The organism is Lentilactobacillus kefiri, assembly GCF_007989105.1.
Taxonomy (GTDB): domain Bacteria; phylum Bacillota; class Bacilli; order Lactobacillales; family Lactobacillaceae; genus Lentilactobacillus; species Lentilactobacillus kefiri.
In genome coordinates this window covers 1-115,142 of sequence record NZ_BJVK01000004.1, presented here as the reverse complement: position 1 = coordinate 115,142, position 115,142 = coordinate 1, and the positions used below count along the sequence as shown (strand labels likewise).

The window sequence follows — 115,142 nt, the reverse complement described above, 5'->3', positions numbered from 1 at the left end:
ATACAGTATTTTTATCTGAATATTCCAAATACAAAGCTGATTCCCAGAATGATCAAAACAATCGTTGTAATGACCACGTATAAATGGTCACCTTCTTGATGGAATGAGTAGATTGAAACGACAACTCGCAACACGGGTGTCAGGATTAGCAGAAAGATTCCCAGCATCATGATGGCGTAGGGTCTCAATTGCACAATCCCAATCCAAATGTCTGTGAAGTCGGTTGGAAAAGCGTTGTTGGGGTAGCCACCGTTTCCTTTGACGATTAATAGCAGCAGGCCAATCAACATGACGGTTGCTGAAATCATGACCCCCAGTCGGAGAATTTTGCCAATGATGAGTTGGACGTCGGCCATTTCCTCGTTTGTTTGTTTATTAGAATTGTTAGCCATTTATCTGATCCCCTTCATGAACATTTCGATTCCAATGTAAAATAAAATGGGTACAAAAATCATTCGAATAGAACGGGCTGACATGTCACGCATGATCCGTGAACCAATTCTGGCACCAACCAGGATTCCCAATGCGAGGGGCACCGCAATCATTGGCTTAATGGAACCGTTGAAGAAGTAGACAGTTGCACTTGCCGCAGCCGTCACGCCCATCATCAGATTACTTGTAGAAGTAGAGGGCTTAAGCGGCATTTTCATGACGGTGTCCATTGCCATGACTTTAAATGCGCCAGAACCGATTCCCAGTAAACCACTGGCAATTCCGGCACCGTACATCACGGCCAGACCACCGGGGATGTGTTCAACTTCATAGTTGATTGTTTTCCCCTCAACGTTGTCGAAGTAGCTGCTGTCCAGCTTGAACTTGGCGGACATCTTATCGGGATGAGCCCGGTGCAGGACTTCTTGGTGACTGATTAATTTGCGAATCATATTGTACCCGGAGAATAATAGCAGTAACCCAAACAATATGTACAAATATTTGGGATCAATGACGCCGGTTAGCAAGGCGCCACTCAAAGCTCCAAGGGTCGTAGCAATTTCAAGAAACATTGCAACTCGCAAATTGAGCACTTTATCGTTCAGATAAGCAATGGTGGCACCGGAACTGGTGGCAATGACAGCGATGATACTGGCACCAATCGCGTATTTAATATCAACCCCCATCAGCAAGGTTAAAATCGGGGTTAAAATGATTCCACCGCCCAAACCGAGGATTGCGCCGGCAAATCCAGCAAATATCCCGATCCCAATCATCAATAATGCATAATTTATCAAGTTTTTCACTCCCTATAATTGCAGATACCAACTCACAAAATTATACTCTTTCTGCAAATAATTAAAAGATGGCTAAAAAACTTCAGAAACCAAAAACCAGGTTTCCGATTTGTGATATACTCGTTTTTGAGTAATACATACGAGAGGTTGTTGAAATGATGTACGGAAACGAAGACTACATGCTCATGGAACGAGATCCAAACCGGTTAATCAAATTGATTGTTAGTTTGTGTTTTACGGGTTTGCTATCGGTTTCGGTGGCATTCAATTTTGATTATTTGCAATTTTTAGATTCAGTTTTTACAACTGCTATCCAAGGCTCTTCACCAACGCCAGGTCTTGAACATTTTTATTCAATCGTCAGTTTTCTATCTAGTCCGGTAATGGACGGATTCTGGGTCTTTATTGCTGCTTTTTTCCTTTGGGGATTTAAGTACAAAGTACCTGCTTTATGGGCTTTAGTCACAATTTCCGGTGGCGGGATTATTGATGGCGTTGTTAAGCAGCTGGTTCGACGTCATCGACCACCGCTGCATTTGGGCGTCGACAGTGGCTACAGCTTTCCAAGCGGGCATGTCCTGGGAATTTTCTTGGTGGCTGCCATTCTGTGGATCATTGTGCTGCCATTAATTGAACGCCGGTGGATTCGACTCATTATCAAGGCGCTGTTAATTGTTGTGTTGGGACTGGTCATGCTTTCAAGAGTTTATTTGAATGCCCATTTTCCAACTGACACATTGGGTGCCTGCCTTGTCGGCTATTCTTGGCTATTGGTGGCCGAAATGCTTTACGCCAGTTATGCGCCACAGGTTGCCAGGTACCGATTTGTTGTTCACACAAAGATATAGTTTTGAAATGCCGGGGATGATCCTTGGCATTTTTTATAAGGAGAAGTGAGGTTTGTGATAAAGCTGCCAATAAGGACCAGGCGAATTTCCATTACCCACATGTCGGCCGCTGATTTAAAAGACTATGAAAAGTTGATTTCACAACCGGAGATTGCGGCGGGGGCGGGGTTTAATTTGGTTAGTAACCAAAAGATGCTCACCGAAGTGGCCAAACGCCAAATTTCCCATCCCATGACGTTGGGGCTGCGGATTCATGATCATTTGGCTGGCGCCATCTTGCTGTACGAGCAGATTGATCAAAACGGCTTTCCGGATGAGGCTAATCTTGAAATGAGCTATTTCCTTGATCCTGTTTATTGGAACCAGGGCTTCATGACCGAAGCAGCTGATCAGTTAACCCAGGTGCTTAAACATGACCCAACCGTTAAAACGGTCAATGCGGAAGTGTTTACGGATAATCTCGCCTCAAAAGCCCTGCTGAACCGTTTGGGCTTTGAGATGACGACGACCGTGACTGATCCGATTATCGGCCGAAAGAAGGCAATCTTTAAGCTGAATCTGGCATAGGAAAGTGGTTCAGGTTTGTCAATTTATCTCAAGTGAGTTACAATTTTTATTGTTAAAGTTATTTATAAACTAAATCAATCAATATATTCGAGTAGAGGCGCATTCATCAACAGTATATTTCAGGAACTTGAAGGAAGTTATGACTGGAGTAAAAAGGGATGAGTGCCGAAACCGACAATTGCCTTCCAATTGTCGGTTGGGTCCCAGCTTAAGAGGCTGGGGACTGTCGCGGGAATCCGCGGAGAGCTATCAAGATGTTGAGAAACGTACATTGTCTCTTTCAATATTTTGAAAGGGATTTTTTTGTAGGTTGAGATTGGTTTAAAAAATTTATATAGGAGACGAAACAATGAACGAAAACGAGAGCCAAGAATCAAACGGACAGGTTAAGCGGGGACTAAAAGCCCGCCACGTGTCTATGATTGCCCTGGGTGGGTGTATTGGAACCGGGCTTTTCGTAGCCAGTGGTTCCGCAATCAGTCAGGCGGGTCCTGGTGGCGCGTTGACTGCATATGTATTGATGGGCCTCATGGTGTACTTCCTGATGACCAGCCTTGGTGAAATGGCCACAAATATGCCGATTTCAGGGTCGTTTGCCGCATACTCATCCAAATACGTTGATCCGGCCTTGGGATTCGCAATGGGCTGGAATTATTGGTTTAATTGGGCGATTACGGTTGCCGTGGATATTAGTACCGCAGCGCTGGTTATGAAATTTTGGCTGCCGAACGTCCCGGCATGGATCTGGAGTGCCATTGCATTGGCCATTATTTTCCTAATCAATGCGATGTCTGTCAGCACGTTTGGTGAAACTGAGTTTTGGATGTCAGCCATCAAAGTTGTCACAATTATCATATTCTTAGCGGTTGGTGCCCTGACAATTTTCGGTATTATGGGCGGCCACTTTGTTGGGATGCGAAACTTTTCAATTAAGCATGCACCATTTGTTGGTGGGTTCCCAGCCATTCTAAGCGTGTTCGTTGTTGCCGGGTTCTCATTTCAGGGAACCGAGTTGGTTGGAATCACTGCCGGTGAATCACAAGATCCCCAACACAGTGTTCCCAAGGCAATTAACGAAGTCTTTTGGCGAATTATTTTATTCTATATTTTAACGATCTTTGTGATTGCAGCTATCATTCCTTATACCAGTCATTCATTACTGGGTTCCAGTGCGACTGATATTGCCATCAGTCCCTTTACCCTTGTTTTCCAAAGAGCAGGTCTTGCGGCAGCTGCCAGTGTCATGAACGCGGTTATTTTGACATCGGTAATCTCATCTGCCAATTCAGGGATGTACGCTTCAACTCGAATGTTATACTCACTGTCCAACAGTGGCTACGCACCTAAAGCATTGGGGAAGACGGCACCCAACGGAATTCCTTATTATTCGTTGTTGGTAACAACCTTTGTCTCTCTATTGACGTTTATTTCAAGTATTGCCGGACCAAAGATTTACATGTGGCTGGTTGCCGCTTCCGGTTTAACCGGCTTTATCGCCTGGTTCGGAATTGCCATTTCCCACTACCGATTTAGAAGAGCCTTCGTCAAGCAGGGACACAGTATCAGTGAATTGAAGTACCATGCCAAGCTGTTTCCGTTTGGCCCGGTTCTTTGTCTGATCTTATGTATCCTGGTCATTGTGGGTCAGAATCCACAAGCCTTTATGAACTTTGATTGGAAACAGGTTCTGGTTACTTACATGAGTGTTCCTCTGGTACTGGTTTTATACATCTGGTATAAGATCAAGCATCACACGAAAATTATTCCTTTGGATAAGGTTGACGTTTCCCCAGCTCATGAAGATGAAAACCTTTCAAAATTGAACAATAAGTAATATATCAATTTGAAATTGGTCTATCCGTTCGGGTAGATCAATTTTGTTATTTATTGCCATAAAGCTTGATATTAGATATGAATATTTGGTACAATTTCACCAATTGGTATATTTAAAATATGAGGTGAGCTAAAAATGAAAAAAGTCATTTCCAAAGGCAAATTTGAAAGAATGAACAAATTGTCCAATGATCAGAATATTATTGATGCATTGGCTCTGGACCAGCGTGGATCACTTGTTAACGGTATGAAAAAAGCATCCGAAAAATACGGAAAGCTTTTCAGCATGCAGCTGGTTTATGATTTTAAAGAAATTGTTTCAGAAGTTCTCAGTCCACTGAGCTCTGCGGTTTTGCTCGATGAACAAATGGGATTTAAAGGGATTCAAGCCAAATCAAAAGACACCGGCTTAATCATGTCATATGAAAAGACTGGCTATGACGCTGATACACCTGGACGCCTACCAAGCTTAATTCCCAATCAATCCGCGCAGATGATGGTTGAAAATGGTGCTGACGCGCTGAAGGTGTTGATTTACTACAATCCCAACGATCCTGACGAAATCAACGATGTCAAAAAAGCATTTGCCGAACGTTACGGAACTGAAGGACTTGCCGCAGAAACACCAACCTTTTTGGAAATTGTGACTTACGATGACCGTTATGACAGTAAGTCGTTGGATTTCGCCAAGATTAAGCCGGATCTGGTTCTCCAGTCGATGATGGAATTCACCAAAGAGAAGTATCATATTGATGTTTTGAAGATGGAAATTCCATTTAACCCAACTTATATCAAAGAGTGGACTGATGGGGATGAGTATGCTTATACCGAGGAGCAGGCAAAGGGCTACCTTAAAGAACTAAGCGATGAAGCAACCCGACCATTTATCTTCTTGAGTGCCGGGGTGCCAACGCCGGTTTTCCAACGTGAACTTAAACTGGCCGGCGATTCGGGTGCCAAGTTTAGTGGCGTGTTAAGCGGCCGGGCAACTTGGCTTGAAGGAGTCGATATTTACATTCGTGATGGTAAGGATGGCCTGATCGACTGGCTGAAAAACAAGGGTACCAGGAACGTGACCGAGCTGACCAAAATTTTGTCCGAGAATGCCACACCGTGGTTTGAAGCCTATGGTGGTTTGGACAACATTCAAGTGGTTGATACCTCAATGGTAAAATAATTTACACAATATGTTGCACCCAACTTCTCCAACTAGTACAATATGTAGCGTTGATAAAATATTGTGTGTCCAGGTAGACACATGCTTAAACGTTAGGGGAATGACTATGCTTGTACTTGCTGGAACGATTGGTGCCGGAAAAACTTCATTAACAAAGATGCTTTCAGATCATCTGGGGACACCGGCTTATTATGAATCTGTTGAAAATAACCGCATCTTGCCGTTGTTTTACAAAGATCCCAAGAAATATGCTTTTTTGCTCCAGATTGATTTCTTGAACCGCCGGATGGATGACATCAAAAAAGCTTGGAAGAACAGTGAGAGTGTCCTCGACCGTTCAATTTTTGAAGACTCACTTTTATTTCATTTAAACGCTGATCTCGGCCGGGCAACCAAGACGGAAGTCGGTATTTATGATTCACTGCTTCAAAACATGATGCAGGAAATTTCCACCAGTGAACACAGCAAAAATCCCGATCTTTTGATTCATATCAATATTTCTTTTGAAACCATGCTACGCCGCATTCAAAAACGTGGCCGTTCATTTGAACAAATTGATAATGACCCTGATTTGTATCAGTATTACAGAGATTTGAATAATCGCTATCAAAAGTGGTATCAGGAATACGACAAATCACCCAAGATTCAAATTGATGGTGATAAGTTTGACTTTGTTGAAAATGACGGCGATAAAAACAAAGTGATCGATATGATTGATGAGAAAGTTGAAAAGCTGGCGATTTAATCACAACCAAGCTTGTGATTTTTGCCCTGATTGGTTATAATCAGATTCAGATAAAACGTTTTGTGCCTATTAAGTAGATTTCAGAGAGACAGTGGTCGGTGTGAACTGTCATCGAAAATTCCAGCACAAGTAAACGGGCAGGCAATGCTGCACGGCGTATGCCGTTACCATACTTTGAGAGCTCGACAAAATATTGTCGGGAACTTGGGTGGTACCGCGAAAAGGATCCTTCGTCCCATAGACGAGGGGTCCTTTTTGTATACAATTTGGGAGGAATTGAAATGTTAGATATTAAGAAGATCAGAAAAAATCCCGATTTTACCAAGGAAAAATTAGCTACCCGTGGTATTAAACCGGAAACCATCGACGAGTTAATCGGCTATGATGCCAAACGTCGTGATCTGATTGTTGAATCAGAATCTTTAAAAGCTAAACGAAATGACGTTTCAGATCAAATTTCACAAAAGAAACGGAATAAAGAAGACGCATCTGATGCCATTAATCAGATGAAAGAAGTCGGCCAAAAGATTAAAGGCTTGGACGAACAACTTCGCCAAGTTGAAGAAGACGAACATAATTTGGCTGCTCATCTGCCAAATATTCCTCATGATGGCGTCCCGGTTTCACTGACCGAAGAAGGTTCAGTGGAATTACGAAAAGTTGGCAAGATTCCTTCATTCGACTTTAAGCCAAAGCATCACTGGGACATTGGTGAAAGCCTCGGTATTCTTGATTTCGAACGGGCAGCCAAGGTTTCTGGCAGCCGATTCGTCTATTACATTGGCGATGGTGCATTATTGGAACGGGCCGTTTATAATTTCTATCTCGATCAAAACACTGCTGCCGGTTATACCGAAGTGATTCCACCATTTATGGTGAACGGTGAATCAATGTACGGAACCGGCCAATTTCCAAAGTTCCTGGAAAACAAGGCTGGTTATGAAGTCAACGGAACGGATATGACCATGATTCCAACTGCCGAAGTTCCATTGGTTAACTATTACCGTGGCGAGGTTATTCCAACCGAGAAGCTGCCGGTTTCTGTTACTGCCTTGACACCTGCCTTCCGTTCCGAAGCCGGAAGTGCCGGTCGTGATACCAAAGGGTTAATTCGTTTGCACCAATTCAACAAGGTTGAAATGGTTAAGTTTACTAAGCCTGAAGATTCATGGGATGCTTTGGAACAAATTACCCATCAAGCAGAATTGAATCTGCAAAAATTGGGTCTGGCATACCACGTTATTACATTGACTACCAGCGACATGAGCTTTACCGCCGCTATGACCCATGATTTGGAAGTCTGGTTCCCAGCTCAAGACAAGTACCGTGAAATCTCAAGCTGTTCCAACTGTACCGACTTCCAGGCTCGTCGGGCACATATCCAGTACCGTGACGAAGATGGCAAGCTTCATTATGTTCATACTTTAAACGGATCCGGATTAGCCGTTGGCCGGACTGTGGCTGCAATCCTTGAAAACTATCAAAATGAAGATGGCACGGTTACAATTCCTGAAGTATTACGTCCATATATGCACGGAATGACAAAAATTGGCAAACAAAAATAATTTCAGCAACAACCTGCGTAACTATATAGTGTAACCCGGATAATAGTTGTCCGAGTTACGGCTGATTGGGGGACAGCTTCCCCGACTGCCCAATTAGTCATGCTTGGTTCCGTGATCTTCTTTGAAGGGTGGAAGGCGTTTATCGTCTTCCACTCTTTTTTGTTTTCTAAAGAAATTTTGAAATAATCGTAAATTGGACTAGTAATGTTTTGCTGGATACGATATAATATTTTTTGTCGGAAAAAGACGTTACCGATCAACTATTAACCAATCAGTTTTTTTCAAATTCATCTTGACTTGCACTGACTGGTATTGTAAAATTTAATAGTTGTGTTGATGATGTTGCTACCAACATATTCATGTATTTGTTTCATGGAGGATTAGCTCAGCTGGGAGAGCATCTGCCTTACAAGCAGGAGGTCACAGGTTCGATCCCTGTATCCTCCATTGAGCCGTTAGCTCAGTTGGTAGAGCATCTGACTTTTAATCAGAGGGTCGGCGGTTCGAGACCGCCACGGCTCATTGCCAGTTTTAAACAATGCGGGCGTGGCGGAACTGGCAGACGCGCTAGATTTAGGTTCTAGTGTCTTATGACGTGGGGGTTCGAATCCCTTCGCCCGCATAGGTACTAGTACCTAACAATTTATATTTTTTGCCGACTTAGCTCAGTTGGTTAGAGCGCTTCACTAGTAATGAAGAGGTCGGGCGTTCGAATCGTCTAGTCGGCATTTTGCGGAAGTAGTTCAGTGGTAGAACATCACCTTGCCATGGTGGGGGTCGCGGGTTCGAATCCCGTCTTCCGCTTCAATCAAGTAGCATGATTGAGGTTACTTAATTTAATACTTATTATGCACCCATAGCGCAATTGGATAGAGTGTCTGACTACGAATCAGAAGGTTGTAGGTTCGACTCCTACTGGGTGCATTTTTTATTACAATCATTTCTTTTTCGGGAAGTAGCTCAGTTTGGTAGAGCACCTGGTTTGGGACCAGGGGGTCGCAGGTTCGAATCCTGTCTTCCCGACTTTTTACAACGTGGATTATATGATATATTGATATTGTTAAGTAAACAGTACTTAATCATCGGGAAGTAGCTCAGCTTGGTAGAGCACTACGTTCGGGACGTAGGGGTCGCAAGTTCAAATCTTGTTTTCCCGATTTTTTGTGGGAAATTTGCTGAAAGCGCTAAGTTTACATACATTAATGAAGTCAGGACCTGTTTTCAGGCCCTGACTTTTTTATTTACCTAATTTTGGTGGATAAACCAGTGGCAACGTGCTATCACGCTGCCTATATCTGTTAATGATGAACTAAATGCTACTATATAAAACATTCCTTTCAATGTTTCATAAATTGTATTCGCCGTCGGAGCCCTGCCTTGAGCTGTGGATTCCCCATGTTCTTCCGCACTCTCAAACACTTTCCTTGCACTTTCCCTCAACATTCGTATAATAATAGTCAATATTAGTCAAAGAATTGGGTGATGACATGGCGGACGAAAATATTTCTGATTTAATTGAACGTTATTTGAAGGAAATTCTTGCACAGAACGAGCAAGTCAAAATTCGCCGTTCTGAAATTGCTGGTTTGTTTGACGTTGTACCGTCTCAGATTAACTATGTGATCAACACGCGCTTTACAATTCAAAATGGATATATTGTGGAAAGTAAACGTGGGGGTGGCGGTTACATTAGAATAGAAAAGGTTCATTTATTAGATGACATTGACGTTTTAAATTCACTGATTGATGCAATTGGTAACAAATTATCGAAACGAGATAGTGAAACAATCGTCCAAACGTTATATAATAATGAATTAATTAATCGTCGCGAGGTGAGTATCATATTAGCCGCGATTGACAAAGATGCAATTGACTTAAACAGCAGCGATCTGACCGACATTCTGCGTGCCAACATTATGGTGTCGATTTTGAACCGTCTGCGATACGAACGATAGGAAGCGAGGGTATCTATGAATAATTTATTTACTCCAAGTGCTAAGAACGTTTTGACCATTGCTCAGGAACAAGCCAAGAAATTCAAGCACCAGGCTATTGGAACTGAACACCTTTTATTGGGCTTACTGATCGAAACCAATGGAATTGCCTACAAGGCCCTTCAACAGTTTTCAGTAACTGCTGAAGATGTCACTGAAGAAGTAGAGCGTTTCGCCGGCTATGGCAACCTAAAGGACCTTAGCAGTAACGATTATCTGCCATACTCTCCAAAGGCAAAAGAAGTTTTGGCTCAAGCGGGAGAATTTGCTAAGAAAAACGGCGTTCCCAAGGTAGGAACTGAGCATATTTTGCTTTCACTATTGACTGACGAAACCATTTTGTCATCCAGAATCCTGATTAATTTAGGACTTGATTTATCACAAATCAGAAAAGTTACTTTACGAAAAATGGGCATTAGCGGCGGCTCAATGGCTTCAAATCTGGCCAACAAGCAGCGTGGCCGACAACAGAAGAAAGCCGATTCCAAAACACCGACAATTGACTCGTTGGCCCGTGACTTAACTGAGATGGCCAGAGAAGACCGACTTGATCCAACCGTTGGCCGTGACCTTGAAGTTAAGCGGGTTGTCCAAATCCTGGCTCGTCGAACCAAGAACAATCCTGTATTAATTGGTGAACCTGGTGTTGGTAAAACTGCCATCGCTGAAGGCTTGGCAGAACGAATTGTCAGCGGTGATGTGCCCGGTGACATGGCTAAGAAGCGTTTGATGATGCTCGATATGGGCTCATTGGTTGCCGGTACCAAATACCGTGGTGAATTTGAAGATCGTTTAAAGAAAGTTATTGATGAAATTTATCAAGACGGCAACATCATTCTATTCATTGATGAATTACACACATTGATTGGTGCCGGTGGTGCTGAAGGGGCAATTGATGCTTCGAACATCTTAAAGCCTGCATTGGCCCGTGGTGAACTTCAATTGATTGGTGCCACGACATTGGATGAGTACCAAAAGTACATCGAATCCGATGCTGCTTTGGAACGTCGATTTGCAAAAGTCATGGTTGACGAACCAACTGCTGATGAAACTGTTGAGATTTTGAAGGGCTTACGTCCTAAATATGAACAACACCACCATGTTGAAATTACTGATGAAGCAATTGAAACAGCCGTGAACTTATCAAGCCGTTACATTAGTGATCGATTCTTACCTGATAAAGCAATTGATCTGATGGATGAGGCGGCTGCCAAAGTCCGCATTGATCATTTGGAAAAATCCGATGCAGTTGACGATCACAAGAAATTGTCAGACCTGTTGTCCGAATTAAATGAAGCATTGGTTGCCCAAGATTATGAAAAGGCTGCTAAGATTCGTAAGCAGACCAACAAGCTACAAGATGAATTGGCACATGACGACAATGCCGATGAGGATTCCAAAGATACTCATTATCCGGTTAAGGAAACGCCACAAGACGTTGCTGAAATTGTCGGCGAATGGACTGGTATTCCAGTTACCCGATTGAGCAGTACCGAAGCTGACCGTTTGGTTAATTTGGAAAAGATTTTGCATAAACGGGTTATTGGTCAAGAAGAGGCTATTTCAGCCGTATCACGTTCAATTCGACGTGCCCGAAGCGGTTTGAAAGATCTTAACCGTCCAATTGGTTCATTCATGTTCCTTGGGCCTACCGGTGTTGGTAAGACTGGGTTGGCCAAAGCAGTTGCCGAAGCAGTCTTTGGTTCTGAAGACGACATGATTCGTGTTGATATGAGTGAATTCATGGAGAAGTACTCAACCAGCCGTTTGATTGGTTCAGCTCCTGGATACGTTGGCTACGATGAAGGTGGACAATTAACCGAAAAGGTTCGTCAAAAGCCTTATTCAGTTGTTCTCTTTGATGAAGTTGAAAAGGCGCACCCAGATGTCTTCAACCTGCTTCTTCAGGTTCTTGACGATGGGTACCTGACTGATGCCAAGGGTCGAAAGATTGACTTCAGAAACACGGTTATTATCATGACTTCCAACCTTGGTGCAACCACTCTTAGAGATAAGAAGACAGTTGGATTTGGTCAAGAAGATGCCAAAGAAGACTACAGTGCAATGAAAGACACCATTCAAGCTGCCCTTAAGCAGCGATTCCGTCCAGAATTCTTGAACCGAATTGATGAAGTTGTTGTCTTCCACTCACTCACCAAAGCAGAACTTGATAAAATTGTTTACCTGATGGCTAAACCAGTTATCAAGCGAATCCATGATCAAGGAATTGACATCAAGATTACCAAGACTGCAATTGGAATTATTTCCAAGCGTGGCTTTGATCCTGAATATGGTGCCCGTCCTATCCGAAGAGCTATTCAAACCGAACTTGAGGATAATTTGAGTGCCAAGCTCTTGGCAAAAGAAATTGTTCCTGGTGATTCAGTCACCGTTGGCGGCCGAAACAACCAGATTACAATTTCTGTTAAGAAGCCGGATCATAAAACGTTAGTTAAAGATAAAAAATAAATGCGATTCGAAAGTGAATCAGCTTAAAAGGTTGACTTTGCTTCTATAAATTGTTATTCTTTTAACTGTATTTGTTGTGAATCGAAATGGTCGACGCGATCTATTGTCCGGGTTGGCCTGCATAAAAAACCAAAAGCAAGCGAGACTTGTTTTTGGATTTTTTTTGCCCAAAACTCGGTCAGATGCTTCAAAAAGAGCATTTGTAATCAAACTGTAACATTTCGATTCCGGAATTTTTGGAGAGGTGAAAAACTTGGCAGGACATTTAGTTAAATATGGAAAACACCGTACCCGACGAAGTTATGCACGAATCAAAGAAGTGCTTGATTTACCTAACCTGATTGAAATCCAGACTAATTCTTACAACTGGTTTTTACATGAAGGACTTAAGGAAACCTTCGATGGCATCATGCCAATCGATGACTTTCAGGGCAAGCTTTCTTTAGAGTTTGTCGATTATCAATTATTAACACCAAAATACACTGTGGATGAAGCGCGTGCGCATGAAGCAAATTATTCAGCTCCACTTCACATTACCTTAAAATTAACCAATCACGAGACTGGTGAAATTAAGACACAGGATGTATTCTTTGGCGATTTTCCATTAATGACTGATCAAGGAACATTTATTATTAATGGTGCTGAACGAGTTATTGTTTCACAATTGGTTCGTTCACCCGGCGTTTATTATCACGCAGACAAAGATAAGAATGGTCGCGATTCATTCGGTACCACTGTTATTCCTAACAGAGGTGCATGGCTTGAATTTGAAACCGACGCAAAAAACATTGCCTATGTTCGAATTGACCGAACACGAAAAATTCCTTTAACCGAACTTATTAGAGCTCTTGGATTTGGCAGCGATTCTGAAATTGTTGACATCTTGGGTGACAGTGACAGTTTGGGCCTCACATTGGAAAAGGATGTTCATAAAGATACTGACGATTCACGTGTTGAAGAGTCGTTGAAGGATATTTACGAACGACTACGTCCAGGTGAGCCTAAGACCGCTGATTCATCACGAAGCCTGTTAACTGCTCGCTTCTTCGATCCAAAGCGTTACGACATGGCTCCCGTTGGCCGTTACAAGACCAACAAGAAGCTTAGTTTGAAGAACCGTTTGTTAGGTTTGACATTGGCTGAAACCCTTGCCGATCCTGATACCGGTGAAGTTATTGCTCAAAAGGGCACCGTTGTGACAAAAGATGTCATGAAGGATTTGGCTCCATATCTTGATAACAAAGAGTTCAAGGCTTATACCTTCAACCCATCAGATGAAGCCGTTGTAACTGAGCCAATGACTGTTCAAATCATTAAAGTTCAATCAGTTAAGGATCCTGATCGTGTGGTTCCTTTAATCGGTAACGATAACATCCCATTGAGTTTTAAGCACATTACACCAGCTGATATTATTTCATCAATGAACTACTTCTTTAACCTTCAAGAAGGTATCGGTTCAATCGATGATATTGATCATTTGGGTAACCGTCGTATTCGTTCAGTTGGTGAATTACTGCAAAACCAATTCAGAATTGGTTTATCACGAATGGAACGTGTTGTTCGTGAAAGAATGTCTATCCAGGACACTTCAACAGTGACACCTCAACAATTAATCAACATTCGACCAGTTGTGGCTTCAATCAAAGAATTCTTTGGTTCATCACAACTTTCACAATTCATGGATCAGACTAACCCACTTGGTGAGTTAACTCATAAGCGTCGTTTGTCTGCCCTTGGACCTGGTGGTTTGACTCGTGACCGTGCCGGATATGAAGTCCGGGATGTTCACTATACCCACTATGGCCGTATGTGTCCTATTGAAACCCCTGAAGGTCCTAACATTGGATTAATTAACAGTTTGTCCAGTTACGCCCGGGTTAACAAGTATGGATTCATTGAAACTCCATACCGTCGTGTTGATTGGACAACCCATAAGGTTACTGACCGAATTGATTACTTGACTGCCGACGAAGAAGATAACTTTGTTATTGCTCAGGCGAACTCACCATTGAATGATGGTGGTTCATTTGAAAACAAGATTGTTATGGCTCGTCACAAGTCAAATAACATTGAAATCAGCATTGATAAAGTTGATTACATGGATGTTTCACCTAAGCAGGTAGTTGCTGTCGCAACTGCATGTATTCCTTTCTTGGAAAACGATGATTCAAACCGTGCCTTGATGGGTGCCAACATGCAGCGTCAGGCCGTTCCTTTGATCGATCCTCATGCACCACTTGTTGGTACTGGTATCGAATATAAGGCCGCCCATGATTCCGGTGTTGCACTTATTTGTAAGAAACCAGGAACTGTTGAATACGTTGATGCTCGTGAAATTCGAGTACGTCGTGACGACAAGTCCCTTGATAAATATAAATTAATGAAGTTCCGCCGTTCAAACGGTGGTAAGAACTACAACCAACGTCCAATCGTCAAAGTTGGCGATCACGTTGATGCAGATGAAATCTTAGCCGATGGTCCATCAATGGAAGGCGGAGAGTTGGCACTTGGCCAAAATCCTGTCGTTGCATTTATGACTTGGCAAGGATATAACTTCGAAGATGCCATCGCCATTAGCGAACGTTTGGTTAAGGACGATGTCTACACATCAATCCATATTGAGGAATACGAGTCAGAAACTCGGGACACTAAGCTTGGACCTGAAGAAATGACTCGTGAAATCCCTAATGTTGGTGAAGATGCTTTGAAGAACCTTGATGAAGACGGTACTGTTCGGATTGGTGCCGAAGTTCATGATGGTGATATCTTAGTTGGTAAGGTTACTCCTAAAGGGGTTACTGAGCTTTCAGCCGAGGAACGTTTGCTTCATGCAATCTTTGGTGAGAAGTCACGAGAAGTTCGTGATACATCATTGAGAGTTCCTCATGGTGGTGGCGGAATCATCCAAGATGTTAAGATCTTCACTCGTGAAAACGGTGATGAGCTTTCTCCTGGTGTTAACAAGATGGTTCGTGTCTACATCGCTCAAAAGCGTAAGATTCAAGTTGGTGACAAGATGTCAGGTCGTCATGGTAACAAAGGTACTGTTTCCGTTGTTATCCCTGAAGAAGATATGCCATTCCTGCCTGATGGAACTCCAGTTGACATTATGCTGAGTCCCATGGGTGTGCCATCACGTATGAACATTGGACAAGTTTTGGAACTCCATTTAGGTATGGCTGCCCGCAAACTTGGTATTCATGTTGCAACACCTGTTTTTGATGGTGCTCGTGACTCTGATATCTGGGATGCTGTTAAGGAAGCCGGAATGCCTTCAGATGGTAAGTACATCTTGTATGATGGCCGTACCGGTGAACCATTCGACAAGAAGATTGCCGTTGGTGTCATGCATTACCTTAAGTTGGCCCACATGGTTGATGATAAGATTCATGCACGTTCAATTGGACCTTACTCATTAGTTACTCAACAACCACTTGGTGGTAAAGCACAATTTGGTGGTCAGCGTTTTGGTGAAATGGAAGTTTGGGCACTTGAAGCATATGGTGCCGCTTATACCCTTCAAGAAATTCTGACATACAAATCAGATGATGTTGTTGGTCGTGTAAAGACTTACGAAGCTATTGTTAAAGGTGAACCAATTCCAAAGCCAGGTGTTCCTGAATCATTCCGTGTTCTTGTTAAGGAATTACAAGCACTTGGTCTTGATATGAAGGTTCTTGATGCAAGTCACAAAGAGATCGAACTTCGTGATCTTGATGACGATGACGACGTCGTTAACGTGGATGCATTGAGCAAGTTGGCCGACAAGAAGAAAGAACAAGCCGACCAAGCAGCTAAGCAAACAGCTGATCAAGCTGAAACACCAACTAAATCAACCAACGCTAACAATAGTAATGACTAGAATGGGAGGTCAAACTAGTGGTCGATGTTAATAAATTCGAAAGTATGCAGATTGGACTAGCCTCTCCTGATAAGATTCGTAGTTGGTCATATGGTGAAGTTAAAAAGCCTGAAACCATTAACTACAGAACTTTAAAACCAGAAAAAGATGGTTTGTTTGATGAGCGGATTTTCGGTCCTACCAAGGATTGGGAATGTGCCTGTGGTAAGTACAAGCGAATCCGATACAAGGGTATCGTTTGTGACCGTTGTGGTGTTGAAGTTACTCGTTCAAAGGTTCGTCGTGAACGAATGGGTCATATTGAATTAGCAGCTCCAGTCACTCACATCTGGTACTTCAAAGGAATTCCAAGTCGAATGGGTCTTGTTTTGGACATGAGCCCACGTGCCCTTGAAGAAATCATTTACTTCGCTTCATACGTTGTTACCGAACCCGGTAACACTCCTATGGAAAAGAAGCAGTTGCTTTCAGAACGTGAATATCGTGAAAAGAAACAGGAATATGGTCCTCGTTTCTCTGCCCAAATCGGTGCTGAAGCAATTAAGACTTTACTTAATGATGTTGATATCAATAAAGAAGTTGTCGAGTTAAAAGACGAATTAAAGAACGCTACTGGTCAAAAGCGGACCCGTGCCGTTCGTCGTCTGGATATTTTGGAAGCCTTTGTTCAATCCGGAAATGAACTTTCCTGGATGGTAATGGATGCAATTCCAGTTATCCCACCTGACTTACGACCAATGGTTCAACTTGAAGGTGGCCGATTTGCCACTTCTGATTTGAACGATTTGTATCGTCGAGTTATTAACCGTAACAACCGTTTAAAGAGATTGCTTGATTTGAACGCCCCTGGCATTATCGTTCAAAACGAAAAGCGGATGCTTCAAGAAGCCGTTGATGCTTTGATTGATAATGGTCGTCGTGGCCGTCCAGTTGCCGGTCCTGGTAACCGTCCATTGAAGTCACTTTCTCACATGTTGAAAGGTAAGCAAGGACGTTTCCGTCAGAACTTACTTGGTAAACGTGTTGATTATTCAGGTCGTTCCGTTATTGATGTTGGCCCTCATTTGAAGATGAACCAAATGGGACTTCCAGTTCCAATGGCGATGGAATTATTCAAGCCATTCATTATGAAGGAATTGGTTGGTCGTAATTTGGCTTCCAACATTAAGAATGCTAAACGTAAGATCGAACGCCAAGATGACGATGTCTTCAGTGTATTGGAAGATGTTATTAAGGAGCACCCGGTTCTGTTGAACCGTGCACCTACACTTCATAGACTTGGAATTCAAGCCTTTGAACCTGTTCTTGTTAGTGGTAAGTCAATGCGTCTTCATCCATTGGTTTGTGAAGCTTACAATGCCGATTTCGATGGAGACCAGATGGCCATTCACGTTCCATTATCTGATGAAGCCCAAGCTGAATCACGATTGCTGATGTTGGCTGCTGGCCATATCCTTGCTCCTAAGGATGGAAAGCCAGTTGTTACACCATCTCAAGATATGGTTATCGGTAACTATTACCTGACCATGGAAGAAGCCGGCCGTGAAGGCGAAGGAATGATCTTTAACTCACCTGATGAAGTTGAGTTGGCTTACAAAGATGGAATCGTTCATTGGCACTCACGTGTAGGAATCAAAGCTTCAGCATATCCTAAGAAGACATTTACTAAGGAGCAATTAGGTAAAATCCTGGTTACTTCCGTTGGTAAGATTATCTTCAATACGATTTTGCCAGAAGACTTCCCATACATTAATGAACCTACTGAAACAAACATTAATAACTTCGTTGAAGATAAATACTTCCTTGAACCAGGCGAAGACATTCATGAACATCTCAAGAATGCACCGCTTGTTCCACCATTCAAGAAGGGTTACTTGAGTGACATTATCGCTGAAGTTTACAAGCGTTATAAAGTTACTGAAACCTCATTCTTCCTTGATAGAATGAAGGACCTTGGTTACAATACTTCTACCAAATCTGGTTTAACTGTTGGTATTTCTGATATTACTCAGTTGCCTGATAAGCAAGAAATTATTGACGCCGCTCATAAGAAAGTGGACATGGTTACTAAGCAGTTCCGTCGTGGATTGATTACTGATCATGAACGTTATGAAAGAGTTATCGGTATCTGGAACGATGCCAAGGATGTCATTCAGAAACGTTTGATGGATTCTCAAGATCCTCAAAACCCAATCTTTATGATGAGTGATTCTGGTGCCCGTGGTAACATTTCTAACTTTACCCAGCTTGCCGGAATGCGTGGATTGATGGCTGCTCCTAACGGTGAAATTATGGAATTGCCTATTACATCGAACTTCCGTGAGGGATTAACTGTTTTGGAAATGTTTATTTCTACTCATGGTGCTCGTAAAGGTATGACTGATACCGCCCTTAAGACTGCCAACTCTGGTTACTTGACCCGTCGACTTGTTGATGTTGCCCAAGATGTCATTGTTCGTGAAAAGGATTGTGGTACCGATCGTGGCTTAACCATCAGTGCAATTACTGAAGGTAATGAAATGATCGAACCATTGTACGATCGAATTCTTGGCCGTTATGCACACAAGACTGTTAAGAATCCTAAGACCGGAGAAGTTATTGTTCCGGCAAATACAATGATTACCGAAGATCAAGCTCAACAAATCGATGATGCTGGTATTAAAGAAGTTACTATCAGATCTGCATTTACCTGCAACACTGTTCATGGTGTTTGTGAGAAGTGTTATGGTCGTAACTTGGCTACCGGTGATGAAGTTGAAGTTGGTGAAGCTGTTGGTACTGTTGCCGCTCAATCAATCGGTGAACCTGGTACTCAGTTAACCATGCGGAACTTCCATACCGGTGGTGTTGCTGGTAACGCTGATATTACCCAAGGACTTCCTCGTGTTCAAGAAATCTTTGAAGCTCGGAACCCTAAAGGTAAAGCTGAAATCAGTGAAGTTACTGGTACAGTTGAATCTATCGAAGAAAACCCTGCAGAACGAACCAAGGAAATTACCGTTAAGGGTGAGTCTGATACTCGAACTTACACGGTTCCAATTACTGCTCAGATGAGAGTTGCCGAAGGTGATTACATTCACCGTGGTTCAGCATTGAACGAAGGTTCTGTTGATCCTAAGGAATTGTTGAAGGTTCGTGATGTTCTTTCAACTGAAAACTACTTGCTTCATCAAGTTCAGAAGGTTTACCGTATGCAAGGTGTTGAAGTTTCTGATAAGCATGTGGAAATCATGATTCGTCAGATGCTTCGTAAGGTTCGTATCATGGATCCCGGTGACACTGATGTATTACCTGGTACTTTGATGGATATCAACGACTTTAAGAATAGTAACGCAGACACTGTTGTTAAAGGTGGAATTCCTGCAACTGCACGTCCTGTATTACTTGGTATTACTAAGGCTGCCCTTGAAACCAACAGTTTCTTGTCAGCCGCATCATTCCAGGAAACCACTCGTGTTCTTACCGATGCTGCAATTCGTGGTAAGAATGATCCACTTGTTGGTTTGAAGGAAAATGTTATCATTGGTAAGTTAATTCCTGCTGGTACTGGAATGCCAAATTACCGTGGAATTAAGCCTGAAGAAATTGGTAGTTCATCTACTGATGGTGTTTACTCAATTAGCCAGCTTGAAGAAAAAATGAAAGCTGAAGATGCTAACAAGAGCAAGACCACTAAGTAATCACAACTGAATTTATTAAACAAAAAGGATTTCAACCAGAGATTGGTTGGAATCCTTTTTTGTTTGTCTAAGAAATTAACGGCAGCAGGATATTTTGCAGTTGACTTGTCACAAAGTATCCAATGGTGATAAATGGGACGAAGGGGATCTTAGAATCTTTAGGCCATGGTGCAACAATCAGATAGAGCAGTGCGACAACACAAGCGATGAATGTTTGCCAGAGCAAGAAGGGCACCCCAGTTGATAACCAGATGCAAAAGTAGATATCGATGTCGCCACTTCCAATCCATTGAGCATGGTGGTTGATCATCTGAGTCACTCCGTAGAGAGCGACAGCCATGACAATTTGTTGAACGGGGTGGTCCGTGACAACCACTGATGACAATAGCCAGCCAATAATTCCTCCCATTGGAATTTGTTGATTGACAAGATCAAAAGAACTGAGTGCGATTAAAATGACAAATTGGATTATGAACAGCCAGTCAATGACCCAAAGGTTGAGACAGGAAATGGCAGTACCGGTGAATAATTCCACAGCAAAAAAATTAATTGGAAGCTTTTGGCTGCAGTAACGACACTTTCCTTTTAAAATAATGTAACTGAAGACTGGAACCAAGTCGATGTTTGCAAGTTGGTTCTGGCAGCTGTCGCAATGTGAACGGGGACGGACAATCGATTCGCCTCTAACCACTCTGACAGCAACTAAATTAAAAAACGATGCAATGCTTGCGCCAAATAAAAATTGTATAATGATCATCATGAATTACCTCTATATGTTATGTACGTCATTTTGTTTTGATTTATTCAAGATCATTCATTGACACAAACGGTCAGTCATGATAAATTAGACAAGGTGCTTTTTGTGACAGATTCCTGAATATTCAGACATGCTGACTGTATATGACAAAAAGTGTTGGGCGGTACACATTTCTTTTTACATAAAAAAGAACCGCCTGGATGTGTGGACTTACATTGAAAATTTGAAAGGAGAACTTTTTAGATGCCTACAATTAACCAATTGGTCCGTAAAGGACGTCATTCTAGAACTTCAAAATCAAAGTCACCAGCTTTAAACTATGCTTACAATAGTTTCAAGAAGCAGCAAGTTACTGTTCCAGCCCCTCAAAAACGAGGTGTTGCAACTCGTGTTGGTACTATGACACCAAAGAAGCCTAACTCAGCTTTACGTAAATATGCCCGTGTACGTTTGTCTAACTTAATCGAAGTTACTGCTTACATTCCAGGTATTGGTCATAACTTGCAAGAGCATAGTGTTGTTTTGATCCGTGGAGGCCGTGTTAAGGATTTACCTGGTGTTCGTTATCACGTTATTCGTGGTGCTCTTGATACTGCCGGTGTTCAAGACCGTCGTCAAGGACGTTCAAAATACGGTACAAAGAAGCCTAAAGAATAATCTTACTAATGCAATCTAAATATTTAGTTTTATAGAATCATGAGGAGGATAACGAAATGCCTAGAAAAGGAAATGTTCAAAAACGGGAAGTACTTCCTGATCCAATTTATAACTCAAAATTGGTAACCCGTTTAATCAACCGTTTGATGTTAGACGGTAAACGTGGAACTGCATCACAAATCTTGTATGGTGCATTTGATTTAATTAAGAAAGAAACAAACAATGAACCAGTTGACGTGTTTGAAGAAGCTATGAAGAACGTTATGCCAGTTCTTGAAGTTAAAGCTCGTCGTGTTGGTGGATCAAACTACCAAGTTCCAATCGAAGTTCGACCAGATCGTCGTACAACATTGGGCTTGCGTTGGATCGTTAACTACGCACGTTCACGTGGTGAACATACTATGACTGAACGTCTTGCACGTGAAATCATGGATGCTGCCAACAATACTGGTGCATCTGTTAAGAAACGTGAAGATACACATAGAATGGCTGAAGCCAACCGTGCATTTGCACATTATCGTTGGTAATATCAGAATTATTCTAAACAGCTCAAACTAATAAGTGGCTGATTTAGCCACTTTTTGTACGAATCGGAAGGAGTTACACAATGGCTAACAAACGAGAGTTTCCGCTAGAAAAAACTCGTAATATCGGAATTATGGCCCATATCGATGCTGGTAAGACTACAACTACTGAACGTATCTTGTACTATACCGGTAAGATTCATAAAATTGGTGAAACCCATGATGGTGCTTCACAAATGGATTGGATGCCACAAGAGCAGGAACGTGGTATTACTATCACATCAGCTGCCACTACAGCTCAATGGAAAGACCACCGTATCAACATTATTGATACCCCAGGACACGTGGACTTTACTGTTGAAGTTGAACGTTCACTTCGTGTTTTGGATGGTGCTATTGCTGTCTTGGATGCCCAAGCTGGTGTTGAGCCTCAAACCGAAACTGTTTGGCGTCAAGCTTCTGACTATGACGTTCCACGGATCGTTTTTGTTAACAAAATGGATAAAGTTGGTGCCAACTTTGATTTCTCAGTTGGCTCAATCCAAGACCGTTTGAACGCTAAGCCACTTCCTATCCAGATGCCAATCGGTGCTGAAGATAATTTCGAAGGGGTCATTGACCTTGTTGAAATGAAAGCCGACATCTATGATGAAGATAAACTTGGTTCAAACTGGGATACAGTTGATGTTCCTGACGACTATAAAGACGAAGCTAAAAAGCGTCGTGATCAATTAGTTGAAACTTTGGCTGATGTTGATGATGACATTATGAACAAGTACCTTGAGGGTGAAGAAATTCCTATTCCTGAAATCAAGGCTGCTATTCGTAAAGCTACTTTGAACTTGGAACTGTTCCCAGTGTTAGCTGGATCAGCATTCAAGAACAAGGGTGTTCAGATGTTAATGGATGCTGTTATTGATTACTTACCATCACCACTTGATGTTAAGCCATACAACGCCACTGACCCTGAATCTGGCGACAAGATTGAATTAAAGGCAAATGATGACGCCAGCTTTGCTGCCTTAGCATTTAAGGTTGCCACTGACCCATTCGTTGGTCGTTTAACTTATATCCGTGTCTACTCAGGTACTCTTGAATCAGGTTCATACATTTTGAATGCTACTAAAGACAAACGTGAACGTGTTGGACGTTTGCTCCAAATGCATTCAAATCACCGTCAAGAAATTCCAGAAGTATTCTCAGGTGATATTGCTGCCGCCATTGGTTTAAAGAACACCACTACTGGTGATTCATTGACCGATGTTGACCATCCACTTCATTTGGAATCAATGGAATTCCCTGACCCAGTTATCCAGGTTGCCGTTGAACCTAAGACAAAGGCTGACCAAGATAAGATGAACGTTGCTCTTCAAAAGCTTTCTGAAGAAGACCCAACATTCAAAGCTACTACAAACCCTGAAACTGGTGAAACTCTTATTGCCGGAATGGGTGAGTTGCATTTGGATATCATTATTGACCGTATGAAACGTGAATTCCACGTTGAAGCTACTGTTGGTGCCCCACAAGTTTCATATCGTGAAGCATTTACTAAGCCAACTAAGGCTCAAGGTAAATTTATCCGTCAGTCTGGTGGTAAAGGTCAATATGGTGATGTTTGGATTGAATTTACTCCAAACGAAGAAGGAAAAGGTTTCGAATTCGAAGATGCTATTGTTGGTGGTGTTGTTCCTCGTGAATTCATCCCAGCCGTAGAACAAGGTTTGAAAGAATCATTAGCTAATGGTGTTCTTGCAGGATATCCATTAATTGATTTGAAAGCCAAGTTATACGATGGTAGTTATCATGAAGTCGATTCTAGTGAAGCCGCATTTAAAGTTGCTGCATCACTTGCCCTTCGTAACGCTGCAAAGACTGCTGACCCAGTTATCTTGGAACCAATCATGAAGGTTGATATTAACGTCCCCGAAGAATACATGGGTGATGTTATGGGCCAAGTTACTGCAAGACGTGGACGTGTTGATGGAATGGAAAGCCGAAGCGGTGCTGAAGTTATTCATTCATTCGTTCCACTTGCTGAAATGTTTGGTTATGCAACTACGCTTCGTTCTGCATCACAAGGTCGTGGTACTTTCACTATGACATTTGATCATTACGAGCCAGTTCCAAAGAGCATTCAAGCTGAAATTATTAAGAAAAATGGTGGGAACCAACCTGCTGAAGACTAATTTCAAATTAAGAGATCGGAATTTATTTTCCGGTCTCTTTTTTTATTGTTTAAAATGCTGTATTGTTTGCGTTTCTCAGGGTATAATAAATTAGTTGAAGTTATGTACGTTCATTTGGATATCAAAAAATGTTTAAACAAGCTTTTTTAAGTAACAGGAATATTACAATTCGAAATAATTGCTGTTAGCACTTGTTTTATGCGGCTTTTTTTAGTACACTATTTGAGTACTTGTTTTTAGGGATAAGTTTGCCCTAAAGCAATGTGTATTAGCTTTGATGTGAAAGGTTGCGACACACCCGGATGCTTTGCCATGGGTTTGGCGGTAATTTTCACGGAGTTAGTCCTATTTTCAAAATAGACGAAGGAGGGAACACAATGGCAAAACAAAAAATTCGTATTCGGTTGAAGGCATACGAGCATCGTATCCTTGACCAATCCGCAGACAAGATTGTTGCAACTGCGCAAAGAACTGGAGCTACTATTTCAGGTCCAATTCCATTGCCAACTGATCGTACAATCTATACTGTTTTAGCTTCACCACACAAGTTTAAGGATTCTCGTGAGCAATTCGAAATTTTGACTCACAAGCGATTAATCGATATTTTAAATCCAACGCCAAAGACAGTCGATTCATTAATGAAACTCGACTTGCCTAGCGGTGTTGACATTGAAATTAAACTATAATAAATACAATATATCGGAGGTGTACTCATGACCAGAAAAGGAATCTTAGGAAAGAAAGTTGGAATGACACAAGTATTCACTGACAACGGCGAATTAGTACCAGTTACTGTCGTTGAAGTGACACCTAATGTCATTATGCAAATTAAGACCGTTGAAAACGACGGTTACGATTCAGTTCAATTAGGCTATGCAGACAAGCGTACTGTGCTTACTAATAAGCCAGAACAAGGCCATGCAAAGAAAGCAAATACTACTCCTAAGCGCTTCATTAAAGAAATCAAAGATGTTGAGCTGGGAGATTATAAAGTATCTGACGAAGTTAAGGCAGATATCTTCAAACCAGGAGACATCGTTGATGTAACTGGAACCACCAAAGGTCATGGATACCAAGGTAATGTCCATAAAGACGGCCAATCACGTGGACCAGAAACTCATGGTTCTCGTTATCACCGTCGTCCAGGTTCACTTGGTGTCATCATTAACCGAGTTGTTCCCGGCATGAAATTACCTGGTCGAATGGGTAACAAGACTGTTACTATTCAAAACTTAGAGATCGTAAATGCCGATACTGACAATAACGTTCTTTTGATCAAAGGTAATGTACCTGGTGCAAATAAGTCATATATCACAATTAGAAGTGCCGTTCACGGCTCAAAAAAGTAGAAGGGAGGCAACCATAGATGACTGACGTAGCATTATATAAACAAGACGGAAGTAAGAATGGTACTGTTGCATTAAACGATGGTATCTTCGCAATCGAACCCAACAATAACGTTGTGTTTGATGCAATTGTTATGCAACGTGCTTCTTTACGTCAAGGAACACATTCTGTTAAAAACCGTTCAGCAGTTCGAGGCGGTGGAAAGAAGCCTTGGCGTCAAAAGGGTACCGGTAGAGCTCGACAAGGTTCAATCCGATCACCACAATGGCGTGGCGGTGGAATTGTCTTCGGACCTACTCCACGTTCATACTCATACCGTTTGCCTAAGAAAGTTTCACGTTTGGCATTGAAGTCAGTGCTATCAGAAAAGGTTTCAGACGACAAATTAGTTGTTGTTGATACTTTGAAGTTTGATGCACCTAAGACTAAAGAATTTGCTGAATTATTAGACAAATTGAATGTTTCAACTAAGACATTAGTAGTTTTGAAAGACGACAACGAAAAGGCAGTTTTGTCTGCTCGCAACTTGGAAAACGTTAAAGTTGTTTCTGCTCAAGGAATTAACACTTTAGACGTTGCCGATCACGATAAAGTTGTCATTACAAAAGCTGCTCTTTCTCAAGTAGAGGAGGTGCTCGCATAATGGAATCACGCGATATTATTTTACGCCCAGTTATTACTGAGGAAACCACTAGTAAGATGGACGACAAGACATACACATTCGATGTTGATTTACGAGCAACTAAGACCCAGGTTAAAAAGGCCGTTGAAGACATTTTTGACGTTAAGGTTGTCCGAGTAAACATTATGAATGTACGAGGCAAGTTAAAGCGCCAAGGACGTTACGCTGGTTATACCAAGAAGCGTCGTAAGGCAATTGTTACATTGACTCCAGATTCAAAAGAAATCGAATTATTCAACGAAGAATAACGAAAAAAATCTCTAACATAGGAGGGAAACGTTTTGGCCATTAAAACATATAAGCCAACCAGTAATGGTAGACGTAATATGACAAGCTTAGACTACAGTGCAATTACTAAACGTAAGCCTGAAAAGTCTTTACTTGAATCAAAAAGCAAAACAGCCGGCCGTAATAACTATGGTCATATGACTGTTCGTCACCGTGGTGGCGGTAACAAGAATCAATATCGTATTATTGATTTCAAACGAATCAAAGATGACGTTATGGCAACTGTTAAAGCAATCGAATACGATCCTAACCGGACTGCAAACATTGCTTTGATCGTTTATACCGACGGAATCAAATCATACATCATTGCACCTAAAGGATTAAAAGTAGGTGACAAGGTTGAATCTGGTGTTAATGCAGATATTAAGCCAGGTAACACATTGCCATTATCAAACATCCCTGTTGGTACAATCATTCACAACATTGAACTTAAGCCAGGAAAAGGCGGCCAATTAGTACGTTCTGCTGGAGCATCAGCACAGTTGCTTGGTCGTGATGGTAAGTATTCACTTATCAGACTTGCATCCGGTGAAGTTCGTTTAATTCTTAGCACAAACCGTGCAACAATCGGTTCTGTAAGTAATGAAGAACATGAACTTATCAATGTTGGTAAAGCTGGTCGTACACGTTACAAGGGTCAACGTCCTCATGTACGTGGATCTGTAATGAACCCTAACGATCACCCTCATGGTGGTGGTGAAGGTAAAGCACCAGTTGGTCTTCCATCACCATTATCACCATGGGGTAAGAAGACAGTTGGTAAGAAGACTCGTTCTAAGAAATCACGTTCGAACAAGTTTATTGTTCGTCGTCGTAAAGGTTCAAAGATGTAATAGAACGCATTTATTAAAACTTTTAATATTTGTGCAGAGGAGGTTGCAAAATGAGTCGTAGTTTGAAAAAAGGACCATTCGCCGATGAGTACTTACTCAAGAAGGTAGATGCCCAAAAAGGCCAAGACAAGAAAGCTGTTATTAAGACTTGGTCACGCCGATCAACGATTTTTCCTAGCTTCATTGGATATACATTTGCTGTTTATGATGGACGTAAGCACGTCCCAGTTTATGTTCAAGAAGATATGGTTGGTCATAAGCTCGGTGAATTCGTTCCCACTCGTACATTCCATGGTCATGGAACCGACGATAAGAAGACTGTTTAAAAACAAGGAGGATAACAAATGGCTGAACAAGTTACATCAGCAAAAGCAACTGCCAAAACTGTTCGCATTGCCGCACGTAAGGTCCGTCTTGTAGTTGATCTTATCAAAGGTAAGAGTGTTGCTGAAGCAGCCGCAATCTTGGATTTCACACCCCGCGGTGCTTCTCCGGTAGTTTCAAAAGTTCTTAAATCTGCAGTTGCTAATGCAGAAAATAATTTCGATTTAGATAGTGAAAATTTGTTTGTAAGCGAAGCATTTGTTAACGAAGGCCCAACTCTTAAGAGATTCCGTCCTCGTGCCAAAGGCTCTGCTTCACCAATCAACAAGCGTACAAGTCACATTACAATTGTTGTATCAGAAAAAGAGGAGGGATAACGCGTGGGTAATAAGATAAATCCTAATGGTTTACGAGTTGGTATCATCCGTGACTGGGAAGCTAAGTGGTATGCAGGTAAAGATTACGCAGCCTACTTAAAAGAAGATTTACAAATTCGTAAATATATAGAGAAGCGTCTTGCTAATGCGTCTGTTTCTACTGTTGAAATTGAACGTGCTGCAAACCGCGTTAATGTTTCTATCCATACTGCCAAACCAGGAATGGTTATTGGAAAAGGTGGATCTGAGGTTGAAAATCTTCGTAAAGAACTTAATGACCTCACAGGCAAGAGAGTTCACATCAATATTATTGAGATCAAGAAGCCAGATTTGGATGCCAAATTGGTCGGCGAAAACATCGCTCGTCAATTGGAAGGCCGTGTAGCATTCCGTCGTGCAATGCGTCAAGCAATGCAACGAACTATGCGTTCAGGTGCCAAAGGTGTTAAGACTCAGGTTGCTGGTCGTCTTAACGGTGCTGATATGGCTCGTGTTGAATCATACTCAGATGGAACTGTTCCTTTGCATACTTTAAGAGCAGATATTGACTACTCATGGGTTGAAGCTTTTACTACCTACGGATCAATTGGTGTAAAGACTTGGATCTATCGTGGTGAAGTTCTTCCTGAAAAGCCAAAGGACAGCAAAGCTGCTAAAGGAGGGAAATAAACATGTTAGTACCTAAACGTGTAAAGCATCGTCGTGAACATCGTGGCAAGCTCCGTGGAACTGCCAAAGGTGGAAAGACGGTTACTTTCGGTGATTACGGTTTACAAGCACTTGATTCACATTGGATCACAAACCGTCAAATCGAAGCATGCCGTGTGGCGATGACTCGTCATATGAAGCGTGGAGGAAGAGTTTGGATTAAGATTTTCCCTCATAAATCATATACTGAAAAAGGTGTCGGAGTTCGAATGGGTAATGGTAAAGGTACACCAGCTGGCTGGGTTTCACCAGTTAAGCGTGGCAAAGTATTGTTTGAAATTGGTGGAGTTGACAAAGCAACTGCTACCGAAGCATTACGCCTTGCATCAAACAAACTTCCTGTTCGTACTAAGATCATAGAACGTGAGGAAGTAGGTGGCGAATCAAATGAAGGCTAAAGATATCAGTAAGTTAACCACTGCTCAAATGATTGATAAAGAAAAAGATTACAAAGATGAATTGTTCAATCTTCGTTTCCAATTAGCCACTGGCCAGTTGGAGAACACTGCACGCTTGAAGCAAGTTCGTAAGAACATCGCGCGCATCAAGACTGCACTTCGTCAACAAGAACTTAACAAATAGAATACGATAAGGGAGGTATAATTAATGGCTGAAGAACGTAACCAGCGTAAGGTTTATCAAGGACGCGTTGTTTCTGATAAGAGTAACAAGACAATTACTGTTGAAGTTTCAACTTACAAGAAACATCCAACATATGGTAAGCGTGTTAGATACTCAAAGAAATTCACGGCTCATGATGAAAATAACGAAGCTAAAACCGGTGATCTTGTTCAAATTATGGAAACTCGTCCATTGTCAAAGACAAAGCGTTTCCGTTTAATCAAGATTGTTGAAAAAGCAGTTATTATTTAACTTTACTTAATTATCATTATTATCGTATTCGATCCAATGATGAAGGGAGGATATACCTGTGATTCAACAAGAAAGTCGATTAAAAGTTGCCGACAACTCAGGTGCACGAGAATTGTTAACTATTAAGGTTTTAGGTGGCTCAACCAGAAGGTATGCCGGAATCGGTGATACTATTGTTGCTACGGTTAAACAAGCAACACCAGGTGGCGTTGTCAAAAAGGGTGACGTTGTTAAGGCTGTTGTAGTACGTACTAAAGCTGTAACTCGTCGTAATGATGGTTCATACATCCGTTTTGATGAAAATGCTGCAGTTCTTATCCGTGATGACAAGAGTCCACAAGGCACTCGTATCTTTGGCCCAGTTGCTCGAGAATTACGTGACAGCAACTTCATGAAGATTGTTTCATTAGCCCCAGAAGTACTGTAATCACAACCAGGATATAAGGAGGTGCCGTAGATGTTCATTAAGACTGGTGACAAAGTCCGTGTTATTAGTGGTAAGGACAAAGGTAAGGAAGGGACAGTTACTAAGACTATCGCTTCAAAGGATCGTGTGATTGTTGAAGGTATTAACAAAGTTAAGAAGCATACAAAAGCTTCTTCAACTAATCCACAAGGTGGAATTGTTGATGCAGAAGCACCAATTCACGTTTCAAACGTTATGTTAATTGACCCATCAACCAACGAACCAACTCGTATTGGTATTAAAGTTGAAGATGGTAAAAAAGTTCGATACTCAAAGAAGTCGCAAAAAGCGATCGATTAATCACTAAAGAAAGGAGGATACCTTTTAAATGACAAGTCGTTTACAAGAAAAATTCAATAGCGAAATTACTCCATATATGATGGACAAATTTAGCTACAAATCAATTATGCAAGCTCCTAAGATCGATAAAATCGTTCTTAACATGGGTGTTGGTGATGCTGTTACCAATGCCAAGAACCTCGATGAAGCTGTTGCTGAATTAGCCTTGATTTCAGGTCAAAAGCCATTGGTTACTAAAGCCAAGAAGTCAATCGCCGGATTCAGATTGCGTGAGGGTAACCCAATCGGTGCCAAGGTTACATTACGTGGTGAAAGAATGTATGATTTCTTAGATAAGTTAATCAACGTTTCATTACCACGTGTTCGTGATTTCCATGGTGTAAGTACTAGAGCCTTTGATGGTCGTGGTAACTACACATTGGGTGTCCGTGAACAATTGATTTTCCCTGAAATTAATTATGATAATGTTAACCGTGTTCGAGGTTTGGATATCGTAATTGTTACTACTGCAAATACCGATGAAGAGTCACATGAATTATTAGCTCAATTCGGTATGCCATTTGCAAGATAAAGAGGAGGTTTCACATTGGCTAAAAAATCATTAATTGTAAAAAGTGAACGCCCTGCTAAGTTCTCAACACAGAATTACACTCGTTGCGAACGTTGCGGACGACCTCGTTCTGTATACAAGAAATTCCATTTATGCCGTTTATGCATCCGTGAACTTGCCCACAAGGGTCAAATTCCTGGCATGAAGAAAGCTAGTTGGTAATATATTAAAAAGGAGGTTGTGCGCTGATGTCTATGACTGATCCAATTGCAGACTTTTTAACTCGCATTCGTAATGCAAACATGGTTCACCATGAAACAGTTGAAGTTCCTGCATCAAAAATCAAACGCGACATTGCTGAAATTCTCAAACGTGAGGGTTTTGTTCGTGATGTTGAATATATCGAAGATGACAAGCAAGGCGTTATCCGTGTCTTCTTAAAGTACGGCAAGGATAAGCAACGTGTCATCACTGGTCTTAAGAGAATCTCTAAGCCAGGTTTACGTTCATATGTTAAAGCAGATGCAGTTCCTAAGGTTTTAAACGGTCTTGGAATTGCAATCATTTCCACATCAAACGGTGTGATTACAGATAAGCAAGCACGCGCCCAAAAAATTGGCGGCGAAGTGTTAGCTTACGTATGGTAAAAATTCATTAAATTGGAGGTGTGATCGATGAGTCGAATTGGTTATAAAACCATCGAATTACCAAAAGGTGTCGAGGTAAAAGCAGACGGCAACACAGTAACTGTTAAGGGTGCTAAAGGATCTTTGACCCGTGAAATTTCATCACAAATTAAGATGACTATCAAGGGTAACGAAGTTAACTTTGAGCCTATTGGCGATTACAACGATAAAGTACGTGCATTGCATGGTACTACTCGTGCCAATGTTAACAACATGGTCGACGGCGTAACTAACGGTTTCAAGAAAACATTGAAATTGGTTGGTGTTGGATACCGTGCACAACTTAAGGGTAAGAACCTGACTTTAAACGTTGGTTATTCAAACCCAGTTGAAATGACTGTTCCAGAAAACCTTACTGTTGAAGTTCCTGATAACACTACTATTCATATTAGCGGTATCAGTAAACAAGCAGTTGGTGATTTTGCTGCAACAGTTCGTTCAGTACGTTCACCTGAACCATACAAAGGTAAAGGTATTCGTTATGAAAATGAACACATTATTCGCAAGGAAGGTAAGACTGGTAAGTAATAGACTTCCAGCCTAATAAAATTTTGAGGTGACTATTTTGATTTCTAAACCAGATAAGAATAAGAATCGGAAACGACGTCATAATCGTGTCCGTAATAAAATTTCTGGTACTGCCGAGCGCCCACGCTTGAATGTATATCGTTCTAATAAAAACATCTATGCTCAAATTATTGATGACGTAGAGGGTGTAACGCTTGTTAGTGCCTCAACACTTGATTCTGCAATCAGTAGTGGTAACAAGACTGAACAAGCAGCTAGTGTTGGTAAATTAGTAGCTCAACGTGCTAGTGAAAAGAACATTAAGAATGTTGTTTTTGATCGTGGTGGATACTTGTATCATGGTCGTGTTCAAGCTCTTGCAGATGCTGCTCGTGAAAATGGACTAGAATTCTAATAAAGGAGGAATAACCGCACATGAAGAAATTTATTGATCCAGATAAGTTAGAGCTTGAAGACAACGTTGTATCAATCAACCGGATCACTAAAGTTGTAAAAGGTGGACGTCGTCTTCGTTTTGCTGCTTTAGTAGTTGTTGGAGACAAGCACGGACATGTTGGTTTCGGAACTGGTAAAGCTCAAGAAGTTCCAGAAGCTATCCGTAAAGCAGTTGAAGCAGCTCGTAAAAACTTAGTTGAGGTTCCGATTGTTGGTACAACGATTCCTCACGAAGTTATTGGAACATTTGGTGGCGGCCGAATTTTATTGAAGCCTGCTGAAGAAGGTTCTGGAGTAGCAGCCGGTGGTGCCGTTCGTTCCGTTATGGAATTAGCTGGTATCGACGATGTTACTAGTAAGAGACTGGGTTCCAATACTCCTATCAACGTAATCCGAGCAACATTCAAGGGCTTGGTTGAGTTGAAGAGTGCTGAAGAAGTTTCAGCTTTACGTGGGGTTTCAACCCAACATTTGGCTGAATAAGGAGGGTGTTTTAGATGGCTCAATTAAAAATTACTTTAAAACGTAGCGTAACTCATCGCCTTCCAAAGCAACGTAAAATTGTGAAGGCACTTGGTTTGGGTCGTGTTAATAGTACTGTTATCAAGCCTGATAACGAGTCTATTCGCGGGGCTTTATTCCTGATCGCTCACTTAATCGAAGTTGAACAAGTTAAAGACTAATAATTAGTAAGGAGGTGCCAATTTCATGAAATTAAATGAATTGAAGGCTGCTGAAGGTTCTCGTTCATTACGTACTCGTAAGGGTCGCGGCCGTTCTGCCGGTAAAGGTAAGACTGCTGGTCGTGGTCAAAAAGGTCAAAAGGCTCGTAGCAAGACTCGGGTAGGTTTCGAAGGTGGCCAAATGCCATTGTATCGTCGAATTCCTAAACGTGGATTCAACAACATTAGTCGTAAAGAATATGCTGTTGTTAACGTTGTTAAGCTTGAAGCTTTTGATAATGGTACGGAAGTAACTCCAGAATTACTTCAAAAGTCAGGAATTGTTAAAAATGCTAAATCTGGCATTAAGATTCTTGGCGAAGGTAAGCTAACTAAAAAGTTAACCGTTAAGGCTAATAAATTTTCAAAAGCTGCACAATCCGTAATTGAAAATGCGGGCGGTAAAATCGAGGTGGTTTAATGCTTTCGACTTTAGCAAAGGCATTTAAAGTTAAAGATATTCGTAACAAAATGCTCTTTACTTTGTTTGTGTTAGTTATATTCCGTTTGGGAGCTTACATAACTGTTCCCGGGATCAATGCAAAAGCATTAACATCTGTTGCATCTTCAGGCTTGGTTAGTATCCTGAACACCTTTAGTGGTGGTGGGCTTACCAACTATTCAATATTTGCAATGGGAGTATCTCCATATATTACTGCACAAATTATCATCCAATTACTTCAAATGGACATTGTTCCAAAGTATGTCGAATGGGGTAAGCAAGGTGAAGTTGGACGTCGTAAATTAAACCAACATACAAGATACTTAACCGTTGTCCTTGCTTTCTTCCAATCAGTTGGAATTACTGCCGGGTTTAACCAGTTGAGTAGTTTGAATCTTGTTCAAAACCCAAGTATTAAGACTTTCGTTATCATCGGAATTATTTTAACCGGTGGTACGATGTTGACAACTTGGATGGGTGACATGATTACCGAACGTGGTTTGGGAAATGGAATTTCAATGATTATCTTTGCTGGTATCATTGCTAGAATTCCTGTTGGTCTTCAGTCATTGTGGACTCAGTACTTTGTTGGTGTTACCGGCGCTGATTTATGGCAACCAATTCTTTTTGCGGTTGCATTGTTGATCATCGTTTTAGTAATCGTCACTTTTGTTACTTGGGTTCAACAAGCCGAAAGACGTGTTCCTATCCAATACACAAGACGAGTTTCTGGTTCACCTGACAGCAGTTATCTTCCATTGAAGGTTAACGTTGCCGGTGTTATTCCAGTTATCTTTGCAAGTTCATTCATTGCAACTCCTCAAACGATATTGATGGCGTTCACTAATAATTATTCGACTGCAACTTGGTTCCAAGTATTGAACAACTTATTCAATATGCAAACTCCAACCGGAGCAGCTTTCTACACGATTCTGATTATCATGTTCACTTTCTTCTATGCCTTTGTTCAGGTTAACCCAGAAAAGCTTTCTGAAAACCTACAAAAGCAGGGTAGTTACATTCCTGGTGTCTGGCCAGGACATGAGACCCAGTCATATGTTTCCGATCTGTTGATGAAGTTAAGTACCGTTGGTGCTTTGTTCTTAGGGGTTGTTGCTTTAATTCCTTTGATCGCACAGAACCTTTGGAACTTGGATGAATCAATTGGATTAGGTGGAACTAGTCTACTGATCGTTGTTGGTGTTGCAATTGAAACCATTCGTCAGATTCGAGGCTTAATGATGAAGCGTGAATACGTCGGATTCATCCATGGCACTCGACCAACTGATGAATAACTTCAATTAATTTCACTATTAACGAGGAGGAAAAAGAAATGTCATTAAATTTGATTTTGATGGGATTACCTGGTGCAGGAAAAGGTACTCAAGCACAATTTATTGTGGACAAGTATCATGTTCCTCATATTTCAACAGGTGACATGTTCCGTGATGCAATTTCAAACAGCACACCTCTTGGGGTGAAAGCTAAAGCATTCACTGATAAAGGAAATCTTGTTCCGGATGAAGTTACAAATGGAATTGTCAAAGAAAGATTAGCTAAGCCTGATACAAAGCCTGGATTCCTATTAGATGGATATCCAAGAACTTTGGAACAGGCAGAAGCTTTATCTCAAATGGCTAAAGATTTGGATAAGCCACTCACTGCAGTTATCAACATTGATGTTGATCCTAAGCTGCTTACTGAGCGTTTATCAGGTCGATTCATTTGTAAGAAGTGTGGTGCTACTTACCATAAGTTGTATCATATGCCAAAAGTTCCCGGTACCTGCGACATTTGTGGTGGTCATGAATTTTATCAACGTGAAGACGACAAGCCAGAAGCTGTTAAAAATCGTCTGAAAGTTAATGTTAAAATGAATACACCTTTGATTGCATACTATAAGGAACGAAATTTATTATTCAATGTTGATGGAAGCAAAGACATTGATGCCGTTTGGCAAAAAGTCGATCAAATCTTAAGTACACTCTAAGCCTGAACAATTAAGTGTTGAGTCGGTTAGATTGATGAAATATAATGAATGTGTTAAACTGTCAAAGGTTTGTCAAGATTAATTTAATTTATTCAATCTAATTTAACATTGGAGGTGTAATTGAGTGGCTAAAGATAATGTTATTGAAGTTGAAGGTAAAGTTGTCGAAACATTGCCTAATGCAATGTTTCGTGTAGAACTGGAAAATGGACATGAAATTCTAGCCCATGTTTCCGGAAAAATTCGTATGCATTACATTCGAATTCTTCCTGGAGATAAGGTTACTGTTGAAATGTCACCTTATGATTTAAGTAAGGGACGTATTACTTATCGATTTAAGTAGTCCTTTTTCGTCATTTGTTTTCGAGGAGGGTTTTAAAAATGAAAGTACGACCATCAGTACGAAAAATGTGTGAACATTGCAAGATCATCAAGAGAAAAGGCCGAGTAATGGTTATTTGCTCAGCAAACCCAAAGCACAAACAGCGCCAAGGTAAATAAACAAAAACAGGAGGTGTATGCTCAATGGCTCGTATTGCCGGAATTGATTTACCCCGTGACAAGCGAATTGTCATCGGTTTAACTTACATTTTTGGTATTGGTAACACAACTGCTCAGAAAATCTTAGCTAAGGCTGGAGTTTCTGAAGATGTTCGTGTACGTGATTTAACACCAGACCAAGAAGATAAGATCCGTGAAGTTGTCGGCGATCTCAAAATCGAAGGTGACTTACGTCGTGAAGTAAGTATGAACATTAAACGACTCCAAGAAATTGGATCATATCGTGGAATGCGTCATCGTCGTGGACTGCCAGTTCGTGGTCAACATACCAAGAACAACGCCCGCACTCGTAAAGGCAGCAAAGTTGCTGCTGGTAGAAGAAAATAATTAAAGAAGGAGGTCATCAGTTTTTATGGTAAACAAAAAGACAAGTCGTAAGCGCCGTGCTAAAAAGAATATTGCTGCTGGTGTTGCACATATCCATTCAACATTCAACAATACTTTAGTTATGATTACCGATACCACTGGTAATGCGGTTTCTTGGTCATCAGCTGGTGCATTAGGCTTCCGTGGAAGTCGTAAGTCAACTCCATTTGCTGCACAAATGGCTGCTGAAGCAGCTGCAAAGGCATCAATGGAACATGGTATGAAGTCCGTTGAAGTTGCTGTTAAAGGACCAGGTTCAGGTCGTGAAGCTGCCATTCGTGCACTTCAAGCAACTGGACTGGAAGTTACTGCTATTCGTGATGTTACTCCGGTACCTCACAATGGTTCTCGTCCTCCAAAGCGTCGTCGAGTTTAATTAAGACATTCAATATAGTGAATTTTACTTTGTTTAAGCATATTGATATTTTGCATGAAGACTCACGCGTTTTGAAAGGGGTTAATGATAAGAATGATTGAATTTGAAAAGCCTAACATTCATAAAATTGAAGAAACAGATAATTATGGAGAAGTTGTTGTAGAACCACTTGAACGTGGATATGGAACGACTCTTGGAAATTCATTGAGACGTACATTGTTATCATCACTTCCAGGTGCTGCTGTTACCAGCATCCAGATCGATGATGTATTGCACGAATTTTCAACAATCAAAGGGGTTGTTGAAGATGTTACTCAAATTATCCTGAATGTTAAGAAAATTTCTTTGAAATTAGATGGGCCAGAAGATGAAGAAGAAAATTTGGAAATCGATGTAATTGGTCCTGCTGACGTTACCGCTGGAGATATTCAAGCTGACGGTGATGTAACTGTTCTGAACCCTGATTTGCACATCGCAACCGTTGCTGAAGGTGCCACATTCCATATGCGGTTAACTGCCAACAAAGGTCGTGGGTACGTTTCAGCTGTTGAAAACAAGAAACGCAGTTCTGAAATGCCTATTGGTGTGCTCCCCGTCGATTCTATTTATACCCCAATCGAACGTGTCAACTATCAGGTTGAAAGTACACGGGTTGGTCAACGTGATGATTTCGATAAGCTGACTTTGGATATTTGGACTGATGGTTCAATTACTCCTAGTGAAGCTGTTAGTTTAGCAGCTAAGATCTTAACTGAACATTTAGAGATGTTCGTTGACTTAACTGATGAAGCTAAGAACACCGAAATCATGGTTGAAAAAGAAGAAACCCACAAAGAAAAAATGTTGGAAATGACAATTGAAGAATTGGACCTTTCAGTTCGTTCATACAACTGTCTTAAACGTGCCGGCATTAATACTGTTCAAGAACTTACAGAAAAGACCGAAGCTGATATGATGAAGGTTCGGAACCTTGGCCGTAAGTCACTTGAAGAAGTTAAAGAAAAGCTTGCTGCATTAGGCCTTTCACTTCGCAAAGAAGACTAATTAAAATAAAGAAGGAGGACATCTAATTATGGGTTATCGGAAATTACAACGTACTAGCGCACATCGTCGCTCATTGCTTCGTAACTTGACTACTGAATTAATTATTCATGGTCAAATCATTACTACTGAAGCTAAAGCAAAGGAAGTCCGCTCAACTACCGACAAGATGATTTCACTTGGTAAGCGCGGCGATTTACACGCCCGTCGTCAAGCTGCGTCATTTATTCGCGACGTTGTTGCTGATGTTAAAGAAGATGGTGACGATATTAACGTTACTACTGCTTTGCAAAAGGTATTTGGCGAACTAGCTACAAAGTATGCTGATCGTAATGGTGGATATACACGAATTTTGAAGACTATGCCTCGTCGTGGCGATGGTGCTCCAATGGTCATTTTAGAGTTAGTTGACTAACTAGTATTAAACCAAATCACATATTTATCACGAGAATCACTCAGGTTTTTGGTATAGAACGTTATGATGGTGGAACATAGTTCCTAGTCTAGTTTGAATGTGGGAATTATCTCATGCACCGATTACCTGTAAGTGATTTTTTTGTACATACAATTACTTGGCATAGCATAACGTGAGGAATATCATGAAAGACATAATTCAAATCAAAAACATCTCGTTCAACTACCCAGATCAACCCATACTTTTCAATAATTTATCAATGAACGTTCATGAAGGGGAGTGGACGGCTATCATTGGTCAAAACGGTAGTGGTAAGAGTACTTTAGCTCGTTTAATCGATGGCTTAATTGTTCTGAAGTCAGGACAGATCGTAGTTGACGATCTCGTTGTTAATGATGATAATATTTTTGATATTCGTAATAAAATTGGCATGGTTTTTCAAAATCCTGAGGACCAATTTGTTGGCGCAACTGTTGAAGATGATGTTGCTTTTGGACTGGAGAACCGCCAAGTTCCCCGCGAACAGATGCATGAAATTGTCGAAAAGAGTTTGAAACAGGTTGGAATGTGGGAGTTCCGAGACCGGATTCCGGCTAATTTATCTGGTGGTCAAAAGCAACGGGTAGCAATTGCTGGAATCGTTGCACTTAGTCCCAAGATCATTATCCTGGATGAAGCTACCAGCATGCTTGATCCCCGTGGCCGCCAAGATATTCTTGATTTAGTCTATAAAATCAAACAGGATAATCACTTAACAGTCATATCAATCACACATGATATTGATGAGGCTGCGGGTGCTGACAGGGTCATCGTTGTCAACAAGGGATCAATTGTTGAGGAAGACAAACCTGACAACATCTTTGGTGATATTTCAAAGTTAAAATCGATTGGTCTTTCCGCTCCATTTACTTCACAACTTATAATGGCGCTCAAAAAGCGTGGCATAGATTCGCCCTATCAATATTTGAACGATAAGAGGTTAATAGCATGGATCAAGAAATTAGTTTCAACCAAGTAACCCATACTTATCAGGCTGATACGCCTTTTGCCCAAAATGCGCTGGACAAAGTTTCTTTAAAAATTGCTCCCAACTCGTTTACGGCCATCATTGGTCACACAGGGAGTGGAAAATCTACTCTGGTTCAACACATCAATGCTTTATTGAAATCAACATTTGGTGAGATTGAAGTTTATGGACGACAAATTACGCCAAGCACAACCAACAAGAACCTTAAACAGCTGCGCAAGCATGTTGGAATGGTTTTTCAATTCCCTGAAAAACAGCTTTTTGAGGAATCGGTTATTAAAGATATTATGTTTGGCCCAAAAAATTATGGGGCTTCCGATGCTGATGCCGAAAAAAGTGCTGTTAAGGCCATGAAACTGGTTGGGTTGGATGCTTCTTTACGTGACCAGTCGCCCTTTGATCTTTCTGGTGGGCAGATGAGGCGAGTTGCGATCGCCGGTGTTTTGGCCATGAATCCTGAAATTTTGATTTTGGATGAGCCAACCGCCGGTCTTGATCCGCACGGACATAAAGAAATTATGGATCTGGCCCAAGGACTGCATGATCATCGAAATATGACGATTATTCTTGTTACCCATCAGATGGATGATGTCGTAGATTATGCATCTGACGTGATTGTCATGGATAGGGGCCAAGTCGTTAAACACGGAACCCCCAGTCAAATCTTTGCTGATCCGAAATGGGTTTATAAGATGCACCTCGATTTGCCAAGCAGTGGTGAATTTGCGACTAGACTCATTCGTGCGGGAGTGCCTTTAGAGAAGACACCTTTAACAATTGAAAATCTTGCAGATGAGATCGTTCATCTGATTCAAGGAGGCAACCACACCGATGAGTAATTTCTTATTTGGCCGTTACCTTCCAGGAAATTCTTGGATCCATCAAATGAGCCCGCAATCCAAGTTAATGCTGAGTTTTTATTTTGTCATTATTATATTTTTTGCAAATAACATTTGGACATATGGTACGTTGAGCGTTCTGATTCTATTTGTCGTTTTAATGTCAGGCGTATCAATTGGGTACTTTTTAAAAGGAATTCGGCCATTAATTTGGTTGATTATCTTTACGGTTTTACTCCAGATCCTGTTCAGTAGTGGTGGGCACGTCTATTGGCATTTCGGCCCATTCTCTGTGAGTGACACCAGTTTAATCAATGGTGGCTATATCTTTGTCAGATTCTTGTTGATTATTATGATTTCAACGGTTTTGACCTTAACAACGACGTCATTAGCGATTGCAGACGGCGTCCAAACCGTCTTAAAACCTTTGAAAAAAGTTCATTTTCCAGTTGATACACTCGCTTTAATGCTCTCCATTGCGTTGCGTTTTGTACCTACATTGATGGATGAGATGGAAACAATTCTCAATGCGCAACGATCCCGAGGAGTTGATTTTGGGTCCGGCAGCCTCCGTCATCGGATTCAGGCAGCCGTTCCATTGCTGGTTCCGTTATTTACGGGGGCAATTAATCACGCTGAAAATTTATCAACGGCCATGGAAGCTCGCGGGTTTACAGACAGTGAGCACAGAAGTAAGTACAGAGTGTACCGTTGGCAGAAAAAAGATACCATTAGCTGGATCATCTTTTTATTTGTTGGCATTTTGATTTTATTTATAAGAAATAATTGAGGTGATCATGATTCGATATAAAGTGACATTGGCATACGACGGCACACTCTTCAGTGGCTTTGAACGCCAACCGGACCGACGAACCATTGAAGGCGTCTTAACCCAAAAGGTCAATATTATGGCCAAAAACCCGGATCCAGCCATCGTTGTATATGGATCAGGGCGGACTGATGCCGGTGTTCACGCATTAGGGCAGGTGGTTCATTTTGATTTTCCGTTTGACCTCCCGACCAAAGCCATATATCGTGGCCTTAACAGTCTTTTGCCGTTAGATATGGAAATCAAAAAGGCCGAAAAGGTTTCGGACACATTTCATGCCCGGTATGACGTGTCTGGCAAGCGATATGTATACAGATTGGATTTAGGTGAATTTAAGGATCCGTTTAAGCGGAATTACACCGGGAACTGGCGTTTTCCAATTGACATTGAAAGAGTCCAGACGGCGATGAAGGATTTTATCGGCGAACACGATTTCAGTAGTTTTGTTGCATCGGGTTCAACTGCTCGGTCAAACATTCGGACGATCTATGAAGCCACCGCTTATTTGGATAAAGAAGCCAATGAAATTCGATTGGAGTTCTATGGCAATGGCTTCCTCTATAACATGGTTCGAATCATGGTGGGGGTAGTTGTTGAGATTGGATCCCAGATGCGCCCTGAGCACGATATATTGCGTCTGTACGACGTTAAGGATCGTGACCAGGCTCGGCGGACGATGCCGGCTTCCGGTTTATACCTGAAAAAAGTCTATTATGAGGGTGAAGATCCGCAACATCCAACAAAAATACCAAAACATCAACGATAATTTATGAAACTGATTGACATTTTTAGAAATAATTTGTATTATGTTAATTGGTATTGTTTGCCCCACGATAAGCCCCGGAATCTTATTTGGTGTCGAACAAACACAGGAACATGGAGGAATTTAACGTGCGTACAACTTATATGGCAAAACCTGGTGAAGTAGAACGTAAATGGTATGTTGTTGACGCAACAGACGTATCACTTGGACGTTTAGCTTCAACAGTTGCATCAATCTTAAGAGGTAAGAACAAACCTACTTTCACACCAAACGTTGATACTGGTGACAATGTTATCGTCATTAACGCAAGTAAAGTGAAATTGACAGGTCATAAGGATACTCGGAAGATTTACTATCACCATACTCGATTTATTGGTGGTATCAAGTCAAGAACTGCTGGCGACTTCCGTGAAAAGAACCCTGAAAAGCTTATTGAAACTTCAGTTAAAGGAATGCTCCCTCATGGAACATTAGGTCACAAGATCGGTTTGAAGTTACATGTCTATGCAGGTCCTGATCATGATCATCAAGCTCAAAAACCAGAAGTATTAGACATTAATAACCTAATTTAAGGAGGAATTCACTTTGGCTCAAGTACAATATCGCGGCACTGGCCGTCGTAAAGATTCAGTTGCTCGAGTACGTTTAGTACCCGGAACTGGAAAAATTATCATGAATGACAAAGCAATTGAAGATTACATTCCATTTGCTAACTTGCGAGAAGTTGTTGTGCAACCATTCAACGTTACTGAGACTTTAGGTAATTACGATACCTTAGTTAACGTTAACGGTGGTGGATTCTCCGGACAAGCCGGAGCAACTCGTCATGGAATTGCTCGTGCATTGCTTTCCGTTGATCCCGACTTCCGTGGACCATTAAAGCGCGCTGGTTTGTTAACTCGTGACGCTCGTATGAAAGAACGTAAGAAGCCAGGTCTTAAAAAGGCTCGTAAAGCTTCACAATTTTCAAAGCGTTAAAATATACTTTGTATTATCAAAAACACTTCTCCTTGGAGAGGTGTTTTTTTATTGAGATTATTTTAAGCTTGCGACTAAAATGATATTCCACTGCAAAATTGTATTAGAATACAACCCGTTATTGTATAATGAGTCCATCAAATTTAAAGGGGTAACAACTCATGCCTGTTAAGAAGAAAACGTTACGACTGAATATGTTGGCGATGTTTATTGCAATTATTTTACTGCAGACTTCAATTCCATTAATTGGCTATATTCCAATTGGACCTCTTGAAATTACGATTATTCCGATGACCGTCGTTGTTGCAACCATTTTGCTTGGAACAGTTGATGGCGCCATTATTGGTGGTGTCTGGGGATTCACGACGTTTGTGAGGGCTTTTGTCTGGCCAACCAGTCCGTTGGCTGCCATTGTCTTTGTTAATCCGTTAATCTCGGTTATTCCCAGAATTATGATCGGGGTTGTTGCTGGACTCACCTACACGTATTTCAAGAAGCATTTAAAAAGCCAAACGGTTGGTATCTCGATATCTGCAGTTTTGGGATCCTTAACGAACACGATCCTTGTTTTAGGGCTGATTTATGTATTTTATAAAGCTAAAGCACCGCAACTTTATCAAATTAACATCAAAGAATTATTGCCATACTTGTTGGGAGTCGTTGGAACCAATGGGATTCCCGAAGCAATCTTTAGTGGCATTGTGACACCGTTGATTGCAATTCCGGTTAAAAAGATATTTGATAGAACCGCTAGATAAAAAAAGAGACCTTGCACGAATATGCAGGGTCTACTTTTAAATCATTATTTCTTGTTGGATTTCTTGGACTTTGAATTTTTTGAAGGCTTTGATTCGTCCTCATCTTCATCATCGTCAACTTCGGGTTGAGGTGCAGCCTTAATCATCTTGAGATGACGGTTGTTAATAACAACTTTCTTGTGGTACTTGTCAATGATTTCAGGATCATTTGATTCAAAGGTTATCAAAAATGAGTTGGTATAACTCTTATCAATATAGCCGTTAAATGTTTGCTTTTCGATCTTGAATGAAACCTCGTCACCAACATGAAATTTTGATTGTGCTTCAGATACTTCGGTGTTTTTAGCCATTGGTTTTCATCTCCAGATTTAAGTGTCAAATGATAACATAACCGAAATTACAGGGTTTGTCAATTCTTATGCACTAACATTAATAGGAGTTGACTAAATTTTGTTTGTCTTTATGCCCGTTTATCGTTAGAATTAATTTTAAAGTTAGAAAGTTTGAGGTTGGATTGGCAAAATATAAGAAAGGGCGGAAACGCCGAGCAAAACAAGCGAACATGATTCTGATGTTAATTCTCATTGCCTGCGGGTTGGTCATTATTTTTGGCTTCCATGCATTATATGAGAATGGGTATAACTCGAATAATGTTCAAAATCAAAGTGATCCGGTGGCTGTTGAACACCGTAAATTCATTAACAAGCTGGCACCGCAAGCCCAGCGTCTCCAAGGACAGTACAATATTCTTCCCAGTATAACTTTGGCTCAAGCAATTTTGGAATCAGATTGGGGCAGCAGCAAGCTGGCAAGTAAGTACTACAACTTGTTTGGCGTTAAGGCACAAGACAATACGACAAAGTCGGTCTATTTAAATACCCAGGAATTTGTTAATGGGCGTTATGTCACAATTAAGGCGAGATTTCAAGTATACCGTGATTGGAACGAATCCCTTGCTGATCACGCCAAATTGCTTGCCTACGGGACGAAATGGAACCCCCAGCAGTACAAGGACGTCATTGCGGCAGACAACTACCTGCAGGCAGCAGATGGCCTTCAGCAGGATGGCTACGCGACAGACCCTACTTATACCAAGAAATTGATTGCCATAATCAAACAGTACAAACTTTACCAATATGATGATTAGAAAGGAATTTTGAGATGGACTTACTTAAGAAACGGATATTAGAGGACGGCACTGTATTACCAGGAAACGTATTGAAGGTAGATAATTTCTTAAATCACCAGGTCGATGCCAAATTAATGGATCAAGTCGGCAAAGAATTTGCCCGCCTATTTAAAGATGAGGGAATTACCAAAGTTGTGACAGTTGAGTCATCCGGAATTGCACCGGCTTTGACCACTGCCATTCATATGGGGGTTCCTTTGATCTTTGCCCGTAAGCATAAGAGCTTAACTTTAACCGATAATCTCTACACCGCCAGTGTTTATTCTTATACTAAACAAGTTAGCAACGACATCAGTGTGGATAAACGTTTCTTGAAGCCGGATGACAAAATCTTGATCATCGACGATTTCTTGGCCAACGGTCAGGCAGTTCAAGGATTATTGGAAATTGCCAAATTGGCCAACGTTTCGGTTGCCGGAGTTGGAATTGTCATCGAGAAGAGTTTCCAAAAGGGCCGTTCGATGATTGAAAAGAAGGGTGTCAGACTTGAATCACTTGCCCGAATTGCTTCATTAGACAACCAAAAGGTCACATTTGTTGAATAACGATTCTCTAAAAATGGTACTATAAGTTCAGTGGCGAATAACTATTAGTGATAATTACGAAATGAAAGTAGTGAATTAATTGGCAAACGCAAATGTCATCTATCCCGGTCAAACAATTGGAATTTTGGGAGACAGTATTAGTACTCCCACTTTGTTAGCCCATGCAAAACAGATGGGTTTTAACATTGGAATGTATAGTTCAAATGAAAACAGCAAAGCAATGGAGCAGGCGGCTTATAAATATATTGGTCCGTATAACGACAAAGAGACTTTAAAAATGTTTGCTGAACGCTGTGATGCTGTTATTTATGATAATCAGTACATTGATTCTGATGTTGTCAGATATATTTCTCAATTTACAGCAGTTCCCCAACAGGATGGAATGCTGGATATTGTTCAAGATCGTTTAATTGAACGGACATTTTTTGAGACACTGAATATTAATATGGTGCCATATTCGACAATTGTCACTCTGGAAGATATTTATCAGGCGATCAATTCAATTGGCTATCCGGCAATTTTAAAGCCGATTCAGCGAGGCTTGAACGGCGGTAAAGAATTACAGATTAAGAATCAGGCCGATATTGTATTGGCGTCAGGATTCTTGGATTCTGGAACTTATATTTTGGAGTCATATGTTGAGCATGATACCGACTATTCTGTCGTGGTCACCCGGACAGCATCCGGTTCGACAGTGATGTTTCCACCCGTTGAAGTGGTCTATGTTGGCGAGCAATTGATGACTGCCTATACGCCGGCTCAACTTGATCCGAGCGTCAAAAAGGAAATGGAACGGATTACCAATGAAATTGCCAAAAATGTGAACTACGTTGGAACCTTTGAAGTTTCATTATTTCTCGCAAAGAGTGGGTCGATTTATGTTAGCCGCATCGCTCCTAAATTAAGCCCAGCCGGATTTGTTTTTGATTATGCTGCCAATGTGGATGAATTTGAACAACATTTGCGGGCAATCGCCGGATTACCGTTGACTAAGATTATTCCAGGTATTGCAACCGTCTTTCAAGCAATTCGACAACAAGAATATCAACGTGTTCAAACTCAATGGGTGATCAAAGATAACTGGCACTTTACCTTTTACGGCAACCATCCCAGCGATGATAAGCAGTGTGTCGGCCACGTTTTGATTCCAACCGAATCGATTTCAGATACCTTAGTTAAACTTGAAGCGACCGGCATCTGGAAAGACGTCGATTATAAAACAAAATATAGCAATATGTAGAGAGTCGGGAAGCCGACTTTTTTGTTATAATTAAAAAGACAAACGAGAGAGGATGGAATATTTAGTGGCAGAAGAAAGTTTATTAGCAGGTTTGAACAAAGATCAAAAAGATGCTGTTGTTCATACCGAAGGACCGGTTTTGATTATGGCAGGAGCCGGTAGTGGAAAAACAAGGGTTTTAACCCATCGAATTGCCTACATAATTGAACATAATCACATTATGCCTTGGCGGATTTTAGCAATTACTTTCACCAACAAGGCAGCTCGAGAGATGCGTGAACGGGTATCCAAGCTGTTGGGTGAAGGTGGCAATGACGTCTGGGTTTCAACGTTTCATGCACTGTGTGTTCGAATTTTACGTCGACACATTGACTTACTGGGCTATAACAAAGCATTTACGATTGCCGATACCAGTGAGCAGCGGACGTTGGTCAAAAGAGTTCTCCGAGATCTGAACATTGATCCCAAGAAATTTGATCCACGCTCCGTACTTTCAAGCATTTCAAACGCCAAAAACGATTTATTGACTCCCAAACAATTCAAAGTACAGGCAATTAGTGCATTTGATCAGATCGTAGCAGACGTGTATGAACGTTATCAGGCAGAACTCAAGCAAAACGAATCACTTGATTTTGATGACCTGATTATGATGACGATTCAGTTGTTTGATGAACATAAAGATGTTTTAGCTGACTATCAGGATAAGTTCCAGTACATTCACGTTGATGAATATCAGGATACCAACGAAGCTCAGTATCAACTGGTTAATACATTGGCTAAAAAGAATCAAAATATTTGTGTTGTTGGTGATGCCGACCAGAGTATTTATGGTTGGCGTGGTGCCAACATGCAAAACATCCTTGATTTTAAGAAGGATTATCCGGCTGCACATGTTACCTTGCTGGAACAAAATTACCGTTCTACCAAGACAATCCTGAACGCGGCAAACGCGGTTATTGAGCATAATGACAACCGGGCGGATAAAAATTTATGGACTGAAAATGCGAAAGGCGATCAGATTTCCTATTATCGTGGCCAAACTGAAAATGATGAGGCCCGGTATGTGGTTGCCAAAATTCAAGAAGAAATGGCTAAGCCAAAACGAAATTATGGCAGCTTTGCGATCCTGTATCGAACCAACGCACAGTCACGAGTGATTGAAGAGACTCTGCTCAAATCAAACATTCCTTATACCATGGTTGGTGGGCACAAATTTTATGATCGAAAAGAAATTCGGGATGCCTTATCATATCTCACACTTTTAGCTAATCCCAATGATTCAATGAGTTTCGAACGGGTTATTAATGAACCCAAACGGGGAATTGGCCAGACCAGTATTGAACGGTTAAGACTATTTGCCAATGATCATGGCTGGAGTTTATTGGAAGCAGCCAAGAATGTGGATTTGGCCAATCAAATTTCCACCCGGGCAAAAAATTCAATCTCAGATTTTGAACACACAATGAGTGAGATTTCTGCCAAAATGGATGAAATGTCGATTACCGAAATTACTGAAGAAGTTTTGGATAAAAGTGGTTATTTAAGTACTTTGAAAGCCTCCAAGTCCCTTGAAGCCCAAACCAGGCTTGAAAACTTGGAAGAATTCATTTCTGTTACCCAAAAGTATGATGAGGATAACGAAGGCGAAACCGGCCAGCAAAACCTGGTTAATTTCTTAAGTGATTTGGCCTTGGTTTCTGACCAGGATAGTCTTGAAGAAGATAATGCCCAGGTTACTTTGATGACTCTTCATGCTGCTAAAGGTTTGGAATTCCCAGTTGTCTTTTTGATGGGGATGGAAGAGGGATTGTTCCCACTTTCAAGAGCTGCTGCAGATGAATCAGAATTACAAGAAGAACGTCGACTGGCATATGTGGGAATTACCCGTGCCAAGGAAAAATTGTATATTACCAATGCCTATTCCAGAATGCTTTATGGTCGCCGCCAGAATAATCCCGAATCACGATTTGTTAATGAAATCATTCCGGAATTAATTCACAGCGACAATCAACAGCAGACTGATACTCCGCTTACCACGCCGTTTGACCGCCGAACACGACGGGCAACAGCCACAACTTATCACCGTCCTGCTCAAGTGAAAGAATCACCTAAGGGAACGGGGGCCGACAAAAAGGCCTGGTCCGTTGGTGACAAAGTTTCCCATAAGGCTTGGGGAACCGGGACAGTTGTTAAGGTAGCCGGAACCGGCGAAGATATGGAACTTGATATCGCCTTTAAACAAGAAGGTATTAAGCGGTTGCTTGCGGCGTTTGCGCCAATTAAAAAGCAGGAAAATTAATCAACAGAAGGTGTTATTGTGGCATTTGAAAATGTTTCCGAGAAAGAAGCAGCCCAAAAAGCTGCCCAGCTCCGGACTCAGTTAAATAAGTGGGCTGATGAATATTACACTTATGATTCTCCCAGTGTGGAAGACTCGGTTTATGACAAAACCTATCAACAGCTGGTTGAACTTGAAGCCAAGTTTCCACAGATTGTCACACCTGATTCACCAACCCAAAAAGTGGGTGACCACACGTTACCCGGATTTACCAAGGTTAATCATGAAATCCCCATGCTTTCACTGGGGGATGTGTTCTCCAAGGAAGAACTGGGGGAGTTTGTTGATCATCTAACCGAAAATGATTCGGTTGAATTTGAATATAATTGTGAATTAAAAATTGATGGTTTGGCAATTAACTTGCGGTATGAAAATGGAATCTTTGTTCAAGGTTCCACTCGTGGGAATGGCCAAATCGGTGAGGACATCACCCGTAATTTAAAGACCATTAAGTCCATTCCGCGAAAGCTCACCCGACCAATTAATATTGAAGTTCGTGGTGAGTGTTATATGCCAAAGGAATCTTTTGCCGAACTAAATGAGCAGCGGCAGTTAAATGGTGAAGCACCCTTTGCCAACCCCAGAAACGCCGCTGCCGGCAGTTTGCGACAGTTGGACCCACGGGTAACCAGAATCCGGAAATTGAGCACGTTTATGTATAATGTGGCCGATATTGACGATCTTCAATCGGATACTCAAAGTGGCATGCTGGAGGAACTAAAAGATTTGGGATTTACCATTAATCCCGATTACAAAGTTGCCCACAACATGGATGACATTGATGGATATGTGGATAAATATAAGGATTTGCGGGATGGTCTTCCTTACGGGATTGACGGAATCGTTATTAAGGTTAATTCATTGCCATTGCAACGTTCATTAGGCGCAACGGTCAAAGTTCCAAGATGGGCAATTGCTTACAAGTTCCCACCCGAAGAAGTTCAGACGGTTGTTAGAGATATTGAGTGGACAGTTGGCCGAACCGGCGTCGTTACTCCAACTGCTGTGATGGATCCGGTAACGTTGGCTGGAAGTACGGTTAGCCGAGCATCTTTGCATAACCCCGATTATTTAGAGGAAAAAGATATTCGGGTTGGTGATACCGTCAAACTGCATAAGGCAGGAGATATTATTCCAGAAATTTCGCAGTATATTACTGAGAAGCGGCCAGCGGACAGTCAGGCATATGTCATTCCAACCAAATGTCCGTCATGTGGTTCAACACTGGTTCATTTGGATGAGGAAGTTGCCTTGCGGTGTATCAATCCACAGTGTCCGGCTCAGTTAAAAGAAGGGTTAACCCACTTCGCATCCAGAGACGCGATGAATATTGACGGGCTTGGACCAAAAATCATTGCCCAATTATTTGAAAAACACATGGTTTCGGATGTTGCCGGTCTTTACGACTTGTCATTTGATCAGTTGCTGACCCTTGATAAATTTGGTGAGAAGTCCGCAACCAAGCTGCTTTCTGCAATCGACGACAGTCGTGGTAATTCATGTGAACGGCTATTATATGGACTGGGAATCCGTCACGTTGGCATTAAAGCTGCCCGATTAATTGCTCAACGTTTTAAAAATATTGATAAGGTTATGCAGGCAAGCGCGCAAGACATTGCCGAAATTGCTACAATGGGAATGACTATTGCTGACAGTGTTGTGACGTATTTCTCAATGCCTGAGTCCAAGCAGTTGATTCAGCAGCTCAAACAAGTCGGCGTGAATATGGACTATTTGGGCGTAACGGATGAGCAGCTTGCCGAAAGCGACTCTTTCTTTAATGGAAAACGGTTCGTTTTGACTGGGAAACTGCAAAACATTACCCGTCCTGATGCGACTCAATGGCTTGAAGATCATGGTGCCAAAGTCAGCAGTTCAGTTTCAAAAAATACAGACGTGGTTGTTGTGGGAGAAGATCCCGGCAGCAAGTACGATAAGGCAAAAAGTCTCGGCATCGAGACCTGGGACGAAGAACGTTTCCACCAGGAAATGGCCGATGAAAAGTAACAATGGAGGAACGAATCGTGAAAAAAATTATCCTGGGAATTTCAATCATTCTGTCAGGATTCATGCTGGCAGCGTGTGGGAGCGTTGATAATTTATCAAAAGATACGAGTAACTCAAGTGGATCAAAGTCGAAGACCCAGTTAACCGGCCAGACCAACACTGATTACTACCAGGGAGTTATTAAAAATGGCCGTTACCAAACCAGTAAGTCCCGTGGCGTTAGTGTTTCACAAGAGTCCAACCAATTTAACATCAAAGGATTTGAAAATGGGCTTTTGGATATCTCGAAAAAAGAATTTTCAACTAAAAAGTATGTTTTCCAAGAAGGCCAATATCTTTCAACCAGTACAGTTGAAAATTGGCTGGATAGAAAGTCCAAATCCAATCCCAAGGGCTTAAATCCGGTTAAATCAAAGTCAACCAGTCCAAATACCAGAAACCCGGTTTATCTTTCTCAAATTGATGAACAGGATTTCATGACCCAAAGCGGTAAATCACTTCGATTATCCGGAATGACCATTGGTTTGGGAATCAACTCGGTTGATTACTATAAGAAAACCGCCTATGGTCCTACTTATCAAACGAACATTTCGAATGCTCAAGTTAAAAAGCACGGAAAGGCGATTGCCAACCAGGTTATCAAACGGCTGCGACAGCGCAAATCTTTGAAGAACATTCCAATTATCATTGCGTTGTACAAGCAGGCATCTGATGACAGTCTGGTTGGTGGAAACTTCTTTGCTTATTCGGTAAATGACGATGGTGAAACCAAAGTTGCCAAGTGGAATAAGATTAATCAGAAGAACTATGTATTTCCACTGCAATCATCTAAAAAAGGCCCAAGCCAAAATGATGCCGATTCATTTGATAATTTCAAATCCGAAATTCAGGGCTTCTTCCCGAACTTGAGTGGGGTAACTGCTCAGGCACAATACACGGATGGCTCATTGAGCGGGATGAATATCAGTATTACCACCCAATTTTATAGCCAGACTGAAATTATCAGTTTTACCCAATATATTCAAAATGCCGCTCAACGATACTTGCCGGCAAATGCACCAATTGACATCACTGTTTCATCGACGGAAGGCATTCAAAGTTTCTTGAGTCGGAAACAGAATGAGAAGAAATTCTCGGCTCATATTTTCAATAGTTATTAATTTTTAAAAAATGCCATTATTTCTATGGTAAAATTATTGTTGTTATTAAATTTTGGACATTCAGAAGAGAGAAGGATTTCAATGACTGAAAAGATCTCCGAGGATCAAGTAAAACACGTTGCTGAATTGGCAAAATTAAAGATTGCCGATGATCAACTGCCATATTTCACGACCCAGCTGGATCAAATTATTGGTTTGTTTGAAACATTGAGTGAGGTTGACACTGACGGTGTTGAACCCACAAGTAGTGTAACTGACCAAATTAACGTTATGAGAGACGATGTTGCCGAAGACTGGCATCAACGCCAAGCACTTCTTGATAATGCACCTGATACAGCCGATGGCTACATCAGAGTGCCAACCATTATTGATGAAAGTGGGGAAAATGAATAATGAATTATTTTAATCAATCACTCAAGAGTATCCACGAAAAGCTCGTCAATAAAGAAATTTCAGCAAAAGATCTCACTCAACAAACTCTTGATAACATTAAAAAGGTTGATGGTGACATCAATGCCTTCTTAACTGTTGACGACGAGGGTGCTTTGAAGAAAGCATCTGAAATTGATGAAAAAGGTATTGATTCCGACAACTTATTGTCAGGCATGCCGATTGCTATCAAAGACAATATGGTTACAAAAGGCTTGAAAACGACTGCAGCTTCAAAAATTTTGGAAAACTTCAAACCAATTTTTGATGCAACCGCCGTTAAAAAATTACAGGATCTTGATACCATCAATGTTGGTAAAACAAACATGGATGAATTTGCCATGGGTGGTTCTACTGAAAATTCAGCTTTTAAAGTGACCCATAATCCTTGGGATACAACTAAAGTTCCTGGTGGTTCGTCAGGTGGTTCAGCAGCAGCTGTTGCCGCCGGTGAAGTCTTAGCAGCCTTGGGATCAGATACTGGTGGCTCTATTCGTCAACCAGCCTCATTTAATGGGGTGGTTGGAATGAAGCCAACTTATGGCCGGGTTTCTCGTTGGGGATTAATTGCCTTTGGTTCAAGTTTGGATCAAATCGGACCGATTACCCGTAACGTTTTCGACAATGCGACTGTATTGAATGCCATCGCCGGTCACGATAAGCACGACTTAACCTCATCAACTAAAGAAGTTCCGGACTTTACCAGTAATCTTGATAAGGGCGTAAAAAGACTAAAGATTGGAATTCCAAGTGAATTCATGGCCCAAGGGCTTGATGATGATGTTAAACAAACTGTTTTAAATACCGCTGATACATTTAAAAAGCTTGGTGCAACTGTTGAAGAAGTTTCGTTGCCACATACCAAGTACGGTGTTGCAGCTTATTACATTATTTCTTCATCTGAAGCTTCATCAAACCTTCAACGATTCGATGGTATCCGTTACGGCCGTCGAGCAGAGAATATTAAAAATCTTGATGACCTTTACGTTAAATCTCGTTCCGAAGGGTTTGGGGATGAAGTAAAACGTCGTATTATGTTAGGAACATTCTCACTTTCAGCTGGATTTTATGACGCATACTTCAAGAAAGCTGCTCAAGTTCGAACTCTGATGATTAATGACTTTACTAAAGTATTTAAAGATTATGATTTGATCTTGGCACCAACTGCACCAACTCCTGCTTATGGTATTGGTGAAGATGTTTCTGACCCAATGACGATGTATATGAATGATGTATTGACACTTCCTGTTAACCTTGCAGGGCTGCCAGGAATGTCAATTCCAGCTGGATTCTCAAACGGCTTGCCTGTAGGTGTTCAACTAATTGGCCGACCATTTGACGAATCAACAATTTACCAAGCCGGAAATGCATTCGAACAAAATACTGACTTTGGTAAGCAAACACCCAAGATGGGAGGAAATAACTAATGAATTTTGAAACCACTATCGGGCTTGAAGTGCACGTGGAGTTAAAGACCCACTCTAAAATCTTTAGTCCTTCTCCTGTAGAATTTGGTGACGAACCCAACTCAAACACCAACGTGATTGATTGGGGATATCCTGGTGTCTTGCCAACCACTAATAAAGGCGTTGTTCATGACGGAATTATGGCTGGCTTGGCATTACATGCCACAATTGAAAAAAATCCCCACTTTGATCGAAAAAACTATTTCTATCCTGATAATCCAAAAGCTTATCAGATCACTCAATCTGAGAAACCAATTGCTCATGATGGTTGGGTTGAGGTAGAAGTTGACGGCCAAAAGAAGAAAATTGGAATTGCAGAAATGCATATTGAAGAGGATGCCGGAAAGAACACTCATGAATCTGAGCATTCATTCGTTGATTTAAACCGTCAAGGCACACCTTTAATTGAAATCGTATCAAAACCAGATATTACTTCACCTGATGAAGCATACGCTTATTTGGAACAATTACGTCAAATTGTCCAGTTTACTGGGATTTCCGATGTCAAAATGGAAGAGGGATCAATGCGAGTTGATACCAACATTTCTATTCGACCAGTTGGACAAAAAGAATTTGGTACCAAAGTTGAAATGAAAAACATTAATTCATTCAACTATGTCAAAAAGAGTCTTGAATATGAAGAACAACGTCAACAACGAGTTATTATGTCCGGTGGGACTATTCAGCAAGAAACCCGACGTTTTGATGAAACAACTGGTCAAACGGAATTGATGCGTGTTAAGGAAGGTTCCGATGACTACCGTTACTTCCCAGAACCAGATTTACCAGCATTGACTATTTCACAAGACTGGATCGATTCGATTGCAAAAGAACTTCCAGAACCACCTGCCAAGCGTCGTGAACGCTATGTCAATGAATTGGGAATTACCGATTACGATGCAATGGTTATCACCCAGACCAAGGAAATGTCCGACTTCTTCGATAAGATGATTGCTGCCGGTGCGGCTGCCAAGTTGGCTGCCAACTACCTGCAAGGTGATGTCAATGCCTACATGAACGACAACCAGGTTGAATTGCAGGACACCAAGATTACACCAGAACATTTGGCAACAATGATCAAATTAATTACTGATGGCACTATTTCATCAAAGATGGCTAAGAAAGTCTTCAAAGCCATTACCAAAGGTGAAGAGCCTAAGAAGTTTGTTGAAGAAAAAGGAATGGTTCAATTATCAGATCCTGCCAAGCTTCAACCAATTGTTGATGAAGTGGTTGCTGCCAACCCTCAATCAGTTGAAGATTTCCATAATGGTAAAGATCGTGCTATCGGTTACTTGGTTGGTCAGATTATGAAACAGACCCATGGGAAAGCTAACCCACAAGTTATTAACAAAATGCTAAAAGATTCAATGAGTAAATAGAAAGTCAGGATAAATATGCGAAAACGGGCCCGGGTTATTTATAACCCCACTTCGGGAAGAGAGCTTCTCAAGCAAAAGTTAGTCGATATTTTAAATATTTTTGAGCAGGCTGGTTATGAAACCAGCGCTTATGCAACAACTCCTGCCAAAGACTCTGCCAAAAACGAAGCGCGTCGAGCTGCTGAAGATGGATTTGAATTGGTAGTTGCCGCAGGCGGGGATGGAACGATTAATGAGGTCGTTAATGGGATTGCACCATTAAAGAAACGCCCCAAGATGGCGATTATTCCTGCCGGAACCACCAATGATTATGCTCGTGCATTGCATATTCCAAGAGAAGATCCGGTAGAGGCTGCCAAGGTTGTCTTAAAAGATCAAACGATTCGAATGGATATCGGCCGCGCAGGTGACAATTACTTTATCAACATTGCTGCCGGTGGCTTGTTAACCGAGTTAACCTATGATGTTCCTTCGGACTTAAAGACCTTCTTTGGCTATTTGGCCTACCTGGTTCGTGGAGCAGAACTATTGCCCCGAATTAAGCCAATTGAGATGGATTTGAAATACGACGATGAAGAATTTAAAGGTAAAGCATCAATGTTCTTCTTGGCGCTGACCAATTCAGTTGGTGGTTTCGAACAAATTGTGCCGGATGCCTCTTTGGATGATGGAAAGTTCACCTTGATTATTGTTAAAACCAGTAACTTGGTAGAAATCCTTCATCTGGCTTCGAAAGTCCTTAATGGCGGTCGCCATGTGGATGATCCCAGAATTATTTATAAAAAGGTTCGCAAGGTCACAGCTAAACCAGTCAATGATCGCATGCAGATCAATTTGGATGGTGAATATGGCGGTGACGCACCGATGACCTTCGTTGATCTTAAGCAGCACATTGAATTCTTTGCCAACACGGATGAAATCCCAGATGACGCTTACTCGGATGAAACCAACGAGATGAAGAGAGTCGAAAAGAACTTCGTCAAAGGCGTTGACAAACTACCAGATAAAGAATAGTTTAATAAGATGTTATAATTGCGTTACGAAAGTTTTCGTTTCGCAATTTTTGTTTCTAAGATTAAAAAGGTGAATAAATGAAAAAATCAGTACCAGTAGAAAAAAACCAGAATTATGACGTTGATATTAGCGATTTGACCTATCAAGGCTTGGGAGTTGCCAAGATTGATGATTTCCCAATCTTTATTGAGAATGCCCTTCCCACTGAAAATGTGACAATGAAGGTCATCAAGGTTAAGAAGAACTTTGCTTTTGGCCGAGTTGTCAAAATCAACAAGAAGAGCAAGGACCGGGTTGAGTTGGTGGATAAAGCCTATACTCAAACTGGAATTGCCCCTCTGCAGCATTTGAAATACGATGCTCAGCTGAAGTTTAAGCAACATCAAATTGAAGTTGACTTCAGTAAAATGAAGTTGGATGTTAAAGTGGATCCGACAATCGGGATGGATGATCCAACTCATTACCGTAACAAGGCTCAAATTCCAGTGAGAATGATTAACGGCAAGCTCCAAACAGGATTTTACCGCAAACATTCTCATGATTTGGTACCAATTGAGGACTTCTATATTCAAGATCCTAAGATTGATGAAGCAATTGTCGTTGTTCGTGATATCCTTCGTAAATTCCGAGTTCAACCATATGATGAAGAATCTAACAAGGGTGTTGTTCGAAACATCATGGTGCGTCGTGGCCATTATTCTCACGAGATGATGATTGTTTTAATTACCCGGACTGAAAAATTACCAAGCAGTGGTGAAATTATCGCCGAGATTACGAAGTCGTTGCCGGAAGTAAAGAGTATTGTTCAAAACGTTAATCCGCAAAAGACAAATGCTCTGATGGGCAAGAAGAACAAGGTGTTGGCCGGAAAGAGTACCATTGAAGATACCCTGTTAGGCTTGAAGTTTAATATTTCTGCAAGCTCGTTTTATCAGGTCAATCCCGTTCAGACTGAGAAGCTCTATGATTTGGCAACTAAGAAGGCTGATTTATCAGCTGACGACGTTGTGATCGATGCTTATTGTGGGATTGGAACGATTTCTCTTTCAATGGCTCGCATTGCCAAACAGGTTTATGGGGTTGAAATTGTTCCCGAAGCTGTTGAAGATGCTAAAAAGAACGCTAAGCTGAATGATTTAACCAATGTTCATTTTGTTGCCGCAAAGGCTGAGGATCAGATGGCTAAATGGCAGGAAGATGGCTTAAAGCCTGATGTCATTTCTGTTGATCCACCACGTAAGGGCCTTGACGCCAGCTTGATTGACAGTGTGGTTAAGATGCAGCCTAAGCGCGTGGTTTACGTTTCATGCAACCCCGCAACGTTGGTACGAGATGTCAAATTGTTCTCTGACCAAGGCTATGAGGTTAATCAACCAATTCAGCCGGTCGATCAATTCCCGCAAACTGTGCACGTTGAATCAATTACCGTTTTGGAACGTCAAAAGTAACCGACGAACGTCAAAATTCCTTGAATTTTGGCGTTTTTTTGTGCCTCAAATCAAAAAAGTTGAATTATTTTATAAAACGTGCTGGAAATCCCATTGTGAAAGTAAAAGTAGCAACCCTGGCAACTAATCAGCGTGAGCCATCGCCAAACGGCTTAGTTCTTTATCATATCAAGGATCAAATCGGTTACACCTCTTAAATTGTAGATCCTTGCTGTTGTGCTAATCATTTGAAAGTACTCTTAATATTTGTTAAGGTTTTATATGTCGTTCAATTACTTGCAGCCGCACATCTTGTGGCCGTGAGTGGTTGATTTTTATTTATTACGAGTATTGATAAGGAGGGGCACATGACAGCAAAATTACAAGTGCAACATCTTACCAAAATTTTTGGCCGGCGAATTTCACGGGCTCAAGAATTATTAAAGCAGGGTAAGTCAAAGGCTGAAATCTTAAAATCAGTCGGTGCAACGGTTGGTGTTAACGATGCCAACTTTGAGGTCAATGATGGTGAAATCTTCGTAATCATGGGGTTATCAGGAAGTGGTAAGTCGACGATGATTCGAATGATCAACCGTTTAATTGAACCTACTTCAGGTAAAGTGTTGATTGATGGTGAAAATTTAACAGATTTGAGCAAAAAAGAATTGCTGAATGTTCGTCGCAATAAGATGAGCATGGTCTTTCAAAACTTTGCACTGTTTCCTAACCGGACAATCATTGAAAATACGGCTTATGGATTGGAAGTTAAGGGCGTTGATAAAGATGAGCGTCTGAAGAAGGCCCACGATGCGTTGGAACTTGTTGGCCTTCATGGCTATGACGATCAATATCCAACCCAGTTATCCGGTGGGATGCAGCAGCGGGTTGGCTTGGCCAGAGCATTAGCCAACGATTCGCAAATCCTGTTGATGGATGAGGCCTTTTCCGCCCTTGATCCGTTGAACCGAAAAGATATGCAGGATGAATTACTGGATTTACAGGAAAATCTTCATAAGACCATCGTTTTTATTTCTCACGATTTAAATGAAGCTTTGCGTATTGGTGATCGAATTATGATCATGAAAGACGGTGAGATTGTTCAGACAGGAACCCCTGAAGAGATCCTGACTCAACCTGCCGATGCGTATGTTGAAAAATTCATCGAGGATGTTGACCGGACCAAGGTCTTAACCGCGGCTAACGTTATGATTCGACCCACCTTTGTCAACATTGATAAAGATGGTCCAAGAATTGCCATGCGTAGAATGCGTGAAAATGAAATTTCTTCTGTTTACGTTGTGAATAGCAAGCGTGAGTTTGTGGGGGTTGCTGACGCCGACCACGTGATGGGACTCATTAAACAGAAAAATCCTGATTTGATGTCGGTTGTCCAAACTGATGTGCCAACCACATCACCGGATACTCCGATTACGCAAATCATGGAAACAATCTCTCAGACCCCGATTCCCTTTGCGGTGGTTGACGAGAACCATCATTTATTGGGAATCATCATCCGTGGTGCTGTGTTGGGTGCCATTTCAGGAAATGAGGTGACAGAAGATGAATAACATTCCTCAATTACCAGTTTCATCCTGGATTGATAAGTTTGTTGACTGGCTGGCCGGATTCGAAGGCTTCTTCAATGGTGTGACCAACTTCATTGGTGGCATTATCAGTGGTTTTCAATGGGTCTTTGATGTCCTGCCAATCTGGCTGTTCATGTTACTTGTTCTGGGTGCCACGTACTGGTTAAATCGAAACACCAAGCACTGGACTTTATTGATCTTTGAAGCGATTGGTCTGTTGTACATTTGGAACCAGGGATTTTGGCGTGACATGACCCAAACCTTGACGTTGGTTCTCACATCCAGCCTGATTGCGTTAGTGATTGGTGTACCACTTGGTATTTGGATGGCTAAATCAAGGGTATTTGCGGTGATTAATAAGCCGATTTTGGATTTCATGCAGACAATGCCAGCCTTTGCTTATTTAATTCCAGCCGTTGCATTCTTTGGTATCGGAATGGTCCCAGGGGTCATTGCCTCTGTGATTTTCGCAATGCCACCGACAGTTCGAATGACCAACTTGGGGATTCGTCAAGTACCCAATGATTTGATAGAGGCTGCGGATTCATATGGTTCAACCGGGTGGTAAAAGCTGTTTAAAGTTCAGCTGCCACTGGCTAAATCAACGTTGATGGCCGGCGTCAATCAAAGCATGATGCTGTCACTTTCGATGGTGGTTATTGCCTCAATGATTGGTGCAATGGGTCTTGGAAACAAGGTCTACTTTGCGGTTGGTCGAAATGATGCTGGTGGTGGATTCGCCGCTGGTTTGGCAATTGTTATCCTTGCCATCATTCTTGACCGGATTACCCAAGCGATTAACCGAACCAAAGTCCCTAAGTCATAGAAAGGGGTTATTATGCGAAAAATCAACAATAAATTTCTCTTAACAGTTGCGTTGTTCTTCTCGATAATTCTCCTGTCAGGCTGTGGCAGTAAGCCGGCCAAGTACAATCCCAATGAGAGCCTTGGCAAACAGATTAACTACACGATTACTGGGATTGAAGCGGGCGCCGGGATCATGTCCAGTACCCAAAAAGCCATGAAAGCTTATGGACTGAACGACGATAAATGGCAGTTGCAAACCAGCTCTACCGCTGCTATGACCAGTACCCTGGGCAAAGCAATTAAAAATCACCAACCGATTGTTGTTACCGGGTGGACACCGCACTGGATGTTCACGAAGTACAACTTGAAGTTCTTGAAGGATCCAAAGAACGTTTATGGTAAAGTAGAGGATATTCACACCATCGTTCGAAAAGGCCTGAAACAAGATAAGCCCGAGGCTTACGAAATGTTGAACCGCTTCAACTGGAAGCCCAAACAAATGGCTGATGTGATGCTTAAAGTCAACAATGGTGAAGATCCGCATAAGGCTGCCAAAGAGTGGATTAAGGCAAACCCAAAGCAGGTTGGTACTTGGACTAAAGGCATCAAACATGTTCACGGACAATCGATCAAGTTAACATATGTTGCCTGGGATTCAGAAATCGCTTCGACCAACGTTGTTGCGAATGTGCTCCGTTCTCTGTGTTATAAAGTTGAGATCCAAGCAATGGAAGTTCAGCCATTGTGGGCTTCAATTGCCACAAGTGCCGCTGACGGAATGGTCAGCGCTTGGTTGCCAACAACCCAAGGACTTTACTACAAAGACTATAAGGGCAAGTTTGATGATTTAGGTGTCAATCTCCATGGCGCCAAGGTTGGTCTTGCCGTCCCAACCTATATGAAGAATATCAATACAATCGAAGATTTAAAGTGAAAAATTGATCTTCGGACCAAATAAAATATCAAATTGATTCTTGTTTATCCCCCGATGTCACTGGCATCGGGGGTTCCTTTTATATACAACGATCACTATTTCACAGGATAGAACAAAATTTCATCAAACCTCTTTACATATGTTCTGCTTTCCTGTAAACTATCCCTATAAAGAAATGAAAGGGGTTACATTACCATGACAAAACAACTAACGACCGCTCAATTAGCGAAATATTTAGACCACACAAACTTAAAGCCAGACGCAACTGAGGCCAGCATTCGTCAGACCTGTGAAGAAGCGATCAAGTACAATACTGCTTCTGTCTGCATTAACTCACACTGGATTCCTCTAGCTGCAGAGCTTCTGAAGGACACGACGGTTAAACCGATTACTGTTGTCGGCTTCCCATTAGGAGCCACCAACACTGAGACGAAAGTTTATGAAGCCATTACCGCAATTGATGATGGCGCGGAAGAAATCGACATGGTTTTAAACGTTGGTGAGTTAATTGGTGACAATCTTGATTATGTAACTGCCGACATTCAAGCAGTGGCAGAAGCTGTTCATGCCAAGAACAAAATGTTAAAAGTAATTTTCGAAACTTCATTCCTGAATGATGATCAAATTGTTAAAGCATGTCATGCTTCAGAAAATGCAGGTGCCGATTATGTGAAGACATCAACCGGGTTCAGTTCCGAGGGAGCAACTCTTCATAACGTTGAATTAATGAGAAAGACAGTTGGTTCCAAGCTGGGTGTTAAAGCATCCGGTGGCATTCATTCCCGTGAAGAAGCTCTGGCAATGATTGGTGCCGGTGCAAGTCGATTGGGAGTCAGCGCAACGACCAAGATTTTATCTTAGGTTACCAGTCTTAGGGGAGGTATTTCGATGACAGTTGAAAAATACAAACGAATCTTTGGAATTGTAATGGACTCGGTCGGTACTGGGGAAGCACCGGACGCAGCCAAGTTTGACGATGTTGGCTCAGATACTCTGGGACATGTTGGCGAGGCTTATAAAGGAAAATTAAACATTCCAAATCTGCAGAAATTAGGCATTTCCAACTTGCGCCAAACACCGATCGAGGGTGTCGACAAGGTTGACGCTCCGATTGGCTACTATGGCAAAATGCAGGAAACTTCAGCCGGCAAAGACAGTATGGATGGCCACTGGGAAATGATGGGGCTGCCGGTTCAAAAACCGCTGAATACATTTCCAAACGGATTTCCTGAAGATATTCTCAAAAAGCTTGAAGAATTTTCGGGACGTAAAATCATTGGTAATCGTCCTGAATCCGGCACCAAGATTATTGCTGAATTAGGTGAACAACAAATGAAGACCGGCGACCTGATCGTCTATACTTCAGGTGACTCGGTTCTCCAAATCGCTGCTCATGAAGATGTGATTCCACTCAAGGAATTGTATAAGATTTGTGAGTATGCCAGAACTTTGGTTAATGGCCCGGAATACACCGTTGGTCGGATTATTGCCCGCCCTTACGTTGGCCCGGATAAAGATCACTTTACTCGAACTGCCAACCGGCATGATTTTACTTTGGAACCAACTGGTCTGACTGACTTGGATTACCTGCAGAAAGCCGGCGTTCATACCGTGGGTATTGGCAAGATTAATGATATTTTCTCCGGCCATGGGATCGACAAAGGCTACCATAACGAAAGTAATATGGATGGCATGGATCACGTTGATCATGTGATGGCAGAAGACTTCACCGGATTTTGCTTTACCAATCTGGTCGACTTCGATGCAATGTATGGTCACCGTCGAAATCCAATTGGCTTCGGTGAGGCCTTGATGGACTTCGACAAACGACTGGGCACGGTTTTAAAGAACCTTAAGGATGACGACTTATTGTTGATCACTGCCGACCATGGAAATGATCCCGGCTTTAAGGGAACCGACCACACCAGAGAAATGGTCCCAATTCTGGCTTACTCACCATCGATGAAGACGGGTGACAGCCTGGGGGTCCGCAAGACTTTTGCTGATTTTGGAGCAACGGTCCTTGATAACTTTGACGTTAAAGGAAATGGAGTCGGCACAAGCTTTCTGGCCGATCTGAAATAAACGGAGGCAATCATATGAGTACACACATTGGCGCAAAACCTGGTGAAATTGCTGACACTGTTTTAATGCCTGGTGACCCACTAAGAGCAAAATTTATTGCGGAAACCTATTTGGATAATCCGGTTCGTTATAGCGAAGTCCGTAACATGTTTGGCTACACCGGAACCTATAAAGGCAAACGACTTTCGGTTCAAGGGTCAGGAATGGGAATCCCATCGTTGGCAATTTACACCACGGAACTGATCAAAGAATATGGGGTAAAAACCATCTATCGAGTTGGTTCATGTGGTGGCATGAGCCCGGATGTTAAAATTCGGGATGTTATTCTCGGCCAGTCAGGAACAACCGATTCGTCCATCATTCAAAACACTTTTGGCCCTGGCATCTATTATTCACCAATTGCAGATTTTGGATTGCTGGATTCGGCTTACCACACCGCTGAAAAGATGGGGATTAATACAAAAGTCGGCAACATCTTTGCCGCTGACCGATTCTACAATGACGAGCTGGACATTCACAAACTGATTGATTACGGTGTGTTGGCAACCGAAATGGAAACTTCCGGACTTTACCTGCTGGCAGCCAAGTATCACGTTCGAGCATTGACAATTCTCACCGTGAGCGATCATTTATTAAATGGTGAGGCCCTCTCAGCCAAAGAGCGTGAAACGTCGTTTGATGAAATGGCAAGATTGTCATTGGAAACAGCTATTAACAATATGAAATAAAAGAGTAATTGGAGCGATCACATGGATGAAATCAAGGACGTCACAAAACTCAAGCAAAGCTTGCGGGTGGCCGAAGCCTATTTTCAAGATAATTTAAGTCAAATCGAAATTGCCAAAAAGCTCGGGGTCTCCCGGCCGACGGTATCGCGTCTCCTTCAATACGCAAAAGATAACGGTTTGGTAAAAATTCAGATTGTTAATCCATTGGTCGATTCTCAAGTTTTGTCACAGCAGCTTGGTGATAAGTATGGGGTTGAATTCCACGTTGTGCCGAATAATTACGGTGGGGCAACCACCATTTTAAATGGGGTTGGCCGTTATACAGCCGATTTTCTGGCAGCAACCGTTCAGCCCGGGGATATTATCGGAATCGGCTGGGGAGCAACCATCCATTCAGTCACCAAACAATTGGAAGAACAGGATGTTTCCGGCGTGCAGGTGGTTCAGCTTAAGGGAAGCATGAGCCACTCCCAGGAGAAGACCTGGGCGTATGAAAGTGTGAACGAGTTGGCGCTGGCCTATCGGACACATCCGGAATACTTGCCACTCCCAGTCATTTTTGATAATAAAGTCACGAAGGATATGGTCGAGAGTGATCGACACATCAAGCATATTCTTGACCTTGGCCGCCAAGCCAACGTTGCGTTGTTCACGGTGGGAACCGTGAGATCAAAGGCCTTGATTTTCCAACTGGGCTACTTTAATGAACAAGAGAAAGCTGAAATTCAGCAGTTGGCAATTGGCGATATCTTTTCGCGGTTTGTTGACGCCGAGGGAAAAATTGTTTCAAAAGAGATTGATGATCGAACGATTGGTATTGAGTTGGACGAACTTAAGAAAAAGAAACATGCAATTTTGGTGGCAACCGGAAACCGGAAAGTGGCTGCAGTTCACGCTGCATTGACAGCCCACTACACCAACTGTGCGATTTTGGATCAAAGTCTGGCGCAACTTTTACTTGATTATTAACAACAAAGCTCAATCCAACACCTTTTATTGATGAAGGATTGAGCTTTTCTAAATAAATATTTGAAAACATTTTTACAAAAGCGATTAAAGGGGGACTCAAAATGAGAATGGTCGATGTGATTCATGCTAAACGAGCAGGCAATCAATTAACAGATGAGCAGATTCAATTTTTCGTTGACGGCGTTGTTTCCGGAGAAATCCCTGATTACCAAATCAGTGCGTTATTGATGGCAATCTTTTTTCAAGGGATGACAAGTGAGGAACAGGCGAAGTTAACCATGGCCATGATGAAGTCCGGTGACCATCTGGACTTGAGCGACATTCCCGGTGTTAAGGTTGATAAACATTCAACTGGTGGGGTAGGTGATAAAACCAGTATTCCTTTGGCAGCCGTCGTTGCCGCACTGGGAATTCCGGTACCGATGATTTCCGGCCGTGGCTTAGGTCATACTGGTGGGACACTGGACAAGTTGGAAGCAATTCCAGGCTATCAAGTTGAAATTAGTGAAAAAGACTTTATCGATCAGGTGAAAAAAGATCAATTGGCAATCATTGGTGCAACGGGGAATATTGCGCCTGCCGATAAGAAAATCTATGCCCTCAGAGATGTGACCGATACAGTTGATTCGATTCCGCTAATCGCCAGTTCCATCATGAGTAAGAAGATTGCTTCAGGAGCTGATGCACTCGTGATTGATGTGAAAACGGGTGCCGGTGCATTTATGAAGACCCTTGACGAGTCACGGGCTTTAGCCAAAGCGCTGGTAGGAATCGGCAAAGGCGTCGGCATGCAGTGCATGGCAATGATTACCGACATGAATCAGCCTTTGGGTGACGCCATTGGCAACTCACTTGAAATTCAAGAATCAATTGATTTGCTGAAAGGTAACGGTCCGGCAGATCTTGAAAAATTGATTGTTGATATTGGCGGCTATATGGCTGTTATGGGCGGAAAAGCTCAGTCAACCGAAGAAGGCCAAAAGTTGTGTGAAGATGTCATTCATAATGGCCAGGCATTGGATCGCTTTAGAGCAATGATTGCGGATCAGGGTGGTGATCCCACGGTTGTCGACGATCCTGAAAAGGTTCTTCCACAAGCCAAATACCGGATTGAATTGCCTGCCAAATCAGCCGGAGTTGTTTCAAAGATTGTTGCTGACGAAGTTGGGGTTGCCAGCATGCTGTTAGGCGGCGGCCGACAAAAAGCGGATGATCAATTAGATTACTCAGTCGGCATTATGCTTCATAAAAAGATTGGTGACGAAGTGAAGTTGGGCGAGTCGTTGTTAACCATTTACAGCAACCGTGACAATGTTGACGACATTAAGAAACTTCTATATAACAATATTGAAATTTCCGACCATGCTGAAAAGCCAACTTTGATTTATGAAACAATTGAATAGATTTTAATTGAGAAGAAAGCTGTCGGTCAATGTTTGCCGACAGCTTTTTTGGGGTTCTTTTAAACGAATCAATTGGCCTGTTCAGCGTTCCAACCATACCTAGTTTTATTAAATGAGCTCTCTTGACTCACATGTTGATAATGAGTAGAATCCAACTAAGCAACAGGTAGTATCAATATTTAGTTTGATATTCGAACTAAATTAGGTTATCATGTTGTGTGTTCCGAAAAGAACATGGGTAAGTGTGATTTTTAGAAATTTGTTCTAGGCTAATAGTTTGATAGTCGAACTAATTTCAATCATGATTTACCACCCTGTAAGTGAAAGGAAGAAATCAATGAGTGTATTAGATGCATCTGAAATTATGGATTTGATCCCCAACCGGTATCCAATTTTGTTTATGGATAAGGTTGATGAATTAAATCCTGGTGAGTCAATTGTTGTTACAAAGAACGTCACAATTAACGAGGAGTTTTTCCAAGGCCATTTCCCTGGAAATCCTGTTATGCCCGGTGTTTTGATTATTGAATCTTTGGCTCAGGCAGCTTCAATCTTGATTTTGAAAACTGAAAAGTACAAGGGAAAGACCGCGTATCTTGGTGCGATTGATAATGCCAAGTTCAGGAAGGTCGTTCGTCCCGGGGATGTCTTAAAGCTCCACGTCACAATGGAAAAGCAACGTGAGAACATGGGAAAAGTTAAATGTGAAGCCAAGGTTGACGAAAAGGTTGCCTGCTCGGCTGAATTAACATTTATCGTTCCTGATCCAAAGAAGAAGATTTAATTATTATTCTAGGAGAGCTAAAAATGAATTCGCAAAGTAATGAAATTAAAAAAGACTATGACTTTATCAACGAGTCGCTGATCAACGTTTATGACAGTATCATGCGGATTGAAGAGAGTGAAATTCGTCGAAGCCGTTTTAAGGACATTACTGCGAAGGAAGTTCACCTAGTTCATACCATTGGCCTGCATGACCGGAAAACAACCTCACAGGTTGCCCACATTCTGAAATTAAGCAAAGGGACGTTAACCGCCAATTTGAATACTTTGGAACGTAAGGGATATGTGATGCGGATTGCCAATCAGGAAGACCATCGGATTATTAATTTGGGGCTGACCAGTAAGGGACGTCTGTTATACCGTGCCCATGACGCCTTTCATAAATTGCTGGTTCAACGCTTCCTCAAAGGTTTTGATAATGACGAAATTCATTTGATTAAACAGGCGATGGTTAACTTGGAAGAATTTATTGACGAGGTATCGGCAAAATGAAGTTTGAAGATTTCAAAATAATCAGCACCGCCAGTTCGGTTCCGGATCGGGTAGTTGATAACGATGAACTTTCAACGATGATGGATACCTCAGATGAGTGGATTACCCAACGGACCGGAATCAAGCAGCGCCATGTGGCCGTTGATGAAACAACCAGTTCATTGGCCACAAAGGTTGCTGAAGAGCTGCTTGAAAAAAGCGGCTTAAAGCCCACCGACATTGATTTGATTGTCGTGGCCACGATGTCTCCCGACTATTTAACCCCTTCAGTGGGTGCAATTGTTCAGGGAAATATCGGTGCGACCAACGCGATTGGGTTTGACATTGATGCCGCCTGTTCAGGATTTGTGTACGCATTAAAAGTTGCCAGACAAATGCTGATGGCCGATCACAACATGCATGCAATTGTGATTGGGGCTGAAACGTTAAGTAAGCTGGTTGACTGGCATGACCGTTCAACTGCTGTGCTGTTTGGCGATGGCGCCGCGGGAATGTTGATTTCAAATGAGCAGGAACCCGGAACGTTTATTTCCGAAGACCTGACTACGCTTGGCAATCTGGGTAAGTATCTGACTGCCGGTCAAGTGGGTGTCAAGTCACCGTTTGCTGCTGATGATACGCAGTATTCGCCATTCTTCAAAATGAATGGTCATCGGGTTTATGGGTTTGCCGTCAAGAATGTCCCGGCATCTATCAACCGGGCATTGGCAAAAGCAAAAATGTCTGTCGACGATATCGATCATTTTGTTTTGCATCAGGCCAATGAACGGATTATTGAAAAGATTGCCGAAACTTTGGGCGCACCAATGACAAAGTTTCCACTTAACATTAACGAATACGGCAATACTTCTGCAGCCAGTGAACCGATTTTGTTTGCCGAGTTGGTTGAGAAGCAAATCATCAAAAGGGGGGATGTTGTTGCCCTATCCGGATTTGGTGGCGGATTAACTGTTGGAACAATGATTATTAAGTACTAAAAATAAAACTGGAAACATAAAAATTTGGAGGAAATTAAAATGACTAAAGAAGAAGTATTCAACAAGGTAAAAGATATTATCGTGGACCAATTAGATGTAGATGCAGACAAGGTTAAAGAAGACACTAACTTTAAAAACGATCTTGATTTGGACAGCTTGGACATTTTTGAAGTTGTTGACAAGATTGAAGACACTTACGATATTGAAATTGACACCGACGAAGGTATGGAGACTGTTGGAGAATTAGTTGATTACGTATTGAAACAACAAAGCAAGTAAAGTGGGGTGAGAGATTGAAACTAGGATATTTATTTAGCGGTCAGGGCAAGCAGTTTGCCGGCATGGGGCACGACCTCTACCAGCAGGAGCCAATTTACCGTCAAACAATTGAAGAAGCGTCTCAGATACTTGGGCAAGACATGAGTGATTCGAATATTTTTGATGATCCCGCAAATACTCAAGTTTCAATTGTCACCCTGAGTACAGGAATTTATCGGATTCTTGAACATGATTTGGGTAAGCCGGTTGGCGGCACCGGATTGAGCTTGGGTGAATATAGCGGCATTATTGCGGCTAACGGCTTGAGCTTTGAGGATGGTCTGCCGTTGGTCCGTGATCGAAACCATTACATGGACCTGGCCGGTCAGCATCATCCAGGTAAAATGGCCGCCGTGTTGAAAGCCACTAAAAACGTGGTGGATGAAGCATGTAAAGTCGGTTCCAAACAGGGACCGGTATACGCAGCCAATTACAACACGGACACACAAACGGTTGTCGGTGGATCCGAAGCAGGCTTGAAAGCTGCTACGGAATATCTGCATGAACATGGGATTAAACGGGTTGTTCCGCTGAAAATGACGGTTGCTTCTCATACCCCATTTATGCAGGAAGCCAGCGACCTGTTGAAAGAACGACTGGAAAATGTGTCATTTCAGGAAACCGACTTTCCGATTTTCAGCAACACGATCGTTAAGCCGTTTACCCGTCTTAACGTCAAGCGGACTTTGGTTGCTCAGCTGGTTAATCCAACTCATTTCAACCAATGTTTGAAAGAGTTGTTGAACCTAAACGCCGATGTCTTGATTGAAATCGGCCCTGGTGACACGCTGATGAAGTTTGCCAAAACGATTCTCTGCAATGCCGATAAATTTCATGTCGATAGTGTTGAGACCCTGAATCAAGTTCGATCAAATAAAAAGTTGGTGAAATAATGACTGAAACAAACAAAGTCGCATTTATTACCGGTGCTGCCAAAGGAATTGGCTTGTCAATCGCTAAACGGCTTGCTGACGACGGAATGACCGTTGTCATTAATGCCCATCATGAATTAAGTGATGAACAAACCAAGGCTTTGACGGATGCTGGTTATGATTTCGACGTTTTAGTTGGCGACGTTGCCGATGAGGCCAATGCCGAACAGATGGTTAATGCCGTTGTTGAAAAACATGGTCAAATTGATGTGTTGGTCAACAATGCAGGAATTACCAAAGATAAGCTGTTGAGCCGAATGAAGACAGCCGACTTTAAAGCGGTATTGGATACCAATTTGGTTGGTGCGTTTAACATGACCAAATTTACGATGAAATTTATGCAAAAGGCTCGTCAGGGCGCAATTGTAAATATTTCAAGCATTTCAGGCCTTCATGGAAATCTCGGCCAAGCCAATTACTCATCAAGTAAAGCCGGCTTGGTTGGCTTAACAAAGACTGCTGCCAGAGAAGGGGCATTGCGTGGAATCCGTTCCAACGCGGTCGCTCCCGGCATGGTCAAAACTGACATGACAGAAAAAATGAGTGAACGCCGTCAAAACGAATTTACGGATCAGATTCCGTTGAAACGATTTGCAGAACCGGACGAAATTGCCGATGCTGTGGCATTTCTGGTTCATAACCAATACATTACCGGTCAAGTAATTACGGTTGACGGCGGATTGACAATCTAGATTGTTGAAGGAGTAATTTAATGAGCAGAGTAGTTATTACAGGAATGGGAGCCGTTACTCCAATCGGCAACGATGTTGACAGCTTTCTTAAAAATTTATTTGCGTCAAAGGTGGGCATTGCCCCAATCACTAAATTTGATGCAGAACCCACTGGCATTACCGTTGCCGGTGAAGTTAAAGACTTTGATCCCCTAAAGCGGGTTGAAAAGAAGTTTGCCAAACGAAACGACCTCTTTTGTACATACGCTTTGTATACTGCAAAAGAAGCCATGGAGATGGCAGGATTAGCCGATGGTGGCGTTGATCCCGAAGAACTTGGTGTCATTTATGGATCTGGAATTGGTGGTTTGACGACCATTGAACAACAGGTTATTAAAATGCATGACAAGAGTCCAAAACGGGTGTCACCACTGTTTGTGCCGGATTCAATCATTAACATGGCTGCGGGAAATATCTCAATTGCCTTTAATGCAAAGAATACCAGTCAGGCAATCGTTACTGCTTGTTCATCAGGAACAAATGCGATTGGAAATGCCTTTGAATATATCAAACAGGGCAAGGCGCAAGTCATGATTGCCGGTGGTACAGAAGCCTCGGTTAACGAAATTGGCATTGCCGGTTTCGCTGCTTTGACTGCTTTGTCAAAAGCAACCGATCCTAAGAAAGCTTCAATTCCATTTGATAAAGATCGAAATGGCTTTGTCATGGGTGAAGGTTCAGGAACTTTGGTTCTTGAAGATTATGACCATGCAAAAGCCCGTGGTGCCAAGATCCTGGCTGAAATTGTCGGCTATGGAACCACCAGTGACGCTTATCATATGACCGCTCCGGATCCTGAAGGCAAGGGTGCCAAGCGCGCTATGCAACAGGCAGTTAAAGAAGCCGGCATTGACGAAAGCCAAGTGGACTACATTAACGCCCACGGAACCAGCACCCATGCCAACGACAGTGCCGAAGCCAAGGCCATTAGTGAAGTGTTTGCCAATAACGATCACGTCAAGGTCAGCAGCACTAAAGGAATGACTGGACACGCATTAGGAGCTGCAGGAGCCATTGAGGCCGTTGCAACAATTGGTGCTATTCAGCATAACCAGATGCCGGTCAACGTTGGTGTGGTTAACCAGGACGAAGAATGTGATGTTGATTTGGTTAACGAAAGCAATAAAAAAGCTGAGGTCAACTACGCTATCAGCAACTCCTTTGGTTTTGGAGGCCATAACGCTGTGATTGCATTTAAAGGGTGTGATTAGGTCATGGACGAAAAAGAAATTGAACGTTTATTAGATAAATTTGATCGCTCGTCACTTAAAAATTTTGAGTTGGCACAAGACGATTTTAAATTAAAATTCAGCAAACGTGATGATGAACATGTTGTCGTAGAAGATTCCGCGGCAGCTGGTTCTGTCAACGCTGATAGTTCAGGCCATGGACAAAGCGTTGAAACTAAGGCAGCTCCACAATCTGAACCGGCAGTTGATCAAAACGCTGCTGAAATCAAAGCACCACTGGTCGGTGTTGTTTACTTCGCGCCAAGCCCTGATAAGCCGGCTTTCAAGAAGCAGGGTGATCACGTTGAAAAAGGCGACGTGGTCTGTGTGATTGAAGCGATGAAGATGATCAACGAAGTCAAAAGTGACGTCACCGGAACGATTTCCAACATTCTGGTTGAAGACGGCAGCATGGTGGAATATGATCAACCAATTTTCCAAGTAACGAAGGGGTAATCAGATGAAACCAGAAGTTCAAGATGTGATACCACAGCGATACCCATTTCAAATGATTGATCGATTTATTGATGTTAAGCCCGGCGAAAGTGCTTCGGCGGTTAAGCTGATTTCAATCAATGAATGGTTCTTCGATAATAAAAAAGCGGGGAATTTGGTTGTTCCACGGCCGATTATGATCGAATCAATGGCGCAAACCGGTGTGGCGGCGATTCTTTCAATGCCTGAATATAAGGGCAAGAACGCCTTTTTTGGCGGTATTAAGAATGCGGTCTTTCAAGACGATTTCCGACCTGGCGACAAATTGGTATTTGAAGTTGAGTTGAAGAAGTTAAAACACAATATTGGCCTTGGTCATGGCACCATTACCCGTGACGGCCAACAAATTTGTGAAGCAGATCTAATTTTTGCAGTTGAGTAATAGAGGTGAGCGGATGTTTAAAAAAGTGTTAGTGGCTAATCGTGGTGAAATTGCTGTCCAGATTATTCGGGCCCTTCATGATATGGGAATTACTGCAGTCGCAGTCTATTCGAGTGCCGACAAAGACAGCTTGTTCGTTCATTTAGCCGATGAGGCGATTTGTATCGGCGGTCCGCAGCCCAGTGAGTCTTATTTGAACATGACCCAGATCATTAGTGCAGCGAATTTGACGGGCTGCGAAGCCATTCATCCAGGATACGGGTTCTTATCGGAAAACGCCGAGTTTGCGGAGCTTTGCGAAACCTGCCACATTACCTTTATTGGGCCAAGTCATCAGTTGATTTCATTGATGGGTGACAAGGCAAATGCTCGTGAAGCAATGAAAAAGGCTGGTGTGCCGGTTATTCCCGGAAGCGAAGGAGTTGTCAATACGGTCGCTCAAGCCGAAAAGGTTGCCGAAAAAATCGGCTTTCCGGTTTTACTGAAGTCTGCTGCCGGTGGTGGCGGTAAAGGGATCCGCGAGGTCGACCGACCTGAAGACCTTCGTTCAGCATTTGAGCAGACTCAGCAGGAAGCCCGGATTTCCTACGACGATCAAGATATTTACGTTGAAAAGTTGATTCGTGATGCCAAACACGTTGAGATGCAGGTGATTGCTGATAATTTCGGTCACGTTGTTTATTTACCGGAACGTGATTGTTCGCTTCAGAGAAATCATCAAAAGGTGATTGAAGAAAGTCCCTGCGTGTTGATTAGTCCGGAAGAACGAAAACAACTTGGAAAAATTGTCGCCAATGCAACCCTGAAGCTTGGGTATACCAACACGGGGACGTATGAATTTTTGATGGATCATGACCATCACTTTTATTTCATGGAAATGAATACCCGGCTTCAGGTGGAACATACGATTACTGAAGAAGTGACCGGAATTGAATTGGTTAAGGGACAACTCGCAGTTGCTGCGGGTGAACAATTACCATTTACTCAAGCGGATGCTGCCGTTAAGGGACATGCCTTGGAGTGTCGGTTAAACGCCGAAGATCCTGCTCACAACTTTGCCCCTCAACCTGGTCAAATTAATCATTTATTCTTCCCGGCAGGTTCGCTGGGCGTTCGGATTGACTCCGGCGTTACTTCGGGAAGCTTTATCTCGCCATTTTATGATTCAATGATTGCCAAAATCATTGTTCATTTGAATGACCGTGACACGGTTATCGCAAAGATGAACCGAATCTTAGGGGAACTGGAAATTGAAGGAATCCTGACCAATCAAGATTTCTTGGATTATTTAATTAACACGGATAAATTCCACCAGGGAACTTATTCAACCAGTTATATTCAAAATGAAGTGTTGAGTGACAAGGAGGGATTCCATGTTACGGAGTCGGTTTAATATGCCTAGTCATGAAGAACTGGTTAAGCGGATGGACGCCATTCCCGATCATGTATTGCGGGAATGTCCGATTTGTCACTCAACCTTTTTTTCATTGAGAGCAGGCAGCAGTAAAACTTGTCCCAATTGTGGCTATGGTTTTCGGATTACAGCCAAACGGCGGGCAAAGATTACCTTTGACTCGTTCAAAGAAATTGATGCCCAAATGACCGTGCCTAAGCAATATACCGATGAAAAGTACGTTGCCAAAGTAAAGAAAGCGAAAAAGGTCACCGGCATTAATGAAAGTGTCCTGACTGGAATTGGCACGTTGGGCCAACAACAAGTTGGTGTTGGGATCATGGATCCGTTCTTCGTAATGGGCAGCCTTGGAAGTGCAACCGGTGAAAAAATTACCAGGTTGTTTGAAGAAGCGACTCGTAAAAAGCTGCCAGTTGTGATGTTTACGGCCTCCGGTGGTGCTCGCATGCAGGAAGGGATTCATTCCCTGATGCAGATGGCGAAAGTTTCCGGAGCCGTTGAAGAACATAGTCGTGCCGGTTTGTTTTACGTTGTGGTTCTTTGCGATCCAACGACCGGTGGGGTAACTGCCAGTTTTGCCATGCAGGGGGATGTGATCTTGGCTGAACCTCACGCATTGGTTGGATTTGCCGGTCGCCGAGTGATTGAACAGACGATTATGCAAAAGCCACCCAAGGACTTTCAAAGTGCGGAAACGGTCATGAAGCATGGCTTTATTGATGCAATTGTTCCGCGCAAGGAAATGAACCAGACTTTGACACGGCTGATTTCCCTCCACACAAAGGAGAATGTCTATGGCAAATAAAACAGCATATGAGCGGGTTAAAGCTGCCAGAAGACCGGACAAGATTACGACTGCCCAACTGATTCACGGTTTAACCAGTGAGTTCTTTGAGCAGCACGGTGATCGGTTGGAAGCTGATGATCAGGCAATTATTGGCGGTATCGGGTTGTTAAACGACAAGCCAATTACGGTTGTCGGCATTCAAAAGGGGACCGATACAGATGAAAATATTGCCCGCCACTTTGGCAGCCCAACGCCTGAAGGTTATCGAAAAGCGTTACGCTTGATGAAGCAGGCAGAAAAATTTCACCGGCCAATATTAGCGTTGGTTAATACGCCAGGGGCTTGGCCAGATGTTGAATCCGAGTATCACGGTCAGGGTTCGGCGGTTGCCCAAAATATTATTCAGGGGATGCAATTACGGGTTCCCTACGTTACCATTATTGTTGGTGAAGGCGGCAGCGGTGGTGCTTTGGCATTATCATGCGGCGACCGGGTCTTCATGTTTGAAGACAGTATTTATTCGGTCCTTTCGCCTGAAGGATACGCCAGCATCATGTGGAAAGATTCCTCAAAAGTTCAGGAAGCTGCTGAAGAACTTAAATTAACTCCCGAAGCATTATTGAAAGATGGCATTATTGATAAAATTATTCATGAGTACAAGCCGGGAGACGATTTGAGTTCATTGCGGGACTTCCTTGACCAGGAATTTTCAACACTGGCCAAATTACCAATTGACGAACTGGTTGAACGCAGGAACCAACGTTATCGGAATTTTTAGTTGAAGAAAAGATTTGGAGGCTCAAATATGAGTGGCTTTTTAGATGGAAAGACAATCGTCATCATGGGGGTTGCAAACAGACGGAGTATTGCATGGGGATGTACCCAAGCAATCTTGGATCAAGGTGCCAAAGTCATTTTGACTTATCAAAATGACCGGATTAAAAAGAGTTTGGAACGCTTTGTTCCGGATGATTTGGATCTTGTTGAATGTGATGTTTCAGACGATGCAAACGTGAAAACCGCGTTTGAACAAATTGGTACCAAGTACGGCAAAATTGACGGGGTTATCCACGCAATTGCCTATGCCGACAAAGAAACCCTGACTTCTGGTTTGGTTCATACAACCAAAGACGGCTACGATTTGGCTCAAAACATCAGTGCTTATTCACTGATTGCTGTTGCCCGTTATGCCCAACCTGTTTTGAACGATCCGGCCAGCATTTTAACGTTGACCTACTTTGGTTCAACTCGGGCAATCCCTAATTACAATATGATGGGCGTTGCTAAAGCAGCCTTGGAAGCCAACGTTCGTTACTTGGCCTCAGACTTGGGCAGCGATGGTATCCGGGTCAACGCAATTTCTGCAGGGGCCGTTAAGACGCTTGCAGTAACCGGAATTAAGCATCATGGTGAATTGCTGAAGGAATCCGAATCACGGACAGTTGACCAAAAGAGTGTGACAACTGCTGAGATTGGAAACGTTGCGGCATTCTTGATGAGTGACCTGTCAACCGGGATGACTGGTGACGTGGTATACGTCGATAAAGGTGTGCATCTGATCTAAGGGAAATCGAAGTGGGGGATGGACAATGGTAAATCATCAAGCTCAAATTTTAAGTGCACTGTTAAATGCAGGCGGTCGATTTGTGTCGGGAAACGAACTGGCCAAAAAGTTAGCCATTAGCCGACCGGCCGTTTATAAAAATATTCAAAAGCTGGAACAGTGCGGTCATTTGATTACGACTAAGAAGGGCTTGGGGTATGCTTATGAAAAGTCCCAATCTTTTGACGTTGCGGTGATTAATCATTATCGAACCACGACAATTCCCGTGGCCATCCATACTTTTAAAAGTATTTCCTCAACCAATGATTATGCAAAACAGTTTAGCAGCAGTCACGATTTTGACGGTCCTCAGGTATTTGTCGCCGATACTCAAACCAAAGGCCACGGCCGGTTGGGCAGACATTTCTACTCACCCGTCGATGGTGGCATTTACCTGAGCATTCTTATCCCGCTGCAGAATCGCAAAACAATTCATTCGGGCTTAATCACTACTGGGACAGCGGTCAGTGTCGTTCGTGCTTTGAAGCAGTTCTTCCCCAACGATAATTTTCGGGTTAAATGGGTGAACGATATCTTGGTTCATAACAAGAAATGCGGTGGCATTTTAACTGAGACAATTTCCAGTTTGGAAGACGGTCTGCACGAAAATGTGATTGTCGGGATTGGCTTGAACATTGATTCAGCCGATTTTCCAACGAAGATTGCCCATAAAGCTGGTGCAATTGTGAACCGCACGTCGATTGATAAGAATCGGATTGCGGCTGGGATTATCGACCAGTTCTTCTATATGTATCAAACCTATGCAAGTGGTCAGTTTCTTCCAGAGTACGCGAAATTATCCGAGACGCTGGGAAAAAAGATTCAAGTCGTAATGGGCAATCAAACCATTACCGGGTTGGCTGATCACTTTACATCTGACGGGGCCTTGGTCATTAAACTGGCAACCGGTGAGATGAAGACAGTTTCAAGTGGAGAAGTGACAAAAGTTTATCTCCCTGGTAATTCTTATCAGGGTTAATTTATGATGGATTGGCGGTTAATTGAGGCGTAAAACCTGGTTAACCGCTTTTTTTTGAAAGGTGAGTGGCAATGAAGATCAAGGAGTTGGTTCAAACGTCCCTAATTGTGGCGGTCATCATCGTTTTGGGAATAATTCCGCCAATTCCCCTTGGCGTGATTCCCGTTCCAATCGTGATGCAGAATTTGGGGATTATGCTGGCTGGAATTGTTTTGGGATCTCGCAAAGGAACCATTGCGGTTGGTGGATTCTTATTATTGGCATTTCTGGGTTTCCCGGTCCTTAGTGGCGGTCAAGCAGGCCCAGCAGTCTTTATTGGGCCCACAGCAGGCTATTTGCTGGGTTGGCTAATAACTCCTCTCATGATTAGTTATAGCCTGTCACGGCCATTTATGAGCCACTCATGGGGACAGCTGATTGGCATTTGGGTGCCGGGAGTATTGATTGTAAACGTCATTGGAGAGGTCTGGCTGTGGATGGTGACGCCAATTTCGTTAGTCGGCGCACTTGGCTCGGGGCTTTTATTTATCCCTGGTGACACGATCAAAGCCGTCGCGGTGTATTTGGTCGCTGTTCGAATGAAGATGCTCAATCGCGTTGTTTCCCAGGATTAACGGGTAGATATAAAAAGTCGGCCAAGGACACGAAAAAGGCTGGAGCAAAGTTTTGACTTTGCTCCAGCCTTTTTTAAGATCATACATACTTTTTAATGGAACAACAGATTCAATCCCATTACCATTACAATTCCGACAACTGAAATGATCGATTCCAGAACGGTCCATGTCTGTAATGTTTGTTTAACAGTCAAATCGAAATATTCTCTGAACATCCAGAAGCCGGCATCGTTAACATGAGATGCGGCAAGTGAACCGGCTCCAATAGCCAGAACCATTAGTGCCGGGTCAACTCCGGCTTGTGACATCAGTGGGGCAACAATTCCTGCGGCAGTTAATGACGAAACAGTTGCGGAACCCAAAGCGATTCGGAGAACAACGGCAACCAACCAGCCTAAGATTAATGGTGAGATTGGTGAACCAATAAACAGTTGAGCAACGGCTTTACCAACACCACCGTCAATCAGGACCTGCTTGAAGGCACCACCACCACCAATAACCAAGAGCAGCATGGCAATTGATTTAACGGCATTTTCAAGTGATTCCATAATTTGAGCAGTGCTTCGTTTACGACCCCAGCCCATTGTATACATTGCAAAGAACAATGAGATTAACATTGCGATACTTGGTGAACCGATGAATTCCACAATTGAATCAATCGTGGTTGGGTTCTTAGGTTCAACCCCACCGTTAACAGTCATCTTATAGATGGTTGAAATCGCCAGTAAGATAACTGGGAAGAGGGCGGTTAATACTGAAAGGCCAAAGGATGGTGATTCTTCTGGTGTAAATTGTTTAACTTCACCAATTGAAGAAAGGTTACCTTTACGTTCGAAGGCAGCTGGTGCATACTTTTTAGCCATCTTTGAGAACAGTGGTCCGGCAATATAAGCGGCAATAATTGCAATGACAAAACCGAACAAGAGAACTTTACCATCGTTGGCACCCAATACTTGCGCAATGGCAACTGGTGCTGGATGGGGTGGCAGGAATCCGTGGGTAACTGACAAGGCAGCGGCCATTGGAATTCCCAAATAAAGAATTGGCACACCGGCTTCAACGGCGATTGCAAATACGATTGGAACAAGTAAAACCATTCCAACTTCGAAGAACAATGCAATTCCTAAAATAAATGAAGCAAGCATAACGGCGATCTGGAGACGCTGTTTACCAAATCGTTTGATAAGCGTTTCGGCGATCATATAAGCACCACCGGAATCGGAAACCAGTCGCCCTAACATGGCACCAAAGCCAAAGACCATGGATAATTCCCCAAGTTGACTTCCAATACCATTTGAAACAGAATCAGCGATCGTGCCTAAAGGCATTTGCAGCATGACCGCAGTAACAACAGCAGTTAATACCAATGAAACGAAGGTATTAATTTTGAATTTGATAATCAGAACCAGTAAGAAGATGATTCCGATTAACAAAGCAAGCAGCTTTAATATCATAGTTTTCCCCTTTCGTAATGCAAAAACGTAACGTTAATCAGATTTTTTGGCGTCTTCATCATCGTGCTCATGACGGCGTTGATACTCGGCAATATTCTTATATTCTGGCTGTAATGAACGGCTCAAACGAATATAAATTGGAATGAGTTCCCGGTATGACTGGAAGTTCTTTGGATTTGGATGGTGGACAACCGTGGTTCCGACAAAATTGGAAACGTCGGAAAGACTGTCAATTAAACCTAAGCTGTACATGCCAAGAGTGGCTGCACCAAGGGCGGTACTTTCGAAACTCTCAGGGATGGCAACATCCTGTTCGAAAATATCGGTCAGCATTTGACGCCAAAGAGCAGAACGGGCAAACCCACCGTTTGCTTGAATGCTGGTAGGGCGGCCGACAACTTCTTCAAGGGCTAATGCAACGGTGTACAGGTTGTAAACAATTCCTTCCAAAACGGCACGAATCATATCCGCACGGGTATGGGTCCGGTTCAATCCGAAGAATGAGCCACGCGCGTTGGCATCCCAAATTGGTGCCCGTTCGCCGCCTAAGAATGGGAAGAACAGCAAGCCATTTGATCCAGCAGGAACTTTGGCAGCAATTTCTGTCAATAAGTCATATGGATCAATATGCATTTGTTCAGCGGTTACTTTTTCAGGTGCGCAAAGTTGATCACGGACCCAACGGAAGACAACGCCACCGTTGTTAACAGGTCCACCAATCACCCACATGTTTTTAGCAAGGTAATAACAGAATACCCGGGCTTTTGGATCGGTATGAGGCTTGTCGGTGACAACCCGAACAGCACCTGAAGTTCCAATTGTAACGGCGACAACACCGGGTTTGATGGCATTGACACCAAGGTTGGCAAGGGGACCGTCTGATGCACCAATGATAAATGGGGTATTAATATCGATTCCCAAAACTTTGGCGTATTCTTCATGCATTCCCTTTAACTGGTAGGTTGTATCTACCAACTCAGGTAATTGGTCACGGGTAACGCCGGCGATCTTCAATGCCTGGTCATCCCAGTCCATATTGTAGATGTTGAACATGCCGGTTGCGTTGGCGATTGAATAGTCTTCCTTTAAGACACCAAATAATTTATAAAGGATGTATTCCTTAATTCCAACAAACCAACGAGCCTTTTTGAACAAGTCCGGTTTATCGTTTCTCAGCCAAATTAATTTGGTAAGAGGTGTCATTGGGTGAATCGGTGTTCCGGTATGTTTGTAAATTTCCATGCCTTCAGGACTTGCTTTCAGCTTGTCGGCATAGTTGACGGCCCGGTTGTCGCCCCAAGTAATTGCTCGGGTGAGTGGCTTATGGTCGTCATCCAAAAGAATCAAACTGTGCATGGCACATGAAAATGCAATTCCTTTGAGCTCACCTTTTTTCATATTGGCCTTCCGAACCAGTTCAGTAATGCCGTCAAACATTGCTGAAAAGATTTCTTCGGGGTCTTCCTCGGCCATATCAGGGGTGTCCTGGTATAGTGGATATCCATTGTTGGAGTATCCATGAACCTTACCCTTAACATCGTAGAGCACGGTTTTAACACTGGTTGTTCCAATATCAACACCTAGCGTATAATCCATGTAAATAACTTCCCTTCTGTATTAGTTAAGCAACGGCCGAAGCGCTTTCAAATAATTGCAAAAAATATAGCTGCATCGTTAACCAAATGTCTGTTGACGAAGAATTGGCTCGGTACCGCTTCTAACTAAAAATATCATTATAAGCAGGAGACTTCAAACATTTTGACCCTTGAATTTCCTGTCTTTGTAAACGCAAACACAATTATATGAAAAACAATTTCACAATGCAAGGATTTTGTTGTAAAATATTTACATTGATGAAAATAAGACACTTACACAACATGAAAGGTGATCATTATGAGCTCGCCAGTTCAATTATTAAAACAGTCATTTTATGAGTTAAGCAGAACCAACAAGAAAATTGCCAAGTACGTGATGGAAAACCCTCAAGCAGCATCTGAAGCAAACATTGAAGATTTAGCAGCCGTCACCGAAACTTCGACAGCTTCAGTGTCTCGATTAGTGAAGACATTGGGTTATGGTAATTTTCGTGAGTTCACGTTAGCTTTGGCATATACGCAGTTACGGCCGCAGAATTTGCCGATCTTTAAAGATATTGATGCAAATGATTCTTTGGGGACAATTGCTGACAAGATTTTCAACAGCAGTCAACGGGCAATTCAAGATACCCGCACCGGCATTGATGAAGACGAATTTGCTCGCGCAGTATTAAGAATTATTCACTGCCGTCGTCTGGGGCTATTCGGCCTTGGCGGTTCGTCAGTCGCTGCGTTGGATGGTTACCACAAATTTCTCCGAACCTCGATTGAGTGTTTCTATTATCCTGACTTTGACGTACAGTTGATGCAAGCTGTAAAATTAGGTGAGGAAGATTGCGCAATCGTCGTTTCACATTCAGGGAAGAACCGACAAACCCTGAAGGTGGCAGAAACGTTAAAGAAGCGGAAGGTACCGGTAATTGGAATTACCAGTTATCCGGATTCACCACTTGCCGCTCACAGTGACATTACATTTATTTCATCCAGTGATGAATCAAATTACCGTTCAGAAGGAATGTATTCGCTTCTTGCCCAGTTGGCCATTGTGGACACGTTATTTATGATGGCAACGGTTCGAATGGGACCGGCAACTGAAGATACGATTCGCAACGTTCAAAATATTATTGAGAGCACTCGCAGCTAATTTGTTAGCTGTCGGGTAACTGAGATGACTTTTATATGAAGCGAAGAGACATTCAACCAATATATGCTGAAACTTACCAGCGCCGAAAGCGCACTCGAAGGGTAGGTCTCGGCATTTTTTTGGTGATCCTGGTGATTATCTCAGGATTTCTGTTAATTCGTTGGCATGAAAATGAACAGCTTAAAAAGTACCCAATCCGTGGGGTCACAATCAACCAAAATAACGGGTACATTGATTTCGAAAGTTTGAAGAACAAAGGGATCAGCTTTGTCTATCTGAAAGCCACTCAGGGAGCAGCATACACGGACGACAGCTTTACGAGTAATTTCCAACGCAGCCAGGGTTCCCAGCTGCCAATCGGTGTTTACCATTATTTCAGTTTTACAAGTTCACCGACTGCGCAGTTCAAAAACTTTGTCCGTCAGGTTAAATACAATACCGGGAGTCTGCCAATCTGTATCCAAATTCAATATTATGGGAGCTTTAATCAATCGTCGATTCACTGGAAAAAAGCGAGCAAAGAAGTTCGCTACCTTTCAGCGTTATTGCGAAACTACTATAAACGGCCGGTGGTGATTTCTGCTACCAAGCAAATTATCAAGAGCCTTAAGTTGACGGCCAACTCGAAGACGCAATTCTGGCTGACAAACGGTCGGATCGGTAAACCAAATGCCGACGCGACCTTTATTCAAGCGGACAGCAAGAAAGACTTCAGGTTGGACAGACAGCTGGTCTTTTTGCCAATGTCTGTTTTCAACGGTAATCGCTCAGAGTGGCATCGATATGTTGACTAGGGATTTGAGCAAACAAAAAAGGCCTAACGAATGTCAGGTCTCGTTAATCAGCAATCTTTGAGTCGTTTGCTGAATGCAAATCATAGGTGTAATTTTCGGATTCGTCATAGAATTTGATTGGTTGAGATTCGTTTCCACGAATTTCCAATTTGTAACCAAATTTATCAATGTATGATAACTCATATCTGGTTAACAATGAAACCTTGGCTGACATATCTTTGCCATCGATTAATAATTTCAAATCCGGACCAATTTCCAACCGATGGATTCGGTTACGGTGATCCTTAAATTGCCAGGTACCTACGAAAAACAGTGGATCTGCAGGATCTGGCTGATTCTTAGGTGCTTTTTTCGTATGAAAAAGACTAATTAAAAAGGACACCATAAAAATCAATAAACTTCATTTGCGCAAAAAATCATCCCCCTAAGCATATTAGACACTAAGTATACTTGATAAATATAACAGAGAGTGTCTGATTTCGTTTTCATTGGGTTAAAAGCTTGTTACAATTTAATTAAAGAAGGGTGGTTATCACATTGATTAAGTTAGGTATAATTGGAACTAACTGGATTACCCAGCAATTTATTGACGCAATCAAATTGTCACAGAAGTTTGAGTTAACGACTGTTTATTCCCGACATGAAGAGACAGCCAAAGCTTTTGCGGATAAAAACAGTGCTAAAGAAACCTTTACGGATTTAGATTCATTTTTCACTCAGGGTGATTTTGACACGGTTTATATTGCATCGCCAAACAGTTTGCATTTCGAGCAGGCACAAAAAGCCATTCAAAATGGTAAAAATGTGATTGTTGAAAAGCCGGCATTTAGCACGCAAAAGCAAATGGCCACAATTCAAGAGCTGCTGATTCACAATCCCAACGTTTTGTATTTTGAAGCTGCCAGAAATATTCACACGGAAAACTTCCACTCGATTGAAGAGAAGTTGGGTGATTTTAAGACAGTTCAGGGCGCCGAGTTTACATACTCGAAATATTCTTCCCGGTATGATCTGGTTCTTAAAGGCCAGGAGCCAAATGTCTTTTCACTGAAGTATGCCGGAGGTGCCCTGCAGGATTTGGGTGTGTACACGGTTTACGATGCTGTTGCCCTATTTGGGATGCCTGAAGAAACTGCTTATTTCCCACAGCTGATTAGAACCGGTGTTGACGGAAAGGGTACAGCAATTTTACGTTATCCGGAGTATAATGTGACTTTAAACTTCTCCAAGATCACCAATTCGCATATGACCTCAGAAATATATGGTCTGAAGGATTTAATTGAGATTGATGATGCTGGTGAGCTTAACACGGTCATTTATATCGATGATGACAATAATAAACAGGTGATTGGCAACACTATCGACGAAAATCCCATGCTTCCAGAAGTAGAAGATTTTGCCAGAGTGATTAACGATCCCAAGATTCCACAAAATAAGAAGGATTATGACTATTGGCGTCAACTGAGTGTTTATGTCAATAAAGTGATTTATAACCTTCGACAAGACGCCCATATTTCATTTGTGGGTGAACACAAGTAAATCAATAGAAAATGGAGACCCATTGTGATAGAAGAATTTAAAGAACATGCAGCCAAGTTAGGCTACAAAAAACCGACAGCCATCCAAAAAGCTGTTTATCAGCCGTTAAAGGATGGTAAAAGTGTCTTGGGATTAGCCCCAACCGGATCCGGCAAGACGGTTGCGTTTGCGCTCCCGTTACTTGAAAATATTCAGCCTGAAGATGGTTTGGCATTATTAGTCATCGAACCATCTGCCGAGTTGGCCATGCAGACGCAAAAAGTGCTGTTGGAATGGGGAAAGCTGATTGGCTTGTCCGTTCAAGGCATCATCGGTGGTGCCAATATCAACCGGCAAGAGGACAAGCTTAAAGAGCATCCCAACGTGATTGTCGGGACGACCGGTCGAATTATGAATTTGATCGATCTGGGTAAATTAAAATTGGATTCGCTTAAAGCCATTGTCATTGATGAAGCTGACAATTTGTTGAGTGAGGATACGCTGGCTTCAATCAGGTCACTGGTTGATTTGGCTCCGGATGATGTTTCCCTCGGATTCTTTTCAGCGACTAAAAATGACCTTCTGGAACACATCAATCGCTGGTTTATTCAAGACATTCAAACGTACGATGTTTCCGACATTGACGATACCAGAGGGGAAGTAAAGCACACCCTTTTGGAAGTTTCCAATCGTAAAAAAGAGCAGATGCTGTTGAGATTTCTTCACATGAAGGATTTCAAAGCACTGGTGTTCTTTGATCAACTGGATACACTCCAAAAGGTCGCCGGCTTTTTGATGCATCGACACATTAAAGAAGCCGCCACTTTAACCAGTGAGCAGCGCCAAACTTCCCGTCAAAAGGCGTTACGAGATTTTCGGGATGGTAAGATTCGGCTGTTACTGACAACCGACGTTGCCGCTCGGGGAATGGACATCGAAAAGTTACCGGTCGTCGTCAACTTTGACTTACCGTCTGATCCGAAAACCTATATTCATCGGGTCGGCAGAACCGGCCGCATGCATCAAGATGGGATGGTCATCAACATGGGTGACGATCATGACCTGAGAGATATCAAGAAGTTGGTTAAACCATACGGATATCAGTTGAAAAATATCTTTTTTGACGGTAATCAACTGTCTGACACGCGACCAACAACGCCGGTTAATTTGGATGAAGAAGAAAAAGCGTCTGAATCCAAGTCCAACGGTGCGGTAGAAAAGAAGTTTGATGCCAAGAAGAAGCCTGCGAAAAGACCTGCTGCTCCAAAGCCAAAGGGTAAAAAGAAACATAAGCATTCCAAGCGTAAGGGGATGCACTACAAGCGAACCAAAGGATAATTTCTCTTTACAGCATTGTGGATAAATGAGAAAATTGTAGTGCAGGTGTTTTTGGCCCCATAGCACAACTGGATAGGGCACCCGCCTCCTAAGCGGTTGATCCCGGTTCGAGTCCGGGTGGGGTCATTATCAAGAATGTGGGGATTCATAAGTAAAAAAAGCAGAACCAGAAGTCATCGTTGAGATGATCATTCTGGTTCTGCTTTTATATTAAGCACAATTAGTTTCGTTTTTCAGCACGGGCCATTAAATCAGCTTTGATTTGTGGCTCCATTTTTTCATATTTTCGGTAAAAGATCATGATGCATGCGACGATTCCGTAAATAATGACCGGCAACCAGATAAAACAAAAACTGATGGCTGACGATGCTTGATGAGTTTGTGTCTTATTGGCAACAAATCCTGCAACATTCAATATTTTGGAAGGAATAAAGCTACCGAAGCCTGATCCAAGTTGAATACAAAAGGCACTTCCAACGGCCGTGAGGAATCCTGAAGCTCGAATGCCGCTTTTCCATTCGCCAAAATCAACGGTATCAGCGAGCATTGCGAATGGCATGGCCATTGCCAATGCGGATCCAAGAACCCCAACTGACCAAGCGATAATGACGAGAATGAAGTTGCCGCCAACAAATGCCATCATTGCCTGCCCAATAGCACCAATTGCCAAGCCGATCAGCATGGTAGCCGTTTTGTTGGTAATCTTGACGATGAAGGGAACGGAAATACTGGAGATGATTCCGAGAACCTGCAGGCCATTGAACACGGCTGCTAGTTCCGCGTTTCCCAGATTGTATTTGGCATAATAAGTTGAAAAACTGTTTCGGTCCGCCTGGGCAATCCAGAAGGTGGCAAAGGAAATGACCAGTAAATACCAGGGAGCATTTCCAACGGTGGCCTTCAGACTTAGCTTAAAGGGGAGTGACTTTTGACTGACCGGCACTCTTTCGCGCATATTTTTGAAGGCCGTGATCAATAGACAAATTGCTGCCACGCCGAATATGGCAATGACAATCATGAAGCCTTGTTTATCATTTCCGTGGCCAAAGAAGGCGACCAGGGGCAATGTGAAGGTACTAGTGATAAATGATCCGATCAAACTTCCAACCATCCGGTAAGAATTGGCGCCAATTCGTTCGGTGGGGTTGAGGGTCAAATTTGGCAGGATGGCTGAAATGGTGGTCTGAATACCGGTATAGATAACCCCGGCAGCTAAGACATATGTAATCCCGGCGTACAAAAGTTTGACGACACCGTGCAGATTAGGCGCGGTGAAGGCCAAAAATGTACTCAGCGCAAATGGAATTGCCAGCCATAAGAAGTACGGCCGACTTTGACCCCATTTTGTATGGGTATGGTCAACGATCGATCCCCAAAAGATTGCACTGATCGCGTCAACAATACAGGCAATCAAAATGATCATTCCGGCAGCCGATACTGGAATATCAAAAACATCCGTATAAAAGTAAAGGATGTAGCTAGACATGCTGACGTACAGCAGATTTCCGGCCATATCGGTAAACGAATAACTGATCTTTTCCAGAGTTGGCAGTTTTGCATTAGCTTGTGCCTGATTCTCTTTTAAATCCATCAATAGTCCTCCATTTCGGTTGTTTTTCACGAGTGATTAACGGCATTTCCAAATATATTTATTATATGCTGATATGAGCATGGTTCAAGGGGGTTATTAATGGGAGATAAAATAGTAAGTGCTATAAGGGCTGATATTACGGCAATTCAAGCAAGCATAAAAAGATTCATCGGGCTTCCTGTTAACTGTATTTTTATTAAAATGTTAGTCATATTTATAATATTACACAAGTAAATGCTAATGCTTGTGAAATCGCTTTCACATGCCTATAATGATGATGGTTCAAAAACTTTAGGAGGTTGACAATTTATGCGCAGAATTAAATTTCGTTGGTTAATGTTACTTGGATTGTTTGCTGTTCTGGGCTTGATCGTTACCGGCTGTGGTCAAAAGAAATCGGCTGATAAAGGGCCACTCACTGTTGCAACATCCGGTACGTTGTATCCCACATCGTTCCATGATCAAAAGACCAATAAGTTGACTGGCTTTGACGTCGAAGTTGTCCGTGCTGTTGCCAAGAAGTTGGGGAGAAAAGTTGTTTTTAAAGAAATGAATGTTGATGGCCAGGAAACTGCTGTTAAGACCGGTAAAGCAGGCATGGCCGCAAATGATTTTGCTGTTTCACCACAGCGAGCCAAAGAGTTTGCGGTATCGACACCTTACAAACATTCATTTAATAGCATTGTTGTTCGAAAAAAGGGTGATTCGGGAATTCATTCCTGGGCTGATATTAAAGGTAAAAAAGCAGCCGGGGAAGCCGGAACCGGTTACCAGCGTTTAGCAAAACAACTGGGCGCAAAAACCGTTAACTACAACAACGTTTCAAATGATATTTATTTGAAAGATGTTGAAAGCGGTAAGACCGATCTGATCATGAACGATTATTATCTGCAAAAATTAGCTTTAGCTGCCGTTCCAAACAATACTTTGAAGATCCTGCCAAATATGTACTTTAGAACCAATGAGGATGGTAAAGGTGTTGGCATTTTGATGAAGAAGGGTGACACCAAGCTTCAAAAACAGGTTGATAATGCCCTTAAAACACTTAAGAAAAACGGTACTTTAAAGAAACTTTCAGAGAAGTATTATCATGCAGATGTAACTAAACAGCCACATGTTCATATTTCCAAGACCTTTACGATTAAGTAAGGTGGGCGTGGATATTGGATATAATTAAGTATTTGTCGATTCCAAATTTCTTTAATGCACCACTGGCATTTCGTTCCATTCCGAGAATCTTGGCTGGCTTTCCAATGTCAATTGCATTAACGGCGATTAGTTTTGTTTTGTCGCTGATATTAGGCCTGTTTTTGACATTGGCCCAGCTAAGCCATCACAAGATGCTGCATTATCCGGCACGGGCGTTTATTTCGTTTATGCGGGGAGTTCCGATGCTGGTATTACTCTTTATCATTTACTTTGGTTTTCGGGCTGATGCTCTTCCTGCGGCGGTGATTGCTTTTACGATCAACTGTAGTGCCTTTGTCTCGGAGGTTTACCGGTCATCGTTTAGCGCGGTGGACCACGGTCAATGGGAAGCAGCGTATTCGCTTGGCCTGCCATACCGGAAGGTGATCTCGAAAATCGTTTTTCCACAGGCTTTCCAGATTGCCATTCCCGCGCTTGGCAATATCTTGTTGGATTTATTCAAGGGGACTTCGTTGGCGGCAATGATTACCGTCAGTGAAATGTTCATGGATGCCCAGATTGTTGCCGGGGCAAACCAGGATTACATGACAATTTATATTACGATCGCCGTCATTTATTGTTTCTTCTGCTGGTTGATGACCGTTGGGCAAACGCAACTGGAACGGGCATTAGCAAACTAGCGCATATCAAAAAAGGACCGGTAAAAATCAAAACGATTTTACCGGTCCTTTTATATTGGTTTGATTACATTAAATATTCTGCGATGACTACTAGAACGGCAACCATGACAACTGCGATTGCCAATAATTTAAATCCATCAGCTTTGGTGTAATAGCCTTTTGGAAATTCTTGGCGCTTTTCTCTGAGGGTTTGTCTGTTTAATTTTGACAATTTGTTCACCATCCTTACTTGGCTTGCTTTTTATGATTGAAAACTAATAATTTTGACCAGAAATAGTTAATGGCGATCACAACTAAATTTTCGAGAATTTTTACTAATATTTGATTTTGGTGCATTAGTGTAATTCCAATCCACAGCATAACAAATTCAAGTAGCAAAGTTGCAATTCTTCCACCAAAGAAAGAAACCATTTCGATAAAATCACTTCTTAACGACTTCGAAGGGGAGTGAAAAACATATGCTTTATTTGTCAGGTAAGAGAACAAGACACTCAGAAACCAGGCAATAGAGGCATTTATAATATAATTCCAACTGGTACATAAATGAAGCGCTGCAAAGACAGCAACATTCACGATTGTCGTTGCAACACCCCAAAATGCATAAGCAATTAGTTCCTGATATTTATCATACAGCTTCTTCATTTGACTAATCATATTAACGTTTCTCCGCAATCACAAATTTTGGACGGTGTTTGGTTTCCAAATAAATTTTTCCAATGTAGGTTCCCAAAATTCCCAAACTGAAGAGTTGGACACCACTTAATAGTAAGATGATTGAAACCATTGAGGCCCAGCCGTTAACCGATCCGCCGAAGAACATTGCCCGGATGACAACGAAAAAAAGGCCGATAATCGATAAAATAAAGGTTAGGATTCCAACAAACGTTGCCATTTTTAATGGGACGTCAGAGAAATCGACGATTGCTTCCATGGAATATTCAAACAACTGGAAGAGTGACCATGAAGTTTCACCGGCTGCCCGGGGAACCCCTTCATACTCCAAGTATTTGGTTTTAAATCCAACCCATGAAAAGAGGCCTTTACTGAAACGATTATATTCAGGCAGTTTCAAAATGGCGTCAACGTATTGTCTGCTCATCAGACGATAATCACGGACATTTTGCTTCATCTGAACCTTTGACATCTTGTTAATGACTTTATAGAAGCTTGCTGAAAGAAAAGCCCGGATTGGATTTTGCTTCCGACTGGTTTGAACACAGCCGACAACGTCATAATCCTGTTTAGGGTCTTCAAGAATATCAACCATTTGGAGCAGTAACTCAGGTGGATCCTGAAGGTCAACATCCATTACCGCAACATAATCACCATGGGCGTTGGAAAGGCCGGCAGCAAACGCCGATTCCTTACCGAAGTTTCTTGAAAATGAAATATAATGGACTTCGTCTGGATGCTGGGAGTTGAGTTTCCTCATGACATCCAATGTCTTATCTGCCGAGCCATCGTTAATGAACAGGTAGTCTGGCTGATAATGTTCTTCATGGGATGCGTTTAATTTATCGAATACTTTTTCTGTCGTGTTATAGAAAAGTTCAACCGTTGGTTCCTCATTATAACAAGGAACAATTAGACTGATCGTTTTCAAAATATTTCCTCCAGTACTTTTGTTTATGACTTTGCTTTTGCAATCTATTATTGGTAAGCTTGAATCCGCTTGGACCCATTCTGCTTAATGAGTAACTGAGAGATTTCCCCCAGTTAGTCTATGTAAAAAAATGAACATCTAACAGATTATACCATATCCTAATTTTTGCAAAGTTAAGTAGGTATTAAGTTTCTCGTCATATTTGATATAATTAATCACATACAAGGGGGATTGAACTATTGAAAACTATTAAAGTGATGACCATTTTTGGGACTCGTCCCGAAGCAATTAAAATGGCACCAATTATTTTACTTATGCAGCAGCATTTGGATGAATTTCAGCCAATTACGGTTGTAACTGCCCAACATCGGGAAATGCTTGACCAGGTCCTGGATGTTTTTCATATCAAGCCTGATTATGATTTAAATATCATGAAAAAGGGCCAAACACTCAGTGATATTACAACTCGGGTGATTAGCGAACTGGATCCAATTATTGAGAAAGCCAACCCGGATATTATTCTGGTTCATGGTGATACGACAACAACATTTGCTGCCAGTATCAGTGCATTTTACCACCAGATTAAAATCGGCCATGTTGAAGCCGGCCTGCGAACTTGGAACAAAATGTCACCATACCCTGAAGAAATGAACCGTCAGTTAACCGATGTCTTGGCAGACTTATATTTTGCCCCAACATCGTTAAGCAGGGATAATCTACTTAAAGAAAACCATCCTGATAAAAACATTTATGTGACTGGCAACACCGCGATTGATGCGTTAAAACAAACCGTTACTGAGAATTATCAGCATTCTGTTTTCGATGAATTAAAAGAAAACTCCAAGATGATTCTGTTGACAATGCATCGTCGTGAAAATCAGGGTGAACCGATGCGACGGACGTTCCAGGCGATTAAGGAAGTTCTTGCCAGCCATCCCGATGTGGAAGTTGTCTACCCGGTTCATCTGAGCCCGGCAGTTCAGAAAGTTGCCCACGAAGTCTTTGATGGTGTTAAAGCCGTTCACTTGATCGAACCGCTGGATGTTTTGGACTTCCACAACATGTCAGCCCGAAGCTTCTTTATCATGACTGATTCCGGTGGTGTTCAAGAAGAAGCACCATCATTGAAAAAGCCGGTATTGGTTTTGCGTGATACGACTGAGCGGCCGGAAGGCATTAAGGCCGGCACTCTTCGACTTGTGGGAACCGACCCCAAAGTTGTCAAACGTGAAATGGAACGTTTATTGGATGATCCCAAAGAATATGAAAAGATGGCAGAAGCCAAGAATCCTTACGGAGATGGCCACGCATCGACCAGAATCCTTAATGCGATTAAGGAACAATTTAATCAATAATTTGAGAAAGACGATCAGTGATGAAGCATTTATACGAATCCACTAAAAATTTTATTCAAATAGTCATCAAACGTTATTCAGCAGGGAACGTTTCTGATTCGGCGGCAGTATTGGCCTTCTATACTTTACTGTCGATTTTTCCAATTTTCTTCATCATTGGAAGTGTCCTGAATTTATTTCATATTCACCTGAGTGAAGTTGAAGTTTATATCAAGCCACTGTTTCCGGAACGAATTTACAGTATGTTGGAACCGATCATTAATTCAACACTTCAAAGTGGTGGTGCCAGTCAGTTGTCAGTTGGTTTAATTGTGACGATCTGGTCTGCCAGCCGAGCAATTGCGGCCTTTCAGCGAAGTATCAACAAGACCTATGAAGTTGCCGAGAATCAAAACGCAATCTCTAATCGGTTAATTTCATTTGTTTGGATGCTGGTTCTAGTCATGGCAGTCGTTGTCTTGATGTTTGTCTTTGCATTCAGTCAGATGTTCTTCGAATGGCTGAATCCAATCTTGAATGTGCCTCATTGGATTTTGAACTTGATCGGCACGGTTAAGTGGCCCGGGACCATTGTCGTTGCCTGGCTGCTGTTAAGCCTGTTGTTTTACATCGTTCCCACTGCCAAAGTGAAGTTTCGGTATGTTTGGTTTGGTGCTTTGATTGCCACGCTGGGACTGATGATTCTGGCACAGGGATTTACTTTCTATTTGAGATTCTTCTCGCGACGAATTGATGCTTATAAGACAATTGGAACGTTTATTGTATTAATGTTCTGGTTGGATTTCTCCGGCATTATCATGTTGTTTGGCGGTGTGATTAACGCAACCATTCAAGAAATTCGTCAGGGAAAAATTCAGGAACAGCAGGATGCCCTTGAAACTGTCTGGAAAAAGGCTTTGAGGAAGCATCGCCGAGAGCAGCGCAAAAAGAAAAAAGCTCGAACAAAATAAAAATTTGCCCGGGCTTTTATCGTATATGAATGATTGACGGAACTATTTGCCTGCTTTGGCAACCAGTTCAGATGTGAAGTGATCCAATTTTTCGATGTCTTTTTCATCTGGTTCCAAATTGATCTTGATGCTCTCGGAACCCTTGGTGGCACCAGTTTTTTCAAAGGCTTCTTCGAATTTGTCGACTGAAGTATTGTAGAATTCTTCGTAGAAGACATCACCGGATCCGGCAACCCCAAAGATTTTTCCCTTAAGGTCAAGTTCACTGAGGTCGTCATAGAAGTCCATTCCTTCTTCGGGAAGGGCGCCTTCGTCGTAAGTGTATGGACAAACCACACAAATGTCGACATTTTCAAATACTGACGGATCGGTTTGAGAAATCTCGGTTTCCTCGACTTGAACATCAGCGTCTTCAAGCGCCTCGGTTACAATATCAGCGATATCTTCGTTGTTTCCTGTAATTGTTGCGTAAACTACGTGAGCAGTAATCATATTTTTCATCCTCTATCTTAAATTGGTTTTAGTATACCAAATTGAAAACTTAAAGTGAATTTCAATAACGCGTGAAGGAAAGGATTTTCATGACTCAAACAATCACTAAAATTGAAGCTCAAAAACGAAAGGGCCGTTTTAACGTTTACGTTGACGGTCAATATGCATTTCCAATTAGTGAAGAGGTATTTATTAAATACCGTGTGTTTAAAGGAATGGAAGTTGACGACAAGCTGATTGACACGCTGAAAAATGCCGACAACATTTCAAAGATACATAGTCGGGCATTGAATTATCTGGCCCATAATCTGCGAACTGAGTATGAGGTGCGCGAGAAGCTGGCAGATATTACCGAGGATGAAGATGCGATTGACAAAGTTATCGATATTTTAGCCGATCAGACTTTGATTGATGATCAAAGGTATGCCGATAGTTATGTTCGCACGGTGGTTAGAGAACGTAAAAACGGCCCCGATTGGATTCGTCGTCACTTAAAGGATAAGCGGGTTGAAGCGAATTATGTTGAAAATTCACTCGACCACTATTATCCGGAGCAGGATGTGCTTGAAATTGGGGTTGAAGTTGCCAAAAAGCAGCTCAAGAAATACAAGCGCGATTCTGCCAAGATGGCTGTGAATAAAACAAAGGAACTTTTGATGCGCCGTGGATTTCCATATGGAGACATTGAAGAAATTATGAACCAAACGGATACTTCGGAAATGGCAGAACAGGATCATGAAGTGATCGATAAGGTCGCTGAAAAGTATTTCCGGCAGTATTCACGGCTTGAACCGTATAAGCGAAATCAAAAAATTAAACAGGCGCTTTATCGGAAAGGTTTCTTAATGGACGATATTACGATTGCCATGGCAAAGCTGGAAAATAAATAATTTCGAAAATATTCCCCACTCTGATATAATGACAATTGGATTGGCAACAATCGAAGCTGTTAGCTGAGTCAGAAAGTGGGTACCATACATGCCACGACTTCAAAAATTACCTGGAGAAGGAGACTTTATTGCGATTCAAAGCTACAAGCACGATGGCAGCTTACATCGAATTTGGCGAGACACCATGGTACTAAAGACAAGCGAAAATTCACTGATAGGTTGTAATAATCATACTTTGGTAACGGAGGATGATGGCAGGCATTGGGTAACCCGTGAACCGGCTCTGGTTTATTTTCATAAACATTACTGGTTTAACGTGGTGGCGATGCTCAGGGATGACGGAATTGCCTATTATTGCAATCTGGCATCACCTTACGTTTTGGATAAGGAAGCTTTAAAATACATTGACTACGATTTGGACGTTAAAGTTTTCCCAGACGGTTCCCGCAAATTACTGGATGCCGATGAATACTTAACATTCAGTAAGCGTTGGAATTACGGCCCGGAGATTGATCACATTTTAAAACGCAATGTGCGCATCTTGGTGGACTGGATTGAAAACGAAAAGGGACCTTTTTCAAAGGAATTTATTGCCATTTGGTACCAACGATATTTGGAACTGTCACGTCACAATTAACAATTAACTTCTCAGGGATGACTGGTGCAATTTATTGCATCGGCCATTTTTTATTTATGCTACAATTGTCCTTATAAACAAATGACGTGATTTATTTAAAAGCAAAGGAGCCTACGAATGCTGGAACGATTAAAAAATTCATCACTTATGTTTTGGTCATTGGAAATTTTGATTGTGGTGGCAATCATTTGGGTCTGCACCAAGATTAACTTTGTCTTTTCCCCAGTTGCCATCTTCTTTTCAACGGTTTTTGTTCCAATCTTAGTGGCCGGAATTTTATTTTATATGCTCAATCCAGTCGTCAATTTGATTACCAAGATCAGGATCGGCAAGCATCGGGTCACAAGAACCTGGGCCACAACGCTGGTGTTCCTGCTGCTCATTGGGCTGATTGCTTTGGCAGCAACGGTGTTTATTCCTAAAATCTTGAATCAGCTGGTTACGCTGGCTAATCAGATTCCGGATGCAGCTAGTCAAGGGCAAAAGCTGGTTGATAAGATTTTTAAAGATTTGAATTCGCAACGTTTGTTAAAACAAATTGACTTTACCTCTTTGACAGATAAGCTCTCCAGCAACGTTAACAAGTATGCTGAAACAATATTTAACGGTGTTACAAATGGACTGGGCGGATTTATCTCAGCGGCTGCCAATGCTGTTATTATTGCGGTGACCGTTCCGGTTGTGCTGTTTTATATGTTAAAGGACGGCTACCGATTGGCACCAACGATTAAAGGCTTTTTGCCGGCCCGTCATCGTGAACAGACAATGGAGCTGCTTGCCAAGATGAGCCGCACCATTTCCAAGTATATTTCCGGTCAAATGATTGAATGTTTGTTTGTTGGAACGTTTACGGCAATTGGCTATGTGATTATTGGTATCCCATATGCATTGTTGTTGGGTGTGATTGCCGGGATCTGCAACATTATTCCTTACTTGGGGCCCTATATTGGAATTGCGCCGGCGCTGTTTGTGTCATTTTCACACGGCGGTGTTTGGGGCGTTATCTACAACGTCATTGTTGTGTTGATTGTCCAACAGATTGATGGAAATCTGGTTTATCCAAACGTCATCGGGAAATCACTTGAAATTCATCCATTGACAATTATTATTATTTTGCTGGCAGCTGGAAATATTGCCGGCTTAATGGGGATGATTTTAGCGGTCCCACTATACGCTGTCGTTAAGGTTGTTGTGATTCACATGTACACCATTTATCAGTTGGAATAAGACAAAAACGTTAATAATCCATAATAAATATTGACGTTGACGGTGATTATGCTACTATTTAAGATGTGTTTGTTTTATTCACATTCTAAGTAATGATTAAGTAGGAGATTCTATGAAAAAAGTAATTACGTATGGAACGTTTGATTTGCTGCACAAGGGCCATGTTCGTTTATTAAAGCGGGCCAAGGCACTTGGTGACCACTTAACAGTTTGCTTGTCATCAGATGAGTTTAATGCTGAAAAGGGTAAAAAGGCATATACGTCATACGAAGATCGAAAATATATTCTTGAAGCAATTAAATATGTTGATGAAGTGATTCCTGAAACCAATTGGGATCAAAAGATTCATGACGTTCAAGATCGAAACATCGATGTTTTTGTCATGGGTGACGATTGGAAGGGCAAGTTCGACTTTTTAAAGGATTATTGTGAAGTTGTCTATCTGCCTAGAACGGAAGGAATTTCAACCACTAAGATCAAGGAAGACCTCGGTCTGACTGATACTGAAGATTGGAAAGCGTAAAAAGCAGCGTGCCAGACCGCATCTAAGTTGGTTTAGTGGGAGTTATCCCGAAATAAGCAGACTTTTAGGTGGTTGTCGCATACTTCAGCTATGTAACATATAAACGCGTGTAGTATATATGAGATTCGAATGAGGCTGAGGACAAGACTACATGTTTTGTCTCAGCCTCGTTTTTATTCAGGAGGAGAATTATGGGACGAGCGATCTTTTTGGCAACGACGATTCAAGGAATTCGCAAAGCAACTTTTAGGCGGCAACTCATATCATTGGTCAATAATGATTTTCAAGTTGTCGTGATGCTTGCAATGACTGATTTTGATGAAATCTGGCAGGCCAAGCGTGAGTTTAACAAAATTGATTTACCGGTTGACACCCCCAGTGTCCGGTTGATTTCACTGGCCGATATATACGCCGATCATGATGGTGTGAGTCTTAAAGCAGATGATTTCGTTGATCCGGATTTATCGAAGCTTCAAGAATACGATTCACATCAGGGCAAAATGCCGGTTTCCCGCTATATCGACAAAGATGGCAACATTGTTGCCGAAACCTTATTTGGCGAAGGTGCGGTTCGTTTACATACACTGTATTTCGATAATAATAGTCGAATTATTCAAATCAATAGTTACGATGATCAGGATCGGTTGTTTGGAATTGGCGAATATGTGAATGATACGTTGGATGAAAGTCTGCTGTTAAATGCCAAAGGACAATTAGTCTATCGCTTTACCAATTACATCAAGAATCAAAAAGTCAGTTACAACGTTACAGCAAATTCAACCATTTCTGCACCGCAGGACCTGACTGAGATTCAAGATACCAATACGAAGTCCAACGATGAGGCGCTCAAAACTTATGAAGGACAGGGGAAGGAAATCTTTACCAAGGCCATTTCCTATAGCGATTATCATCGTTATGACGATATCAATGCCTTTTATCACCAGGTTTTGCTGAATATGAATATCGAGGATGCCCGAACATATATCGATATTGACAACATTGTTGATGCTTCAAAGTATCTTCCAAGCAAACGAATCTTTAATTATTAAGGGGAAATTATAGTGCGAGCGATATTATCAGGAGTACATCAAAAGAAGGGCAAACAGGTTCTGGAATTTGAACTTTTGGACGTGACAGTTCCCTTAGAGACTGCGTACGTTTTGTTTGTCGAAAAAAATAGTTTGGCATCGATTATGAAGCCGATCAGTAAAGTTCTGACTCATAATATTATTCGGGTTAACATAGATGCTCAAGATTTTCATTTTCCATCTGAAGATCAAACAGAATTTGAATGGCAAATTTTTCTCATTAACAACAGTTTGACCAACAAAAACGTCATTCAGGTTGAAAGTGAGTATTTGAGTGATCGTCACCAATTGGAACTTACCAGCTATTACCAATTTAACAGTGACGCCCAAGGAATGGCGCTGTTTAATATTCGGACCCGTCAATCAGACGAAGAGTTCATGATCAATTCAGTCAACTTAACCGATGTTGACCTGGAGATTACCGGATACAACAAAATTAACGGCACGCTGATTAAAAACCAACGAATTATTCTCAAGAATCATTCAACCAATGGCAAATTGGAATATCCAGTCAGCAAAAAGTTGTTTGAAGGGATGTTCACTGTCTCGATTCCGTTAACCGATATTCCACAAAATTCAGTCGGTGAATTATTTATTGAATACGAATTGAACGGCAAAGAGATTAAGCAGCGTTTGATCATCTCCAAGTCATTGGCTGGTCAATCAACCGACATTCGATTGCCGGGAAATCGTGAAATTACTTTGGAGAAACGGTTTGACAACGGCATTCTGGTTAAAGAATTCCCAGGTGCCTCACTGATTCAAAAAGTCGGTGCAGCCGGCGGCAAAGCTTCAACAGTGCTTGATGTTATCAGAATGGTTCAAGACAAGCTTAACCTGGTTCGGATGCGGTTCTTATTCAAGTCGGGTCATTCACCATACGACAATACCACCATTATCTTTGAAAGTTTTGGCGGCCGTCAGGTCAGTGACAGTCCATACGCAATTTATAAAGTTTTCAAGACTTTATATCCAGGGATCAATATGATTTGGTCAATTGACCGCTCACAGAAGAAGTTCTGTAAGGAAAATCAGATTGCCTACGTTGTCCGTCGAACGAACAAATGGGTTCGGGTACTGGAGAAATCTCAGTTTTGGATTAGCAATGCCCGGTTCCCAAGTTGGGTTAAGAAGCCGAACTACGTAACTTATATTCAGACTTGGCACGGAACACCGCTTAAAAATCTTGGATTGGATATTGAAAATGTTTCAATGCCTGGTACCACGACGGCAAAGTATCACAAAAACTTTGTTCGTGAAGCCAACCGTTGGGATGCATTGGTTTCACCCAATGATTATTCCACCCAGATTTTCCGTTCCGCATTTGGATTTAATAACCAAATCCTAAAGATTGGGTATCCTCGGAATGACGAATTAATTAATACTCAACCTCAAGACATCGATGCCATTAAGGAGCAGCTTGGGATTCCTTTGGACAAGAAGGTTGTCATGTATGCGCCAACGTACCGTGATAATCAGTTTGCTGAAAAAGGGAAGTATACCTTTGAGTTGCCATTTGATTTGGACGACTTTAGAAAATCATTTGGTGACGACACGGTATTAATCTTACGGATGCATTATTTGATTTCCAACGCTTTGGACATTTCTGACTACTCAGACTTTGTTTATGACTATTCAAACTATCCAAACATCAGTGATTTGTACTTAGTGTCTGATTTGCTGATTACCGACTATTCGTCAGTCTTCTTTGATTATGCTTACCTGAAGCGGCCAATTCTGTTTTATCCTTACGATTACCATCTGTACAAGGAAGAACTGCGGGGCTTCTACTTAAACTACGAGAAGGATCTCCCAGGTAAAATTGCGAAAAATTCCAAACAGCTTTTGGAAGAAATCAATCACGCCCTGGCTCATCCGGATATGTCCGCCAACCAGAAATTTATGAATTTCTACAATCGTTTCTGTGCAATCAACGATGGCTTGAGTTCATTAAAAGTTGTTAATTATGTCATGCACCAAATTGAAAGTGGCATGTAGTCTTCGTAGGACCAGTCGTGAAAGTGATCTTTCACACTGGCCCTATTTTTTGAATTCGTGGATGGTTCTAGGAGAGTTGGCTGAAACGTGTTAAAATTAATTAGTTATTGACTCGTCTGAAAGGAAGTAAACATGAATACCCAACAATTAGATAAGGAAGACAGCACCCGTCGCACATTTGCGATTATTTCTCACCCTGATGCCGGTAAAACGACCATCACTGAGCAATTGCTCTTGTTCGGAGGCGTTGTCCGTTCAGCCGGAACCGTTAAGGCTCGAAAGACTGGTAACTTTGCCAAATCAGACTGGATGGAAATTGAACAAAAACGTGGAATTTCCGTTACCAGTTCAGTCATGCAGTTTGATTATGGTGGTAAGCGAATTAATATTTTGGATACTCCTGGACATGAGGATTTCTCTGAAGATACTTATCGGACTTTGATGGCCGTTGATTCAGCCGTCATGGTCATTGACTCTGCCAAGGGTATTGAACCTCAGACCAAGAAATTATTCCAAATTTGTAAAATGCGTGGTATTCCGATCTTCACTTTTATGAACAAACTTGATCGTGATGGCCGTGACCCAATGGACTTGGTTGATGAATTGGAAAATGTTTTGGGAATTGAAGCATATCCAATGAACTGGCCAATCGGAATGGGGAAGACCCTGACCGGAATTTTTGACCGTTATAACCATAACGTTGAACTTTATAATCATGATAAAGATAATAAGCCGACTCAAATTGTTGATTTGGATGATCAGAATGATCCAATTGATAATGATAAGCTGGCCGAAGATGAACAATTTCAAGATGCCAAGGATGCCATTGAACTCTTGGATATGGCCGGAAATCAATTTGATGAAGCCAAAATTGCCACAGGTGATATGACACCGGTATTCTTTGGCTCAGCTTTGGTCAACTTCGGAGTCAAGACGTTTTTTGACGCCTATTTGAAGTACGCACCGGCTCCAAGTGCCCACAAGACTGAGGGCGGTGAAGTGATTGAACCCGATGACGATACATTCTCCGGTTTTGTATTCAAAATTCAAGCCAACATGAACCCTAATCACCGGGACAGAATTGCCTTCGTACGGGTCTGCTCAGGCGAGTTTGAGAAGGGGATGGACGTTAACCTCTATCGTACCCAAAAGAAGCTCAGACTGTCTAACGTGACCGAATTCATGGCCAATACCCGTGAGAACGTTCAAACTGCCGTTGCCGGCGATATTATCGGCCTGTACGACACCGGAAACTTCCAGATTGGCGACACCATTTATACGGGTAAGAAGAAAGTTGAATTTGAAAAGCTGCCTCAATTTACCCCAGAGTTGTTTGTCAGAGTTTCTGCAAAGAACGTGATGAAGCAAAAGTCATTCCATAAAGGAATTGACCAACTGGTTCAAGAGGGGGCCGTTCAGCTTTATCAGTCTTACACCACTAACGACTACATTTTGGGAGCCGTTGGCCAACTGCAGTTTGAAGTGTTCCAATTCAGAATGAAGAACGAATATAATTCTGAAGTTAACATGGAACCAATGGGTCATAAAATTGCCCGTTGGATTGATCCTGATCAGCTGGATGAAAAGATGTCATCATCTCGGAACCTGCTGGTTAAGGATCGCGCCGGCAATCCGTTGTTCTTATTTGAAAACGAATTTGCACTGCGTTGGTTCAAAGATAAGTATCCGGATGTTAAATTAACTGCTAAACTATAATTAAACTTTGAAAGAAGAGATATGATGGTTTCCAAACATTTATCAGCATGTACAACAGTTCTTGTAGGTAAGAAAGCTTCAATCGACGGTTCAACAATGATCGCCAGAAATGACGATACATTCTTGCCGTTAACTCCTCAACGATTCTACGTTGAACCAGCCGTTAATGATCAAAAAGGCGAATGGGCTTCAAACCAAAATGGTTTCAAGGCACCACTCCCAAAGAAAGCTTATCGTTATTCATTAACACCCAACGTCGAGGTTGATAAGGAAGGCGTCTATGCTGAAAGTGGTTTTAACGAAAAGAACGTTGCGATGAGTGCCACTGAAAGTGTTTATGGCAATGAACGGGCTCTTGCCTTTGATCCATTGGTTGAAGACGGATTAGCAGAAGATTCTTTGCAATCAATGGTTTTACCATACATTGACTCAGCTCGTGATGGGGTTAAATACCTCGGCGCACTGATCAAAAAATATGGCTCACCTGAAGGTAACGGTGTGTTATTCAGTGATAACAATGAAGTTTGGTACATGGAAATTGTGACTGGTCATCACTGGGTTGCTCAACGAATTCCTGATAATGCTTATGCCATTGCTGCCAACCAGGTTGCGATTCAACAAGTTGATTTTGATGATCCGGATAACTTTATGTATTCTGATGGAATTCAGAAATTCGTTGAAAAGTATCACTTAAATACTGATAAGAAGGGCTTTAACTTCCGTCATATTTTTGGAACCGATAACGAAAAAGACCGTCACTATAACACCCCACGTGTTTGGTTCGGTCAAAAGTATCTGAATCCAGAAATCGAACAGTCACCAACTTCTTCCGACCTGCCATTCATCTGCCATACTGACCATAAGATCAGTGTCGAAGATGTTGAGTATATTTTGAGCTCACATTACAACGAAACCCCTTATGATCCATTTAGCAGAGGTCACGAAGATACCAAGACTTTGTTCCGTCCAATTTCAATGAATCGGACCCAAAACTCACATGTTTTGCAGATTCGAAATGACGTTAAGAACAATAGCAATGCGATCATGTGGTTATGCTTCGGTGTACCGGCATTTTCACCATACGTTCCGTTCTTTGCCAACGCAACCGATACTGATGATACTTATTCCAAGACACCGGTCCATTGCGATGATGTCAGTGCATACTGGATGTATCGAAAGCTTTCAATGCTGGTTGAATCACATTATTCTGAATTTATTCAAGACGATGTTGATTTCTTAACCGACGCCAAAGAAAAGTTGCGTCGTCACGTTCAAAACACGATTGATGAGAGCAAAGGTTTGAAAGGTGACGAATTGACAAGCTATCTCACTGAACAAAACCATGAAGTTGTTAAAATGATGCGGCTTGCCACTGAGCACTTCAGTCATCAATTGATTGAAAAGGGACTGACATTGTCCAAGCTGACATTTAATATGGATAAGAACCTGTAGAAGTTAATGAGATGCTGAAGGATTGACGCATCCTAATGCAGTTTCTGATCAAATGAAACAAAATTAAAAAGTGGCTGGAATCCAATATAAGGATTCCAGCCACTTTTTAATTCATTTATTCATCAACACGGACATATTCATTAAAGATGATTGATTGATCAGCCAACTCGTACCAGATCAATCCCTGATCATCCACAATCCGGGCTTTGATAGAAATCCGGCTGCCGTTTTCAAGAGCTCCGACACTGTTTCCGTAGGGTTCGTCGAATACTTCGACTGACCGTCCGGGTACAAAGTCAATTGTTCCAAACAACATCACGGGGTTTCTGGATGTTTTGGTAATTGGGGGAATCAGATGGTTGGTTGGCGGATCACTAGGCTCGAGTTCAGCATTTTTGATCCACTCGAAGCCGCCAATGTTTAACCAGCTCTGATTGTCGGTGGTATCGATCCGGGCAAAAATTTGGGTGATGACATTTGCCGGCAAACCGGTCTTCAAAACTTTCCCATTCGGTTCGTTAAATACTTTGTGGGCGGCTTTTAGTCGAACATAATATTCAACCCGCTGGACCGTTTTCCAATCAACCCGGCGATAATAAAAAATAACCCCGTGAGTTCGTTCATCAAAATAGCCATACGTTTGGCCAGTGTTATTGATCACCCGATAGTCGTTGATGGCTTCGGCGTGAATATCATAGGCTTTACCAAGCTTATCGGAGATGATTTTAACGCGGTGAAGGACTTTTCCGGTATCAATATCCAGGTAATAGATTAGAACCGGCAGGCCTTCCTTTAAAGCGTATTTTAAAGTCACTTGTTGATCGAAGTCTTCGAAATAACTGGAGAAGTCCTCGATTGAAACCAAATAATACTTTTTAAAACTTGGCAGCTGAATTGATACCCGTTGACCGCTGCATCCGTTAAGAATGTCAGGTTCTTTGATTGGCTGGCCATCTTCATCAACATAAAAGAAGGTGACGTTTGAATTCAGTGCCGGAGCAGGTTCAGTGGGGGCTGAATCGATGGGTTCGGCATCAATCACCACATCCGGTTTTTCGATTTGTTCGTCCCGTTCGTCATTATTTGACTCACTGGCCATTTCAGAAGTCTGGTCATTTTCCGGTTCAGCCTCACGCATATGCCAACGCTTTCGTTGATGGTAGTCTCGACGCCGGTTTCGTCTCGTTGCATGCGCAGGCGATTGTGGTGACACAAACGTATTTAATTTTTGTTTCAGCCAATCCACAAACTTCATCGATTTATACTCCCATCTAGAATCTTCTAATAAAAATTATAGCATAAAGCGCATGGGCTCAAGCCAAATTCCGCTTAATTTATATTTCCTTATGTATTACAAAACGACCAAGGATCGAAATCCCTGGTCGTTTTGGTTAATGATTATTTGTCTGAATCTTTTTTATCAGGTTTTGTGTCGGTTGAAGGTTTTGCTTTTGCCTTCGCTTCGTTCTTGATAACGATGTTACCTTTACTATCGACATCGGCTGTCAATGTTGCAGCAGTTTCGTGATCCAAATAGTAGTCGGCAATTTTATCTTCGATTTGTTCTTGAATCACTCTTCGAAGTGGACGGGCACCCATTGCAGGGTTGTAACCCAAATCAACTAATTTGGCTTTTGCTTTATCAGTGACGTTGATTTGCAATCCTTGTTGTTTGAGCATCCCGTTGACGTCATCAATCATCAGAGAAACAATCTTCATCAAATTGTCCTTTGAAAGTGAATGGAACTCAACGATATCGTCAAAACGGTTCAACAGCTCAGGCTTGAAGTAATCAGTCAATTTATCAATAATTGAATGAGTCTTTCCGCTTGCAGCTGCACCAAAACCAACGTTGGCTTCGGCATTACCCTGACCGGCGTTACTAGTCATGATAATAATGGTATCCTTAAATGAAACTGTTCGTCCCTGACTATCGGTCAAACGACCATCGTCAAGAATCTGCAGGAACATATGAAGAACATCAGGATGAGCCTTTTCAACTTCATCAAGCAAAATCAATGAGTATGGGTGGCGACGAACTTGTTCAGTTAACTGACCAGCTTCTTCGTACCCAACATAGCCAGGAGGCGAACCGATCAGCTTAGCCACTGAATGTGGCTCCATGTACTCAGACATGTCAAACCGAATCATGGCATCCTTTGAACCAAACAGTTCATAAGCTAGCTGCTTGGCCATTTCTGTTTTACCAACACCAGTAGGGCCGACAAACAGGAATGAACCGATTGGACGGCCGGTTCCGTTGAAACCAACCCGGTTACGACGGATTGCCCGAGCAACCTTTTCGACAGCTTCATTTTGACCGATAACGTGTTTTTCAAGGTTAGGGGCCAAATTACGAAGTTGTTGTTGTTCCTTGGTCTGTAATTCGCCAACTGGAATTTCAGTCTTCTCTTCAACAATCTTTTCCATATCTTTGGCAGTTACCTTTGGGGTATCTGCTGAATCAACGGTGTCGTTTGTCTTGGCTTTTTCAAGCTTGGTAACCTGATCACGGTAGTAGGCGGCTTTTTCATAATCTTCACTCTTAAGAGCGGCCTGCTTTTGCTTTTCAGCGTTTTGAATTTTTTCATCAACCGTATGAGGATCAACGGCATTGATGGTCAAATTCTTTCGTGAACCGGCTTCATCAAGTAAATCGATGGCTTTATCAGGAAGGAAACGATCCTGAATATAACGGTCAGACAGCTTAACGGCTGCTTGAATGGCGTCATCGGTGTACTTAACGTGGTGATAATCTTCGTAACGTTTTTGAATACCCTTTAAAATCTTAACGGCTTCTTCTGGACTTGGTTCATCAACCGTAACGGGTTGTAAACGACGAGCCAGAGCTGAATCCTTTTCGATATCACGGTATTCTTTTAATGTGGTAGCACCGATCAGTTGGAATTCTCCACGAGCCAATGCTGGTTTGAGAACATTTCCGGCATCCATGCCGCCTTCAGCGTTTCCGGCACCAACAATTTCATGAATTTCATCAATGAATAGGATGATGTCTGGATTGTCTTGGACTTCTTTGATTAATTGCTGCATTCTTTGTTCAAATTGACCACGGATTCCTGTTCCTTGAACAAGTGAAACCACGTCAAGACGGATAATCTGTTTATTTTGAAGTTTGGAAGGAACGTTGCCCGAAACAATTTCTTGGGCTAAACCTTCAACAACAGCAGTTTTACCAACACCGGCTTCCCCAATTAAAACGGGGTTGTTCTTTGTCCGGCGGTTCAGAATTTCAATGACACGTTGAATTTCATTGTCACGACCAATGACAGGGTCAACTTTGCCATCTCTGGCGAGTTGAGTCAGGTTAATTCCGTATTGACCAAGAAGGGAATTGCCTCCTTGACCGCCTGTCCGAGGTCTGTTGGGACCGCCATTGTTTGGTCCCATTGGTTGGGTTGGTGGCACTTGTTGACCATTGGTAGGGTCAACGTTTCCGCCTTGCATAGCACGTAAAATGTCATCCAATCCACCAAAACCGAATGGATCTTGAGCCATATTTTGAGCACCTCCTGTATTACGTTGTTTATTGGATAGGAGTTGATAGCAATTTTGGCAAAGGTTAATGGTTTGCTTTTGCCCATTCACATTCGTGTATAAGTGAATCGTTGCTGGGTTCTTATGGCAATTTTGACATAGCATTAATTGCTTTCCTCCTTTAATATAGAAATAAAAGGACAAGGAGAATCTAAAGTTACTGACCAACTTTGACCTTTGATTTAAATTATACAACATGATTATTTGTAATCAAGTAATTGAACTTCAGTGAATTTGAGAGGAGATGAGTGTTATCGCAGAAGAAAAGATTGATTATGCCCAACTATTGGAAAAGCTTGAATCCGGTGAGATTGACAAGCTTGAAGTCAAGCCTGAAACCTTTATGCAGTTTCAAACAGCGTACATGAATTTTGACCATCGAAAGCGGGTAATCGGTTCAGCAACCGAGGGTGGTTTAATTACTTATGTCTATGAGCATGACGATAAGAAAAAAACTTCTTAAAAACCCTGTAAGCGGTTAAGTTTAAACTTGTATTTTCGCCTATATATTGCTATTCTTAATTAAGTAAAGAACTAATTTACATTTTGAGCAACATCATCAAATTTTATAATCTTATCAGAGGAGATTGATTAATAATGGAAAAACGTCAATACAATATCATTGCAGAAACAGGAATTCATGCACGTCCAGCAACACTGTTGGTTCAAACAGCAAGCAAGTTTAACTCAGACATTACACTTGAGTATCAAGAAAAGTCAGTTAACTTGAAGTCAATTATGGGAGTTATGTCTCTTGGTGTTGGCCAAAGTGCTGCAGTCACAATTACTGCAGATGGCGATGACGAAAAAGAAGCAATTGATGCAATTAGTGAAACAATGAAAGCAGAAGGACTGACTGAATAATTTCATGAAAGAGTTTAAGGGGATTGCCGCAAGTGATGGCGTTGCCATTGCATCTGCATTTCGGTTAACTGAACCTGATCTTAGCTTCAAGAAGCGGAGCATTACGAATGCCTCTGATGAAATTAAGCGGCTTTATGCGGCTATTGATGTCTCAAAAGACGAGCTTTTAACAATTCAACAAAGAACCCTCGAAGACCTCGGCAGCAATGAAGCTGGGGTCTTTAAAGCTCATGTAACGATTTTATCTGATCCCGAGATGCTTAATCGGGTTAAATCCACCATTGAAAAAGAAAAGGTAAACGCCGAGTATGCAATGAACAAAGTCTCCGACGGGTACATCAAAATCTTCAATTCAATGACAGATAACGAGTACATTCGGCAGCGTTCAACTGATATTCGTGATGTTACCAAGCGGGTATTAAGTCATTTGCTGGGGGTTCCCTTAGTTGATCCCGCTCTAATTCATCATAAAGTCATTATTATTGCTCACGATTTGACTCCCAGCAACACTGCCCAGTTTGTTCCAACGTACGTTAAGGGCATTGTCTCTGATATGGGAGGCCGGACTTCTCATTCGGCAATTATGTCACGATCTTTGGAGATTCCGGCAGTCGTTGGTTTCAAAGGCGATCTTTCCGAAATCAAAAATGGTGACACAGTCATTGTGGATGGGTCAACCGGTAATATCATTGTAAATCCGACTGAAGCTCAAAAGGATGAGTTTACCCAAAAGCAGGTTGATTATCGTAAGAGAAGAAGTCAGCTGGCCAATTTCAAGAATGAAACAACCAGTTCTTCCGATGGTAAGCATCCAATTATCGCTGCCAACATTGGGACTTTAGACGATCTTGACGGCGCAATTGAAAATGGTGCTGAAGGAATCGGTTTATTTAGAACTGAGTTTTTATATATGGATTCCAACCATCTGCCAACTGAAGACGAACAATTCAATGTTTACAAAACTGTTTTAGAGAAGATGGACCACAAGCCGGTGATTATTCGAACGGCCGATATTGGTGGCGACAAGGATCTGCCTTATTTGGATGTTCCTAAGGAGGCTAATCCATTTTTGGGTTACCGTGCCATTAGGATGAGTCTGGACAAACCTGAGATCTTTAGAACTCAATTACGGGCGTTATTAAGGGCATCGGCTTTTGGCAACCTGTCAATCATGTTTCCAATGATTACCACGATTAATGAGTTGAAAAAGGCCAAGAGCATCCTTGACCAGGAACGAATCAAATTGATTCGTGAAAAAGTTCGGGTTAAACCCATTAGAATTGGGATTATGGTTGAAGTTCCGGCTGCTGCCATATTGGCGGATCAATTTGCCAATGAAGTTGACTTCATGAGTATTGGGACCAATGATTTGATCCAGTACATCATGGCAGCCGATCGCGGCAACCGCATGGTTTCATATCTATACCAACCATATAACCCAGCGGTTTTACGGTTGGTAAAACACATCATTGATGCCTGCCATGATAACAATTTACCCGCATACATGTGTGGGGAAATGGCTGGCGATCAAATGGCCATTCCGATTTTGGTCGGAATGGGGTTGAATGAATTTTCAATGAGTGCTTCGTCAATCCTCAAATCAAGAGCGTTGATTAAACACCTTGATTCCAGAGAGATGGTTACGTTGGCTAATAAAGCCGTTACCATGGCCAGCACCACTGAAGAAGTTACTGCATTTATTCACCAAGCCACTAACAGTCAACAATAGATTTATAAATAACTTAAAGAACAAGCTGCTAAGGGCGTTAGACCGTCTATTACCGGCTTGTTCTTTTTATTTTGGCGGTTTGCAATACCAGAACTAAACAAATATAATTACAATGATTGTGGGACTACGTGTCCACACGGTTTAGCAACGTGATTGTGCATTTAAAATCGCGGGAAAACCGATTTTGGTAGAAAGGGGTGTCAGCCGTGAATATCGGAATTTTTACAGATACATATTTTCCACAGGTAAGCGGTGTTGCAACCTCGATTAAAACACTTAAAAACGAGCTTGAACGTCAGGGCAACCAAGTCTATATTTTTACCACCACCGACCCCCATGTTGATAAGGATACTTATGAACGAAATATTTTCCGCTTCTCAAGTATTCCCTTCATTTCATTTACGGACCGTCGGATTGCTGTTCGGGGCCTGTTTCAAGCTTATGAAATTGCAAAAGAACTCAATCTTGATATCGTTCATACCCAAACTGAATTTTCGATGGGGATGATTGGTAAGTTTGTAGCTAAGAATTTGAACATTCCCTGCATCCATACCTATCACACGATGTATGAGGATTATTTGCATTATGTCGCTAATGGTAAGCTTCTCAAGCCGGTTCATGTGAAAGAGGGAACCTTGGCATTTTGTTATCACTTGTCCGGAGTAATTGCTCCAAGCGATCGAGTGCTGGATAAGCTCACGGATTACGGTGTTAAAAGTGAAATGCGGATTATCCCAACCGGAATTGATATTAATATGTACGCCAAAGAAATTAAGACTGATATTCGAAAAGAGTATCATATTCCAAAAGATACACCGTTGATGCTTTCAATCAGCCGATTGGCGTATGAGAAAAACATCTCTGAAATCATTGATTATTTACCGAAAATACTGGACGAAATTCCCAATGCCATCTTGATGATTGTTGGGGATGGTCCCGCCAAAGATGATTTAATGAGTCAAGTTCACGCATTGCAGTTGGATGATCACGTTATTTTCACTGGAGAAGTTGAAAATGACCACGTCAATGCATTTTATCGGGCATGTGACGTCTTTGTATCGACCTCCAAGTCCGAGTCACAAGGACTCACATATATTGAAGCCATGGCAGCCGGGCTTCCGGTCGTTGTTTCGGCAAGTGATTATACGAACAGCTTACTGAGCTCGGAAACGCTTGGTCAGACTTTTGATCAAGATGATGACTTTGTGGGGATCGTTGCCCATTACCTGAAACACGAAGTGAATACCCAAACACCAAAAGCCAAACAGATCTTACAGAAAAAGCTAACCGCTATTTCTGCAGAAACATTTGGCAATCGGGTAATTGATTTTTATCGTTCGGTCGTCGTTGCCCAAGAACTGCAGGACGATGCAACAACCAACATCGAGTAGAATTTTCCATAAGGAGTTTGTATGTTAAAGATTAATATGTTCTCAACAGCAGACAAGGTAAAAGGTCAGGGAGTCGGCAGTGCATATTTAGAGCTGGTCAGGATGTTGAAAGAACATTTTCCCAATGACTTTATCATTAAAATTAATAGTTATGCCCCTGCGGATATTAGCCATTACCATACGATCAATCCCAGCTTTTATCTTTCAACATTTTCCAAGAAGCGCGGTCGAAAAATCGGGTACGTCCATTTCATTCCTGAAACTTTGGAGGGCAGTCTCAAAATCCCTCAACCATTCAAATCAATCTTTTACAGGTATGTGATTGCTTTTTACAAACGGATGGACCATATCGTTGTGGTTAATCCATCGTTTATTCCAAAGCTCGAACGTTATGGAATTCCTAAAGAGCGAATTACCTATATTCCAAACTTTGTCAGCAAGGATGAATTCTATGATGTTGATGACCGGACAAAACGGACTTTGCGCATCAAGCACGGATACGATCCGGATCGGTTTACCGTTCTTGGCAGCGGACAAATCCAAACGCGAAAGGGCGTCTTGGATTTCGTCAAACTGGCAAAGCAAAACCCTGATGTTCAATTTATCTGGACGGGTGGCTTCTCATTTGGAAAAATTACCGAAGGCTATGCTGATCTGGAAAAGATCGTTAAGGATCCTCCCAGTAATTTAGCATTCCCGGGAATTATTGACCGTTCAAAAATGGTTCAATATTACAATATGGCTGACTTGTTTTTACTGCCATCCTTTAATGAGTTGTTTCCAATGTCTGTCCTGGAGGCATTTTCAACCAACACCCCAGTCATGCTGCGGGATTTGGACCTCTACAAATCTATCATTAACGGGTATTATCTTGCAGCTGCCGACGAAGGTGTGATGAATGATCAACTTCATGAGCTCCTTTTGAACCCTGACAAATTGGCAGATTTAAAGAAGCAGACCACGATTGCCAGTGAGCGTTATTCTGAAGACCATCTGGCAAAGGTTTGGTATGATTTTTATAATCAACAGTCCAAGGAAGGTTAATAATGTCACGAAATAATAAAATTACCCTCTTAGCGATGGTGATCATTGGGATTGCAATTATTGCATACTCAATGCGGGACGTTAAACTAAGCGTGTTAATCCATGACTTGTTTACTTTAAATCCCTGGTGGATCTTAGTCGCTTTCTTCTGTATTTGTGCATACTTATTGATCGAAGGAGTCATTACCAAGGTATTGGTCTCCAATAGAGTTGAACATTTTACTTTTAAAGATGCGATTCGTGTGCCGCTGGTAGAGCAATTGTTTAACGGGATCACACCATTTTCATCCGGTGGCCAGCCCGGTCAATTAATCGTCATGCTCCAGACTGGGGTTGATGGCGGTCGTGCCAGCTCGGCTTTATTGATGAAATTTGTGGTTTATCAGGCCATGATTGTGGTCAATTTTTTTATTAGTTTAATCATTGGATTTCATTTTGTTGCCAGTAAATTACATTTTCTGGCATTGTTTGTCATCTTTGGCTTTTTGATTCACTTCTTCGTTATCGTTGGGCTATTGATGATTATGTATTGGCCTTCTTTTACAAAAAAGTTGGCCACATTGCTTTTTCATCCTGTAAAATGGTTTGTAAAGGACGAAAAGTTCTATTCAATGCGCGAAACGATGTATTCGAAGATTGACAATCTTTTTGAAGAGAGTGTCAGGATCGGTCGACAGCCTAAGTTGTTGTTAAAGGTTGTTGCCCTTACATTCTTCCAACTTTTATTTTATTACTTAATTCCATACTTCATTATGCTGTCCTTGGGATATACCGGTGTGAATGTGATTATGGTTACCAGTTTACATATCATGATCGTTATGATTATTTCACTGTTCCCAATTCCTGGTGGTTCCGGTGGAGCTGAGTTTAGCTTTGAATCACTGTTTCACAGTTTTATTTCAAGCAACAGTAAATTAGTATTGGCAATGATTATTTGGAGAATTTTAACGTATTACTTTGGAATGGCTGCTGGGGCCGGTGCTTTATTAATCAAACCAGATAAAGTTGATGATTCCGATAATCGGATCAAGTAAACGACTATTGGAAAAATTTGGAGGAACAGGAATGTTAACGGATAAGAAATATCGTTTTTCAAATCTTATAAACACAAGAATTGGCTTTTTCTTGCTGATTGTCATTTTGTTTTGTATTAAGACTTACATTGCATATCAGACCAAATTTACTTTGGGTGTCAAAGGAGGTATGCAGGAATTCCTTTTGGCGATCAATCCAATTCCGGCCGCACTTCTGACTTTTGGAATTGCGCTTTATTTCAGTGGCCGATTGTCATATTGGCTGATGATGATTATCGATACCCTGGAGAGTATCTGGGCATTTGCTAACATTGTCTATTACCGTGAGTTCTCCGATTTCCTATCTTTGGGGATCATCAAGGGAAGTGGCAATGTTCAAAATAACCTTGGTAAGAGTTTAGCTGAGATCATTCATTTTAGTGACTTCTTCATTTTCCTGGATATTGTGATTCTGGTTATTTTGTTGGCATTTCATATTATCAAAATTGATGCCGAGCCCTTTAAGAAACGTTATGCGCTATTGATTACGGCTATTTCGTTTCTCTTGATGGGCGGTGAGTACGGCCTGGCCAACATGGATCGCTCGGGATTGTTAACCAGAACGTTTGATAATAATTATATTGTTAAATATCTTGGCCTTAATGAATATGCGGCATTTAATATCTATCAGACTCAAAAAGAGTCGGCCACTCAGTCAAAGGCCAAAGCCAGCGATATGGATAGTATTTTGAAATACCTTGATCATAGTCGTGCCAAAGCCAATCCGGTTTATTTTGGCAAGACAAAGGGTGAGAATGTCTTTATTATTCATCTAGAGAGTTTCCAGCAATTTTTGATTGATTATAAAGTCGACGGGCGAGAAGTCACCCCTCATTTGAATGCATTCTTCCATAACCGCCACACCATTGGTTTCGATAATTTCTATCATCAGGTGGCCCAAGGGAAAACGTCTGATGCCGAAATGATGCTTGAAAATTCACTTTATGGATTACCACAGGGCTCCGCAATGGTCACATATGGTGCTCAAAATACTTATCAGGCGGCACCGGCTATCTTGGATCAACGCGGATATACAACTGCCGCTTTCCATGGGGATGTTCCAAGCTTTTGGAACCGTGACAGTACTTATAAGTCATGGGGATACGATTATTTCTTCAGTTCCGAATACTATAAGACCAAGCCGTCATATAGTGTCGGCTACGGATTAAAAGACAAGATATTTTTCAAGGACGCAGCCAACTATATTCAGCAGTTGCCGCAGCCATTCTATGCAAAGCTCATTACTTTAACCAACCATTATCCATATTTGCTGGATAAGCAAAACACTGATTTCCCTGCCACAAAGACAGGGGACCAAACTGTTGATCCTTATGTGCAAACTGCCCATTATCTCGACCAGGCATTTGCTGAATTTATGAATTATCTTAAACGTACCGGGTTGAGCAAAAATAGTATGATCGTGGTTTATGGTGATCACTATGGTATTTCCAACAACCATCGACCTGCGATTGCCCAACTACTTCATAAAAAGTCCATTAACAACTATGATCTTGCTCAATTCCAGAAGGTTCCGTTTATGATTCATTCGCCTCGTCTTAAAGGTGGCGTTAACCATACTTATGGTGGTGAGATTGACGTATTGCCAACGATTCTTCATCTGCTAGGGGACAAGAACAACAATACGATTCAGTTTGGAACTGATTTATTATCCAAACAGCATGACCAAAGAGTTGCGTTTAGAGATGGTGACTTTGTCACGCCAGAATATACCAAGGCAGGTGGCGATGTTTACTTGACCAAGACAGGGAAGCAAATTAAGCCAAACGCCAAACAGAAACGTCAGCTTGCAAGTATTCAAAACCACGTCACGACTGAACTGTCGTTGTCTGATCGGGTCATTTGGGGTGACTTGTTGCGATTCTATACCCCTAAAGGCTTTAAGAAAGTTAATCGGAAAGACTTTACTTATCAATACACGAAAGCCCTCGATAATTTGAAGAAAGCCCAGAAGGAAAAACCAACCAGCATCGAAGCTAAGAACGATGGTAAGTCAACAATGAACTTGTACAAGACCGATGCACCAGAACTGAAATAGACATTTATGTACTGAGCAGGACTCCGTTGAGTCCTGCTTTTTATTTACCTTGATGCTAATCCAAATGTACCAATTGAAACCTCGCGGCCAAAAAATGAAACTAATTTGAAATCAACTATTGACGGATCACCGAAAATTCGGTATATTTATATATGCTGATTTGAACGAGTGACACAACGAAACGTTTCGTTAAA

The 115,142-nt window shown here is 41.9% G+C and carries 119 protein-coding genes, 9 tRNA genes, 1 pseudogene and 1 riboswitch; of the genes and pseudogenes, 115 read left to right on the top strand and 14 right to left on the bottom strand.

The window, feature by feature from the left end; genetic code table 11:
* Window positions 1-11 precede the first annotated feature (11 nt).
* Window positions 12-392: a DUF1634 domain-containing protein gene (locus LKE01_RS02965; protein WP_054769895.1), complete on the bottom strand. Its 381-nt coding sequence runs from the start codon at window positions 390-392 to the stop codon at window positions 12-14.
* On the bottom strand, window positions 393-1,229 hold the full coding sequence (locus LKE01_RS02960) for a sulfite exporter TauE/SafE family protein (RefSeq protein WP_054769896.1): 837 nt from the start codon (window positions 1,227-1,229) through the stop codon (window positions 393-395).
* Window positions 1,230-1,384: 155 nt separating this feature from the next.
* Between LKE01_RS02960 and LKE01_RS02955 the strand changes: the two genes are divergently transcribed.
* From LKE01_RS02955 to rpoC, 18 genes are all read left to right on the top strand, one after another.
* Window positions 1,385-2,077, top strand: coding sequence for a phosphatase PAP2 family protein (locus LKE01_RS02955; protein ID WP_225364692.1), 693 nt, complete (start codon window positions 1,385-1,387; stop codon window positions 2,075-2,077).
* 45 nt (window positions 2,078-2,122) lie between these two features.
* On the top strand, window positions 2,123-2,644 hold the full coding sequence (locus LKE01_RS02950) for a GNAT family N-acetyltransferase (protein WP_225364725.1): 522 nt from the start codon (window positions 2,123-2,125) through the stop codon (window positions 2,642-2,644).
* 84 nt (window positions 2,645-2,728) lie between these two features.
* A riboswitch (Lysine riboswitch) is annotated at window positions 2,729-2,901 on the top strand.
* 92 nt (window positions 2,902-2,993) lie between these two features.
* Window positions 2,994-4,478 (top strand): amino acid permease, encoded by a 1,485-nt coding sequence (locus LKE01_RS02945; protein WP_056983259.1) that lies wholly within the window; start codon window positions 2,994-2,996, stop codon window positions 4,476-4,478.
* 135 nt (window positions 4,479-4,613) lie between these two features.
* Window positions 4,614-5,654, top strand: a complete 1,041-nt coding sequence (locus tag LKE01_RS02940) for a tagatose 1,6-diphosphate aldolase (protein WP_056983257.1) — start codon at window positions 4,614-4,616, stop codon at window positions 5,652-5,654.
* A 106-nt stretch (window positions 5,655-5,760) separates the two neighbouring features.
* Window positions 5,761-6,399 (top strand): deoxynucleoside kinase, encoded by a 639-nt coding sequence (locus LKE01_RS02935; protein ID WP_056983255.1) that lies wholly within the window; start codon window positions 5,761-5,763, stop codon window positions 6,397-6,399.
* A gap of 281 nt (window positions 6,400-6,680) precedes the next feature.
* Window positions 6,681-7,964 (top strand): serine--tRNA ligase, encoded by a 1,284-nt coding sequence (gene serS, locus LKE01_RS02930; protein WP_056983254.1) that lies wholly within the window; start codon window positions 6,681-6,683, stop codon window positions 7,962-7,964.
* A gap of 374 nt (window positions 7,965-8,338) precedes the next feature.
* A tRNA-Val gene (locus LKE01_RS02925) sits at window positions 8,339-8,411 on the top strand.
* Window positions 8,412-8,413: 2 nt separating this feature from the next.
* Window positions 8,414-8,486 (top strand) — tRNA-Lys (locus LKE01_RS02920).
* Window positions 8,487-8,504: 18 nt separating this feature from the next.
* Window positions 8,505-8,586: transfer RNA gene (locus tag LKE01_RS02915), tRNA-Leu, on the top strand.
* Between the two features lie 32 nt (window positions 8,587-8,618).
* A tRNA-Thr gene (locus tag LKE01_RS02910) sits at window positions 8,619-8,692 on the top strand.
* A gap of 4 nt (window positions 8,693-8,696) precedes the next feature.
* A tRNA-Gly gene (locus tag LKE01_RS02905) sits at window positions 8,697-8,768 on the top strand.
* A 46-nt stretch (window positions 8,769-8,814) separates the two neighbouring features.
* Window positions 8,815-8,888 (top strand) — tRNA-Arg (locus tag LKE01_RS02900).
* Window positions 8,889-8,913: 25 nt separating this feature from the next.
* A tRNA-Pro gene (locus LKE01_RS02895) sits at window positions 8,914-8,987 on the top strand.
* 60 nt (window positions 8,988-9,047) lie between these two features.
* Window positions 9,048-9,121 (top strand) — tRNA-Pro (locus tag LKE01_RS02890).
* A gap of 330 nt (window positions 9,122-9,451) precedes the next feature.
* Entirely contained in the window at window positions 9,452-9,919 is a 468-nt protein-coding gene (locus tag LKE01_RS02885) for a CtsR family transcriptional regulator (protein ID WP_054769044.1), read from the top strand.
* 15 nt (window positions 9,920-9,934) lie between these two features.
* Window positions 9,935-12,427, top strand: a complete 2,493-nt coding sequence (locus LKE01_RS02880; RefSeq protein ID WP_056983251.1) for an ATP-dependent Clp protease ATP-binding subunit — start codon at window positions 9,935-9,937, stop codon at window positions 12,425-12,427.
* 244 nt (window positions 12,428-12,671) lie between these two features.
* Window positions 12,672-16,289 (top strand): DNA-directed RNA polymerase subunit beta, encoded by a 3,618-nt coding sequence (rpoB, locus tag LKE01_RS02870; protein ID WP_056983249.1) that lies wholly within the window; start codon window positions 12,672-12,674, stop codon window positions 16,287-16,289.
* Window positions 16,290-16,306: 17 nt separating this feature from the next.
* A complete protein-coding gene (gene rpoC, locus LKE01_RS02865; RefSeq protein WP_054769043.1) occupies window positions 16,307-19,969 on the top strand; it encodes a DNA-directed RNA polymerase subunit beta' in 3,663 nt (1,220 codons plus the stop codon).
* Window positions 19,970-20,036: 67 nt separating this feature from the next.
* On the opposite strand, the gene LKE01_RS02860 is transcribed toward rpoC, so the two are convergent.
* A complete protein-coding gene (locus tag LKE01_RS02860) occupies window positions 20,037-20,729 on the bottom strand; it encodes a prepilin peptidase (protein WP_056983246.1) in 693 nt (230 codons plus the stop codon).
* 240 nt (window positions 20,730-20,969) lie between these two features.
* Here LKE01_RS02860 and rpsL point away from each other — a divergent pair, with 240 nt between their 5' ends.
* The 39 genes from rpsL (at window position 20,970) to LKE01_RS02665 (ending at window position 43,597) form a co-directional block, all read left to right on the top strand.
* Window positions 20,970-21,383 (top strand): 30S ribosomal protein S12, encoded by a 414-nt coding sequence (rpsL, locus tag LKE01_RS02855; RefSeq protein WP_054769042.1) that lies wholly within the window; start codon window positions 20,970-20,972, stop codon window positions 21,381-21,383.
* A 56-nt stretch (window positions 21,384-21,439) separates the two neighbouring features.
* Complete coding sequence (gene rpsG / locus LKE01_RS02850; protein ID WP_013728507.1) at window positions 21,440-21,910, top strand: 30S ribosomal protein S7; 471 nt, start codon at window positions 21,440-21,442, stop codon at window positions 21,908-21,910.
* 80 nt (window positions 21,911-21,990) lie between these two features.
* Window positions 21,991-24,093: an elongation factor G gene (fusA, locus tag LKE01_RS02845; RefSeq protein ID WP_056983243.1), complete on the top strand. Its 2,103-nt coding sequence runs from the start codon at window positions 21,991-21,993 to the stop codon at window positions 24,091-24,093.
* Between the two features lie 377 nt (window positions 24,094-24,470).
* Window positions 24,471-24,779 carry a 30S ribosomal protein S10 gene (rpsJ, locus tag LKE01_RS02840; protein WP_013728505.1) on the top strand — a complete coding sequence of 103 codons (309 nt, stop codon included), beginning with the start codon at window positions 24,471-24,473 and terminating at the stop codon, window positions 24,777-24,779.
* 27 nt (window positions 24,780-24,806) lie between these two features.
* On the top strand, window positions 24,807-25,442 hold the full coding sequence (gene rplC, locus LKE01_RS02835) for a 50S ribosomal protein L3 (RefSeq protein ID WP_056983240.1): 636 nt from the start codon (window positions 24,807-24,809) through the stop codon (window positions 25,440-25,442).
* 17 nt (window positions 25,443-25,459) lie between these two features.
* Window positions 25,460-26,083, top strand: a complete 624-nt coding sequence (gene rplD / locus LKE01_RS02830) for a 50S ribosomal protein L4 (RefSeq protein WP_054769039.1) — start codon at window positions 25,460-25,462, stop codon at window positions 26,081-26,083.
* Window positions 26,083-26,370, top strand: a complete 288-nt coding sequence (gene rplW / locus LKE01_RS02825; RefSeq protein WP_056983238.1) for a 50S ribosomal protein L23 — start codon at window positions 26,083-26,085, stop codon at window positions 26,368-26,370. The genes rplD and rplW overlap by 1 nt, the downstream gene beginning before the upstream one ends.
* A 33-nt stretch (window positions 26,371-26,403) precedes the next feature.
* The gene (rplB, locus tag LKE01_RS02820; RefSeq protein WP_054769038.1) at window positions 26,404-27,243 is read left to right on the top strand and encodes a 50S ribosomal protein L2; all 840 of its coding nucleotides are present in this window, start codon (window positions 26,404-26,406) and stop codon (window positions 27,241-27,243) included.
* Window positions 27,244-27,293: 50 nt separating this feature from the next.
* On the top strand, window positions 27,294-27,569 hold the full coding sequence (gene rpsS / locus LKE01_RS02815; protein ID WP_020281108.1) for a 30S ribosomal protein S19: 276 nt from the start codon (window positions 27,294-27,296) through the stop codon (window positions 27,567-27,569).
* An 18-nt stretch (window positions 27,570-27,587) separates the two neighbouring features.
* Window positions 27,588-27,944 carry a 50S ribosomal protein L22 gene (rplV, locus tag LKE01_RS02810; protein ID WP_013728499.1) on the top strand — a complete coding sequence of 119 codons (357 nt, stop codon included), beginning with the start codon at window positions 27,588-27,590 and terminating at the stop codon, window positions 27,942-27,944.
* 3 nt (window positions 27,945-27,947) lie between these two features.
* A complete protein-coding gene (rpsC, locus tag LKE01_RS02805) occupies window positions 27,948-28,613 on the top strand; it encodes a 30S ribosomal protein S3 (RefSeq protein WP_054769037.1) in 666 nt (221 codons plus the stop codon).
* Between the two features lie 2 nt (window positions 28,614-28,615).
* A complete protein-coding gene (rplP, locus tag LKE01_RS02800) occupies window positions 28,616-29,050 on the top strand; it encodes a 50S ribosomal protein L16 (RefSeq protein ID WP_054769036.1) in 435 nt (144 codons plus the stop codon).
* Entirely contained in the window at window positions 29,040-29,234 is a 195-nt protein-coding gene (rpmC, locus tag LKE01_RS02795) for a 50S ribosomal protein L29 (RefSeq protein ID WP_008855795.1), read from the top strand. Before rplP ends, rpmC begins: the two co-directional genes overlap by 11 nt.
* 24 nt (window positions 29,235-29,258) lie before the next feature.
* Window positions 29,259-29,525 (top strand): 30S ribosomal protein S17, encoded by a 267-nt coding sequence (gene rpsQ, locus LKE01_RS02790; protein ID WP_054769035.1) that lies wholly within the window; start codon window positions 29,259-29,261, stop codon window positions 29,523-29,525.
* 58 nt (window positions 29,526-29,583) lie between these two features.
* Window positions 29,584-29,952, top strand: a complete 369-nt coding sequence (rplN, locus tag LKE01_RS02785) for a 50S ribosomal protein L14 (protein ID WP_013728495.1) — start codon at window positions 29,584-29,586, stop codon at window positions 29,950-29,952.
* Window positions 29,953-29,982: 30 nt separating this feature from the next.
* A complete protein-coding gene (gene rplX / locus LKE01_RS02780) occupies window positions 29,983-30,291 on the top strand; it encodes a 50S ribosomal protein L24 (protein WP_008855792.1) in 309 nt (102 codons plus the stop codon).
* A gap of 28 nt (window positions 30,292-30,319) precedes the next feature.
* Window positions 30,320-30,862, top strand: a complete 543-nt coding sequence (rplE, locus tag LKE01_RS02775) for a 50S ribosomal protein L5 (RefSeq protein ID WP_054769034.1) — start codon at window positions 30,320-30,322, stop codon at window positions 30,860-30,862.
* 15 nt (window positions 30,863-30,877) lie between these two features.
* A complete protein-coding gene (locus tag LKE01_RS02770; RefSeq protein ID WP_003635667.1) occupies window positions 30,878-31,063 on the top strand; it encodes a type Z 30S ribosomal protein S14 in 186 nt (61 codons plus the stop codon).
* 26 nt (window positions 31,064-31,089) lie between these two features.
* Window positions 31,090-31,488, top strand: a complete 399-nt coding sequence (gene rpsH / locus LKE01_RS02765; protein WP_056983236.1) for a 30S ribosomal protein S8 — start codon at window positions 31,090-31,092, stop codon at window positions 31,486-31,488.
* Between the two features lie 27 nt (window positions 31,489-31,515).
* Window positions 31,516-32,055 (top strand): 50S ribosomal protein L6, encoded by a 540-nt coding sequence (rplF, locus tag LKE01_RS02760; RefSeq protein ID WP_054769032.1) that lies wholly within the window; start codon window positions 31,516-31,518, stop codon window positions 32,053-32,055.
* A gap of 28 nt (window positions 32,056-32,083) precedes the next feature.
* A complete protein-coding gene (gene rplR / locus LKE01_RS02755; protein WP_054769031.1) occupies window positions 32,084-32,449 on the top strand; it encodes a 50S ribosomal protein L18 in 366 nt (121 codons plus the stop codon).
* Window positions 32,450-32,469: 20 nt separating this feature from the next.
* Window positions 32,470-32,973: a 30S ribosomal protein S5 gene (gene rpsE, locus LKE01_RS02750; protein ID WP_054769030.1), complete on the top strand. Its 504-nt coding sequence runs from the start codon at window positions 32,470-32,472 to the stop codon at window positions 32,971-32,973.
* Between the two features lie 14 nt (window positions 32,974-32,987).
* Window positions 32,988-33,173 (top strand): 50S ribosomal protein L30, encoded by a 186-nt coding sequence (gene rpmD, locus LKE01_RS02745; protein ID WP_054769029.1) that lies wholly within the window; start codon window positions 32,988-32,990, stop codon window positions 33,171-33,173.
* Window positions 33,174-33,198: 25 nt separating this feature from the next.
* Window positions 33,199-33,633, top strand: a complete 435-nt coding sequence (gene rplO / locus LKE01_RS02740; RefSeq protein WP_054769028.1) for a 50S ribosomal protein L15 — start codon at window positions 33,199-33,201, stop codon at window positions 33,631-33,633.
* The gene (gene secY, locus LKE01_RS02735) at window positions 33,633-34,949 is read left to right on the top strand and encodes a preprotein translocase subunit SecY (RefSeq protein WP_056983234.1); all 1,317 of its coding nucleotides are present in this window, start codon (window positions 33,633-33,635) and stop codon (window positions 34,947-34,949) included. The genes rplO and secY overlap by 1 nt, the downstream gene beginning before the upstream one ends.
* Before the next feature lie 38 nt (window positions 34,950-34,987).
* Window positions 34,988-35,644, top strand: coding sequence for an adenylate kinase (locus LKE01_RS02730; protein WP_054769027.1), 657 nt, complete (start codon window positions 34,988-34,990; stop codon window positions 35,642-35,644).
* A gap of 124 nt (window positions 35,645-35,768) precedes the next feature.
* On the top strand, window positions 35,769-35,987 hold the full coding sequence (infA, locus tag LKE01_RS02725) for a translation initiation factor IF-1 (protein ID WP_008855782.1): 219 nt from the start codon (window positions 35,769-35,771) through the stop codon (window positions 35,985-35,987).
* A gap of 38 nt (window positions 35,988-36,025) precedes the next feature.
* Window positions 36,026-36,145 (top strand): 50S ribosomal protein L36, encoded by a 120-nt coding sequence (rpmJ, locus tag LKE01_RS02720; protein ID WP_013728483.1) that lies wholly within the window; start codon window positions 36,026-36,028, stop codon window positions 36,143-36,145.
* Window positions 36,146-36,169: 24 nt separating this feature from the next.
* On the top strand, window positions 36,170-36,532 hold the full coding sequence (gene rpsM / locus LKE01_RS02715; protein ID WP_056983232.1) for a 30S ribosomal protein S13: 363 nt from the start codon (window positions 36,170-36,172) through the stop codon (window positions 36,530-36,532).
* Between the two features lie 25 nt (window positions 36,533-36,557).
* Window positions 36,558-36,947: a 30S ribosomal protein S11 gene (gene rpsK, locus LKE01_RS02710; protein WP_013728481.1), complete on the top strand. Its 390-nt coding sequence runs from the start codon at window positions 36,558-36,560 to the stop codon at window positions 36,945-36,947.
* A 93-nt stretch (window positions 36,948-37,040) separates the two neighbouring features.
* Window positions 37,041-37,991, top strand: coding sequence for a DNA-directed RNA polymerase subunit alpha (locus LKE01_RS02705; RefSeq protein ID WP_054769025.1), 951 nt, complete (start codon window positions 37,041-37,043; stop codon window positions 37,989-37,991).
* 28 nt (window positions 37,992-38,019) lie between these two features.
* The gene (gene rplQ / locus LKE01_RS02700; protein ID WP_054769024.1) at window positions 38,020-38,403 is read left to right on the top strand and encodes a 50S ribosomal protein L17; all 384 of its coding nucleotides are present in this window, start codon (window positions 38,020-38,022) and stop codon (window positions 38,401-38,403) included.
* Window positions 38,404-38,587: 184 nt separating this feature from the next.
* Window positions 38,588-39,421, top strand: coding sequence for an energy-coupling factor transporter ATPase (locus tag LKE01_RS02695; protein ID WP_056983230.1), 834 nt, complete (start codon window positions 38,588-38,590; stop codon window positions 39,419-39,421).
* Complete coding sequence (locus LKE01_RS02690) at window positions 39,391-40,269, top strand: energy-coupling factor ABC transporter ATP-binding protein (RefSeq protein WP_056983228.1); 879 nt, start codon at window positions 39,391-39,393, stop codon at window positions 40,267-40,269. Before LKE01_RS02695 ends, LKE01_RS02690 begins: the two co-directional genes overlap by 31 nt.
* A complete protein-coding gene (locus tag LKE01_RS02685) occupies window positions 40,262-41,059 on the top strand; it encodes an energy-coupling factor transporter transmembrane component T family protein (RefSeq protein ID WP_054769023.1) in 798 nt (265 codons plus the stop codon). The genes LKE01_RS02690 and LKE01_RS02685 overlap by 8 nt, the downstream gene beginning before the upstream one ends.
* Window positions 41,060-41,066: 7 nt before the next feature.
* Window positions 41,067-41,864: a tRNA pseudouridine(38-40) synthase TruA gene (truA, locus tag LKE01_RS02680; protein ID WP_056983226.1), complete on the top strand. Its 798-nt coding sequence runs from the start codon at window positions 41,067-41,069 to the stop codon at window positions 41,862-41,864.
* A gap of 125 nt (window positions 41,865-41,989) precedes the next feature.
* Entirely contained in the window at window positions 41,990-42,433 is a 444-nt protein-coding gene (rplM, locus tag LKE01_RS02675) for a 50S ribosomal protein L13 (RefSeq protein WP_054769022.1), read from the top strand.
* Window positions 42,434-42,446: 13 nt separating this feature from the next.
* The gene (rpsI, locus tag LKE01_RS02670) at window positions 42,447-42,839 is read left to right on the top strand and encodes a 30S ribosomal protein S9 (RefSeq protein WP_003559561.1); all 393 of its coding nucleotides are present in this window, start codon (window positions 42,447-42,449) and stop codon (window positions 42,837-42,839) included.
* A gap of 161 nt (window positions 42,840-43,000) precedes the next feature.
* Window positions 43,001-43,597 carry an ECF transporter S component gene (locus LKE01_RS02665; RefSeq protein ID WP_054769021.1) on the top strand — a complete coding sequence of 199 codons (597 nt, stop codon included), beginning with the start codon at window positions 43,001-43,003 and terminating at the stop codon, window positions 43,595-43,597.
* A gap of 44 nt (window positions 43,598-43,641) precedes the next feature.
* Here LKE01_RS02665 and LKE01_RS02660 read toward each other — a convergent pair whose 3' ends face one another.
* The gene (locus LKE01_RS02660) at window positions 43,642-43,947 is read right to left on the bottom strand and encodes a hypothetical protein (protein ID WP_054769020.1); all 306 of its coding nucleotides are present in this window, start codon (window positions 43,945-43,947) and stop codon (window positions 43,642-43,644) included.
* A 164-nt stretch (window positions 43,948-44,111) separates the two neighbouring features.
* On the opposite strand from LKE01_RS02660, the gene LKE01_RS02655 reads away from it, so the two are divergent.
* The 34 genes and pseudogenes from LKE01_RS02655 (at window position 44,112) to LKE01_RS02490 (ending at window position 78,042) form a co-directional block, all read left to right on the top strand.
* Window positions 44,112-44,744 carry a glycoside hydrolase family 73 protein gene (locus LKE01_RS02655; protein ID WP_082619768.1) on the top strand — a complete coding sequence of 211 codons (633 nt, stop codon included), beginning with the start codon at window positions 44,112-44,114 and terminating at the stop codon, window positions 44,742-44,744.
* Between the two features lie 14 nt (window positions 44,745-44,758).
* Entirely contained in the window at window positions 44,759-45,331 is a 573-nt protein-coding gene (locus LKE01_RS02650) for a xanthine phosphoribosyltransferase (protein ID WP_054769019.1), read from the top strand.
* 79 nt (window positions 45,332-45,410) lie between these two features.
* Entirely contained in the window at window positions 45,411-46,571 is a 1,161-nt protein-coding gene (locus tag LKE01_RS02645; RefSeq protein WP_056983224.1) for an ATP-grasp domain-containing protein, read from the top strand.
* Window positions 46,572-46,623: 52 nt separating this feature from the next.
* Entirely contained in the window at window positions 46,624-48,870 is a 2,247-nt protein-coding gene (gene pcrA, locus LKE01_RS02640; RefSeq protein ID WP_279592786.1) for a DNA helicase PcrA, read from the top strand.
* Window positions 48,871-48,888: 18 nt separating this feature from the next.
* A complete protein-coding gene (ligA, locus tag LKE01_RS02635; RefSeq protein ID WP_056983221.1) occupies window positions 48,889-50,916 on the top strand; it encodes an NAD-dependent DNA ligase LigA in 2,028 nt (675 codons plus the stop codon).
* Between the two features lie 17 nt (window positions 50,917-50,933).
* Window positions 50,934-52,076 carry a CamS family sex pheromone protein gene (locus tag LKE01_RS02630; protein WP_095344804.1) on the top strand — a complete coding sequence of 381 codons (1,143 nt, stop codon included), beginning with the start codon at window positions 50,934-50,936 and terminating at the stop codon, window positions 52,074-52,076.
* An 81-nt stretch (window positions 52,077-52,157) separates the two neighbouring features.
* On the top strand, window positions 52,158-52,469 hold the full coding sequence (gene gatC, locus LKE01_RS02625) for an Asp-tRNA(Asn)/Glu-tRNA(Gln) amidotransferase subunit GatC (protein ID WP_054769018.1): 312 nt from the start codon (window positions 52,158-52,160) through the stop codon (window positions 52,467-52,469).
* Window positions 52,469-53,932: an Asp-tRNA(Asn)/Glu-tRNA(Gln) amidotransferase subunit GatA gene (gene gatA, locus LKE01_RS02620; RefSeq protein WP_056983217.1), complete on the top strand. Its 1,464-nt coding sequence runs from the start codon at window positions 52,469-52,471 to the stop codon at window positions 53,930-53,932. The genes gatC and gatA overlap by 1 nt, the downstream gene beginning before the upstream one ends.
* A complete protein-coding gene (gene gatB / locus LKE01_RS02615) occupies window positions 53,932-55,353 on the top strand; it encodes an Asp-tRNA(Asn)/Glu-tRNA(Gln) amidotransferase subunit GatB (RefSeq protein WP_056983215.1) in 1,422 nt (473 codons plus the stop codon). Before gatA ends, gatB begins: the two co-directional genes overlap by 1 nt.
* Window positions 55,354-55,368: 15 nt before the next feature.
* Window positions 55,369-56,367 (top strand): diacylglycerol kinase, encoded by a 999-nt coding sequence (locus LKE01_RS02610; protein ID WP_054769017.1) that lies wholly within the window; start codon window positions 55,369-55,371, stop codon window positions 56,365-56,367.
* A gap of 77 nt (window positions 56,368-56,444) precedes the next feature.
* A complete protein-coding gene (gene rlmD / locus LKE01_RS02605) occupies window positions 56,445-57,815 on the top strand; it encodes a 23S rRNA (uracil(1939)-C(5))-methyltransferase RlmD (RefSeq protein WP_056983213.1) in 1,371 nt (456 codons plus the stop codon).
* A gap of 347 nt (window positions 57,816-58,162) precedes the next feature.
* A complete protein-coding gene (locus LKE01_RS02600; protein ID WP_056983212.1) occupies window positions 58,163-59,362 on the top strand; it encodes a quaternary amine ABC transporter ATP-binding protein in 1,200 nt (399 codons plus the stop codon).
* Window positions 59,355-60,206 (top strand): annotated as a pseudogene (locus tag LKE01_RS02595) (ABC transporter permease). Before LKE01_RS02600 ends, LKE01_RS02595 begins: the two are co-directional and overlap by 8 nt.
* A 12-nt stretch (window positions 60,207-60,218) precedes the next feature.
* Window positions 60,219-61,121, top strand: a complete 903-nt coding sequence (locus LKE01_RS02590; RefSeq protein ID WP_056983209.1) for a glycine betaine ABC transporter substrate-binding protein — start codon at window positions 60,219-60,221, stop codon at window positions 61,119-61,121.
* Window positions 61,122-61,316: 195 nt separating this feature from the next.
* Window positions 61,317-61,982 carry a deoxyribose-phosphate aldolase gene (deoC, locus tag LKE01_RS02585; RefSeq protein ID WP_054769015.1) on the top strand — a complete coding sequence of 222 codons (666 nt, stop codon included), beginning with the start codon at window positions 61,317-61,319 and terminating at the stop codon, window positions 61,980-61,982.
* Window positions 61,983-62,009: 27 nt separating this feature from the next.
* Window positions 62,010-63,206 (top strand): phosphopentomutase, encoded by a 1,197-nt coding sequence (locus tag LKE01_RS02580; protein ID WP_054769014.1) that lies wholly within the window; start codon window positions 62,010-62,012, stop codon window positions 63,204-63,206.
* A gap of 14 nt (window positions 63,207-63,220) precedes the next feature.
* On the top strand, window positions 63,221-63,934 hold the full coding sequence (deoD, locus tag LKE01_RS02575) for a purine-nucleoside phosphorylase (RefSeq protein ID WP_056983207.1): 714 nt from the start codon (window positions 63,221-63,223) through the stop codon (window positions 63,932-63,934).
* A gap of 21 nt (window positions 63,935-63,955) precedes the next feature.
* Entirely contained in the window at window positions 63,956-64,903 is a 948-nt protein-coding gene (locus LKE01_RS02570; protein WP_054769013.1) for a sugar-binding transcriptional regulator, read from the top strand.
* 101 nt (window positions 64,904-65,004) lie between these two features.
* On the top strand, window positions 65,005-66,306 hold the full coding sequence (locus LKE01_RS02565) for a pyrimidine-nucleoside phosphorylase (RefSeq protein WP_054769012.1): 1,302 nt from the start codon (window positions 65,005-65,007) through the stop codon (window positions 66,304-66,306).
* A 337-nt stretch (window positions 66,307-66,643) separates the two neighbouring features.
* A complete protein-coding gene (fabZ, locus tag LKE01_RS02560) occupies window positions 66,644-67,090 on the top strand; it encodes a 3-hydroxyacyl-ACP dehydratase FabZ (protein WP_054769011.1) in 447 nt (148 codons plus the stop codon).
* Between the two features lie 23 nt (window positions 67,091-67,113).
* A complete protein-coding gene (locus LKE01_RS02555) occupies window positions 67,114-67,581 on the top strand; it encodes a MarR family winged helix-turn-helix transcriptional regulator (protein WP_054769010.1) in 468 nt (155 codons plus the stop codon).
* The gene (locus LKE01_RS02550; protein ID WP_056983205.1) at window positions 67,578-68,558 is read left to right on the top strand and encodes a beta-ketoacyl-ACP synthase III; all 981 of its coding nucleotides are present in this window, start codon (window positions 67,578-67,580) and stop codon (window positions 68,556-68,558) included. The genes LKE01_RS02555 and LKE01_RS02550 overlap by 4 nt, the downstream gene beginning before the upstream one ends.
* Window positions 68,559-68,597: 39 nt before the next feature.
* Complete coding sequence (locus LKE01_RS02545; RefSeq protein WP_054769009.1) at window positions 68,598-68,837, top strand: acyl carrier protein; 240 nt, start codon at window positions 68,598-68,600, stop codon at window positions 68,835-68,837.
* A 14-nt stretch (window positions 68,838-68,851) separates the two neighbouring features.
* Window positions 68,852-69,769, top strand: a complete 918-nt coding sequence (locus LKE01_RS02540; RefSeq protein ID WP_056983203.1) for an ACP S-malonyltransferase — start codon at window positions 68,852-68,854, stop codon at window positions 69,767-69,769.
* Window positions 69,769-70,500 carry a 3-oxoacyl-[acyl-carrier-protein] reductase gene (gene fabG / locus LKE01_RS02535; RefSeq protein ID WP_056983202.1) on the top strand — a complete coding sequence of 244 codons (732 nt, stop codon included), beginning with the start codon at window positions 69,769-69,771 and terminating at the stop codon, window positions 70,498-70,500. The genes LKE01_RS02540 and fabG overlap by 1 nt, the downstream gene beginning before the upstream one ends.
* 20 nt (window positions 70,501-70,520) lie before the next feature.
* Window positions 70,521-71,750 carry a beta-ketoacyl-ACP synthase II gene (gene fabF, locus LKE01_RS02530; RefSeq protein WP_056983200.1) on the top strand — a complete coding sequence of 410 codons (1,230 nt, stop codon included), beginning with the start codon at window positions 70,521-70,523 and terminating at the stop codon, window positions 71,748-71,750.
* 3 nt (window positions 71,751-71,753) lie between these two features.
* Complete coding sequence (accB, locus tag LKE01_RS02525) at window positions 71,754-72,224, top strand: acetyl-CoA carboxylase biotin carboxyl carrier protein (protein WP_054769008.1); 471 nt, start codon at window positions 71,754-71,756, stop codon at window positions 72,222-72,224.
* Window positions 72,225-72,228: 4 nt separating this feature from the next.
* Window positions 72,229-72,645 (top strand): 3-hydroxyacyl-ACP dehydratase FabZ family protein, encoded by a 417-nt coding sequence (locus LKE01_RS02520; protein ID WP_056983198.1) that lies wholly within the window; start codon window positions 72,229-72,231, stop codon window positions 72,643-72,645.
* A gap of 13 nt (window positions 72,646-72,658) precedes the next feature.
* Window positions 72,659-74,038, top strand: coding sequence for an acetyl-CoA carboxylase biotin carboxylase subunit (gene accC, locus LKE01_RS02515; protein WP_056983196.1), 1,380 nt, complete (start codon window positions 72,659-72,661; stop codon window positions 74,036-74,038).
* Window positions 74,019-74,864, top strand: a complete 846-nt coding sequence (locus tag LKE01_RS02510) for an acetyl-CoA carboxylase carboxyltransferase subunit beta (protein WP_056983194.1) — start codon at window positions 74,019-74,021, stop codon at window positions 74,862-74,864. The genes accC and LKE01_RS02510 overlap by 20 nt, the downstream gene beginning before the upstream one ends.
* The gene (gene accA / locus LKE01_RS02505; protein ID WP_056983192.1) at window positions 74,854-75,624 is read left to right on the top strand and encodes a carboxyltransferase subunit alpha; all 771 of its coding nucleotides are present in this window, start codon (window positions 74,854-74,856) and stop codon (window positions 75,622-75,624) included. Before LKE01_RS02510 ends, accA begins: the two co-directional genes overlap by 11 nt.
* 27 nt (window positions 75,625-75,651) lie before the next feature.
* On the top strand, window positions 75,652-76,410 hold the full coding sequence (fabI, locus tag LKE01_RS02500; RefSeq protein WP_054769007.1) for an enoyl-ACP reductase FabI: 759 nt from the start codon (window positions 75,652-75,654) through the stop codon (window positions 76,408-76,410).
* 25 nt (window positions 76,411-76,435) lie between these two features.
* Window positions 76,436-77,428 (top strand): biotin--[acetyl-CoA-carboxylase] ligase, encoded by a 993-nt coding sequence (locus tag LKE01_RS02495; protein WP_056983190.1) that lies wholly within the window; start codon window positions 76,436-76,438, stop codon window positions 77,426-77,428.
* A 71-nt stretch (window positions 77,429-77,499) separates the two neighbouring features.
* Window positions 77,500-78,042, top strand: coding sequence for a biotin transporter BioY (locus tag LKE01_RS02490; protein WP_054769006.1), 543 nt, complete (start codon window positions 77,500-77,502; stop codon window positions 78,040-78,042).
* Window positions 78,043-78,134: 92 nt separating this feature from the next.
* On the opposite strand, the gene LKE01_RS02485 is transcribed toward LKE01_RS02490, so the two are convergent.
* The gene (locus LKE01_RS02485; protein ID WP_056983188.1) at window positions 78,135-79,496 is read right to left on the bottom strand and encodes a gluconate:H+ symporter; all 1,362 of its coding nucleotides are present in this window, start codon (window positions 79,494-79,496) and stop codon (window positions 78,135-78,137) included.
* A gap of 33 nt (window positions 79,497-79,529) precedes the next feature.
* The gene (gntK, locus tag LKE01_RS02480; protein WP_056983187.1) at window positions 79,530-81,092 is read right to left on the bottom strand and encodes a gluconokinase; all 1,563 of its coding nucleotides are present in this window, start codon (window positions 81,090-81,092) and stop codon (window positions 79,530-79,532) included.
* 297 nt (window positions 81,093-81,389) lie between these two features.
* Between gntK and LKE01_RS02475 the strand changes: the two genes are divergently transcribed.
* Window positions 81,390-82,235: a MurR/RpiR family transcriptional regulator gene (locus tag LKE01_RS02475; protein ID WP_056983184.1), complete on the top strand. Its 846-nt coding sequence runs from the start codon at window positions 81,390-81,392 to the stop codon at window positions 82,233-82,235.
* Window positions 82,236-82,270: 35 nt separating this feature from the next.
* Window positions 82,271-83,029, top strand: coding sequence for a GH25 family lysozyme (locus LKE01_RS02470; protein WP_056983182.1), 759 nt, complete (start codon window positions 82,271-82,273; stop codon window positions 83,027-83,029).
* 43 nt (window positions 83,030-83,072) lie between these two features.
* Here the strand turns inward: LKE01_RS02470 and LKE01_RS02465 are convergent, their stop codons facing one another.
* Complete coding sequence (locus tag LKE01_RS02465) at window positions 83,073-83,414, bottom strand: DUF4828 domain-containing protein (RefSeq protein ID WP_095344810.1); 342 nt, start codon at window positions 83,412-83,414, stop codon at window positions 83,073-83,075.
* A gap of 152 nt (window positions 83,415-83,566) precedes the next feature.
* Here LKE01_RS02465 and LKE01_RS02460 point away from each other — a divergent pair, with 152 nt between their 5' ends.
* The 3 genes from LKE01_RS02460 to LKE01_RS02450 all read left to right on the top strand — a co-directional run bounded on the left by LKE01_RS02460 (window position 83,567) and on the right by LKE01_RS02450 (window position 86,011).
* Window positions 83,567-84,568 (top strand): Gfo/Idh/MocA family protein, encoded by a 1,002-nt coding sequence (locus tag LKE01_RS02460; protein WP_054769004.1) that lies wholly within the window; start codon window positions 83,567-83,569, stop codon window positions 84,566-84,568.
* A gap of 24 nt (window positions 84,569-84,592) precedes the next feature.
* Window positions 84,593-85,885, top strand: a complete 1,293-nt coding sequence (locus LKE01_RS02455; RefSeq protein WP_056983180.1) for a DEAD/DEAH box helicase — start codon at window positions 84,593-84,595, stop codon at window positions 85,883-85,885.
* 53 nt (window positions 85,886-85,938) lie between these two features.
* Window positions 85,939-86,011: transfer RNA gene (locus LKE01_RS02450), tRNA-Arg, on the top strand.
* A gap of 94 nt (window positions 86,012-86,105) precedes the next feature.
* Here the strand turns inward: LKE01_RS02450 and LKE01_RS02445 are convergent.
* Window positions 86,106-87,476 (bottom strand): glycoside-pentoside-hexuronide (GPH):cation symporter, encoded by a 1,371-nt coding sequence (locus LKE01_RS02445; RefSeq protein ID WP_056983179.1) that lies wholly within the window; start codon window positions 87,474-87,476, stop codon window positions 86,106-86,108.
* Window positions 87,477-87,785: 309 nt separating this feature from the next.
* Between LKE01_RS02445 and LKE01_RS02440 the strand changes: the two genes are divergently transcribed.
* Both LKE01_RS02440 and LKE01_RS02435 read left to right on the top strand, forming a co-directional pair.
* A complete protein-coding gene (locus tag LKE01_RS02440; protein WP_054769449.1) occupies window positions 87,786-88,625 on the top strand; it encodes a transporter substrate-binding domain-containing protein in 840 nt (279 codons plus the stop codon).
* Between the two features lie 14 nt (window positions 88,626-88,639).
* A complete protein-coding gene (locus tag LKE01_RS02435; protein WP_054769448.1) occupies window positions 88,640-89,305 on the top strand; it encodes an amino acid ABC transporter permease in 666 nt (221 codons plus the stop codon).
* A 64-nt stretch (window positions 89,306-89,369) separates the two neighbouring features.
* On the opposite strand, the gene LKE01_RS12025 is transcribed toward LKE01_RS02435, so the two are convergent.
* From LKE01_RS12025 to LKE01_RS02425, 3 genes are read right to left on the bottom strand one after another with little or no spacing between them, the layout of a single operon-like run.
* Window positions 89,370-89,516 carry a hypothetical protein gene (locus LKE01_RS12025; RefSeq protein WP_162259780.1) on the bottom strand — a complete coding sequence of 49 codons (147 nt, stop codon included), beginning with the start codon at window positions 89,514-89,516 and terminating at the stop codon, window positions 89,370-89,372.
* Between the two features lie 14 nt (window positions 89,517-89,530).
* The gene (locus tag LKE01_RS02430; protein WP_054769447.1) at window positions 89,531-89,959 is read right to left on the bottom strand and encodes a GtrA family protein; all 429 of its coding nucleotides are present in this window, start codon (window positions 89,957-89,959) and stop codon (window positions 89,531-89,533) included.
* A gap of 1 nt (window position 89,960) precedes the next feature.
* Window positions 89,961-90,908, bottom strand: a complete 948-nt coding sequence (locus LKE01_RS02425) for a glycosyltransferase family 2 protein (RefSeq protein ID WP_056983177.1) — start codon at window positions 90,906-90,908, stop codon at window positions 89,961-89,963.
* A 239-nt stretch (window positions 90,909-91,147) separates the two neighbouring features.
* On the opposite strand from LKE01_RS02425, the gene wecB reads away from it, so the two are divergent.
* Both wecB and LKE01_RS02415 read left to right on the top strand, forming a co-directional pair.
* A complete protein-coding gene (wecB, locus tag LKE01_RS02420) occupies window positions 91,148-92,263 on the top strand; it encodes a non-hydrolyzing UDP-N-acetylglucosamine 2-epimerase (protein ID WP_056983175.1) in 1,116 nt (371 codons plus the stop codon).
* 20 nt (window positions 92,264-92,283) lie between these two features.
* Window positions 92,284-93,213, top strand: a complete 930-nt coding sequence (locus LKE01_RS02415; RefSeq protein ID WP_056983174.1) for a YihY/virulence factor BrkB family protein — start codon at window positions 92,284-92,286, stop codon at window positions 93,211-93,213.
* Between the two features lie 42 nt (window positions 93,214-93,255).
* Here LKE01_RS02415 and LKE01_RS02410 read toward each other — a convergent pair whose 3' ends face one another.
* Window positions 93,256-93,705, bottom strand: a complete 450-nt coding sequence (locus tag LKE01_RS02410) for a flavodoxin (protein ID WP_056983172.1) — start codon at window positions 93,703-93,705, stop codon at window positions 93,256-93,258.
* A gap of 89 nt (window positions 93,706-93,794) precedes the next feature.
* On the opposite strand from LKE01_RS02410, the gene recX reads away from it, so the two are divergent.
* The 8 genes from recX (at window position 93,795) to LKE01_RS02370 (ending at window position 103,236) form a co-directional block, all read left to right on the top strand.
* Window positions 93,795-94,595: a recombination regulator RecX gene (gene recX, locus LKE01_RS02405; protein ID WP_056983169.1), complete on the top strand. Its 801-nt coding sequence runs from the start codon at window positions 93,795-93,797 to the stop codon at window positions 94,593-94,595.
* An 88-nt stretch (window positions 94,596-94,683) separates the two neighbouring features.
* Window positions 94,684-95,232: a nucleoside tri-diphosphate phosphatase gene (ntdP, locus tag LKE01_RS02400; RefSeq protein ID WP_054769445.1), complete on the top strand. Its 549-nt coding sequence runs from the start codon at window positions 94,684-94,686 to the stop codon at window positions 95,230-95,232.
* 117 nt (window positions 95,233-95,349) lie between these two features.
* The gene (locus LKE01_RS02395; protein ID WP_082619766.1) at window positions 95,350-96,459 is read left to right on the top strand and encodes an AI-2E family transporter; all 1,110 of its coding nucleotides are present in this window, start codon (window positions 95,350-95,352) and stop codon (window positions 96,457-96,459) included.
* Between the two features lie 112 nt (window positions 96,460-96,571).
* Entirely contained in the window at window positions 96,572-96,982 is a 411-nt protein-coding gene (gene tagD / locus LKE01_RS02390; RefSeq protein WP_056983168.1) for a glycerol-3-phosphate cytidylyltransferase, read from the top strand.
* 191 nt (window positions 96,983-97,173) lie between these two features.
* Window positions 97,174-98,031, top strand: coding sequence for a hypothetical protein (locus tag LKE01_RS02385; protein ID WP_054769443.1), 858 nt, complete (start codon window positions 97,174-97,176; stop codon window positions 98,029-98,031).
* Between the two features lie 12 nt (window positions 98,032-98,043).
* Window positions 98,044-100,068 (top strand): CDP-glycerol glycerophosphotransferase family protein, encoded by a 2,025-nt coding sequence (locus LKE01_RS02380; RefSeq protein ID WP_056983166.1) that lies wholly within the window; start codon window positions 98,044-98,046, stop codon window positions 100,066-100,068.
* Between the two features lie 132 nt (window positions 100,069-100,200).
* Window positions 100,201-101,784, top strand: a complete 1,584-nt coding sequence (locus LKE01_RS02375) for a peptide chain release factor 3 (RefSeq protein ID WP_056983165.1) — start codon at window positions 100,201-100,203, stop codon at window positions 101,782-101,784.
* Window positions 101,785-101,805: 21 nt separating this feature from the next.
* Entirely contained in the window at window positions 101,806-103,236 is a 1,431-nt protein-coding gene (locus LKE01_RS02370) for a C69 family dipeptidase (RefSeq protein ID WP_056983163.1), read from the top strand.
* Window positions 103,237-103,351: 115 nt separating this feature from the next.
* Here LKE01_RS02370 and LKE01_RS02365 read toward each other — a convergent pair whose 3' ends face one another.
* Together LKE01_RS02365 and LKE01_RS02360 are read right to left on the bottom strand one after the other, a co-directional pair.
* Window positions 103,352-104,491 (bottom strand): MucBP domain-containing protein, encoded by a 1,140-nt coding sequence (locus LKE01_RS02365; protein WP_056983161.1) that lies wholly within the window; start codon window positions 104,489-104,491, stop codon window positions 103,352-103,354.
* Window positions 104,492-104,634: 143 nt separating this feature from the next.
* Complete coding sequence (locus LKE01_RS02360) at window positions 104,635-106,896, bottom strand: ATP-dependent Clp protease ATP-binding subunit (RefSeq protein ID WP_056983159.1); 2,262 nt, start codon at window positions 106,894-106,896, stop codon at window positions 104,635-104,637.
* Window positions 106,897-107,044: 148 nt separating this feature from the next.
* Between LKE01_RS02360 and ykzS the strand changes: the two genes are divergently transcribed.
* The 7 genes from ykzS to LKE01_RS02325 all read left to right on the top strand — a co-directional run bounded on the left by ykzS (window position 107,045) and on the right by LKE01_RS02325 (window position 114,948).
* Window positions 107,045-107,254 carry a protein YkzS gene (gene ykzS / locus LKE01_RS02355; RefSeq protein WP_082619769.1) on the top strand — a complete coding sequence of 70 codons (210 nt, stop codon included), beginning with the start codon at window positions 107,045-107,047 and terminating at the stop codon, window positions 107,252-107,254.
* Window positions 107,255-107,388: 134 nt separating this feature from the next.
* The gene (locus LKE01_RS02350; RefSeq protein ID WP_054769440.1) at window positions 107,389-107,655 is read left to right on the top strand and encodes a phosphocarrier protein HPr; all 267 of its coding nucleotides are present in this window, start codon (window positions 107,389-107,391) and stop codon (window positions 107,653-107,655) included.
* A gap of 4 nt (window positions 107,656-107,659) precedes the next feature.
* Window positions 107,660-109,384, top strand: a complete 1,725-nt coding sequence (ptsP, locus tag LKE01_RS02345; RefSeq protein ID WP_056983154.1) for a phosphoenolpyruvate--protein phosphotransferase — start codon at window positions 107,660-107,662, stop codon at window positions 109,382-109,384.
* A gap of 206 nt (window positions 109,385-109,590) precedes the next feature.
* Window positions 109,591-110,775, top strand: coding sequence for a glycosyltransferase family 4 protein (locus LKE01_RS02340; protein ID WP_054769439.1), 1,185 nt, complete (start codon window positions 109,591-109,593; stop codon window positions 110,773-110,775).
* A 21-nt stretch (window positions 110,776-110,796) separates the two neighbouring features.
* The gene (locus LKE01_RS02335; RefSeq protein ID WP_054769438.1) at window positions 110,797-111,819 is read left to right on the top strand and encodes a glycosyltransferase family 4 protein; all 1,023 of its coding nucleotides are present in this window, start codon (window positions 110,797-110,799) and stop codon (window positions 111,817-111,819) included.
* A gap of 2 nt (window positions 111,820-111,821) precedes the next feature.
* The gene (locus LKE01_RS02330; protein ID WP_056983152.1) at window positions 111,822-112,853 is read left to right on the top strand and encodes a lysylphosphatidylglycerol synthase transmembrane domain-containing protein; all 1,032 of its coding nucleotides are present in this window, start codon (window positions 111,822-111,824) and stop codon (window positions 112,851-112,853) included.
* 31 nt (window positions 112,854-112,884) lie between these two features.
* Entirely contained in the window at window positions 112,885-114,948 is a 2,064-nt protein-coding gene (locus tag LKE01_RS02325) for an LTA synthase family protein (RefSeq protein WP_056983150.1), read from the top strand.
* Window positions 114,949-115,142: the final 194 nt, after the last annotated feature.

Coding starts and splice junctions, on each gene's coding strand:
- LKE01_RS02945 (WP_056983259.1), top strand. CDS start 2,994: ATGAACGAAAACGAGAGCCAAGAATCAAACGGACAGGTTAAGCGGGGA.
- rplC (WP_056983240.1), top strand. CDS start 24,807: ATGACCAGAAAAGGAATCTTAGGAAAGAAAGTTGGAATGACACAAGTA.
- fusA (WP_056983243.1), top strand. CDS start 21,991: ATGGCTAACAAACGAGAGTTTCCGCTAGAAAAAACTCGTAATATCGGA.
- rpmC (WP_008855795.1), top strand. CDS start 29,040: ATGAAGGCTAAAGATATCAGTAAGTTAACCACTGCTCAAATGATTGAT.
- LKE01_RS02565 (WP_054769012.1), top strand. CDS start 65,005: ATGAGAATGGTCGATGTGATTCATGCTAAACGAGCAGGCAATCAATTA.
- rplV (WP_013728499.1), top strand. CDS start 27,588: ATGGCTGAACAAGTTACATCAGCAAAAGCAACTGCCAAAACTGTTCGC.
- rpsS (WP_020281108.1), top strand. CDS start 27,294: ATGAGTCGTAGTTTGAAAAAAGGACCATTCGCCGATGAGTACTTACTC.
- rpsK (WP_013728481.1), top strand. CDS start 36,558: ATGGTAAACAAAAAGACAAGTCGTAAGCGCCGTGCTAAAAAGAATATT.
- LKE01_RS02510 (WP_056983194.1), top strand. CDS start 74,019: ATGTTACGGAGTCGGTTTAATATGCCTAGTCATGAAGAACTGGTTAAG.
- LKE01_RS02475 (WP_056983184.1), top strand. CDS start 81,390: ATGAGCTCGCCAGTTCAATTATTAAAACAGTCATTTTATGAGTTAAGC.
- rplW (WP_056983238.1), top strand. CDS start 26,083: ATGGAATCACGCGATATTATTTTACGCCCAGTTATTACTGAGGAAACC.
- LKE01_RS02415 (WP_056983174.1), top strand. CDS start 92,284: ATGAAGCATTTATACGAATCCACTAAAAATTTTATTCAAATAGTCATC.
- LKE01_RS02940 (WP_056983257.1), top strand. CDS start 4,614: ATGAAAAAAGTCATTTCCAAAGGCAAATTTGAAAGAATGAACAAATTG.
- LKE01_RS02600 (WP_056983212.1), top strand. CDS start 58,163: ATGACAGCAAAATTACAAGTGCAACATCTTACCAAAATTTTTGGCCGG.
- fabI (WP_054769007.1), top strand. CDS start 75,652: ATGAGTGGCTTTTTAGATGGAAAGACAATCGTCATCATGGGGGTTGCA.
- LKE01_RS02610 (WP_054769017.1), top strand. CDS start 55,369: ATGCGAAAACGGGCCCGGGTTATTTATAACCCCACTTCGGGAAGAGAG.
- LKE01_RS02660 (WP_054769020.1), bottom strand. CDS start 43,947: ATGGCTAAAAACACCGAAGTATCTGAAGCACAATCAAAATTTCATGTT.
- LKE01_RS02570 (WP_054769013.1), top strand. CDS start 63,956: ATGGATGAAATCAAGGACGTCACAAAACTCAAGCAAAGCTTGCGGGTG.
- LKE01_RS02375 (WP_056983165.1), top strand. CDS start 100,201: ATGAATACCCAACAATTAGATAAGGAAGACAGCACCCGTCGCACATTT.
- LKE01_RS02470 (WP_056983182.1), top strand. CDS start 82,271: ATGAAGCGAAGAGACATTCAACCAATATATGCTGAAACTTACCAGCGC.
- secY (WP_056983234.1), top strand. CDS start 33,633: ATGCTTTCGACTTTAGCAAAGGCATTTAAAGTTAAAGATATTCGTAAC.
- LKE01_RS02325 (WP_056983150.1), top strand. CDS start 112,885: ATGTTAACGGATAAGAAATATCGTTTTTCAAATCTTATAAACACAAGA.
- rpsJ (WP_013728505.1), top strand. CDS start 24,471: ATGGCAAAACAAAAAATTCGTATTCGGTTGAAGGCATACGAGCATCGT.
- gntK (WP_056983187.1), bottom strand. CDS start 81,092: ATGGATTATACGCTAGGTGTTGATATTGGAACAACCAGTGTTAAAACC.
- truA (WP_056983226.1), top strand. CDS start 41,067: ATGATTCGATATAAAGTGACATTGGCATACGACGGCACACTCTTCAGT.
- LKE01_RS02705 (WP_054769025.1), top strand. CDS start 37,041: ATGATTGAATTTGAAAAGCCTAACATTCATAAAATTGAAGAAACAGAT.
- LKE01_RS02370 (WP_056983163.1), top strand. CDS start 101,806: ATGATGGTTTCCAAACATTTATCAGCATGTACAACAGTTCTTGTAGGT.
- LKE01_RS02520 (WP_056983198.1), top strand. CDS start 72,229: ATGAAACCAGAAGTTCAAGATGTGATACCACAGCGATACCCATTTCAA.
- LKE01_RS02365 (WP_056983161.1), bottom strand. CDS start 104,491: ATGAAGTTTGTGGATTGGCTGAAACAAAAATTAAATACGTTTGTGTCA.
- rplO (WP_054769028.1), top strand. CDS start 33,199: ATGAAATTAAATGAATTGAAGGCTGCTGAAGGTTCTCGTTCATTACGT.
- LKE01_RS02465 (WP_095344810.1), bottom strand. CDS start 83,414: ATGGTGTCCTTTTTAATTAGTCTTTTTCATACGAAAAAAGCACCTAAG.
- LKE01_RS02580 (WP_054769014.1), top strand. CDS start 62,010: ATGACAGTTGAAAAATACAAACGAATCTTTGGAATTGTAATGGACTCG.
- LKE01_RS02490 (WP_054769006.1), top strand. CDS start 77,500: ATGAAGATCAAGGAGTTGGTTCAAACGTCCCTAATTGTGGCGGTCATC.
- pcrA (WP_279592786.1), top strand. CDS start 46,624: ATGGAATATTTAGTGGCAGAAGAAAGTTTATTAGCAGGTTTGAACAAA.
- rpsE (WP_054769030.1), top strand. CDS start 32,470: ATGAAGAAATTTATTGATCCAGATAAGTTAGAGCTTGAAGACAACGTT.
- gatC (WP_054769018.1), top strand. CDS start 52,158: ATGACTGAAAAGATCTCCGAGGATCAAGTAAAACACGTTGCTGAATTG.
- ntdP (WP_054769445.1), top strand. CDS start 94,684: ATGCCACGACTTCAAAAATTACCTGGAGAAGGAGACTTTATTGCGATT.
- accA (WP_056983192.1), top strand. CDS start 74,854: ATGGCAAATAAAACAGCATATGAGCGGGTTAAAGCTGCCAGAAGACCG.
- LKE01_RS02880 (WP_056983251.1), top strand. CDS start 9,935: ATGAATAATTTATTTACTCCAAGTGCTAAGAACGTTTTGACCATTGCT.
- rplQ (WP_054769024.1), top strand. CDS start 38,020: ATGGGTTATCGGAAATTACAACGTACTAGCGCACATCGTCGCTCATTG.
- LKE01_RS02885 (WP_054769044.1), top strand. CDS start 9,452: ATGGCGGACGAAAATATTTCTGATTTAATTGAACGTTATTTGAAGGAA.
- rpsL (WP_054769042.1), top strand. CDS start 20,970: ATGCCTACAATTAACCAATTGGTCCGTAAAGGACGTCATTCTAGAACT.
- LKE01_RS02695 (WP_056983230.1), top strand. CDS start 38,588: ATGAAAGACATAATTCAAATCAAAAACATCTCGTTCAACTACCCAGAT.
- LKE01_RS02485 (WP_056983188.1), bottom strand. CDS start 79,496: ATGATATTAAAGCTGCTTGCTTTGTTAATCGGAATCATCTTCTTACTG.
- gatA (WP_056983217.1), top strand. CDS start 52,469: ATGAATTATTTTAATCAATCACTCAAGAGTATCCACGAAAAGCTCGTC.
- LKE01_RS02545 (WP_054769009.1), top strand. CDS start 68,598: ATGACTAAAGAAGAAGTATTCAACAAGGTAAAAGATATTATCGTGGAC.
- LKE01_RS02860 (WP_056983246.1), bottom strand. CDS start 20,729: ATGATGATCATTATACAATTTTTATTTGGCGCAAGCATTGCATCGTTT.
- rpsG (WP_013728507.1), top strand. CDS start 21,440: ATGCCTAGAAAAGGAAATGTTCAAAAACGGGAAGTACTTCCTGATCCA.
- rplD (WP_054769039.1), top strand. CDS start 25,460: ATGACTGACGTAGCATTATATAAACAAGACGGAAGTAAGAATGGTACT.
- gatB (WP_056983215.1), top strand. CDS start 53,932: ATGAATTTTGAAACCACTATCGGGCTTGAAGTGCACGTGGAGTTAAAG.
- rplP (WP_054769036.1), top strand. CDS start 28,616: ATGTTAGTACCTAAACGTGTAAAGCATCGTCGTGAACATCGTGGCAAG.
- LKE01_RS02935 (WP_056983255.1), top strand. CDS start 5,761: ATGCTTGTACTTGCTGGAACGATTGGTGCCGGAAAAACTTCATTAACA.
- LKE01_RS02330 (WP_056983152.1), top strand. CDS start 111,822: ATGTCACGAAATAATAAAATTACCCTCTTAGCGATGGTGATCATTGGG.
- accB (WP_054769008.1), top strand. CDS start 71,754: ATGGACGAAAAAGAAATTGAACGTTTATTAGATAAATTTGATCGCTCG.
- rpmD (WP_054769029.1), top strand. CDS start 32,988: ATGGCTCAATTAAAAATTACTTTAAAACGTAGCGTAACTCATCGCCTT.
- LKE01_RS02965 (WP_054769895.1), bottom strand. CDS start 392: ATGGCTAACAATTCTAATAAACAAACAAACGAGGAAATGGCCGACGTC.
- LKE01_RS02650 (WP_054769019.1), top strand. CDS start 44,759: ATGGACTTACTTAAGAAACGGATATTAGAGGACGGCACTGTATTACCA.
- LKE01_RS02350 (WP_054769440.1), top strand. CDS start 107,389: ATGGAAAAACGTCAATACAATATCATTGCAGAAACAGGAATTCATGCA.
- deoD (WP_056983207.1), top strand. CDS start 63,221: ATGAGTACACACATTGGCGCAAAACCTGGTGAAATTGCTGACACTGTT.
- fabG (WP_056983202.1), top strand. CDS start 69,769: ATGACTGAAACAAACAAAGTCGCATTTATTACCGGTGCTGCCAAAGGA.
- LKE01_RS02385 (WP_054769443.1), top strand. CDS start 97,174: ATGGGACGAGCGATCTTTTTGGCAACGACGATTCAAGGAATTCGCAAA.
- rlmD (WP_056983213.1), top strand. CDS start 56,445: ATGAAAAAATCAGTACCAGTAGAAAAAAACCAGAATTATGACGTTGAT.
- LKE01_RS02445 (WP_056983179.1), bottom strand. CDS start 87,476: ATGGATTTAAAAGAGAATCAGGCACAAGCTAATGCAAAACTGCCAACT.
- LKE01_RS02590 (WP_056983209.1), top strand. CDS start 60,219: ATGCGAAAAATCAACAATAAATTTCTCTTAACAGTTGCGTTGTTCTTC.
- tagD (WP_056983168.1), top strand. CDS start 96,572: ATGAAAAAAGTAATTACGTATGGAACGTTTGATTTGCTGCACAAGGGC.
- LKE01_RS02730 (WP_054769027.1), top strand. CDS start 34,988: ATGTCATTAAATTTGATTTTGATGGGATTACCTGGTGCAGGAAAAGGT.
- LKE01_RS02665 (WP_054769021.1), top strand. CDS start 43,001: ATGCCTGTTAAGAAGAAAACGTTACGACTGAATATGTTGGCGATGTTT.
- rplF (WP_054769032.1), top strand. CDS start 31,516: ATGAGTCGAATTGGTTATAAAACCATCGAATTACCAAAAGGTGTCGAG.
- rpmJ (WP_013728483.1), top strand. CDS start 36,026: ATGAAAGTACGACCATCAGTACGAAAAATGTGTGAACATTGCAAGATC.
- recX (WP_056983169.1), top strand. CDS start 93,795: ATGACTCAAACAATCACTAAAATTGAAGCTCAAAAACGAAAGGGCCGT.
- LKE01_RS02395 (WP_082619766.1), top strand. CDS start 95,350: ATGCTGGAACGATTAAAAAATTCATCACTTATGTTTTGGTCATTGGAA.
- rpsQ (WP_054769035.1), top strand. CDS start 29,259: ATGGCTGAAGAACGTAACCAGCGTAAGGTTTATCAAGGACGCGTTGTT.
- LKE01_RS02690 (WP_056983228.1), top strand. CDS start 39,391: ATGGATCAAGAAATTAGTTTCAACCAAGTAACCCATACTTATCAGGCT.
- fabZ (WP_054769011.1), top strand. CDS start 66,644: ATGAGTGTATTAGATGCATCTGAAATTATGGATTTGATCCCCAACCGG.
- LKE01_RS02550 (WP_056983205.1), top strand. CDS start 67,578: ATGAAGTTTGAAGATTTCAAAATAATCAGCACCGCCAGTTCGGTTCCG.
- ptsP (WP_056983154.1), top strand. CDS start 107,660: ATGAAAGAGTTTAAGGGGATTGCCGCAAGTGATGGCGTTGCCATTGCA.
- serS (WP_056983254.1), top strand. CDS start 6,681: ATGTTAGATATTAAGAAGATCAGAAAAAATCCCGATTTTACCAAGGAA.
- LKE01_RS02430 (WP_054769447.1), bottom strand. CDS start 89,959: ATGATTAGTCAAATGAAGAAGCTGTATGATAAATATCAGGAACTAATT.
- LKE01_RS02360 (WP_056983159.1), bottom strand. CDS start 106,896: ATGCTATGTCAAAATTGCCATAAGAACCCAGCAACGATTCACTTATAC.
- deoC (WP_054769015.1), top strand. CDS start 61,317: ATGACAAAACAACTAACGACCGCTCAATTAGCGAAATATTTAGACCAC.
- LKE01_RS02335 (WP_054769438.1), top strand. CDS start 110,797: ATGTTAAAGATTAATATGTTCTCAACAGCAGACAAGGTAAAAGGTCAG.
- fabF (WP_056983200.1), top strand. CDS start 70,521: ATGAGCAGAGTAGTTATTACAGGAATGGGAGCCGTTACTCCAATCGGC.
- rplX (WP_008855792.1), top strand. CDS start 29,983: ATGTTCATTAAGACTGGTGACAAAGTCCGTGTTATTAGTGGTAAGGAC.
- rplE (WP_054769034.1), top strand. CDS start 30,320: ATGACAAGTCGTTTACAAGAAAAATTCAATAGCGAAATTACTCCATAT.
- rpsM (WP_056983232.1), top strand. CDS start 36,170: ATGGCTCGTATTGCCGGAATTGATTTACCCCGTGACAAGCGAATTGTC.
- LKE01_RS02440 (WP_054769449.1), top strand. CDS start 87,786: ATGCGCAGAATTAAATTTCGTTGGTTAATGTTACTTGGATTGTTTGCT.
- LKE01_RS02685 (WP_054769023.1), top strand. CDS start 40,262: ATGAGTAATTTCTTATTTGGCCGTTACCTTCCAGGAAATTCTTGGATC.
- accC (WP_056983196.1), top strand. CDS start 72,659: ATGTTTAAAAAAGTGTTAGTGGCTAATCGTGGTGAAATTGCTGTCCAG.
- LKE01_RS02410 (WP_056983172.1), bottom strand. CDS start 93,705: ATGATTACTGCTCACGTAGTTTACGCAACAATTACAGGAAACAACGAA.
- LKE01_RS02555 (WP_054769010.1), top strand. CDS start 67,114: ATGAATTCGCAAAGTAATGAAATTAAAAAAGACTATGACTTTATCAAC.
- LKE01_RS02955 (WP_225364692.1), top strand. CDS start 1,385: ATGATGTACGGAAACGAAGACTACATGCTCATGGAACGAGATCCAAAC.
- rpsH (WP_056983236.1), top strand. CDS start 31,090: ATGTCTATGACTGATCCAATTGCAGACTTTTTAACTCGCATTCGTAAT.
- LKE01_RS02495 (WP_056983190.1), top strand. CDS start 76,436: ATGGTAAATCATCAAGCTCAAATTTTAAGTGCACTGTTAAATGCAGGC.